This window comes from Phenylobacterium sp. (assembly GCF_037189685.1).
Classification (GTDB): Bacteria; Pseudomonadota; Alphaproteobacteria; order Caulobacterales; family Caulobacteraceae; genus Phenylobacterium.
The window spans coordinates 1-110114 of the sequence record NZ_JBBCIT010000026.1 but is presented as its reverse complement, the minus strand read 5'-3'; the positions used below and the strand labels follow the sequence as shown (position 1 = coordinate 110114).

Annotated in this window: 119 protein-coding genes, 1 tRNA gene and 1 pseudogene (1 of these 121 running past the window's edge); 62 read left to right on the top strand and 59 right to left on the bottom strand. The window is 69.3% G+C overall.

Annotated elements, in window-relative coordinates; genetic code table 11:
- From WG212_RS15080 to WG212_RS15050, 7 genes are all read left to right on the top strand, one after another.
- Window positions 1–2010 carry the 3' portion of a TonB-dependent receptor plug domain-containing protein gene (locus WG212_RS15080; RefSeq protein WP_337187930.1) on the top strand. Its footprint begins 342 nt before the window's first position, so 2010 of the gene's 2352 nt are visible here — the last part of the coding sequence; its start codon lies off the left edge, out of view; it ends in the stop codon at window positions 2008–2010.
- A gap of 328 nt (window positions 2011–2338) precedes the next feature.
- Window positions 2339–3160: an alpha/beta hydrolase gene (locus WG212_RS15075; RefSeq protein WP_337187929.1), complete on the top strand. Its 822-nt coding sequence runs from the start codon at window positions 2339–2341 to the stop codon at window positions 3158–3160.
- A gap of 205 nt (window positions 3161–3365) precedes the next feature.
- Window positions 3366–5015 carry a tannase/feruloyl esterase family alpha/beta hydrolase gene (locus WG212_RS15070; protein ID WP_337187928.1) on the top strand — a complete coding sequence of 550 codons (1650 nt, stop codon included), beginning with the start codon at window positions 3366–3368 and terminating at the stop codon, window positions 5013–5015.
- A 104-nt stretch (window positions 5016–5119) separates the two neighbouring features.
- A complete protein-coding gene (locus tag WG212_RS15065; protein ID WP_337187927.1) occupies window positions 5120–5899 on the top strand; it encodes an SDR family oxidoreductase in 780 nt (259 codons plus the stop codon).
- 501 nt (window positions 5900–6400) lie between these two features.
- The gene (locus WG212_RS15060) at window positions 6401–7957 is read left to right on the top strand and encodes a long-chain-fatty-acid--CoA ligase (RefSeq protein WP_337187926.1); all 1557 of its coding nucleotides are present in this window, start codon (window positions 6401–6403) and stop codon (window positions 7955–7957) included.
- Window positions 7958–7982: 25 nt separating this feature from the next.
- Window positions 7983–8774: an enoyl-CoA hydratase-related protein gene (locus WG212_RS15055; protein WP_337187925.1), complete on the top strand. Its 792-nt coding sequence runs from the start codon at window positions 7983–7985 to the stop codon at window positions 8772–8774.
- A gap of 69 nt (window positions 8775–8843) precedes the next feature.
- Window positions 8844–9746 carry an enoyl-CoA hydratase gene (locus tag WG212_RS15050; RefSeq protein WP_337187924.1) on the top strand — a complete coding sequence of 301 codons (903 nt, stop codon included), beginning with the start codon at window positions 8844–8846 and terminating at the stop codon, window positions 9744–9746.
- Window positions 9747–9809: 63 nt separating this feature from the next.
- Here WG212_RS15050 and WG212_RS15045 read toward each other — a convergent pair whose 3' ends face one another.
- The 4 genes from WG212_RS15045 to WG212_RS15030 form a co-directional block, all read right to left on the bottom strand.
- The gene (locus WG212_RS15045; protein WP_337187923.1) at window positions 9810–10724 is read right to left on the bottom strand and encodes an SDR family oxidoreductase; all 915 of its coding nucleotides are present in this window, start codon (window positions 10722–10724) and stop codon (window positions 9810–9812) included.
- 33 nt (window positions 10725–10757) lie between these two features.
- Window positions 10758–11177 (bottom strand): MaoC/PaaZ C-terminal domain-containing protein, encoded by a 420-nt coding sequence (locus tag WG212_RS15040; RefSeq protein WP_337187922.1) that lies wholly within the window; start codon window positions 11175–11177, stop codon window positions 10758–10760.
- Between the two features lie 10 nt (window positions 11178–11187).
- Window positions 11188–11685 (bottom strand): MaoC family dehydratase N-terminal domain-containing protein, encoded by a 498-nt coding sequence (locus tag WG212_RS15035; protein ID WP_337187921.1) that lies wholly within the window; start codon window positions 11683–11685, stop codon window positions 11188–11190.
- Between the two features lie 221 nt (window positions 11686–11906).
- The gene (locus WG212_RS15030) at window positions 11907–12803 is read right to left on the bottom strand and encodes a LysR family transcriptional regulator (protein WP_337187920.1); all 897 of its coding nucleotides are present in this window, start codon (window positions 12801–12803) and stop codon (window positions 11907–11909) included.
- A 110-nt stretch (window positions 12804–12913) separates the two neighbouring features.
- Between WG212_RS15030 and WG212_RS15025 the strand changes: the two genes are divergently transcribed.
- From WG212_RS15025 to WG212_RS15005, 5 genes are read left to right on the top strand one after another with little or no spacing between them, the layout of a single operon-like run.
- Entirely contained in the window at window positions 12914–14056 is a 1143-nt protein-coding gene (locus WG212_RS15025; RefSeq protein WP_337187919.1) for an acyl-CoA dehydrogenase family protein, read from the top strand.
- Between the two features lie 30 nt (window positions 14057–14086).
- Window positions 14087–15229 (top strand): CaiB/BaiF CoA-transferase family protein, encoded by a 1143-nt coding sequence (locus tag WG212_RS15020; protein ID WP_337187918.1) that lies wholly within the window; start codon window positions 14087–14089, stop codon window positions 15227–15229.
- Window positions 15230–15261: 32 nt separating this feature from the next.
- Window positions 15262–16455: a lipid-transfer protein gene (locus WG212_RS15015; RefSeq protein ID WP_337187917.1), complete on the top strand. Its 1194-nt coding sequence runs from the start codon at window positions 15262–15264 to the stop codon at window positions 16453–16455.
- 58 nt (window positions 16456–16513) lie between these two features.
- Window positions 16514–17581 carry an acyl-CoA dehydrogenase family protein gene (locus WG212_RS15010; protein ID WP_337187916.1) on the top strand — a complete coding sequence of 356 codons (1068 nt, stop codon included), beginning with the start codon at window positions 16514–16516 and terminating at the stop codon, window positions 17579–17581.
- Entirely contained in the window at window positions 17578–18726 is a 1149-nt protein-coding gene (locus WG212_RS15005; protein ID WP_337187915.1) for an acyl-CoA dehydrogenase family protein, read from the top strand. The genes WG212_RS15010 and WG212_RS15005 overlap by 4 nt, the downstream gene beginning before the upstream one ends.
- A 2-nt stretch (window positions 18727–18728) precedes the next feature.
- Here the strand turns inward: WG212_RS15005 and WG212_RS15000 are convergent, their stop codons facing one another.
- From WG212_RS15000 to WG212_RS14990, 3 genes are read right to left on the bottom strand one after another with little or no spacing between them, the layout of a single operon-like run.
- The gene (locus WG212_RS15000) at window positions 18729–19508 is read right to left on the bottom strand and encodes an SDR family oxidoreductase (protein ID WP_337187914.1); all 780 of its coding nucleotides are present in this window, start codon (window positions 19506–19508) and stop codon (window positions 18729–18731) included.
- A complete protein-coding gene (locus WG212_RS14995; RefSeq protein ID WP_337187913.1) occupies window positions 19505–20722 on the bottom strand; it encodes an acyl-CoA dehydrogenase family protein in 1218 nt (405 codons plus the stop codon). The genes WG212_RS15000 and WG212_RS14995 overlap by 4 nt, the downstream gene beginning before the upstream one ends.
- Before the next feature lie 13 nt (window positions 20723–20735).
- Entirely contained in the window at window positions 20736–21647 is a 912-nt protein-coding gene (locus tag WG212_RS14990) for a phosphotransferase family protein (protein ID WP_337187912.1), read from the bottom strand.
- A 408-nt stretch (window positions 21648–22055) separates the two neighbouring features.
- Here WG212_RS14990 and WG212_RS14985 point away from each other — a divergent pair.
- Both WG212_RS14985 and WG212_RS14980 read left to right on the top strand, forming a co-directional pair.
- Window positions 22056–22229, top strand: a pseudogene (locus WG212_RS14985) (helix-turn-helix transcriptional regulator); the annotation flags it as partial.
- A gap of 79 nt (window positions 22230–22308) precedes the next feature.
- Window positions 22309–22695: a hypothetical protein gene (locus tag WG212_RS14980; protein WP_337187961.1), complete on the top strand. Its 387-nt coding sequence runs from the start codon at window positions 22309–22311 to the stop codon at window positions 22693–22695.
- On the opposite strand, the gene terL is transcribed toward WG212_RS14980, so the two are convergent.
- The 4 genes from terL to WG212_RS14960 all read right to left on the bottom strand — a co-directional run bounded on the left by terL (window position 22671) and on the right by WG212_RS14960 (window position 26550).
- On the bottom strand, window positions 22671–24143 hold the full coding sequence (gene terL, locus WG212_RS14975) for a phage terminase large subunit (protein WP_337187911.1): 1473 nt from the start codon (window positions 24141–24143) through the stop codon (window positions 22671–22673). The genes WG212_RS14980 and terL overlap by 25 nt on opposite strands.
- Complete coding sequence (locus tag WG212_RS14970) at window positions 24140–24553, bottom strand: DUF5681 domain-containing protein (protein ID WP_337187910.1); 414 nt, start codon at window positions 24551–24553, stop codon at window positions 24140–24142. The genes terL and WG212_RS14970 overlap by 4 nt, the downstream gene beginning before the upstream one ends.
- A gap of 444 nt (window positions 24554–24997) precedes the next feature.
- On the bottom strand, window positions 24998–25969 hold the full coding sequence (locus tag WG212_RS14965; protein WP_337187909.1) for a ParB/Srx family N-terminal domain-containing protein: 972 nt from the start codon (window positions 25967–25969) through the stop codon (window positions 24998–25000).
- 491 nt (window positions 25970–26460) lie between these two features.
- Window positions 26461–26550: transfer RNA gene (locus WG212_RS14960), tRNA-Ser, on the bottom strand.
- A gap of 202 nt (window positions 26551–26752) precedes the next feature.
- Between WG212_RS14960 and msrA the strand changes: the two genes are divergently transcribed.
- Together msrA and WG212_RS14950 are read left to right on the top strand one after the other, a co-directional pair.
- Window positions 26753–27406, top strand: a complete 654-nt coding sequence (msrA, locus tag WG212_RS14955) for a peptide-methionine (S)-S-oxide reductase MsrA (protein WP_337187908.1) — start codon at window positions 26753–26755, stop codon at window positions 27404–27406.
- A 27-nt stretch (window positions 27407–27433) separates the two neighbouring features.
- On the top strand, window positions 27434–27772 hold the full coding sequence (locus tag WG212_RS14950; RefSeq protein WP_337187907.1) for an MmcQ/YjbR family DNA-binding protein: 339 nt from the start codon (window positions 27434–27436) through the stop codon (window positions 27770–27772).
- On the opposite strand, the gene WG212_RS14945 is transcribed toward WG212_RS14950, so the two are convergent.
- From WG212_RS14945 to WG212_RS14925, 5 genes are all read right to left on the bottom strand, one after another.
- Entirely contained in the window at window positions 27738–28457 is a 720-nt protein-coding gene (locus WG212_RS14945; protein WP_337187906.1) for a DUF599 family protein, read from the bottom strand. The genes WG212_RS14950 and WG212_RS14945 overlap by 35 nt on opposite strands.
- Before the next feature lie 4 nt (window positions 28458–28461).
- Window positions 28462–29796 carry an MFS transporter gene (locus tag WG212_RS14940; RefSeq protein ID WP_337187905.1) on the bottom strand — a complete coding sequence of 445 codons (1335 nt, stop codon included), beginning with the start codon at window positions 29794–29796 and terminating at the stop codon, window positions 28462–28464.
- A gap of 367 nt (window positions 29797–30163) precedes the next feature.
- Window positions 30164–30322, bottom strand: a complete 159-nt coding sequence (locus WG212_RS14935; RefSeq protein ID WP_293375928.1) for a DUF3309 family protein — start codon at window positions 30320–30322, stop codon at window positions 30164–30166.
- Window positions 30323–30400: 78 nt separating this feature from the next.
- Window positions 30401–30796: a DUF983 domain-containing protein gene (locus tag WG212_RS14930; RefSeq protein WP_337187904.1), complete on the bottom strand. Its 396-nt coding sequence runs from the start codon at window positions 30794–30796 to the stop codon at window positions 30401–30403.
- A 90-nt stretch (window positions 30797–30886) separates the two neighbouring features.
- A complete protein-coding gene (locus WG212_RS14925) occupies window positions 30887–31024 on the bottom strand; it encodes an entericidin EcnA/B family protein (RefSeq protein WP_337187903.1) in 138 nt (45 codons plus the stop codon).
- A 239-nt stretch (window positions 31025–31263) separates the two neighbouring features.
- Between WG212_RS14925 and WG212_RS14920 the strand changes: the two genes are divergently transcribed.
- The 3 genes from WG212_RS14920 to lepA all read left to right on the top strand — a co-directional run bounded on the left by WG212_RS14920 (window position 31264) and on the right by lepA (window position 33764).
- Complete coding sequence (locus WG212_RS14920; protein ID WP_337187902.1) at window positions 31264–31458, top strand: hypothetical protein; 195 nt, start codon at window positions 31264–31266, stop codon at window positions 31456–31458.
- Between the two features lie 57 nt (window positions 31459–31515).
- Window positions 31516–31884 carry a DUF2784 domain-containing protein gene (locus tag WG212_RS14915; protein WP_337187901.1) on the top strand — a complete coding sequence of 123 codons (369 nt, stop codon included), beginning with the start codon at window positions 31516–31518 and terminating at the stop codon, window positions 31882–31884.
- 71 nt (window positions 31885–31955) lie between these two features.
- Complete coding sequence (lepA, locus tag WG212_RS14910) at window positions 31956–33764, top strand: translation elongation factor 4 (RefSeq protein WP_337187900.1); 1809 nt, start codon at window positions 31956–31958, stop codon at window positions 33762–33764.
- Window positions 33765–33770: 6 nt separating this feature from the next.
- Here the strand turns inward: lepA and WG212_RS14905 are convergent, their stop codons facing one another.
- Window positions 33771–34355 carry a GNAT family N-acetyltransferase gene (locus tag WG212_RS14905; protein WP_337187899.1) on the bottom strand — a complete coding sequence of 195 codons (585 nt, stop codon included), beginning with the start codon at window positions 34353–34355 and terminating at the stop codon, window positions 33771–33773.
- 211 nt (window positions 34356–34566) lie between these two features.
- Here WG212_RS14905 and WG212_RS14900 point away from each other — a divergent pair, with 211 nt between their 5' ends.
- Together WG212_RS14900 and WG212_RS14895 are read left to right on the top strand one after the other, a co-directional pair.
- Window positions 34567–35196: a DUF1134 domain-containing protein gene (locus WG212_RS14900; protein ID WP_337187898.1), complete on the top strand. Its 630-nt coding sequence runs from the start codon at window positions 34567–34569 to the stop codon at window positions 35194–35196.
- A 149-nt stretch (window positions 35197–35345) separates the two neighbouring features.
- Window positions 35346–36041, top strand: coding sequence for a PEPxxWA-CTERM sorting domain-containing protein (locus WG212_RS14895; RefSeq protein ID WP_337187897.1), 696 nt, complete (start codon window positions 35346–35348; stop codon window positions 36039–36041).
- A 98-nt stretch (window positions 36042–36139) separates the two neighbouring features.
- Here WG212_RS14895 and WG212_RS14890 read toward each other — a convergent pair whose 3' ends face one another.
- The 17 genes from WG212_RS14890 to WG212_RS14810 form a co-directional block, all read right to left on the bottom strand.
- On the bottom strand, window positions 36140–36694 hold the full coding sequence (locus WG212_RS14890) for a TIGR00645 family protein (protein ID WP_337187896.1): 555 nt from the start codon (window positions 36692–36694) through the stop codon (window positions 36140–36142).
- A gap of 46 nt (window positions 36695–36740) precedes the next feature.
- The gene (pheT, locus tag WG212_RS14885; protein WP_337187895.1) at window positions 36741–39110 is read right to left on the bottom strand and encodes a phenylalanine--tRNA ligase subunit beta; all 2370 of its coding nucleotides are present in this window, start codon (window positions 39108–39110) and stop codon (window positions 36741–36743) included.
- Window positions 39107–39661, bottom strand: a complete 555-nt coding sequence (locus WG212_RS14880) for an ASCH domain-containing protein (protein ID WP_337187894.1) — start codon at window positions 39659–39661, stop codon at window positions 39107–39109. The genes pheT and WG212_RS14880 overlap by 4 nt, the downstream gene beginning before the upstream one ends.
- Window positions 39658–40767: a phenylalanine--tRNA ligase subunit alpha gene (pheS, locus tag WG212_RS14875; protein WP_337187893.1), complete on the bottom strand. Its 1110-nt coding sequence runs from the start codon at window positions 40765–40767 to the stop codon at window positions 39658–39660. Before pheS ends, WG212_RS14880 begins: the two co-directional genes overlap by 4 nt.
- A gap of 268 nt (window positions 40768–41035) precedes the next feature.
- A complete protein-coding gene (gene rplT / locus WG212_RS14870) occupies window positions 41036–41392 on the bottom strand; it encodes a 50S ribosomal protein L20 (RefSeq protein WP_293375952.1) in 357 nt (118 codons plus the stop codon).
- 13 nt (window positions 41393–41405) lie between these two features.
- The gene (rpmI, locus tag WG212_RS14865; protein WP_293375954.1) at window positions 41406–41606 is read right to left on the bottom strand and encodes a 50S ribosomal protein L35; all 201 of its coding nucleotides are present in this window, start codon (window positions 41604–41606) and stop codon (window positions 41406–41408) included.
- A 155-nt stretch (window positions 41607–41761) separates the two neighbouring features.
- Window positions 41762–42118, bottom strand: coding sequence for a hypothetical protein (locus WG212_RS14860; protein ID WP_337187892.1), 357 nt, complete (start codon window positions 42116–42118; stop codon window positions 41762–41764).
- A 96-nt stretch (window positions 42119–42214) separates the two neighbouring features.
- A complete protein-coding gene (locus tag WG212_RS14855) occupies window positions 42215–43429 on the bottom strand; it encodes an MFS transporter (RefSeq protein ID WP_337187891.1) in 1215 nt (404 codons plus the stop codon).
- A complete protein-coding gene (locus WG212_RS14850; protein WP_337187890.1) occupies window positions 43426–44670 on the bottom strand; it encodes an MFS transporter in 1245 nt (414 codons plus the stop codon). Before WG212_RS14850 ends, WG212_RS14855 begins: the two co-directional genes overlap by 4 nt.
- 92 nt (window positions 44671–44762) lie before the next feature.
- Window positions 44763–45092, bottom strand: coding sequence for a GIY-YIG nuclease family protein (locus WG212_RS14845; RefSeq protein ID WP_337187889.1), 330 nt, complete (start codon window positions 45090–45092; stop codon window positions 44763–44765).
- A gap of 172 nt (window positions 45093–45264) precedes the next feature.
- A complete protein-coding gene (gene bla, locus WG212_RS14840) occupies window positions 45265–46152 on the bottom strand; it encodes a subclass B3 metallo-beta-lactamase (RefSeq protein WP_337187888.1) in 888 nt (295 codons plus the stop codon).
- The gene (infC, locus tag WG212_RS14835) at window positions 46152–46673 is read right to left on the bottom strand and encodes a translation initiation factor IF-3 (protein ID WP_337187887.1); all 522 of its coding nucleotides are present in this window, start codon (window positions 46671–46673) and stop codon (window positions 46152–46154) included. The genes bla and infC overlap by 1 nt, the downstream gene beginning before the upstream one ends.
- Window positions 46674–46779: 106 nt before the next feature.
- Window positions 46780–47778 (bottom strand): glycosyltransferase family 9 protein, encoded by a 999-nt coding sequence (locus tag WG212_RS14830; protein ID WP_337187886.1) that lies wholly within the window; start codon window positions 47776–47778, stop codon window positions 46780–46782.
- Window positions 47778–48941: a glycosyltransferase family 4 protein gene (locus WG212_RS14825; RefSeq protein ID WP_337187885.1), complete on the bottom strand. Its 1164-nt coding sequence runs from the start codon at window positions 48939–48941 to the stop codon at window positions 47778–47780. The genes WG212_RS14830 and WG212_RS14825 overlap by 1 nt, the downstream gene beginning before the upstream one ends.
- A 95-nt stretch (window positions 48942–49036) precedes the next feature.
- Window positions 49037–49393, bottom strand: a complete 357-nt coding sequence (locus tag WG212_RS14820) for a GFA family protein (RefSeq protein WP_337187884.1) — start codon at window positions 49391–49393, stop codon at window positions 49037–49039.
- A 91-nt stretch (window positions 49394–49484) separates the two neighbouring features.
- Entirely contained in the window at window positions 49485–49898 is a 414-nt protein-coding gene (locus tag WG212_RS14815; protein ID WP_337187883.1) for a DUF2147 domain-containing protein, read from the bottom strand.
- A 78-nt stretch (window positions 49899–49976) separates the two neighbouring features.
- Window positions 49977–50441, bottom strand: coding sequence for a PaaI family thioesterase (locus tag WG212_RS14810; protein ID WP_337187882.1), 465 nt, complete (start codon window positions 50439–50441; stop codon window positions 49977–49979).
- A 144-nt stretch (window positions 50442–50585) separates the two neighbouring features.
- Between WG212_RS14810 and WG212_RS14805 the strand changes: the two genes are divergently transcribed.
- From WG212_RS14805 to WG212_RS14780, 6 genes are all read left to right on the top strand, one after another.
- Window positions 50586–51335, top strand: a complete 750-nt coding sequence (locus WG212_RS14805; RefSeq protein ID WP_337187881.1) for a hypothetical protein — start codon at window positions 50586–50588, stop codon at window positions 51333–51335.
- Between the two features lie 29 nt (window positions 51336–51364).
- Entirely contained in the window at window positions 51365–52513 is a 1149-nt protein-coding gene (locus tag WG212_RS14800) for an acyl-CoA dehydrogenase family protein (protein WP_337187880.1), read from the top strand.
- Entirely contained in the window at window positions 52513–52767 is a 255-nt protein-coding gene (locus WG212_RS14795; protein WP_337187879.1) for a DUF3253 domain-containing protein, read from the top strand. Before WG212_RS14800 ends, WG212_RS14795 begins: the two co-directional genes overlap by 1 nt.
- Before the next feature lie 82 nt (window positions 52768–52849).
- Complete coding sequence (locus WG212_RS14790) at window positions 52850–53875, top strand: alpha/beta fold hydrolase (RefSeq protein ID WP_337187878.1); 1026 nt, start codon at window positions 52850–52852, stop codon at window positions 53873–53875.
- A 60-nt stretch (window positions 53876–53935) separates the two neighbouring features.
- Complete coding sequence (locus WG212_RS14785; RefSeq protein ID WP_337187877.1) at window positions 53936–55012, top strand: Glu/Leu/Phe/Val dehydrogenase dimerization domain-containing protein; 1077 nt, start codon at window positions 53936–53938, stop codon at window positions 55010–55012.
- Window positions 55013–55018: 6 nt separating this feature from the next.
- Complete coding sequence (locus WG212_RS14780; RefSeq protein WP_337187876.1) at window positions 55019–55513, top strand: AAA family ATPase; 495 nt, start codon at window positions 55019–55021, stop codon at window positions 55511–55513.
- A 16-nt stretch (window positions 55514–55529) separates the two neighbouring features.
- On the opposite strand, the gene WG212_RS14775 is transcribed toward WG212_RS14780, so the two are convergent.
- Complete coding sequence (locus tag WG212_RS14775; RefSeq protein WP_337187875.1) at window positions 55530–56096, bottom strand: GNAT family N-acetyltransferase; 567 nt, start codon at window positions 56094–56096, stop codon at window positions 55530–55532.
- 204 nt (window positions 56097–56300) lie between these two features.
- Window positions 56301–57629 (bottom strand): MFS transporter, encoded by a 1329-nt coding sequence (locus tag WG212_RS14770; RefSeq protein WP_337187874.1) that lies wholly within the window; start codon window positions 57627–57629, stop codon window positions 56301–56303.
- Window positions 57630–57869: 240 nt separating this feature from the next.
- Between WG212_RS14770 and WG212_RS14765 the strand changes: the two genes are divergently transcribed.
- Window positions 57870–58325: a hypothetical protein gene (locus WG212_RS14765; RefSeq protein WP_337187873.1), complete on the top strand. Its 456-nt coding sequence runs from the start codon at window positions 57870–57872 to the stop codon at window positions 58323–58325.
- Here the strand turns inward: WG212_RS14765 and WG212_RS14760 are convergent.
- The 4 genes from WG212_RS14760 to WG212_RS14745 all read right to left on the bottom strand — a co-directional run bounded on the left by WG212_RS14760 (window position 58289) and on the right by WG212_RS14745 (window position 61443).
- On the bottom strand, window positions 58289–59446 hold the full coding sequence (locus tag WG212_RS14760) for an MFS transporter (protein WP_337187872.1): 1158 nt from the start codon (window positions 59444–59446) through the stop codon (window positions 58289–58291). The genes WG212_RS14765 and WG212_RS14760 overlap by 37 nt on opposite strands.
- Before the next feature lie 205 nt (window positions 59447–59651).
- Window positions 59652–60284 (bottom strand): DUF6134 family protein, encoded by a 633-nt coding sequence (locus tag WG212_RS14755; RefSeq protein WP_337187871.1) that lies wholly within the window; start codon window positions 60282–60284, stop codon window positions 59652–59654.
- Window positions 60285–60382: 98 nt separating this feature from the next.
- Window positions 60383–60529, bottom strand: coding sequence for a hypothetical protein (locus WG212_RS14750; RefSeq protein ID WP_337187870.1), 147 nt, complete (start codon window positions 60527–60529; stop codon window positions 60383–60385).
- 35 nt (window positions 60530–60564) lie between these two features.
- On the bottom strand, window positions 60565–61443 hold the full coding sequence (locus WG212_RS14745; protein ID WP_337187869.1) for a transglutaminase family protein: 879 nt from the start codon (window positions 61441–61443) through the stop codon (window positions 60565–60567).
- Between the two features lie 84 nt (window positions 61444–61527).
- Between WG212_RS14745 and WG212_RS14740 the strand changes: the two genes are divergently transcribed.
- Complete coding sequence (locus WG212_RS14740; protein WP_337187868.1) at window positions 61528–63123, top strand: NAD(P)/FAD-dependent oxidoreductase; 1596 nt, start codon at window positions 61528–61530, stop codon at window positions 63121–63123.
- Window positions 63124–63133: 10 nt separating this feature from the next.
- On the opposite strand, the gene WG212_RS14735 is transcribed toward WG212_RS14740, so the two are convergent.
- A complete protein-coding gene (locus WG212_RS14735; RefSeq protein ID WP_337187867.1) occupies window positions 63134–63676 on the bottom strand; it encodes a hypothetical protein in 543 nt (180 codons plus the stop codon).
- Between the two features lie 67 nt (window positions 63677–63743).
- On the opposite strand from WG212_RS14735, the gene WG212_RS14730 reads away from it, so the two are divergent.
- Both WG212_RS14730 and WG212_RS14725 read left to right on the top strand, forming a co-directional pair.
- Complete coding sequence (locus WG212_RS14730; RefSeq protein WP_337187866.1) at window positions 63744–64970, top strand: putative DNA modification/repair radical SAM protein; 1227 nt, start codon at window positions 63744–63746, stop codon at window positions 64968–64970.
- Window positions 64967–66418: a UdgX family uracil-DNA binding protein gene (locus WG212_RS14725; RefSeq protein ID WP_337187865.1), complete on the top strand. Its 1452-nt coding sequence runs from the start codon at window positions 64967–64969 to the stop codon at window positions 66416–66418. The genes WG212_RS14730 and WG212_RS14725 overlap by 4 nt, the downstream gene beginning before the upstream one ends.
- On the opposite strand, the gene WG212_RS14720 is transcribed toward WG212_RS14725, so the two are convergent.
- The 3 genes from WG212_RS14720 to WG212_RS14710 form a co-directional block, all read right to left on the bottom strand.
- Window positions 66407–67573 (bottom strand): MFS transporter, encoded by a 1167-nt coding sequence (locus WG212_RS14720; protein ID WP_337187864.1) that lies wholly within the window; start codon window positions 67571–67573, stop codon window positions 66407–66409. The genes WG212_RS14725 and WG212_RS14720 overlap by 12 nt on opposite strands.
- Window positions 67574–68233 carry a TetR/AcrR family transcriptional regulator gene (locus WG212_RS14715; RefSeq protein ID WP_337187863.1) on the bottom strand — a complete coding sequence of 220 codons (660 nt, stop codon included), beginning with the start codon at window positions 68231–68233 and terminating at the stop codon, window positions 67574–67576.
- A 65-nt stretch (window positions 68234–68298) separates the two neighbouring features.
- The gene (locus WG212_RS14710; RefSeq protein ID WP_337187862.1) at window positions 68299–69474 is read right to left on the bottom strand and encodes a VWA domain-containing protein; all 1176 of its coding nucleotides are present in this window, start codon (window positions 69472–69474) and stop codon (window positions 68299–68301) included.
- A gap of 279 nt (window positions 69475–69753) precedes the next feature.
- Here WG212_RS14710 and WG212_RS14705 point away from each other — a divergent pair, with 279 nt between their 5' ends.
- Together WG212_RS14705 and WG212_RS14700 are read left to right on the top strand one after the other, a co-directional pair.
- On the top strand, window positions 69754–69984 hold the full coding sequence (locus WG212_RS14705; RefSeq protein WP_337187861.1) for a hypothetical protein: 231 nt from the start codon (window positions 69754–69756) through the stop codon (window positions 69982–69984).
- Entirely contained in the window at window positions 69981–70409 is a 429-nt protein-coding gene (locus WG212_RS14700; RefSeq protein WP_337187860.1) for a hypothetical protein, read from the top strand. The genes WG212_RS14705 and WG212_RS14700 overlap by 4 nt, the downstream gene beginning before the upstream one ends.
- Before the next feature lie 11 nt (window positions 70410–70420).
- Here the strand turns inward: WG212_RS14700 and WG212_RS14695 are convergent, their stop codons facing one another.
- On the bottom strand, window positions 70421–71413 hold the full coding sequence (locus WG212_RS14695) for an aldo/keto reductase (protein ID WP_337187859.1): 993 nt from the start codon (window positions 71411–71413) through the stop codon (window positions 70421–70423).
- 94 nt (window positions 71414–71507) lie between these two features.
- On the opposite strand from WG212_RS14695, the gene WG212_RS14690 reads away from it, so the two are divergent.
- Window positions 71508–72401: a LysR family transcriptional regulator gene (locus WG212_RS14690; protein WP_337187858.1), complete on the top strand. Its 894-nt coding sequence runs from the start codon at window positions 71508–71510 to the stop codon at window positions 72399–72401.
- A 6-nt stretch (window positions 72402–72407) separates the two neighbouring features.
- On the opposite strand, the gene WG212_RS14685 is transcribed toward WG212_RS14690, so the two are convergent.
- Entirely contained in the window at window positions 72408–72893 is a 486-nt protein-coding gene (locus WG212_RS14685; RefSeq protein WP_337187857.1) for a recombinase family protein, read from the bottom strand.
- Window positions 72894–73009: 116 nt separating this feature from the next.
- Window positions 73010–73627 carry a GNAT family N-acetyltransferase gene (locus WG212_RS14680; RefSeq protein ID WP_337187856.1) on the bottom strand — a complete coding sequence of 206 codons (618 nt, stop codon included), beginning with the start codon at window positions 73625–73627 and terminating at the stop codon, window positions 73010–73012.
- Here WG212_RS14680 and WG212_RS14675 point away from each other — a divergent pair.
- The 7 genes from WG212_RS14675 (at window position 73626) to WG212_RS14645 (ending at window position 80543) form a co-directional block, all read left to right on the top strand.
- Complete coding sequence (locus WG212_RS14675) at window positions 73626–74549, top strand: histone deacetylase family protein (protein ID WP_337187855.1); 924 nt, start codon at window positions 73626–73628, stop codon at window positions 74547–74549. The two genes, WG212_RS14680 and WG212_RS14675, sit on opposite strands and share 2 nt — an antisense overlap.
- Window positions 74550–74580: 31 nt before the next feature.
- Window positions 74581–75198 (top strand): histidine phosphatase family protein, encoded by a 618-nt coding sequence (locus WG212_RS14670; protein WP_337187854.1) that lies wholly within the window; start codon window positions 74581–74583, stop codon window positions 75196–75198.
- Window positions 75199–75284: 86 nt separating this feature from the next.
- On the top strand, window positions 75285–75527 hold the full coding sequence (locus tag WG212_RS14665; RefSeq protein ID WP_293376022.1) for an exodeoxyribonuclease VII small subunit: 243 nt from the start codon (window positions 75285–75287) through the stop codon (window positions 75525–75527).
- Window positions 75524–76405 carry a polyprenyl synthetase family protein gene (locus WG212_RS14660; RefSeq protein ID WP_337187853.1) on the top strand — a complete coding sequence of 294 codons (882 nt, stop codon included), beginning with the start codon at window positions 75524–75526 and terminating at the stop codon, window positions 76403–76405. The genes WG212_RS14665 and WG212_RS14660 overlap by 4 nt, the downstream gene beginning before the upstream one ends.
- A gap of 88 nt (window positions 76406–76493) precedes the next feature.
- On the top strand, window positions 76494–78407 hold the full coding sequence (dxs, locus tag WG212_RS14655; protein WP_337187852.1) for a 1-deoxy-D-xylulose-5-phosphate synthase: 1914 nt from the start codon (window positions 76494–76496) through the stop codon (window positions 78405–78407).
- A gap of 163 nt (window positions 78408–78570) precedes the next feature.
- Entirely contained in the window at window positions 78571–80163 is a 1593-nt protein-coding gene (locus WG212_RS14650) for a flavin monoamine oxidase family protein (protein WP_337187851.1), read from the top strand.
- 2 nt (window positions 80164–80165) lie between these two features.
- Window positions 80166–80543 (top strand): cytochrome c, encoded by a 378-nt coding sequence (locus WG212_RS14645; RefSeq protein ID WP_337187850.1) that lies wholly within the window; start codon window positions 80166–80168, stop codon window positions 80541–80543.
- Between the two features lie 94 nt (window positions 80544–80637).
- Here WG212_RS14645 and WG212_RS14640 read toward each other — a convergent pair whose 3' ends face one another.
- Genes WG212_RS14640 through flgF form a run of 5 tightly spaced genes read right to left on the bottom strand, consistent with a single transcriptional unit; the run spans window position 80638 to window position 84219 of the window.
- Entirely contained in the window at window positions 80638–81111 is a 474-nt protein-coding gene (locus tag WG212_RS14640; RefSeq protein ID WP_337187849.1) for a hypothetical protein, read from the bottom strand.
- A gap of 50 nt (window positions 81112–81161) precedes the next feature.
- Window positions 81162–81899: a flagellar basal body L-ring protein FlgH gene (flgH, locus tag WG212_RS14635; RefSeq protein ID WP_337187848.1), complete on the bottom strand. Its 738-nt coding sequence runs from the start codon at window positions 81897–81899 to the stop codon at window positions 81162–81164.
- Window positions 81900–81913: 14 nt separating this feature from the next.
- Window positions 81914–82675, bottom strand: coding sequence for a flagellar basal body P-ring formation chaperone FlgA (flgA, locus tag WG212_RS14630; protein ID WP_337187847.1), 762 nt, complete (start codon window positions 82673–82675; stop codon window positions 81914–81916).
- Between the two features lie 3 nt (window positions 82676–82678).
- Window positions 82679–83467 carry a flagellar basal-body rod protein FlgG gene (flgG, locus tag WG212_RS14625; RefSeq protein ID WP_337187846.1) on the bottom strand — a complete coding sequence of 263 codons (789 nt, stop codon included), beginning with the start codon at window positions 83465–83467 and terminating at the stop codon, window positions 82679–82681.
- 14 nt (window positions 83468–83481) lie between these two features.
- Window positions 83482–84219, bottom strand: a complete 738-nt coding sequence (gene flgF, locus WG212_RS14620; protein ID WP_337187845.1) for a flagellar basal-body rod protein FlgF — start codon at window positions 84217–84219, stop codon at window positions 83482–83484.
- A gap of 236 nt (window positions 84220–84455) precedes the next feature.
- Between flgF and WG212_RS14615 the strand changes: the two genes are divergently transcribed.
- The 5 genes from WG212_RS14615 to WG212_RS14595 are packed head-to-tail and all read left to right on the top strand — an operon-like array spanning window position 84456 to window position 90593.
- Window positions 84456–85067 (top strand): flagellar basal body-associated FliL family protein, encoded by a 612-nt coding sequence (locus tag WG212_RS14615; RefSeq protein ID WP_337187844.1) that lies wholly within the window; start codon window positions 84456–84458, stop codon window positions 85065–85067.
- Between the two features lie 26 nt (window positions 85068–85093).
- Window positions 85094–86179 (top strand): flagellar motor switch protein FliM, encoded by a 1086-nt coding sequence (fliM, locus tag WG212_RS14610; protein WP_337187843.1) that lies wholly within the window; start codon window positions 85094–85096, stop codon window positions 86177–86179.
- Window positions 86176–86766, top strand: coding sequence for a DUF6468 domain-containing protein (locus WG212_RS14605; protein ID WP_337187842.1), 591 nt, complete (start codon window positions 86176–86178; stop codon window positions 86764–86766). The genes fliM and WG212_RS14605 overlap by 4 nt, the downstream gene beginning before the upstream one ends.
- A complete protein-coding gene (locus tag WG212_RS14600) occupies window positions 86763–87665 on the top strand; it encodes a hypothetical protein (RefSeq protein WP_337187841.1) in 903 nt (300 codons plus the stop codon). Before WG212_RS14605 ends, WG212_RS14600 begins: the two co-directional genes overlap by 4 nt.
- Before the next feature lie 3 nt (window positions 87666–87668).
- Window positions 87669–90593 (top strand): endoglucanase, encoded by a 2925-nt coding sequence (locus WG212_RS14595; protein ID WP_337187840.1) that lies wholly within the window; start codon window positions 87669–87671, stop codon window positions 90591–90593.
- Between the two features lie 54 nt (window positions 90594–90647).
- On the opposite strand, the gene fliP is transcribed toward WG212_RS14595, so the two are convergent.
- Both fliP and WG212_RS14585 read right to left on the bottom strand, forming a co-directional pair.
- Window positions 90648–91445 carry a flagellar type III secretion system pore protein FliP gene (fliP, locus tag WG212_RS14590; protein ID WP_337187839.1) on the bottom strand — a complete coding sequence of 266 codons (798 nt, stop codon included), beginning with the start codon at window positions 91443–91445 and terminating at the stop codon, window positions 90648–90650.
- On the bottom strand, window positions 91445–91717 hold the full coding sequence (locus WG212_RS14585) for a flagellar biosynthetic protein FliO (protein WP_337187838.1): 273 nt from the start codon (window positions 91715–91717) through the stop codon (window positions 91445–91447). The genes fliP and WG212_RS14585 overlap by 1 nt, the downstream gene beginning before the upstream one ends.
- Window positions 91718–91803: 86 nt before the next feature.
- Between WG212_RS14585 and flgB the strand changes: the two genes are divergently transcribed.
- The 3 genes from flgB to fliE are packed head-to-tail and all read left to right on the top strand — an operon-like array spanning window position 91804 to window position 92997.
- On the top strand, window positions 91804–92232 hold the full coding sequence (flgB, locus tag WG212_RS14580; RefSeq protein WP_337187837.1) for a flagellar basal body rod protein FlgB: 429 nt from the start codon (window positions 91804–91806) through the stop codon (window positions 92230–92232).
- A 13-nt stretch (window positions 92233–92245) separates the two neighbouring features.
- Window positions 92246–92665, top strand: coding sequence for a flagellar basal body rod protein FlgC (gene flgC / locus WG212_RS14575; RefSeq protein ID WP_337187836.1), 420 nt, complete (start codon window positions 92246–92248; stop codon window positions 92663–92665).
- An 11-nt stretch (window positions 92666–92676) separates the two neighbouring features.
- A complete protein-coding gene (fliE, locus tag WG212_RS14570; protein WP_337187835.1) occupies window positions 92677–92997 on the top strand; it encodes a flagellar hook-basal body complex protein FliE in 321 nt (106 codons plus the stop codon).
- Window positions 92998–93038: 41 nt separating this feature from the next.
- Here the strand turns inward: fliE and WG212_RS14565 are convergent, their stop codons facing one another.
- On the bottom strand, window positions 93039–93530 hold the full coding sequence (locus WG212_RS14565; protein WP_337187834.1) for a superoxide dismutase family protein: 492 nt from the start codon (window positions 93528–93530) through the stop codon (window positions 93039–93041).
- Between the two features lie 84 nt (window positions 93531–93614).
- Here WG212_RS14565 and WG212_RS14560 point away from each other — a divergent pair, with 84 nt between their 5' ends.
- Complete coding sequence (locus tag WG212_RS14560) at window positions 93615–94382, top strand: ATP-binding cassette domain-containing protein (RefSeq protein ID WP_337187833.1); 768 nt, start codon at window positions 93615–93617, stop codon at window positions 94380–94382.
- A complete protein-coding gene (locus WG212_RS14555) occupies window positions 94379–95959 on the top strand; it encodes an ABC transporter permease/substrate-binding protein (RefSeq protein ID WP_337187832.1) in 1581 nt (526 codons plus the stop codon). Before WG212_RS14560 ends, WG212_RS14555 begins: the two co-directional genes overlap by 4 nt.
- A 39-nt stretch (window positions 95960–95998) precedes the next feature.
- On the opposite strand, the gene WG212_RS14550 is transcribed toward WG212_RS14555, so the two are convergent.
- Window positions 95999–96571, bottom strand: a complete 573-nt coding sequence (locus WG212_RS14550) for a PAS and helix-turn-helix domain-containing protein (protein ID WP_337187831.1) — start codon at window positions 96569–96571, stop codon at window positions 95999–96001.
- A gap of 72 nt (window positions 96572–96643) precedes the next feature.
- Between WG212_RS14550 and WG212_RS14545 the strand changes: the two genes are divergently transcribed.
- From WG212_RS14545 to WG212_RS14500, 10 genes are all read left to right on the top strand, one after another.
- On the top strand, window positions 96644–97153 hold the full coding sequence (locus WG212_RS14545; protein ID WP_337187830.1) for a GNAT family N-acetyltransferase: 510 nt from the start codon (window positions 96644–96646) through the stop codon (window positions 97151–97153).
- Complete coding sequence (locus tag WG212_RS14540) at window positions 97150–98040, top strand: EamA family transporter (RefSeq protein ID WP_337187829.1); 891 nt, start codon at window positions 97150–97152, stop codon at window positions 98038–98040. Before WG212_RS14545 ends, WG212_RS14540 begins: the two co-directional genes overlap by 4 nt.
- A gap of 154 nt (window positions 98041–98194) precedes the next feature.
- Window positions 98195–98458 carry a flagellar biosynthesis protein FliQ gene (gene fliQ / locus WG212_RS14535; protein WP_293376072.1) on the top strand — a complete coding sequence of 88 codons (264 nt, stop codon included), beginning with the start codon at window positions 98195–98197 and terminating at the stop codon, window positions 98456–98458.
- 15 nt (window positions 98459–98473) lie between these two features.
- Window positions 98474–99235 carry a flagellar biosynthetic protein FliR gene (gene fliR, locus WG212_RS14530; RefSeq protein WP_337187828.1) on the top strand — a complete coding sequence of 254 codons (762 nt, stop codon included), beginning with the start codon at window positions 98474–98476 and terminating at the stop codon, window positions 99233–99235.
- Window positions 99232–100326 (top strand): flagellar biosynthesis protein FlhB, encoded by a 1095-nt coding sequence (gene flhB / locus WG212_RS14525; protein ID WP_337187827.1) that lies wholly within the window; start codon window positions 99232–99234, stop codon window positions 100324–100326. The genes fliR and flhB overlap by 4 nt, the downstream gene beginning before the upstream one ends.
- A gap of 56 nt (window positions 100327–100382) precedes the next feature.
- Window positions 100383–102479, top strand: a complete 2097-nt coding sequence (locus WG212_RS14520) for an ATP-binding protein (RefSeq protein WP_337187826.1) — start codon at window positions 100383–100385, stop codon at window positions 102477–102479.
- A 97-nt stretch (window positions 102480–102576) separates the two neighbouring features.
- On the top strand, window positions 102577–103662 hold the full coding sequence (locus tag WG212_RS14515; RefSeq protein ID WP_337187825.1) for a tetratricopeptide repeat protein: 1086 nt from the start codon (window positions 102577–102579) through the stop codon (window positions 103660–103662).
- An 11-nt stretch (window positions 103663–103673) separates the two neighbouring features.
- On the top strand, window positions 103674–103919 hold the full coding sequence (locus WG212_RS14510) for a hypothetical protein (RefSeq protein WP_337187824.1): 246 nt from the start codon (window positions 103674–103676) through the stop codon (window positions 103917–103919).
- 87 nt (window positions 103920–104006) lie between these two features.
- Window positions 104007–104819, top strand: a complete 813-nt coding sequence (locus tag WG212_RS14505) for an SDR family NAD(P)-dependent oxidoreductase (RefSeq protein WP_337187823.1) — start codon at window positions 104007–104009, stop codon at window positions 104817–104819.
- A 4-nt stretch (window positions 104820–104823) separates the two neighbouring features.
- Complete coding sequence (locus WG212_RS14500) at window positions 104824–105561, top strand: dienelactone hydrolase family protein (RefSeq protein ID WP_337187822.1); 738 nt, start codon at window positions 104824–104826, stop codon at window positions 105559–105561.
- Window positions 105562–105570: 9 nt separating this feature from the next.
- Here the strand turns inward: WG212_RS14500 and WG212_RS14495 are convergent, their stop codons facing one another.
- Window positions 105571–106407 (bottom strand): phytanoyl-CoA dioxygenase family protein, encoded by an 837-nt coding sequence (locus WG212_RS14495; protein ID WP_337187821.1) that lies wholly within the window; start codon window positions 106405–106407, stop codon window positions 105571–105573.
- A 56-nt stretch (window positions 106408–106463) separates the two neighbouring features.
- Between WG212_RS14495 and WG212_RS14490 the strand changes: the two genes are divergently transcribed.
- Window positions 106464–107324 carry a TauD/TfdA family dioxygenase gene (locus WG212_RS14490; RefSeq protein ID WP_337187820.1) on the top strand — a complete coding sequence of 287 codons (861 nt, stop codon included), beginning with the start codon at window positions 106464–106466 and terminating at the stop codon, window positions 107322–107324.
- Here WG212_RS14490 and WG212_RS14485 read toward each other — a convergent pair.
- Entirely contained in the window at window positions 107278–108507 is a 1230-nt protein-coding gene (locus WG212_RS14485) for a TIGR03862 family flavoprotein (protein ID WP_337187819.1), read from the bottom strand. The two genes, WG212_RS14490 and WG212_RS14485, sit on opposite strands and share 47 nt — an antisense overlap.
- Window position 108508: 1 nt before the next feature.
- A complete protein-coding gene (locus tag WG212_RS14480; RefSeq protein ID WP_337187818.1) occupies window positions 108509–109825 on the bottom strand; it encodes a M20/M25/M40 family metallo-hydrolase in 1317 nt (438 codons plus the stop codon).
- Window positions 109826–110114 lie beyond the last annotated feature (289 nt).

Below are 110114 nucleotides of genomic sequence, written 5' to 3'. Positions count from 1 at the left end.
GTGATCACCTACCTGGACGAAATCCCGATCGATTCCCGGACGCTAGTGTACAGCCTGTTCGACCTCAGCTCCGTTCAGGAGTTGAAGGGCCCGCAGGGAACTCTGTTCGGCCGCAACAGCACCGGCGGCGCCGTGCTTTTCGTCTCGAAGAAGCCGAACGCTGATGAGTTCGGCGGCTACATCAACGCTCGCTATGGAAACCTGAACGATCGACGCATTGAGGGTGCGATCAATGCCCCACTGAGCGACACGCTGGCCTTGCGGGTGGCCGGGGCTATTCAGCGCCGCGACGGGACCGTGGAGAGCGTCACGGCGCCGGGCCTGGACTTTGAGAACCGCCACAACCAGGCGGTCAGGGCCACCTTGCTCTGGACTCCGGCCGATGCGATCGAAAATGCAACGCAGGTGACGTTCTACAAGGTCCGGGAGAACCGCTACCCCCAGGTGCCTATTAGTCTGGTCGGACCTTGCACAGGGCCCACGACCCCGGCGCCGGCTTGCCTTTACCAGCCGCCCTTCAACGCCTTTCTCGGGACGGGGAACTTACGGGCTTTCGTCGACCAACAACTCGCCCTGCCGAAGGGCAAGACGGTGACGTCGGACCCAACCACCGACAATGTCGACCGGCGGTCCGTCACCAACACCCTCTCGTTCAGTGGGGAGCAGTTCAGCCTCCGCAACATCGTGTATCTGGGCGAGACGAAGATCGGCTTTAGCCGGGACTACGATGGGACGCCCGCTCACGTTATCGAGGGGGCCAACATCTATGATACGAGGACGCTCTACACGGAGACCTTCGCCTTCGGGTCGCTGCTCGACGACAAGTTGGATTGGCGGTTGGGGGGCGTCTACAGCCACGACGATGGAGACTTTGCCCAATCGCAGGAGATCTTTCCACTTCCCAACACCCTGACCAACCCCGAGTACTTGAGCTCGGCCACGAAGTACAAATCAAGTGCGCTCTATGCGCAGTTCACCTATGACCTCTCACAGTATGTCCGAGGGGTCTCGCTGACGGCGGGCTATCGCTACACGTGGGACAATCGCAAGGTCACCACGCGGGTGTTCTCTGGGTCGCCCGTTCTGGTCTGCTCGCTGCAGACCCTGCCCATCCCGGCAGCCGGCCCGCGTCCGTTCCCCAACACGGACCTCGCCACTTGCACGCGGCGGCTCTCGGCCAAGTTCTCAGACGACAACTACAACCTGACCACCAACTGGAAACCAACGGATCAGATCCTGATCTACGCCGCGACGCGCAAAGGCTACAAGACGGGCAGCTTCAATCTGCAGGAGACGGATCCGGCGCTGAGCGCGTATTCCCCTGAAGAGATCAAGGACGTCGAACTAGGCTTCAAGGCGGATTGGCGGATCGGATCCGTTCCCATCCGCACGAACTTGGCCGCCTTCAGATCGCGTTATTCGGGCATTCAGGTCTCGACGGTCGCCATCAACCCCGCCACGGGAGGCTTCCAGGTTCTCGTCTTGAATCAGGACATTGTGACCGGCAAGCCGAACAAGGCGACGATCAAGGGCTACGAGATCGAAGTGACCGCAGCGCCGACCACTTGGCTTGAGGTGTCGGGCTTCTATTCGAAGGTGACCCCCAAGTACAAGAGCTTCGTGGTTCCGGGCTCACGCGAAGACTTGGCTGGCGAACCGATCTCCGGCCTCACTCCCAAGACCTTCGGCTTGACTGCGCAGGGGACGTTCCCGCTTTCCGCGTTCGCCGAAGAACTGTCCCTCACCGGGAGCTACTACCGCACGGGCGCGCCAACCACGAATGTCCTCTCCACAACGTTCGGATCCTCACGCAGCAATGTCGATCTGCGCGGCACGCTCCGCAATGTCTTCGATACCGGCGCCGACGTCGCGGTCTTCGGGAAGAACCTGGCTGACAAGGTGGTCTGCGGGCGCAATCCGCTGGTCTCCGGTGAAGTCACGCAGACCTGCAGTGACGGCAGGATCTACGGTGTCGAGTTGCTCTACAGGTTCGGCGCCGACCGGCCGTAACCGGCACCGAGGGATAGGAGGGTGAGGGAATGAAGCCTCGCATCGCTCTGGTCGCCGCTGCCTTGGCGACCGCCGCTGCTCCTGTGAGTCTGGTCGGTTTGGACAGGGCCCGTGCTCAGGCGGCTCCACGGCCGGTCGTCAACCCGGATGGGTCGATCGATGTGCCAGCTTCCGCCTGCCCTGGTCGGTCTTTGCCAGTCCCGAAGCGCTCGCGGAGCGGGACGAGTGGATCAAGCGCGTAGGATCGCGAGGCGCGGCGCCAGCGTCAGCGCGCGATCCCAGCGATCCCGGCCCGCCCTACAAGGCCTTCCTGGACGCCAACGCGCGCATGCATCCCGTAACCATTACCAACGGGACCGTCGGCGGGGTCGAGGTGATGACGGTCTTGCCGCGGCAGGGTGCCAGTCCGAAGAATGCCGATCGGGTCTTGATCAATCTGCACGGCGGCGGCTTCAGCTCCGGCTGGCCGTTCTTCAGTCAGCTGGAGTCGATTCCCATCGCGGCCCGCGGTCGCATCAAGGTCATCAGCGTAAACTATCGGATGCCGCCGCAGGGGCGCCATCCAGATGCGTCAGAGGACGTCGCCGCCGTCTATCGTGAACTTCTGAAGACGCACAAGGCGCGGGACATCGGCATCTATGGATGCTCGGCCGGCGGAATGCTGACGGGCATGGCCGTGGCATGGTTCGACCAGGTCGGGCTTCCGCAACCCGGCGCAGTGGCGATCATTTCAGGCTCGCTGGGGGCCGCCTTCCAGGGCGACTCGGCCCAGATCACGCCCTACCTCGGAGGGAAACTCGGGGTTCCTGCGCCTCTTACCGAAACGATCCCGCACCCCTATTTCTCCGCCGCGAGCCGTCGGGATCCAACGGTCGCGCCGGTGGTCTCTCCCGCACTGTTGGCCAAGTTCCCGCCAACCTTCATCGCGACGGGTACTCGGGCGGCGGACATGAGTTCATCGGTCCACGCCCACATTCAGCTCCTCAAGGCCGGCGCCGACGCACGCCTCCACCTTTGGGACGGCCTTGAGCACTGCTTCACGTACAATCCGCAGCCGCCGGAATCTCTTGAGGCGTTCGACCTGATGATCCGCTTCTTCGACGCGCAGATGGATCGCACCGAGAGGCCACTGAGCTCGGCTCGCAGGTGAACGCGCCGGCGTGGACGTACACCTGCTCGCACGCCGCCATGCGATGGCCATTCCTGTCGGGAATTCCGTGCGTCGAGAATGAATTGTCCAAGGTCAAGCGCTGCCGCCTATCTACGGCGCCGGCCCACTCCAGACGATAATCAGGGGAAGAGCGATGCGCCTCCGAGTTGCCGACTTGTCCAGCTCAGGTCGACGCGGCCAAACGTTGGGTCTGATCGGCTTGGCCACCATTGCTGGCCTGCTGCTTTCAATCCCTGGCGCCGCTGCTGCGCAGGTCCCGAAGCCGTTGGATCGGGCGGCCTGCGCGGGCCTTGCAGGCTTCAACATCCGAGCCGGTATGATCGGCCTTCCGACGCTAGGGGCGAGCGTGACCTCGGCGGTTGTGACGCCGTCGAGCGGCTCAGGGCCGGCCGCCATCCCGGAGCATTGCCTCGTCACGGGGGAGATCCGTCCGGTCGATCCCCAGGCCCCGAACATCGAGTTCAAGGTCGCCCTTCCGATCCAATGGAACGGCAAGGTGGTGATGTTCGGCGGTGGTGGAACGAACGGGGTCATTCCCAACGTCACCGGCGGCGCGCTGAACACTGACGGCGCGGTCACGCCCCTTGGTCGAGGCTACGCCGTCTTCGGCAGCGACAGCGGACATCAGGGCCCGGGCGCGTCATTCGCATTGAATCGCGAGGCACACCTCAACTACCTGGGGGACGCGCTCAAGAAGACCCGCGACGCCGCGATGTTCATCGTCCGGAAGTCCTACGGGCGCGCGGCCACGCGGGCTTACTTCATGGGCACATCCTCCGGTGGACGCGAGGCGCTGGTGGTGGCCGGCCGGTGGCCAACCGATTGGGACGGCGTGGTGTCGCTCTATCCCGCTCGAAACACCACGGTTCTGGACCTCGGCCTGGTGGCGGCTAACCAGGTGCTGGCGGCGCCGGGAGCCTTCCCCAATCCCGCCAAGCGTACGGTGGCCTACCGCGCGGCGCTGGCTGCCTGCGACGGATTGGACGGGATCAAAGACGGCATCATCAGCAACCTCGCTGGCTGCTACGGCGCCTTCAGGCTGGAGAGCAGCACGCTGGACGGTGCGCCGGTCCGATGCCCGAACGGCGCGGACACCGGCGACGCCTGCCTGTCGGACGCTCAGCTGCTGGCCCTCCGCAAGCTCGATGGTCCCGTTGAGTTCGGCTACACCCTCGCGAACGGCGAGAGCAGCTTCCCGGGGGCCAACGTCCTGACGTCGGACAGTGGCACGCCGGCCTCCTCGCAACTTTCTTACGGCTCCGCGCCACCCAAGGGGGCGACGCCCTACCCAGGCATGTCGATCCTCACGGCCCTCGCGTGGGAGTGGGCCCGGCACATGGTGACGCGCGATGCCTCCTACAACGCACTCGAACTCGATGTCACCAAGCCCGGACGCTTCGCAGAACGTCTGCAGGATCTCTCTGCATTCGATACGGCGGACCGCGATCTCACCGGCTTCGCCAAGCGGGGCGGCAAGGTGCTCCTGCTGCACGGAACGGATGACCTCCTGATCAGCGCCAGGCTCACAGAGCGCTACTATGGACAGCTGAAGGAGACCCTTGAGCCTGCGGCCCTGGCGGAGATGGTGCGCTACTATCAGGTGCCCGGCTTCGGGCACTCGCGAGGCGCCACCTTCGTCATGGCCTGGGACCAACTGACGGCGTTGGAGAACTGGGTCGAGAAAGGCGTCGATCCCGCCAACAGCCAAGTCGGCGTTGATACGGTCGGCGTTCCGGGGCGCACCCGGCCGCTTTGCGTCTATCCCACCTGGCCCAGGTACCGAGGCGCGGGCGATGTGAACAAGGCCGCTTCCTTCAGCTGCGCCACCAAATAGGGCCAAGCCGGCGCGCTGTCGCCACACCCTGGAACACCTTCTCGTGCGCGAGCCGCCGCCGCGGCCGCACCGCGCGCGATGTTCTCAATCATCAGGAGCGTGAAATGCCGAGTTCAGATGCTTGTTGGTCGCTGGTCACGGGGGCTTCGAGTGGACTTGGCATGGAACTCGCTCGCCAGCTCGCCGCGCAGGGAACCGATGTCGTCCTGACCGCGCGCAGCGCCGAGCCGATGGAGACGCTGGCGGCCGAGCTTCGAGCCCGACATGGCGTGAATGTCGAAGTCCAGCCGATCGACCTGGGACGGCCGGGCAGTGCGGCAGAGCTGAAGCGGCGGTTGGACGCACGCGCAATCGCGCCAGACATCCTCATCAACAACGCTGCCTTCGGCATCAGTGATCGCTTTGTGGATCAAGAGCCCGATCGCCTGGCCGCGATGCTGCAGCTCAACATCGTGTCGCTGACCGAACTGGCCCATGCATTCGGTCGCCAGATGAGCGCGAACAGAAGAGGCCACATCCTACTGGTCGCGAGCATGGCGGCCTACCTGCCGACGCCGATGCTCGCGACCTACGGCGCGTCCAAGGCTTACGTCCTGTCGCTGGGCGAAGCGCTCAATGTCGAGCTGGGCGGCGAAGTCGGGGTCACAGTGCTATCTCCCGGCCTGATGGACACCGGATTCGCAAGCGCCTCAGGCTACCAAGCGCCGAAGTCGGCCTATGAGAATGTCCTTCCGCCCGCTGCGGTCGCGAAGATTGGCCTCGAAGCAATGTTCGCCGGCAAGTCCAGCATCGTTGCTGGCCATTCAAACCGGATCATGGCGCTCGCCACCCGCTTCGTATCGCGGCACCACTTGGCCAGGTCGGTCCTCCGTATGGCCAGATGATCCTGAGCGGCCTCTGCAGCCGCTCTTCGATCTCAGCTGGCCCGGGCGTCGAGCGCGGGCCGATCTCCGGGCTGAAACTTCTATCCGGCGACAAAGCGCCGCCCGAAAGCTGACCTTTCGGGCGGCAGTCATTGCGACCGTGCGAGGGCCGCATCAGGGAGGAAGCGCCCGAAGGGGACGCCCCGCGCGTCAAAGTGTCAGACCCAGGGGCTGCGTCCAATTCATTCTACGTCCAAAGCATGAATTGACGGCATGGGTTCGGCCGCTTCTTGTCCACGCACGCTATGAGCCATGCTCATCGGTGGTCTGAATTAGGAATTGGACGCCTGGGCGGCCGCCCCACACCTTGTGGCTAGGACGCCCGCAGAGCGGCCTTGGGCGCCATACCCGCGCAAAGGTGTGCGGCTGCGGCCGAGACGCTCTCGGTGCGGGACTCGGTTCGCGTCCGCCCGGCTGGTTGCTCGGCCGCCCGAGTTACCTGAATCGACTTGCCGAGGACTCATGTTGCTGCACGAACCCTTCGACTTCCACGGGCTCAGCCGACCCGACAGCGACTTCGCGATCTGCGACGGGCAGCGTCTCTCCTACGGCCAGGCGAAGACCCGTTCCGAACGGATGAGCGCCGCACTTCACGCCGCCGGCGTGGGTGAAGGCGGGCGGTTCGGCGTGCTAATGCGCAACGCTCCCGACTTCCTGCTGATCCTGCTTGCGGCCTCCCGTGTGGGTGCCGTGCCGGTCCCGCTGAACTACCGACTGGCGCCACGGGAGTGGGTGGACCTTATGGTGGACGCCGGGGCAACGCTGATCATCGCGGACCCGGAGTTTGCAGAGGCGTTTGACACGATCCCTGTGTCGGCGGGTCTGAAGCGTCTATGCGCGACAGGTCGGGCTCGGGGGTGGACGCCATTGGAGGATGCCCTGACGGCGGTAGCTGCCACGCCGCCCGCCGTGACGGTCAGCTCGGCCGACATCGCGTTCCAGATGTACACCAGCGGGACCACGGGCCGCGCGAAGGGCGCGTTGATCAGCCAGCGCGCAATCGTGAGCAATCTCATTCAGAGCAACCTGGCGGCGCCGCACAAGCTCAGTCCGGGCGAACGCGCTCTGCTGGTCCTGCCGCTCTTCCATGTGGCGGCGATGGTCACCGCGCTTGGCGCGGCCTGCAGCGGAGCCTGCCTGGTGATCCATCGTGACGTTGATCCGACGGCGATCGCCCGGGCGCTCGCCGAGGACGAGATCGTGCTCGCGATCTTCGTTCCCGCTGTCATCCAGTTTCTGCTGGTCGGCGTGCCAGGGCTCGACCGCATGCGATTCCCCCACCTGAAGGCTCTGGGGTATGGCGCGTCGCCGATCGCAGAACCGGTGCTCCGGCGCGCTCTCGAAGTCTTCGACTGCCATATCTACCAAGGCTTCGGCATGACGGAGCTCGCCGGCGGGTGCACGAACTTGAGTGAAGCCGATCACCGCAGGGCCGTGGCCGGCCGCCCTGACCTGCTGCTCTCCGCCGGCCGTGCGCTTCCCGGATGCGAAATCCAGATTGTCGGGCCGGACGATGAGCCCTTGCCAGCCGGCGTCACCGGGGAACTGATCGTACGCGGAGAGATCCTGATGTCCGGCTACTGGAACATGCCCGAGGCGACGACCGAGGCGCTGCGGGGCGGATGGCTCCACACCGGCGATGCGGGCTACCTCGACGCGGAGGGCTATCTGTTTATCCGTGATCGCATCAAAGACATGATCGTCAGCGGGGCGGAGAACGTCTACCCGGCCGAGGTCGAAGGCGTGCTTTACAAGCACCCCGCCGTCGCCGAAGCGGCCGTGATTGGAGTTCCGGACGCCCGCTGGGGCGAAATGGTCATGGCCGTCATCGTGGCGAAGCCGGATGCAGCCGTCACGCAAGACCAACTGGATGTCTTCTGCCGCGACCACCTGGGCGGCTTCAAGGTCCCTCGCCGCTACGAATTCCTGTCGGCGCTGCCGCGCAATGCCTCGGGCAAGATCCTCAAACGCGAACTGCGCGAACAGTACTGGTCCGGGCACGACCGACGCGTCAGCTGAGGCGGAAACCCCTCTGGAGTTCGAGATGCCCTTCGACAAGATCGAAATCGAGCAGCGTGGTGACGTTGGCGTGATCCGCCTCAACGTCCCGGAGAGCCTCAACGCAATCTCGGGTGAGATGGCTGAGGAGATGGACGCTGCGATCGACCAGTTGACCCCACGTTCGCGAGCTCTCGTGCTTACGGCAAACGGCCGCGCGTTCTGCGCGGGCGCCGACCTGACGGACATGGGCGGCGTGGTCGCTGACGCGGGGGCGGGGCGTGATGCCGGTGCATTGCTCGACAGCCATATCAATCCCCTAATGACCAAGCTCTCGGCCTTGCCTATCCCCTGGATCTCAGCCGTGAACGGTCCCGCCGTGGGCGTCGGCTGCTCCATCGCCCTGGGCGCGGATCTGATCGTCGCCGCGGAGAGCGCCTACTTCCTCCAAGCCTTCACACGGATCGGCTTGGTTCCGGATGGCGGATCCACCTGGCTGTTGACCCGCGCGATCGGCCGGGTGCGAGCGATGGAGATGATGCTACTGGGCGAACGCATTGCCGCGGCGCAAGCTCTCGACTGGGGCCTGATCAATCGTGTCGTGCCGGACGCGGAGCTTCAGGCGGTCGCGCTGGCCTTGGCCGACGGTCTCGCGGCCGGGCCGACGAAGGTTCTGGGGCTCGTGCGAAAGCTCTCGTGGCGCGCCGCCGACGGCGTGTGGAGCGACGTCTTGGCGGCGGAACGGCTCGCGCAGCGCGAAGCGGGACAGACCGACGATATGGCGGAGGGGGTGCGCGCCTTCCTGGAAAAGCGTCCGGCGAAGTTCCGGGGAGCTTGAGTCCGGTCGCGGCGTCCGAACGTGCGTCGTTGAGATCCGTCGGAGCCAAGGTGAAGAGGAGTGACGGGTATGAGCCCCCACGATCAGGCGGCGTTCACGCAGCTGCTTTATCAGCGGCCGGCGCCGCGTGTTGCGCGGATCGTCCTTAACCGGCCCGAAAGGCGCAACGCGCAAGGAACGACGCTTCTCTATGAATTGGACCGAGCGTTCCGCACTGCGAGCCATGATGACGAGGTTCACGTCGTCATACTCGCCGCCGCAGGTGAGCACTTCAGCGCTGGTCACGACCTTAGCGGCAGCGAGCCCTGGATGCCGGACGTCGCCCAGACGCTGGGGCTGTGGGGGCAGCTTGGTGGTCCGGGTTGGGAAGGTCAGTATGCGCGTGAGAAGGAAGTCTATCTCGAGCTGACGGAGCGGTGGCGCAATGCGCCGAAGCCGACGATCGCTGAGGTCCAGGGTTCGGTCATCGCGGGCGGCGTGATGCTGGTCTGGGCCTGCGACCTGATCATTTGCGCGGACGACGCGCGATTCCGCGACAACACCGCGGGCGACATGGGGGTGCCGGGTGTCGAATTCTTCCAGCATCCCTTCGAAATGGGTGTGCGCAAGGCCAAGGAGTGGCTGTTCACATCGGACTGGCTGACCGCGGCCGAGGCCGAGCGTCGCGGCATGGTGAATCACGTGGTCGCCCGCGCGGACCTGCCAGCTTTCACTTTGGACCTCGCCGAGCGGATTGCCGAGAAGAACCGGTTCACGCTCAAGCTCGTGAAGGAGCAGATCAATCACGCTCAGGACGTGATGGGGCGTAAGCTAGCGATGGACTATGCCTTCGCGCTCCACCAGATCGGTCATCTGCAGAACATGCTGGTCCACAACTATCTGATCGATGTCACGCGGCTCCCGCCCGCTTTGCGTGCGCGTCTGGAAGCTCAGAAGGCCGTAGGAGGATCCGCGCCTGGGCCCACCGCATAGCGGCTTCCAAGGCGGCCCGCGTGCGCTGCTGGACCGCGGGCCCGAGTTGAGCAGCGCGCGCCGCTATTTCTGTGGGGCTAGGGCCATCTCGATGCCCACGCGTTCCTTGATGCCGGACTTGGACTCGGCGACCGTCCTGGCGTGGCGGGAGGTGGCGAAGGACGTTGCCTCCGCCCAACGTCCCTGGAGATCGTCGGCGGTGAAGTCATCCTGGAAGAAGACGCCCTCAGTCTGTTCCCATCGCGTCTCGCTGACCCAACCTCCGCCGACTTCGAACAATCGCCCGGTGGCATGAGAGCTTTCGTGGCAGAGCAACACCACGGCGGGCGTGACGTACTCGGGCTTCAGGGCCTCGGTGACCTCCTTCGGCAGCGCGGTCTCTGTGAGGCGGGAGCCCGCAGTGGGACCCACCGTGTTGACGAGGATGTTCTTGCTCGAGCCCTCGATGGCCAAAGTCTGGGCCAGGCCGAAGAGGCCCAGCTTGGCGGCGCTGTAGTTGGCTTGACCGAAGTTGCCATAGATGCCCGCCACCGAGGTGGTCATGAGCACCCGTCCATAGCCCGCGGCGCGCATGTGCGGCCAGGCTGCGCGCGTCACGCACATGCTGCCGGTGAGATGGACCCTTAGGATCAGGTCCCAGTCGTCGTCGGTCATCTTGGCGAATGATGCGTCGCGTAGGATCCCCGCATTGTTCACCACCACGTCGATCCGGCCGTAGGTGTCCATGGCGCAGGCGACAAGCTTGTCGCCGTGCTCGACGCTGTCGGTGTTGGCCACGGCCTCGCCACCTTCTGCCCGGATCAGGTCGACAACATCTTGGGCGACGGATCCATCTGCGCCGCGGCCGCTCGGCGTCCCGCCAAGGTCGTTGACGACGACTTTTGCCCCGCGGCGCGCAAATTCGCGAGCGTGCGAGCGGCCAAGCCCCTGGCCCGCGCCAGTGACGATCACCACGCGACCGTCAAATCGAAGACTCATGGCTTTCTCCTAGATGCTTTGGGGGAGGCTGAGCTAGCTGAGCTGGACGATCGCCTCGCCCGCTAAGGTCTTGCGGCCATCTTGGGCCATCGCGGTGAGTGCGATCTTTGCATCTCGCGTGCCCGCCACTTCGAACACTTCGATGATCTCGCCACGGCAGGTGATGAGGTCGTGCACCTGCGTCATGGAGACGAAGCGCGCGCCGAAAGCTTTGAGCCGCTCGGCGCCGGCCCATTCGGTCGGCACCCGAGCCAGCACCCCGAAAGACAGCATTCCTTGGGCAAAGACATCCGGCATGCCGGAGGCCTTGGCCATGTCGAGGTCGATGTGGATGAGGTTGTGGTCGCCGGAGGCGCCGGCGTAGAGGGCCAGCATGCCCCGTGTGATGGGGCCAAACTCGATCTCGGGCAGCACGTCGCCGACCTGAGCGGCCGTCAAATGAGCAGGGGTCATGGCGATCTCGCTAAGGGAGGCGGTGGAGGAGGTTGCGGGTGGCGCGCACTAGGACGCCACGCTCGGCGTGGCGCAGCTCCGATATCAGGGTGACGAACTCCATCTCTCCGCCCTTCTTGTCGTAGAAGTCCGCAACCGTTGTGGTCAGCGAGACCTCATCGCCGGCGAAGATCGGACCAAAGTACTCGTAGGTCTCGTCGCCATGCAGGAGGTAGCGGTAGTCGACCTTCACGAGGCTGGCGGCAGAAGGCTCGCCCCGACGAGCTCGCTCTTCGTTGACCGTGGCGTCGATCACCGTGAAGAACGAGGGCGGTGCGACGATGTCGGAGTGACCTGCGGCGCGGGCGGAAGCCACGTCGAAATGGATCGGATCCTTCACGCCCAGAACCTGTGAGAAGAACTGAATACGGCCCCGCTCGACTTCGACGGCGACGCTTGCCAGCACCCGCCCTTTGGTGTGGCGGTCGAAGATTCCCTTTGGATTGACCCCAATCGCTGTCTCGCTCACGTCGTCACTTTCACCGGCGCATCGACCGCGTAAGCCGGGCGAACGCCGCGGCAAGCCGATGGTTTGCTTCACTACGGGAGTGTGAATCGCCGCACCTCCCTGCCGTGCGGTGACTGACGGGCGACCTTACTCCAGCACCGGCCGAGGCGGACGGCCTGCCAACCTTGGTTAGGGTGGCGAGTGGCGTCCAATTCATTCTGGGGGCGAATTATTCCATGAAGTTATTGGGGCATCGCTTCGACACAGGCCGAGATAAATGCCCGCACAGCCGGCTTCGGTTCCCAGGCCGCGCGGATTGCGCAGCAGAGCCCCGCTTTGGGGAAGAGGTCGAGCGCGTCCAGCGTTGCGAACCTCTCTTGGAAGGCTGGCGCATGTCCATGAGCAATGGCTACGACGCCGATCGCATCGGATTTGGCCACGATCCTGTGCACGATGGGGAAGTAGTCCACGACGTGTACGCGGCGTTGCCACTCCACGCCCTGATCTTCGTAGATGCTGCGAATGACTTCGCCGTAGGGGCGCGAGTCCGACGGGCTGATGAAGTCGAAGTCGGCAAGGTCGGCTACGGAGATCGTCGGACGATCAAGGATGGGATGGCCGCGCCGTACGAACACAGTGGCATTGTTCGGCGCGAGCTGCGTTCGCTTCAGGTCCGACCACACCGCGAACGCGGCGTCAAAGCCAAGCGCAACGTCGACACCGCCGGTGCGCAACTGCTGGACCATCCGTTCGAACGTCGCCCCGATGACCTCCAAGCGGATACTCGGATGGCGCGCCAACAGCCGTTCCAGCGGAGCAGCCAATCGCCACTCCAGGGAGGCCGGGCAAACGCCGATACGAAGCGTGCCCGCGTACACATCCTCCACACCGCGTTGCCTTTGCAGCAACTCCCCGGCATCGTCGAGCAGGCGCGCGACGCGCTCCACGAAATCGCGTCCCTGCTCGGTGAGCAGAGCGCCGCGCGAGGTTCGATGGAAGATCGAGTAGCCGACCTGCCGCTCAAGGTCCGCGACACTCTTCGTGATTGCAGACTGAGTGACGCCGACGATTTCCGCTGCGGCGGTGAACGAGCCACCGCGGGAGACAGCGACGACGTGGTTCAGGCGCGGGTCCAGCATACACTATGCCTACCAGGCATGTGAAGCGCGCGCAATGAATTGGACTTAAGCGTGGTGGGGCCCCAGAAACTCGGTGGAACGTGCCCACGAAAGGGTGACCGGGGTCGAGGATGCTGAACACCGTAGGGCGTGTCGCCTACACCGCCGACCACGAACAATTCCGCGACAGCGTCCGACGCTTCCTCGACCGCGAATTCGTTCCAAACCTGCCGCGCTGGGAGCGCGATGGGATCATGGACCGCAGCTTCTGGCAGGCCTGTGGCGAGGCCGGAATTCTCTGTCCTACCGTCTCTGAAGCCTACGGCGGCCTAGGGCTCGACTTCCGCTACAACGCCATCGTCGACGAGGAGATGGGTTACCATGGGCAGCTGACCGGGATGACGCTGCAGTCCGACATCACCGTCGACTACATCGTCCATTACGGCAGCGAGGATCAGAAGCGGCGCTATCTGCCGGCGATGATCGCCGGGGACGTGGTGAGTGCGATCGCCATGACTGAGCCCGGCGCCGGGTCCGACCTGCAGGGCGTGCGTACGACCGCGCGACGCGAAGGCGACGAGTACGTCATCAACGGCGCCAAGACCTTCATCACCAACGGCCAATCGTGTGACTTGGTGATCGTTGTGGCCAAGACCGATCCCACCAAGGGCGCCAAGGGGACGTCCCTGATTCTCGTCGAGGCGGAGCGGTCCGGCTTCAAGCGCGGGCGGAACCTCGACAAGATCGGCAACTGGATGGCCGATACTTCGGAGTTGTTCTTCGAGGACGTGCGCGTTCCGGTGACGAACCTCCTCGGCGCCGAGAACGCGGGTTTCGGCTATCTCATGGGGCAGCTCTCCCAGGAGCGGCTGTCGATCGCCATCGGCGCACAGGCGGCTGCGCAACGCGCATTCGATGAGACGGTCGCCTACGCGCGAGATCGCCGCGCCTTCGGACAGGCGATCCTGGAGTTCCAGAACACCCGGTTCACTCTGGCGGATCTGAAGGCGAAGCTGCAGATCGGCTGGGCGCATGTCGACTGGGCGCTCTTGCGCCACGTCGAGGGCAAGCTCACTCCCCAGGAGGCCTCCGCCGCCAAGTACTGGCACACAGAGACCCAGTGGCAGGTCGTCGATGCGGGCCTGCAACTGCACGGCGGCGCGGGCTACATGAACGAGTACGCCATCGCCCGCCTCTGGCGCGACGCGCGCGTTCAACGGATCTACGGCGGCACGTCCGAGATCATGCGTGAGGTGATCGGCCGTGCGCTCTGATCGCTACGGTCGACGGCCGAAGAGGCCGGTATGAGTGGTCCGCTGTCGGGTGTGCGAATCATCGAATTCGCGGGCATCGGTCCTGGGCCGTTTTGCGGGATGATGCTTGCTGACCATGGCGCTGAGGTCATTCGTATCGACCGCATCGGCGCCAAGGGGCTGGTCGCAGCTGCGGACAGGGATTTCCTGAACCGATCGCGCAAGAGTTTCGCCGTTGATCTCAAGGCGACCGAAGGGATTGGCGTCGTGCGCGCGCTTTGCCGCGGCGCCGATGCTGTCTTCGAGGGCTTTCGGCCAGGCGTGATGGAGCGCCTCGGACTAGGCCCCGAGATCCTCCTTGAGGCCAATCCGCGCCTTGTCTATGGGCGCATGACAGGCTGGGGGCAAACCGGCCCGTACGCCCACGCGGCGGGTCACGACATCAACTACATCGCGCTATCAGGGGCGCTGCACGCCACGGGACGTGCGGGTCAGCCACCGACGCCGCCGATGAACCTGGTTGGCGACTTCGGCGGCGGGGGTCTCATGCTAGCCTTCGGGATCGTCTCGGCCATCCTGAACGCTCGCGCCACCGGCCGCGGTCAGGTGGTCGATTGCGCGATGACCGAGGGCAGCGCTGTTCTGATGGCGATGATCTACTCGCTCCGCGCACAAGGGCTTTGGCGCGATGAGCGCGGCGCAAACCTTTTGGACTCCGGGTGCCACTTCTACGACGCCTACGAGACAGCTGATGGCGGGTTCATCTCGATCGGACCCGTCGAGCCGCAGTTCTACGCGCTGCTGCTCCAAAAGCTCGAGCTGGCCTCCGACGAGGAGTTCCGCTTGCAGAACGACCAGGTCCGCTGGCCGCGCCTGAAGTCTCGGCTCGCCGCGCTGTTCCGGACGCGCAGCCGCGCGGAGTGGTGCGAACTGCTCGAGGCCACCGATGTGTGCTTCGCGCCGGTCATGTCCCTCGATGAGGCGCCTCATCACCCTCACAACGTGGCGCGCCGCGCCTTCGTCTCCGTTGACGGTGACCTGCAGCCGGCGCCGAGGCCGCGCTTTTCGAGTACGCCCTCCCAGGATCCGGCATCCATGCGCACCGGCCTGGCCGAAGTCGCGCCAATCCTGTCCGACCTCGGTTACGACGCTCACCGGCTGGCTGAGCTCCGGCGTCGGGGCGTCTTGGCGTGACGGCGACATCGATTATTCAAAGGAGATCTGCCATGGCCAACGACAAGCGCGAGGTGCTGGTGGCGGGGGTCGGCATGATCCCTTTCAGGAAGCCTGGACAAAGCGCCGCTTACGACGACATGGGCGCGCAGGCTATCGGGTTGGCGCTCGCCGACGCCGGGGTATCGTACGACACGGTGGAGCAGGCCTACGCCGGCTACGTGTACGGCGCCAGCTGCGCGGGCCAGCGTACGATCTACAAGGCTGGGATGACCGGCATCCCGGTGATCAACGTCAACAACAACTGCTCGACCGGCTCCACGGCGCTCTTCCTCGCGCGTCAGGCCGTTGAGAGCGGCGCCGTCGAGTGCGCGCTCGCCGTGGGCTTTGAGCAGATGAATCCGGGCGCGATCGCAGACGCCTTCACTGATCGGGTGAGCCCTTTCCTGGAGTTCGACAGTGCGTGCGACGCTCTGGTGAACATCGAGCTGCCCCTAGCCTTGCGCTACTTCGGCGGGGCGGGCCAAGCGCACATGCGCAAGTACGGAACCACGCTGAACGACTTCGCCAGGGTTCGGGCCAAGGCCAGCCGCCATGCCGCCAACAATCCCCTTTCGGTCTTCCGCAACGTGATGACGGAGGAGGAGGTCCTGGCTTCGCCGGTGATGTGGCCCGGTGTGATGACCAAGACGATGGCCTGTCCCCCCACCTGCGGGGCGGCCGCTGCGCTTTTGGTCTCCGCCGACTTCGCGCGCCGTCATGGCCTCGCACCAGGCGTTCGCATCGCGGGCCAGGCCATGACCACGGACCTTCCCAACACTTTCGACTCCGCGGACATGATCCACCTCGTCGGCGCCGACATGACCCGCCGTGCCGCACAGGCCGTCTACGAGGCCACCGGGGTCGGCCCAGACGAGATCAAGGTCGTTGAGCTGCACGACTGCTTCGCCCACAACGAAGTGGTCACCTACGAGGGCCTGGGTCTGTGCCCTGAAGGCGGCGCCTCAAAGTTCATTGCAGACGGTGACAACACGTACGGCGGTCGCTTTGTGACCAATCCGTCGGGCGGGCTCCTCTCAAAGGGCCACCCCCTCGGGGCAACCGGTCTCGCCCAGTGCTTCGAGCTTACCCACCAGCTTCGAGGCAGCGCGGGTCCCCGCCAGGTCGATGGCGTGCGTAACGCCCTACAGCACAACCTCGGCCTTGGGGGCGCGTGCGTCGTGACACTGTACGAAAAGACCGCATAGCGGCTCCGAACGGGACGCAGCCTGGCTGCTGCCTGTTCGGAGCAAGGGGGCACAGGCATTGACGAAATCGCCCATTGAGGAAGCCGTCCTGGGCGACGCTGCCAGCCGGCTGTTTCGCGACATCTTCGATGTCGAGGCGGTGCGCGCGGCGAGCCGGGCCGAATGGCGCAAAGCGCTGTGGCGGGCGGTGGTCGACATGGGTCTACCGAGTCTCCTGCTGCCTGAGGCGAGGGGGGGCTTGGGTTCCCTGGCCGGTGGCTTCGAAGTGCTCCGGTTGGCGGGCTATTTCGGCTGCCCGACGCCGTTGGCGGAAGCGATGATCGCTCACGCCTTGCTCGAAGCCCACGGAATGTCTGCGCCTTCCGAGGCGCCTCTGACGGTTGCGCCGACCCGAGAGAGTCATCTTCGGCTCTCTCTGGAAGGACCAGGTTGGCGTTTGCGGGGGGGTGTCGGGCGCGTACCTCACGGGCGCTACGCAAGCTCCGTCGTCGGCGTGGCCTGCGGTCCGGAGGGAGAGCACATCGTCCGGCTTGACGCTAGGCGGATCACGTGGACGCACCTTGGCGTCAACCTCGCCGGGGAGCCGCGCGACACCGGAGAGGTGGACATCTTCCTGGGCGCCGAGCACTTCCGTCTCGCCAAGTCCTGCGCCGCCCGGATCGACGCTGCGGGGGCCGCAGCGAGAACCGCCGTACTGGCGGGAGTCACAGAACGCATCCTCGACGTTGCGGTAGCGCACGCCAGCGAACGGCGCCAGTTCGGGCGGCCGCTTGCAGCCTTCCAGGCCGTTGAGCATTCGCTGGCCAGCCTTGTTGGTGACGCAGCGGTGTGCCGCGCCGCCGCCGGTCTCGTAGGGGAAGGGCTGGAACAGAGCGACTATAGCCTCACCAGCGCGGCAAAGGCGCAGGCCGGCGAGGCGGCCACGGCAGCCGCCTGGCGGAGCCATCAAATCCTAGGCGCACTCGGTTACACGGAAGACCATGTGCTTCAGCTCTTCACCCGGCGCATCTGGGCTTGGCGGGAGGAATTCGGCGCCGAAGCGCAGCATCAGCTCAATGTGGGGCGAGCCGCCGTGGCCGGGCCGGACCTCTGGTTCTTCGTCACAGGCTTGGGTGTGGCGCGGTGACCGACATCCTGAACTTCCCCTCCGCGCGGACTGGTCCAGACCATGCGGCTCTCCGCCAGGAAGTGCGGAGCTTCCTAGAAGAGCGTCTCGTCGACCGGCCGCCGGCTGACCGCGCGACATCCTGGAGTGGCTACGACGAGGCGTTCAGCCGTGATGTCGGCGCGAGAGGATGGATAGGCATGACTTGGCCGCGCCAGTACGGCGGAGCCGCTCGGGGCGCGCTTGAGCGCTACGTCGTGATCGAGGAGATGCTCGCAGCAGGCGCCCCTGTAGGTGCGCACTGGATGGCCGACCGACAGGTGGGGCCCTTGATCCTGAACTGCGGGACTGAGGCGCAACGCGCGGAACTCCTGCCGGCGATGGCGCGGGGTGAATGCTGTGTCGCGGTTGGGATGAGTGAACCCGGCGCCGGATCCGACCTTGCCGCCGTGAGCACGCGCGCGCACGACGTTGAGGACGGGTTTCGGCTTTCGGGCGCGAAGATCTGGACCACCCACGCGCACCACGCCAGCTATGTGATTGTTCTTTGCCGCACCGATGCGGGAGACCGCCACACGGGCTTGAGCCAACTACTTGTGCCGACCGACACGCCCGGGATTACGATCCGGCCCATCATCGACATGACCGGGAGCCATCATTTCAACGAGGTGACCTTCGAGAACGTCTTCGTGCCACAGACCGCGGTCATCGGCGAGCGGGGACGGGGATGGGCGCAGGTCCTGCAAGAACTCGCCCACGAGCGCAGCGGACCTGAGCGCTTCCTCTCCTCCTTCCCGACCCTCAGCCTGCTGGCCAAGTCGGTGGCGCGCGAGCCCTCGGATGAGGCCGTGACGGCGGTTGGACGGCTTGTCAGTCAGCTTGTCATCCTTCGCCGCCTGTCGATGTCGGTCGCCGAACTCCTGGCCCGTGGCGAGAACCCGATGCTGCAAGCCGCCATCGTCAAGGATCTTGGCGCAGCATTCGAGCAACGTATCCCGGAAGTGGCGCGTCAGCTGGTCGCCATGCAGCCTTCGCTGGATGCGGCTGACGACTTACACGTCGCAGTGGCCGTCTCGCTCCTGAACGCCCCGGCCTTCAGCCTGCGGGGCGGGACGCGGGAGATACTGCGCGGCGTGATCGGGCGCGGCCTTCTAGGACCCGCGTGACCTCATGCGGCGGTGAAGCCGCCATCGATGACAAGCTCCGCGCCGTTCATGTGGCCTGCCGCGTCGGACGCCAAAAAGCGCACCGCCTTGGCGATATCGTCCGGAGCCGCAAGACCGCCCATGACGCGTCCCGTCCGGCGACGGCCTTCCTCCACGCTGGGGTAGATCCCCGCCTCCACGTAGCGTTCGAAGATGTGATCCACCATCGCGGTCTGTACGCCGCCCGGGTGCACGCTGTTGACGCGGATGCGGTGGCTCAGCGCAGCGAACTCAACCGCCGCCGCCTTTGCGAACAGACGCGATGCTCCCTTGGACGCCCCATACGCTGCGCAGAAGCGCGTGCCCACAAGTCCCGCCACCGACGAGATTACCACGACGGATGCTCCGAAGGGCGTCTGCGCGCCAGCGTCGCGCAGCAGCGGAAGCATCGCACGGGTTCCCAGGAAGGGACCATCCGCGTTTACCGCCATGATCCGCTTCCATTCGGCGAGCGAGGTCTCGGCGATGGTGTTGATCGCGACAACCCCCGCGTTGTGCACCAGGATGTCGAGACGACCGTGTAGCCGGCCGACACGATCTGCGAGCGCCCCCCAATCTGCCTCCCGCGTTACGTCCAACTGCGTGTAGGAGGCGCCCACGTCGCGGGCCCACTTGTCATCCACCTTCACGATGTCGGCGCCGACCACGATTGCCCCGGCCTCCGCCAGTCGGCGGCAGGTCTGCGTTCCCAGCCCCCCGCGGCAACCGGTCACGACAGCTATGCGTCCCACCAGGTCGGTCATGCGCGCAGGCTTCCATCAAGGTCGAAGGCGAAAGGGCCGCGCGCGAGAATCCGATTGGCGAGGGCATGGCGATGCACCTCGGACGGTCCGTCGTAGATGCGGAACGGTCGGATGTCGCGGTAGATGCGTTCGACAACCGTATCGTGGGTGATCCCGATGGCGCCGAGGATCTGCAGGCAGCGATCTACCACCCGCCCGAACACCTCCGAGCAGAAGACTTTGCACATGCTGGTCTCGTTACGCGCGAGCTCACCTTGGTCGAGCAACCACGCCGCCTGCCAGATGGCGAGGCGCGCGTGATGCAGCTCGATCTCGTTGTCCGCCAGCATGAAGCCCACGCCTTGGTGTTCGCCGAGCGTCTTACCGAATGAGTGGCGTCGGCCGGCATGCGCGGCCGCGATCGCATGACACCGGCCGGCGAGCCCGAGCCAGCGCATGCAATGGGTAAGTCGCGCCGGCCCCAGCCGCACCTGGGCGTTCCGAAAGCCCTGGCCCACGTCCCCCAACACCTGATCGTGGGGCACATGCAGATTCCTGAAGGTGACTTCGGCGTGACCGCCGGGTGTGTTCGAATCGATCGTATGAAGCATGCGTTCGACGCGGAATCCCGGCGCTTCGATCGGCGCCAGGAACATGGTGGCGCCGAGGTCGTAGCCGGATCGGTCGAAGGTGCGCGCCATGATGATGTTCAACTGGGCGCCAACCGCCCCGCTGATCATGTACTTGCGACCGTTGAGAACGTAGCCGTCGTCGACCTCATCGGCGCGGGTCTGGAGAAGCGAGGGGTCGGAGCCCGCCCCGTCGGTTGCGGTCTCGGTCATCGAGAAAACCGTTCGGATGCGTCCTGCTGCGAGATCAGGCAACCACCGCGCCTTCTGCTGGGGCGTGGCCTTGAGATGGAGGAGGTTGAAGTTGCCTTCGTCCGGGGCCTGAATGTTGAGCGCCAGCGCGCCGAGGGGAGACCAACAGGCGGCCTCGAACACGACCGCCATGCCGCGATGATCGAGGCCCAGACCGCCGTACTCGATGGGCGCGTGCGGTGACAGCAAGCCGGCGCTGCGCGCCAGCGCCACGAGCTCGGTGCGCAGCGACTCTTCAACCATGTAGACCCCGTTTCGGGGGTCCTGTTCGTAGGCGAGAACGCGTTCGACGACGAAGGCGCGCACCCGGTCGCGCAGGTGCTTCACCTCCGCAGGAATCTCAAACCCGATCAACGTTGTTCCCCGATCACAGCAAGGCCTTGCCCCGTTCAAGCATCACGCGAATGGACGGTGCGAATTTCTCCCAGACCGCGTCGCGTCGCCGGCCGCTGCGATGTAACTTCAAGTTGAGGCCGCTGATCGCGGCGAGCCGAAAGCAAGCGAAGGCCTGGTACCAGTTGAGGTCGGTCCGCTGGCGTCCGCCGGCCCGCCAGTATGCGTTCAACAAGTCGGACCTCGGCGGCGGCGCGACGGGCTTCCAGCCCTCGGCCCAGCTCTCTCGGTCCGCCATTAACAGAAGCCAGCCCACGTCGAGCCCCTGAGGGCCGATCCCCGCTAGGTCCCAATCGATCACCCCCGTCAGACGGCCATGCTCGAAGAGCACGTTTCCGGGCTGGAAATCCCCATGAACAACGCCGACTTCGCACGACGAGGGGATGTCTCGGCGTAATGCGGTGTGGAGCGTTCCCGCCAGATCGAGCCACGCGGGCTCATCTGTATGGTGAAGTAGAGCCGACCAGCGCTCCAGCTCCGCGGTAAGCGTAGTAGGCGCCTCCCAGTCTTCGAGATGCTTGCGCCAAGGAAGACGATGGAGTTGGCCCATCGCACGCGCAGTATCGATCCACATTCGAGGCAACTCGGCCGCCTCGCGTACGAGCGCGGGCGATGGCTCCCAGATGATGAATGTCCGGCCGGGAAGGCGCTCCATGACGATGAATGGCGCGCCGAGCGGCGCGTCTGCCGCGCATGCCCAAGGCACGTACGGCGCAGGGTAGCCCGCCTCCCGCAAGGTCCGAAGCAACTGCGCTTGCCGGAAGATGTCGGTGCTGCCGCTTCGGCGCACGCCCGCGGGCCCGAGCTTGAGCACGTAGGGCGTCAGGCTCCCGTCGGACGCGCAGGCCTTGAAGCCGTACGTCAGACCAGCGTGTCCATCGATCATCAACTCCACGCCGGAGACCCGAAGGTCAAGCAGACCGTCGGCACGTAGGTAGTTCTCCAGGCCTTGTATCCATGAGAGGGGCTCAGCTTCTGATCGCATAGGGCCCACACTGGCGTACCAACAGACAAACCTCGTTTACTCCCGCTGCCCGATCGGAAGCGGCCATGGACCCCAGCCTCAGCTTCAAGCCCTCCAGGCGTCCAATTCCTTCTCGGCGCTCGCTATTCGCCTGGGGCATGCTCGTCGTGTGCGGCCGGCGTGGCTGCCCACGAACGCCCCCACTGTCGGCAGTGCATGCGGCTGGAGCCACGCCTGTAACGCGGGGCAAGCATCCGATTTCAACCGACGCTTAGTGTCCGGCGTGGGCCGACAACACCTAGACTGGCGCGAGCCCGATTCATCCGGACAATGGCTGAGCCCCTCCGCAATCACCTTCGCGAACTCCGGGAAGCGCGCGGCTTGACCCTGGACCAGCTTGCGAAAGCTGTGGGCCCCACCAATCAGCAGATCAGTCACCTGGAGCTGGGAAAGCGGCAGCTGACGGTCGGTTGGCTTCGAAGGCTCGCTGTCGTTCTGCACTGCCACCCTGCGGCGCGATGCTCTCCACAGAGGGTGGATCGACTTTCTCCAGACCCACAGTTCCCTAAGCACGGGCGACAGCGTGGCGGTGGATGGCGACACCGTCTTCGTCGACGTGCAAACGGTCCTGCAGCGGCGGGGCGGAACCAAGCAGATGACGCGGCCCGACGGGTCGCCCGCCGTGCAGCACACGAAAGTGGATCGCACCCTGCTACGAGCCCTGGTCCGAGCGGAGACCTGGAAGCGGGACCTGCTGAGCGGCGAGGTGCGGATGCTGCAGGACATTGCGTCCGCGGAAGGCGTGCAGGTGTCCTACGCCCAGCGGGTCCTCCGGCTGGCGTTCCTCAGGCCCTCGCTGAAGAAAGCTATCCTTGATGGCCGGACGCCGCCGTGGCTGACGCTCCAGCGACTCATGGAGCGCGGCGTCGCCCTGGATTGGGCGGCTCAGTCCGCGGCTCTCATGGACTGACGCCGTCGAACGTAGGGGCGGCCCGTGTGCGGTTCAGAGTTTCCGAACATCTCGAGAAACTGGCTCACGCTGTCCACCTGATCGTCATACTTGGCCTGCGGAAAGCCAAGCAACTCGCGCTTGAGCTCCAGCAGCCAGGGCGCGGAGGATGGAAAGCGCGCTCGGCCTTCCTCCAGCTTGGCGACCTGGGCGGCGAGACGTGTGAGCTTGTCCGTCCTCGGCTGGTAGGCGCGCGGCATCCAGGTCCGGCCGCGCAGGGCGAGCGGTGGAGATCGGACGATCGCCATCAGGTCATAGAGGAGCGGAATTCCCGTGCCGGCGTGCTCGACCAGGATGATGTCCGCCCGCCATCGATGCGCTTCAGCGAGTACGCGCGCCTTGAGGTCCGGATAGTCGAGCCGGACGCGCACAAGGTCCAATAGCCACCACGCACCCTCCGCATATCCCCAGGTGGTGCAGACGGAGAAATCCGAGTTCGGCCCGCCGTGCATGGCGGTGTCCCAGCTCTGCACCACCTGCGTATAGGCCACGCGATGGTAGGGCTCTTCGTAGGTCTGGATCCGCTCCCAGCGGACATGGGCGCTGTCGAGGGAGACCGGGTTCTGCTGGTACTGCGCCGAGAACGCGGGCGCGCCGATCTCCAGCCGGATGGACTCCAGCGTGCCGATCGGCTCCCGGCTGGGAAACAGCGCGTCTCCACGCTTTCGGACGTGTCGGCGTCGAGGGCCGAGGGGAATCTGCTCGTCTTCCTCAGCGATGGCCGGCAGGTTCAGGTGGACCCAGTTTCCGCCCTTTTCGAGGAGGTAGCCCGCGAGGTCGTCTTCGTGGAGCCGCTGCTGGATGGCGATGATGCAGCCATCCTGTTTGTCGTCGAGGCGTGAGAAGAGCGTCTGATCGTAGAAGTCCCTCACGCGCTGACGTTCGACCGGCGAGCTCGCATCGGCCGCCTTCATGAGGTCGTCGATGATCAGGATGTCGGCGCCGAAGCCCGTGACCGAACCGCCGAGGGAAACCGATCTTCGGGACCCGTTCTGCGCGGTGGTGATCTCGGCGTCGGCCACACGCTTCAGCCGTCCGAAGTTCGGAAAGAACGTTCGGAACCACCCGCTCTCGACGACCGTGCGGAAGTCGCGCGCATGCTTTGTCGCCAGCTCGGCGCTGTAGCTTGCGACGAGGAAACGAAGCGTGGGGTCCCGGCCCATCATCCACGCCGGGAAGGCCACCGACCCGCAGATCGATTTCAGATAGCGGGGCGGTATGGTGATGAGCAGAGGGTTGATGTCGCCGCGTCCAACCTCGCTCAGCGCGTGCGCGATCGCCTCGATGTGCCAATTGGGCTGGAAGGCCTGGCCCGGATTGAGGGTGTCGAACGCCGGCCGGATGAAGGCGTGAAAGTCCGCCTGCAGCGCGGCCCGCAGCACCTGCGGGGTTGGACGCGGCGCCGTCATGATCCGCTCTCCGCGAGACGCGCGGCGACGAAGCTATCGAGGATCGCCGTCGCCTGTTCGTCGGTGAGCCCTCCCAGACCCGAGGCACCATCCGGAACGGCCGCGCGGTTGGACTGGTCGTAGGTGAGGAGGAGGGCGGCGGCCCGGTTGTCTCCACCCAAGGCCCGCTCGTAGAGCTTCTGGACCAGGACCTCCCGCCGGGTCATGCGTCTGGGCTTGCCGGCCTGGCGAACGGTCATTGCGCCATCGAGGTGGCGCATGACCGTATCGGTGACGTTGCGCGCGCCCTTGGGCCGGCCCTTCGCGTTGCCCGATTGCTTGGGTTTGAACCGAGGCGGCTTGCCGTAGCCGACCTCGTAGCTGGGCTCTTCGACGTCGGCGGGCGTCGGTCTCACGCGGACTCTGGTCATGGCTGCGAGTCCTGGCGAGCCGAGCGACGACGAACGCGGACGCGGGCGGCGACGCGATTCCCGGCGGTTGCGAGGCGGCTGCGGCGCGCTGGGCGCGCAGCTGACTGAAGGTCAGATCGTTCCCGACGAGCGTGGCCTGCCGGCCCGTGAACCCCTGCCAGCGCTCGACGATGACATCGACGTAGCGAGGATCGATCTCCATCAGGCGCGCGCGGCGCCCGCTGCGTTCCGCGGCGATGAGCGTGGTCCCGCCGCCACCGAACACATCCACCACGATGTCGCCCTTCTCCGAGCTGTCGAGCAGCGCGTCCTGCACCATGTCGACATTCTTCGGGGTGGGATGCGCCGCGTGCTGAGCGCGGCTCTCGCGGTTGAGGCCGCTGACCCCCGGATACTCCTACACATTGGTCCGGTTGCGGCCGTGCTTGCCCAACTGCACCCGGTTCAGATGCGGCTCCGAACCCGCCTTGAAGACGAACACGAGTTCATGGCGCGATCGGTAGAAGCTTCCTTGGCCCCGCCGCCCGGCTTCACCCAGACGCAGAGGTTGACTTGGCTCAGGCCGGCTTCACGCTGAGCTGTGAGCGTGTGGAAGGCATGGCGCCAGTCCGTGCAGAAGTAGATCAGGCCGCCATCGATCATGTGCGTCGCCACATTCCGCAGGGTGGTGGCGAGGAAACCCGTGAACTGGGCGTCGTCCATCTCGCCGACGCTCATCTCGAACTCGCGATGGTCGGGGTTGCTGGTGACGTGACCCTTGATAGGCACGTTGTACGGCCCATCCAGGACGGCGGTCCTGGCCTTCTCGCCCGACATCAGAGCGGCGTGCGCGAGGGGATCGGTGGCGTCCCCGCAGTAGACGCGATGGTCGCCGAGCTGGAAGAGGTCGCCGCGTTGGGTCACGGCCTGGATCGGAACCGCCGGTTCGTCGTCGGCGCCGTCGTCCAGCCTCAGATCGGTGAGGGCGTCGATTTCGACGCCCGTGAAACCGATGATCTCGAGATCGAAATCCAGGTCCAGCGCCGCCAATTCGCGAAGCTCCTCCCCGAGGATCTCGCGATCCCATTCGGCGAGTTCGGCCAGCTTGTTTTCGGCAAGCACGTAGGCTCGCTTCTCGGCCGCGGTCATGTGCGAGGCCACGATCACCGGCGCGAGCCGCATGCCGAGCCGCTTGGCCGCCTCTAGCCGGGCCAGGCCGGCCAGCACCGCTCCGCTCTCATCGATGAGAATGGGGTTGAGGAAGCCAAACTGCTTGATGCTCCCGCGGACCTTGCCGATCTGCTCGGGGGAATGACGCCGCGCCTTGCGTCCGAGCGGCCGGAGTTCTGCAACGCTTCGCAGCTCGACCTTCGGCGTGAACTCATTGGGAAGCAGCTGCTCGAGCGCAGAAGCCGCAGCCGGATTTTCGGGGGTCATGGTGTCCTCTCAGGTGCAAACACACACCCCGCCGCGGGATACGACGAGGTTCGTGAATGCCCCTGACGGGGACTGCCACAGCGATGATGAGAGGCGGCCCGGCGATGTCTGTCAATCACGTCGGTGGCTGGCGGACGTCGCGTTCATCGCTTCGGACGAGTGTTTCCCTGCTATCGCGCCGCAAATTCCCTGTTCCAGGGCAGCGATTTTTCCGGTTCGCTCCGAGAATTCGTCGTGCGTTCAGCCGCTTGCGCGCTCGCGACTCCGTCGGCGATGGCTGAATTTTGCGAATCATCCCTGATCTTTCCCGGCGAACAGGGAAATCGCACCGTCTCCCAGGCCGGCAGAGACGGCGGCGCGAAAGAGGGGCATTTCGGCCCGTTTCCGGGGCTCCGTCAGGCTCCGTCGGGACGGTTTCGGGGGGAATAGGCGCGCGTCTTCCGTGGGTTGTGCGCGGAGACGCCGGGAGAGCCGATTTTCAGGGAATTCAGTGGCGGAGAGAGAGGGATTCGAACCCTCGATAGGCTTTCACCTATACACGCGTTCCAGGCGTGCGCCTTCAACCACTCGGCCACCTCTCCACGCCCGCAGGGGCGGACCCCGGCGGAAGGCGGGCATATACCGTCAGGTGGGCGGGCCGGGCAAGCGGCGGTTCGTCCCGGCTCGAGCCTGTGTCGGATCGGGCGATTCCCTCCGGGCTCGACAGGTTCTAGGATCGCGACCCTGAAAACGCGGGGCCGGCGCGACTATCTGTGGCGTGACCCGCAATTCCGGAGACGCCCGATGTTCTTCGCCAGGAAGTCGCTCGACCTGCCGACCCCCGAGACCGCCCTGCCGGGCCGGACCCAGGCCATCCCCACCGCCGATACCCACTTCGTCAACGGACGTCCGCTGAAGGCGCCATATCCCGAAGGGCTGGAGACCGCCTATTTCGCCATGGGCTGCTTCTGGGGGGTGGAGCGCATCTTCTGGCAGATCCCCGGCGTGTACGTGACGGCGGTGGGCTATCAGCAGGGGCTGACGCCCAACGCCACCTACGAGGAAGTCTGTTCCGGCCGCACCGGCCACACCGAGTCGGTGCTGGTGGTGTTCGATCCGCAGGTGGTCAGCTTCGCCGACCTGCTGAAGGTGTTCTGGGAAAACCACGACCCGACCCAGGGCATGCGCCAGGGTAACGACATCGGCACCCAGTACCGCTCGGGTGTCTACACGACGAGCGACGAACAGGCCGCCGCCGCCGTGGCGTCGCGCGACGCCTATCAGGCTGAGCTGTCCAAACGGGGCTTCGGTCGCATCACCAGCGAAATCCAGCCCGCCGCGCCGTTCTACTTCGCCGAGGACTACCACCAGCAGTACCTGGCCAAGAACCCCAACGGCTACTGCGGGATCGGCGGCACGGGGGTCGCGTGCCCGATCGGCGTGGGTGTCGGCGCCTGAGCGGCGCCGGGGCTCCGAGGGCGTGGCATGACGCGGGAAGAGGTGGAGGCCTGCGCGCTGGCGCTGCCGGCGGCGACCAGGGTCGTCCAGTGGGGCGGGTCGGACGTCTACAAGGTGGGCGGCAAGGTCTTCGCGGTGTGCGGCCTGGCCGGCGGGCTGGCGTTCAAGGTGAGTCCCATCGGCTTCGAGGTGCTGACCACGGCCGGCGGCCCGGGCCGCCAGGCCCCCTACTTCGCCAAGGGGGGCTGGGTGCTGGTGGACCTGGACGGCCTGGAGGCGGACGAGGCGGCCGGCTGGCTGTCCACCGCCCATGAGCTGATCGCCGGCCGGCTCACGCGGGCGGTGCGGGCGGAACTGGGTCTCTAGATTCCAGGAGCAGCCGGAAGTCGTGGATCGCCTGTGCGGCGTTCGACCGGCGCTGACGCCAGACGAGGAGGACCAACGCGCCCGCCGTGGCGCTCGCGAACGCCCACGGTCCGAACAGCCACGCGGCGGCGGCCAGGGCGAAGTAGTAGCCGCGGACACCGGAGTTGAACGCCCCCAGCGCCGGATTGAGCAGCCGGCCCAGCAGGGCGCCGAAGGTCACCCGTTCAGCCGGCGCCAGGGGGTCAGGCGTCGCGCCCATGGCGGCCAGGCAATAGTTCAGCTGGCGAATGGCCCAGATGAAGTCGAGCAGGCCGCGCGACAGGGTGACGAGCACCAGGGCGAGTTGCACCTCGAACAGCAGGCGAGAGGAGGTCTTCACCACTTCCAGCGCCGAGACCGAGCGGAAGGTGGCGTCCCCGCCGAACAGGGCCCCGGCCGCCGCCGCGATCAGCAGCAGGTTTGACGAGGCGAAGAACGAGGCCGAGTTCAGCGCGTGGCCCAGGAGCTGGCCGTCCATCAGCCTGGGGTCGCGGCCTGTCATGGTGGTCATCCAGGCCGAGCGGATCACCGTCATGTCGGTGTTGAGCGTGCCGCCCCGACGCCCGGCGAAGGCCTTGAGCAGCGGCTCGTAGAACACCCAGGCGAACAGGAAGAAGGCCAGCGCGGCGATGTTGGGCGCCGACATGGGATCAATCCTCGAGGATCAGGCTGTGCTTGCGGTTGTCGGGGAGCAGGAAGACGATCAGGAAGGCCATCAGGAGGCCAAGGGCTACGTAGACATAGAAGCCGCTCTCGTTCCCGGCGTGCTTGAAAGCCAGCGCGATGGGCTCGGCGGTGCCGCCGAAGGTGGCGGTGGCCATGCCATAGGGCAGGGCGACGCCCAGGGCGCGGACGTTGGCGGGGAACAGCTCGGCCTTCACCACGGCGCTGACGGCGTTGTAGCCCGACATCAGGATCACCATCAGGGAGATCAGGGCGAAGGCCACCCAGGGGTTCTGGTTCACCGCCAGGATCGACAGCGCCGGGAAGGCCGCCAGCGCCCCGCCGCCGAAGGCGATGTAAAGCGTCGCCTTGCGGCCCCAGTGGTCGCTGAGCCAGCCGAAGAAGGGCAGGGCCAAGAGATAGACCACCAGCGCTCCGGCCGTGACCGCCGTGGCCGTGGGGCCCTCGAAGCCGGCGGTCCCGGTGAGGAACTTCGGCATGTAGGTGGTGAAGGCGTAGAAGGCGAGCGAGCCTCCGGCCGTGAAACCGAAGATGGTCAGGGTCTGCTTCGGGTAGTTCAGGAACAGCATCATGGTCCGGGCGCGCTCGGCGCCGGCGGCCTTGGCGTTCTCGTAGGACTGGCTCTCCTCCATCCGGCTGCGGATCCAGAACACCACCACCGCCATGGCCGAGCCGATGAGGAAGGGGATGCGCCAGCCCCATTCCTCGAGGGCGGCCCGATCCATCGTGAGCTGGAGCAGCGCCAGCAGGCCCACGGCGAGGAGCTGGCCCATGATCATGGTGACGAACTGGAAGCTCGACCAGAAGCCGCGGCGGCGGCGGCCCGCCATCTCGGAGAGATAGGTGGCGCTGGCGCCGTACTCGCCGCCGACCGACAGGCCCTGAAGGATGCGGGCGACCACCAGGAGGATGGGGGCCGCGACGCCGATGGAGTCGTACCCGGGCAGGATCGCGATGATCAGGGAGCCGCCGCACATCAGCGTGACCGCGGCCGTCAGCGCCGTCTTGCGGCCGGCCCGGTCGGCGTAGAGGCCCATCAGCCACGCGCCCAGCGGCCGGGCGAAGAAGCCCACGGCGAACACGGCCATCGTCTTGAGCAGCCCGGCCAGATCGTCGCCGCCCGGGAAGAAGTGGCTGGAGAAATAGACCGCAAAGGCGGAGTACACGAACCAGTCGTACCATTCGACCAGATTGCCCGCCGATCCGCCCAGGATGGCCTTCACGCGCTGGCCGGCGGTGAGGCCGGGGGCGACCGCGCCGGGCGGGATCTGGGCCTCGGCCCCGGTCTCCGTCGCGGTCATGCAGTGGTCCCCCCAGTCCCCATTCCGCCCGATGCTAGGGGGCCGGCGGCCGGACGGCTAGTGTGGCGATTCAGAAACGCCGGCGCTCGTGGCGGGCTCAGAGCGGATTTCTGAATCTTGAGCCACACGAGCAAGTCTATGTTTTCCAGTGTGCTTTTGGATCTGAAGTTCGCTCCGCGCCCGATCCGACAATCAGGCGGACTTGAGATCCGGCACACTAGAGGCTGTCAGGGACCGGGCTGTCGGGGCTGGGGGCTTGCCCCTCCCTTCGAGGTCGTCATCTCCGATCTGAACAACACGCCCGGCGATGACGATCTCAGGTGGTTCAACGCTGTATCGGGACACCGTCCCTGACAGCCTCCAGCCGTCAGAGCCGGCCCAGGAGCACAAGTATGATGATGATGACCAGAACCAGACCGAGGCCGCCGCTGGGGAAATAGCCCCAGCCCCGCGAATAGCCCCAGCTCGGCAGGGCGCCGATCAGAAGCAGGATCAGGATGATGATGAGGATGGTCCCCAGGGACATGCGGCTCTCCTTCCGTTCCCCGACCGGCGTAGCGAACGCCTGCGGCCAAGCCGGGGTTCCGGAATCTGGGAGAAGCCGTCAGTCGGCGGCGTCGGCGGTGTGCAGCTTCTGGTCCTTGTCGGTGACCTGGAGCGAATACATCAGCCCGATCCACAGTCCCTTGATGCGGGGCAGGGCGACCAGGGTGATCCCCGTCAGCGCGCCGAGAATGATGGGCAGGGAGTAGTAGGGCGGCGCTTCCCACACGATCGGGAAGATCAGCAGGGGCGCCACGATCAGGTGGCCGACCAGCAGGATGGTCAGGTAGGCCGGCCCGTCGTCGGCCGGATACTGTTGCAGGGGGTGGGCGCAGGCCGCGCAGATCGGCTCGACCTTCAGGTACCGGCCGAAGAGGCGGCCGTCCCCACAGCAGGGGCAGCGCTGGCGCAGACCTCGCCCGATCGAGCGGAACAGCGGATAGGCGATCTCGGCCATGCGCCCATATGACCCGTCGCGGGCCGTCTGGAAAGGCTTTCGGACGTCTCTCAAGCCTCCGCCGGGGGCGGCGCGGCGCCGCAGGCCGGGTCAGCGCTTGGCGTCTTCCGCGGCGCCGGTGACGGCGCGGCCCGCGGCCTGGGCGTCCTTGCCGAGGCCCGAGACGGTGTTGCAGCCGGCGACCAGGAGGGCGGCGGCCGCGGCGGTGAAGACGATCAGCTTGCGCATCGAAGACTCCTTCGAGGTCGGGGCTGCGCCCGAGGGGCGCGGTCGAGCTTAGGTCGGTCACGCGGCGTTTGCCGTCAAGCCTGGGCGTATTTGCGGCGCCTGTGCCCCGTTCGGGACCTCCGCCTCGCGTGGCGGGTGAATCTCGAAGGCTGTCATTGCGCTGCAACAGAAATTCGTAGAATGGCTTTTGCAGTGCAGCGCCCGTGGGTCGGCCACACGACCCATACTGGAGCAGAGTGATGATCGAGTTGCGTACCTTTCCGGGCCTGTTCGTGGGCCGCCGCACCCTCCTCCTCGCCGAGGAAGCGCCGCGAGACGGCGAGGGCTCGGCCTTCGCCTGCGGCGCCTGCCGCACCGAACTGATCCGGGCGGACCGCACCTTCCTGAACGACGTGGTCGTGAAGTGCAGCTGCGGCGAGTTCAACCAGCTCTGAGCGCCTGACCCGCGGCCGGCGGCTGCGCCGGCCGGTCGACAGGTCCATACTGCGGGGATGGATCCCGCCGCCCTCGGCCAGATCGTACTTGCGGTCCACCTGGCCGTGATCGCCTTCAACGTGGCGGGCCTGATCCTCGTGCCCGCAGGCGCGGCCCTGGGGTGGCGCTGGGTGCGGAGCCGCTGGCTGCGCGCGCTGCACGTCGGGTCGCTCGCCGTGGTGGCGTTGCAGGCGGTGCTGGGGCGGGCGTGTTTCCTCACCGACTGGCAGGCCGCGCTCACGGGCGGCGGCGCGTCCGACCCGCTGATCATGCGTTGGCTGAACGGCCTGATCTACTGGCCGCTGCCGGCCTGGGTGTTCGCCGCGGGCTATGTCGCAGCGCTCGCATACGTGGTCGCGCTCTGGCGATGGGTCCCCCCACGGTGACCGCGGGCCGGTCGGCGGCCGACAGGCGGCGCGCTAGCGTGCGGCGCGGGGTGTGCTAGACGGGCGCCACAATGACCACGCCCCTCGACAAGATCCGCAACTTCTCGATCGTCGCCCACATCGACCACGGCAAGTCCACGCTCTCCGATCGCCTGATCCAGGAGACCGGGGCCCTGACCGCACGCGAGATGTCCGAGCAGGTGCTCGACAACATGGAGATCGAGCGCGAGCGCGGGATCACCATCAAGGCCCAGACCGTCCGGCTGCACTATCACGCCGACGACGGCGAGACCTACGTCCTCAACCTGATGGACACGCCCGGCCACGTGGACTTCGCCTACGAGGTCAGCCGGTCGCTGGCCGCCTGCGAGGGCTCGATCCTGGTGGTGGACGCCTCGCAGGGCGTCGAGGCCCAGACGCTGGCGAACGTCTACCAGGCCATCGACAACAACCACGAGATCGTCCCGGTCCTGAACAAGATCGACCTGCCGGCCGCCGAGCCCGAGCGGGTGCGCCAGCAGATCGAGGACGTGATCGGCCTGGACGCCTCGGACGCCGTGGAATGCTCGGCCAAGTCGGGCGTGGGCATCCACGACGTGCTGGAGGCGATCGTGCATCGCCTGCCGCCGCCCAAGGGCGACCGGGATGCGCCGCTGAAGGCCCTGCTGGTGGACGCGTGGTACGACCAGTACCTGGGCGTGGTGGTGCTGGTCCGCGTCTTCGACGGGACACTGAAGGTCGGCCAGAAGGTCAAGATGATGCAGACCGGCGCCCAGTACCAGATCGACCGCCTGGGCGTGTTCCGGCCCAAGCAGACCGACGTGGCCGAGCTGGGTCCGGGCGAGGTGGGCTACATCACCGCCTCGATCAAGGAGGTGGCCCACGCGGCGGTGGGCGACACGATCACCGACGAGAGGAGGCCGACCGACAAGCCGCTGACCGGCTTCCGCGAGGTGCAGCCGGTGGTGTTCTGCGGCCTCTTCCCGGTGGACGCCGCCGACTTCGAGGACCTGCGCGCCGCCATCGGCCGCCTACGCCTGAACGACGCCAGCTTCACCTACGAGATGGAGACCAGCGCGGCGCTGGGCTTCGGCTTCCGCTGCGGGTTCCTGGGGTTGCTGCACCTGGAGATCATCCAGGAGCGTCTCAGCCGCGAGTTCGACCTGGACCTGATCGCGACGGCGCCGTCGGTGGTCTACAAGATCCAGCTGGCCCACGGCGGCGGCGAGATCGAGCTCCACAACCCGGCCGACCTGCCCGACCCGGTGAAGATCGAGAGCATCGCCGAGCCGTGGATCAAGGCCACGATCTTCACGCCGGACGACTATCTCGGCGCGATCATCAAGCTGTGCCAGGACCGCCGCGGGCAGCAGCGCGAGCTGAGCTACGTCGGCAACCGCGCCATGGTGGTCTACGACCTGCCGCTGAACGAGGTGGTGTTCGACTTCTACGACCGCCTGAAGTCGATTTCGAAGGGCTATGCGTCCTTCGACTACTCGATCGAAGAGTACCGGGTCGGCGACCTTGTGAAGATGTCGATCCTGGTGAACGCCGAGCCCGTGGACGCGCTCTCCATGCTGGTCCACCGCGACCGGGCCGAGAGCCGCGGCCGGGGCATGGTCGAGAAGATGAAGGAACTCATCCCGCCGCACATGTTCCAGATTCCGATCCAGGCGGCCATCGGCGGCCGGATCATCGCCCGCGAGACCGTCCGCGCGCTGCGCAAGGACGTGACGGCCAAGTGCTACGGCGGCGACGCCACCCGCAAGCGCAAGCTCCTCGACAAGCAGAAGGAGGGCAAGAAGCGCATGCGCCAGTTCGGCAAGGTGGAGATCCCGCAGGAAGCCTTCATCGCCGCCCTGAAGATGGACGCGGACTGAGGGGCCTCAGCCCCGGCCGGGCCGCAGCATCCAGTGGATCGGCGGGGCGGTGGCCGTCTCGGTGCGGCCGATCACCTCGAAGCCGTGGCGCTCATAGAAGGGGATGTTCCGCGGGTTCGGGGATTCCAGCCAGGCGGGCAGGCCCGTTTCGTCGACGATCCTGAGCGAATGCTTCATCAGCCGCGCGCCCAGGCCCGCGTTCTGCCGCGCCGGATCGACCGCCAGCCAGGGCAGGTACCAGTGCGGATAGTCCGGATGCGCCCCGCCCACCTGGGTGGCGATCTCGAACATCTCGGGCATCTTCTCGGGCGCGACCTTGTCCTGGATGGCGGCGACGACGCCCTCCGAATCGCCCGCCACGCCCGGCGGCAGCCAGATGGCGACTCCGGCGTGATCCTCGACCTGAAAGGTCATCCCGTGGTCGAAGGCGGGGCCATGCATGGCGGCCGCGAACCGGGGGAAACCCGTGAGGTACTTGCCTGGCGTGTCGAAGATCCAGCGCATGACCGGGTCGGCCATGAATCCCGCTATCAGCGTCTCCGCGGCGACCTGCGCGTCGGTCGCCCGCTCCACATCCGGGCTTTGGCTCATCGTCCCCTCCTCGCGAGCGCAGGAGAGATTCCTGACGCCCGTCTCATCTTTGCCGTCATGGGCGATGAAATTGAGGGAAGGGGCAAGTCCCTGAGACGACGACAAGGAAACCATCGCGTCTGCCCGACGTGGTTAATCGGCCGTTAAGGCAGGGCCGGCCATCCAGGGCAGGGCGGACAACTGATTCAACTCGGAGGCGGAGAAGCGCCCAATGGACCGACGCACACTCATCGTTTCGGGGCTGGCGGCCGCCGGCGCACCGGGCGTCCTCGCGCCGGGATCGGCCTGGGCGCAGCGCGGGGCCGAGGCGCCGCCGCCGCCCAACAGCTCGCCGTCCTACGCGTCGGGCGGACCGACCGAGACCTACAGCCAGGACGAGATCGTCCGCAGCGTCTCGGACTTCCTGGGGGTCACGGCCGAGGCCGCCGGCGCGGCGGTCGAGCGCCTGTTCGCCAGCAACGGCCGCCCCACCGCCTACATCGCGGGCGAAGAGGGTTCGGGCTCGTTCGTCCTGGGTCTGCGCTACGGCCGTGGCCTCATGTACATGAAGGACCGTCAGGCTCAGGAGGTCTTCTGGCAGGGTCCTTCGATCGGCTGGGACTGGGGCGGCAACGCCAGCCGGGTCTTCACCCTTTGCTACAATCTCCATGTCCCGGAGATGATCTACCAGCGTTTCCCCGGCGTCGAAGGCTCGGCCTACCTAGTGGGCGGCCTGGGCGTGAACTACCAGCGCGCCGAGGAGATCACGCTGGCGCCGATCCGCGCGGGCGTCGGGCTCCGGCTCGGCGCGAACGTGGGGTATCTGGCCTACACGCGGAAGCGGAACATCATCCCGTTCTGAAGCCTGCGCAGACCCGTCCGTAGACGCTGTCCGAGCTCGCGCGTCAGGCGAGTCCACATTGACTTATGGCCGCGGTGGCGCTCTGTCGATCCATAGTCGGCGAACCTGGTTCGTTGAGGGGGCCCATTTTCTGAACGTGGAGTGGGCTGATGAGACTTTCGATCGGGATGGTCGCCGGGCTGGCGTTGTCCGGCGTCACGGCCGGGGCCGTGCAGGCGACGGCGTATACGGATGAGGCGGCATGGCGGGCCGCGGTGCTGAACGTCTATGCGCTGGAAACCTGGGATACGCCGGCGACCCCGACGTACGGCGATGTGGGCGCCATGCCCTCGCTGGGCATCCGGTTCCTGCCGCTGAACGACGGGACGCAACCCACCGTACAGCCCTATGCGCAGACGGGCGGCGTGGTGCGCTCAGGGCCCAACAACCTGTTGAACGACCGAGACTATTCGCTGCCCGCCCGTGGACCTCTGAACATCGTGCCGCTCAACAGCGGTGACTATTTCTTCGGCCTGGGAATGTGGAACGTGGGCGGGGACGACACCCTGACCCTCACCTTCTTCGACGCCGACGACAACATCATCGAGAGCGTGACCTCGGCGGCGTCCTACGGCTTCTTCGGCCTGGTCAGCACCACCCAGGGCGCGGTTCGCGCCCAGGTGGCCTTCGCCGGCGGCAACGAATATTCGCCCACCGACGACTTCCAGACCGCGGTGCGGGGAACCTTCGTGCCGACCGATCCCGGCGTCGTTCCCGAGCCTGGAGCCTGGGCCCTGATGATCGCCGGCTTCGGCGCCGCCGGAGCCATGCTGCGCCGTCGTCGCCAGGGTTTCTCAGCCGCCTGAACCCCCGTGTGCTTGCCGCCGCCCTGCTTGCCGCAGGGCGGCGGCCTGCGCCCTTCGCGGCGACCAGGGGGCGTGGCGTCGGTCCGGGGGACGCAGGCTCAGTGCTTCTCGGCCTTGCCGGCCAGCCAGTCCATCAACGCCAGCAGCACGCCCGAGACCACGAACACGACGTGGATCGTCACCAGCCACATCAGGTGGCGGTCGGGGATTTCCTTGCCTTCGGCCAGCTCCATGAACGCCTTCAGGAGCGCGATGGCGCTGATGGCCACGATCGAGGCGATCAGCTTCATCTTGAGGCCCGAGAAGTCGACCGTGCCCATCCAGCCGGGCCGGTCCTCGTCGTCGCCGGTGTCGATCTTGGAGACGAAGTTCTCGTAGCCCGAGAAGATCACGATCAGCAGCAGGTTGCCGGCCAGCGACAGGTCGATGAGCGCCAACACCATGAGGATCGCCTCTTCGGCGCTCATGGTCATGATGTTGGACAGTTCGTGGATCGCCTCGTTCGTGAAGACCACGAGCAGGGCGCCGAGGGCGACGACCAGGCCCACGTAGAACGGCGCCATGAGCCAGCGCGAATGGAAGAGGCCGAGCTCCAGATAGTGCTCGAGCAGCGGCTTGATCGGCCGGGGGCGTTGCGCGGGGGGCTGGCTCATGGCCGCCTAGATAGCGGCTGGCGCGCCGTGCGCAACGGGCCTCCGGCTACCCGCGCAGCTTCGCGCCCACGGCCTTCTCGGCGGCGGTGACGATGCGGGCGGAAAGGGACTCGATCTCGCCTTCGGTCAGGGTCTTGTCGCGCGGCTGGATCACCACCTCGACGCCCACGGACTTCTGTCCTTCGGGAACGCCGGCGCCGGCGTAGACGTCGAACACGCGAGCTTCGGCGATGAGCGCCTTGTCCACGCCCAGCAGTGGCCGCACAAGATCGCCGGCCGGCGTGTCGGCTCCCACCAGGAAGGCGAAGTCGCGGCTGAGCGGCATGAGCGGCGAGAGCTCCAGCGCGGGCTTGGTCTTCACGCCCTTCTTCTTGGGCTCGGGCAGGGCGTCCAGCACGATCTCGAAGGCCAGCATCGGGCCTTCCGCGTCGATCGTCTTGAGCACCGCCGGGTGCAGTTCGCCGAACTCGGCGACCACCACCTTGGGGCCGAGCTGGAGCCGGGCCGAGCGGCCGGGATGCCACCAGGGGGCGTTCTGGCCCTGGACGATCTGGAGGGACGGCGCGCCCAGGTCGTCCAGCAGCGCCAGCAGGTCGGCCTTGAGCGTGAACAGCGCGTCGTCGCCGGACTTCGCCCAATGCCTGGGCCCATGCGGCGCCAGCAGCGCGGTCACCGCCGTCCACTGGTCGGCCGGCTCGTCGCCGCGGAAGTTGGGACCCACCTCGAAGAGGGCGGCGTCGGGGAAGCCCTTGCGGGCGTTGCGCGCGGCCGCCTCGATCAGGTTCGGCAGGGCCGAGGGGCGCATGGTCGACAAGTCGGCCGCGATGGGGTTGGTCAGCACCAGCCTGGGGTCGCCGCCGCCGAACAGCTTCGCCCAGTCCTCGCGCAGGAAGCTCCAGGTGACGGCCTCGGCGTAGCCCCGGGCCGCCAGCGCCCGGCGGGCGTCGCGCATCCGCCGCTGGCGCAGGGTGAGCACGCCGCCCGGCGCGCGCGGCATCGGAGGCAGGGGCGTGGACGGCAGGGCCTCGAAGCCCTCGATCCGGGCCACCTCCTCCACGAGGTCGGCCTTGCCCTCGACGTCTCGCCGCCACGACGGTGGGGTCACGGCGTCGCCGTCCACCGCGAAGCCCAGCCGGGTCAGGATCTCGTCGATACGCGCGGGCGTCACGTCCAGGCCCGACAGCTTCTTCACATAGGCCCGGTCGAAGACGATGGCCTCGGGGGGCGCGGGCGCGTGGCCGGCCACGCGGATCTCGGACGCTTCGCCGCCGCAGAGGTCCAGGATGAGTTGCGTCGCCTGTTCCAGGCCCGGGACGACCGACTGGGGATCGACGCCGCGGGCGAAGCGGTACTGGGCGTCCGAGGCGATCCCCAGCGACCGCCCGGCCTGGGCCGTGCGGATCGGGTCAAACCAGGCGCATTCCACGAAGACGTCGGTGGTCTCGTCCAGCGACTTGGTGGACTCGCCGCCCATGACGCCGCCCAGCCCGATGGGGCCGGAGCCGTCGGCGATCACGCAGACCTCCGGGCCGGCGGCATAGGTTTCGCCATCCAGCGCCGCGAGCGTCTCGCCCTCGCGGCCCAGGCGGGCCTCGATGACCGGGCCGGTCAGCTTCTTCGCATCATAGACGTGCAGCGGCCGGGCGCGGTCGTAGGAGATGAAATTGGTGACATCGACCAAGGCGTTGATGGGGCGCAGGCCGATGCTGGCCAGCCGCTGCTGAAGCCAGGCGGGCGAGGGGCCGTTCCGCAACCCCCGGATCAGCCGGCCGGCGAAGACCGGACAGGCGTCGCCGTCGACGCGGATCTCGATGGGGCAGGCGAAGGCGCCCTTCACCGGCTGGACCGGGTCGGGCTTCAGCGTCCCCAGGCCGGCGGCGGCCAGGTCGCGGGCGATGCCGCGTACGCCAAGCCAATCGGGCCGGTTGGGCGTGACCTCGAAGTCGATCACGGCTTCCAGGCCGAAGGCCTCGGCGGCGGCGGCGCCCACGGCCAGGCCCTCTGGGAGTTCGACGATGCCCTCGGAATCCTCGGCGACCTCCAGCTCCTTGGCCGAGCAGAGCATGCCGTTGGAGACCACGCCGCGGACGGGGCGGGCCTCCAGGGTGATCCCGCTGCCGGGCACATAGGCGCCGATGGGGGCATAGATGGTGGTCAGGCCCGCCCGCGCATTGGGCGCGCCGCAGACGATCTCGAGCCGGCCGTCCTTCGTATCGACCTGGCAGACCCGCAGCTTGTCCGCATTGGGATGCTGGACCGCCTCGACGATCCTGGCGACCGTGAACGCCGCCAGTTTCTCGGCCGGGTTCTCGACATGCTCGACCTCGAGGCCGGCCATGGTCATCGCGGCGACCACCTCGTCGACGCCGGCGTCGGTGTCGAGGTGCTCCTTGAGCCAGGAGAGGGTGAACTTCATCGTGCGAGCTCGCTTGAGCCCTCTCCCCCTTGCGGGGAGAGGGTTGGGAGTGGGGGGGTCGGCGCCGGGGCTGGTTGAGCATCTCGCGCCGCCGGCGCGAGCACCCCCACCCCCGACCCCTCCCCGCAAGGGGGAGGGGAGGGCGCTTCAGTCGTTTCGACCAGGCGGAAGCGTTCGCACCAGAGCATCATGTCGGGCGAGAAGCCGCCGTTGCGGGTGAAATAGGCCTGATGGCCGTCGCGCCAGTCCTCGAGGCAGGTGTCACCCTCGCCTTCGGCCTCGGCGAACGCCCAGGGCACGTCGCAGAAGCGCATGCGCTCCAGAGAGGTCGTCTCGACCACGGCGCGCGGGCGGCCGGCGCCATCCCTGACGACCATGCGCTTGCCCACATGCGTCTGCTCGCCCTCGGCGACCGACCAGCAGGTGGCGGTCTTGGCGCCCGCCAGCACGAAGCCCAGCAGGCGGTCCGCCATCTCCGGGCTGTCGCCGAACGCGAAGCTCTCCAGCGACCGCCAATCCTGAACTGGGGCCTGAGCGGCGGCCTCGCTCATGACAGCCCCGTCGCCGGGTTCGGCGCCTGGAAGGCCGAGAAGCCGAAGTGCTCGAGCCAGCGGACGTCGCTGGCGAACATGTCGCGCAGGTCGGGCATGCCGTACTTCAGCATCCCCAGCCGGTCGACGCCGAAGCCGAAGGCGAAGCCCTGCCAGACGTCGGGGTCCAGGCCGCAGTTGCGCAGCACGTTGGGATGCACCATCCCGCAGCCCACGATCTCCATCCAGTCGGCGCCCTGGCCGATCTTCACGTCTCCGCCCGAGCGGTCGCAGCGCACGTCCATCTCGGCGCTGGGCTCGGTGAACGGGAAGTGGTGCGGGCGGAAGCGCGTCTCGACCACCGGCGTCTCGAAGTAGCGGGCGATGAACTGGTCCAGCGTCCACTTCAGGTGGCCCATGTGGATGTCGCGGTCGATCACCAGGCCTTCGAGCTGGTGGAACATCGGCGTGTGGGTGGCGTCCGAGTCCGAGCGATAGGTGCGGCCGGGCACGATCACGCGGATCGGCGGCTCCTGCCCGCCTGCGATCCAGGCGGGCGGCTTCTCGTTCGTCCGCTGCATCACGCGCACCTGCACGGGGCTGGTGTGGGTGCGCAGCACCTTGCGCTCGCCGCGCTCGTTCTCGGGCAGCCAGAAGGTGTCGTGCATCTCCCGCGCCGGGTGCTTGGGCGGGAAGTTGAGCGCGGTGAAGTTGTGGAAGTCGTCCTCGATGTCCGGGCCTTCGGCCAGGCTGAAGCCCATCTCGGCGAAGACGGCGATCATCTCGTCCATCACCTGCATCGTCGGATGCACCCGCCCGCGCCGCTCGGGCGGCGGCGGGAGCGAGAGGTCCACGCGCTCGGAGGCGAGGCGCGCGTCCAGTTCGGCGGCTTCCAGCGCGGCCTTGCGGCGGGCGACGTGGGCGGCGACCTCGTCGCGCAGGCCGTTGATCTTCGGGCCCAGCTCGCGCCGCTCGTCGGGGCTCATCCGGCCCAGCGACTTCAGCAGCTCGGAGATGGTCCCGGACTTGCCCAGCGCCTCGACGCGGACGGCGTCCAGGGCGGCCAGGTCCGCGGCGGCGGCGATCCGCTCGTCCAGCGTGCGCGAGAGTTCGGAATAGTCGGTCATGGGAGGCTTGTCCTAGAGGACGTTGGTAGGGAGTGGAACCCGCTCCTCCCCCGAACCGAAGAGTTCGGGGGAGGGGGACCCCGAAGGGGTGGAGGGGGCGGCGTCCGGCGGCGGACGCTGAGCTCCCGGCCTCGCGCCGCCTCCGTCGGCTTCGCCGCCACCTCCCCCGTCGTCTGCGCGACGGGGGAGGAGCGAGCAGCAAAAAGCCCTCCGGCGGTTCGGCCGGAGGGCTTTTCAGAAACAGTCGGATCGAATGATCCGCAGCTCCTTAAGCCAGCGCGGCGCGAACCTTGTCGGCGATGGCCTTGAAAGCGGTCGGATCGGCGCCGGCGACGTCGGCGAGGACCTTGCGGTCGATCTCGATCCCGGCCTTCTCAAGGCCGTGAATAAACTGCGAGTAGGTGAAGCCTTCCAGGCGCGCCGCGGCGTTGATCCGCTGGATCCACAGCGAACGGAAGTTGCGCTTGCGGACCTTGCGGTCGCGGTAGGCGTACTGGCCGGCACGGTCCACGGCCGCCTTGGCGGTGCGGATGGTGTTCTTGCGGCGCCCGTAGAAGCCCTTGGCCTGCTCGAGAACCTTCTTGTGCTTGGCGTGGGCGACGACGCCCCTTTTGACGCGAGCCATCTGTCAGTTCTCCTTAGAGGCCGTAGGGGAGCCAGAGCTTGATGATCTTGGCGTCGGCCTCGCTCATCACCTTGGTCCCGCGGTTCTGACGGATGTACTTGCCGTTGTGGCTGATGAGGCGGTGGCGCTTGCCGGCGACGCCGGCCTTCAGCTTTCCAGACGCCGTCATCTTGAAGCGCTTTTTCACGCCCGACTTGGTCTTCAGTTTCGGCATTTCACTCGGGACCCGGAAGTCCCGTCCTCTGGTCGTGTTGATGAACCGCCCTGGCATGCCTTGGGGCCAGGCGGTTCCGAAGGGGCGGGCTAGTAGCGGAAAGGCCCCAGAAAGGCAAGGCTCGGGAAAGAAAGGCCGGGCGCCAAATCTGCGGCTCAGGCTGCGCCGACGGTCCCGAGCACCTGTTGCAGGCGGGTGAGCTCGTCGGCGTCGGGCAGCCAGGGCTGTTCGCCCACCTTCTGGGAGCCGGGCATGGCCTCGTCGAGCACCAGGGAGCGGACCCCCCAGGTGTCGTGCAGTTCGCGCGCCAGTTCCTCGGCGTCGCGCCGGCCGGTCAGCGGATGGGTGACGATGGCCATGCTGGGCGAGGTCTGGGCGGCGAGCGCCAGGGCCATGCTGGCCTGGGTGACCGGGCCCACCACGCTGGCGCCCTTGTCGTGCAGCTTGCCGATGAGGTCGCTGGCATAGGCCTCGTCGTTGCAGACCACGAGAATGGCGCCCAGGTTGTTCATCCGATGTCGTCTCCCGATCGATGGGCGCAGTAGATAGCGTCCGGCCGCGGGCCTGCGCGAGGCCTGCGGCTTGACGATTGCGTGAGCGGGCGCGGCTCAGGCCAGGCGTGGCGCTCGCCGGATGACGCTGAGGGCCAACCACAACGCCGGCAGGATCAGCAGCGCCGAAGCCGCAAAGGGCGCGCCGGGCGAGACCGTGGAGAAGAGCTGGCCGGCGCCCACCGGACCGCCGATGCGGGCCAGCGCCATGCCGCTCATGTTGAGGCCCAGCATCTCGCCCTGCCGGTCTGCGGGCGCGGCGCGCGAGATCAGGGCCGAGACGTTCGGAAAGCAGATCGACTGGCCGATGCAGACGAAGGCGAACCCCGCCATGGCCACCGGCCAGTCCGGCGAGAGCCACTGGGTCAGGAGCCCGACACCCATGAGCGCGAGTCCGGCCGCCAGCGTCCGCGCTTCGCCGAACGCCCGCGCCATCCGGCCGCAGAGCCATCCCTGGCACACGGCGCCCAGCAGGCCGATGACCATGAAGGCCATGCCGATCTCGCGCGGACCCCAGCCGAACCGCACCTCGGTCCAGAGCCCGTAGGTGGCCTCGATCCCGGCGAACCCCGCCACCACGATGAAGCTGATCAGCAGCATCCGGCTGACGATCGGGTCGGCCTGGGCCTCGCGCAGCCCCGCCAGGCGGCCGCGGCGCGCATGGGGGCCGGTCGGGGCCGCGCGATGCTCGCGCACGAAGACGAGGACCGCCAGCGCCGAGGCCAGGGCGAAGCCGGCCGCCGCCAGCAGCGGAAGCTGGAAGCCCAGCGCCCCCCGCTCGGGCTGGGCCAGCAGGCCGCCGATGGCCGGGCCCATGACGAAGCCGGCGCTGAACGCCGCGCCCATGATGCCCATGCGCCCGGCGCGCTTCTCCGGCGGGGTGATGTCGGCCAGCGCGCCCTGCAGCGTCGAGATGTTGCCGGCGAAGACGCCGGTCAGGAACCGGATGGCGAAGGCCCAGCCGATGTTGGGCGCGAATGCCAGGGCCGCGTAGCTCAGCCCCACGGCGGTGATGGTGACGAGCAGCACCGGCCGCCGCCCGATGCGGTCCGACAGCCGGCCCCAGAACGGCTCGCCCAGGAACTGGCCGAACGAGAACGCCGAGAACAGCAGGGTGATCTGCCAGGCCGGCGCGTCGAACGCCTTGGCGAAGAACGGCAGGAGCGGGATCACCAGGCCGAAGCCGGCGATCATCAGGAAGATCACCGTCAGGAGGACGGCCAGCGCCCGCCGTTCCTCGGTGCGGCCCTCCCCGCGATGGGGCGGGCTCACGGCGCGGAGCCGGGCTGCGCGGCCTCCGCCGTCCGCCAGGCCTTCGCGCGCTGTCCCGCCGCCAGGGCCAGCCAGACGGCGGGCAGGACGACAAGCGCGCCCTGGAAGAACGGGGCGTGGATGCTGACCCCGGCGAAGCTCAGGCCCGCGCACAGCGGTCCCACCACGCGCGCCAGGGCGCCGGTGGCGTTGTTGAGGCCCAGGATCTGGCCCTGCCGGTGCGGGTCGGCCGTCTCGGAGATCATCGCGCTGACGTTCGGCCAGGCCACCGACTGCCCGATGGCCGACAGCGACATCAGCACGATGGTCATGGTCCCGCCGGTGGAGAAGGGCTGCAGGCCGATGCAGACCACGGTGATCCCCATGCCGATGGCCAGCATCACCGACTGGCCGAAGCGCTCGGACAGCGGCCCGGTCAGCAGGAGCTGGGTGAACGCCGAGGCGACGCCCACGAACATGAACGCCCAGCCGATCTCGCGCGGGCCCCAGCCGTAGCGCTCCTGCGCCCAGAGGCCGAAGATCGACTCGATGCCCGTGAAGGCGAAGCCCACCAGGAAGGTCACCAGCATCAGCCGCCCGATGACGGGATGGCGCACGGCCTCGCCGGTCGCGGCCCAGCGGTTGGGCCGGTGGGTGTTGGTCAGGTCCCGCTGGCGGCTCTCGCGGATGAACAGCGCGATGAACACTGCCGAGGTCAGGAACAGCCCGGCCGAGATGAAGAGGGGGAGCTGGAAGCCGATCGGCCCCAGCGACGGCTTGGCGAACACCCCGCCCAGGAACGGCCCCACGATCAGGCCGACGTTCCAGGCCGCGCCCATCCAGCTCATGGCCCGCGTCCGCCGTTCGGGCGGCGTCACGTCGGCGATGTAGCCCTGGATGATCGAGCCGTTGCCGCTGAAGAGGCCGCCCGCCAGCCGGATGAGGAAGGCCATCCACGCGTTCGGCGCGAACGCCAGCGCCAGGTAGCAGAGGCCGTTGGCGCAGATGGTCATGATCAGCAGCGGCTTGCGGCCGTACTTGTCCGACATGCGGCCCCAGAACGGCTCGCCGATGAAGGTGCCGACCGAGAAGGCCGAGAAGATCAGGGCGATCTGCCAGGGCGAGGCGTCGAACGACTTCGCATAGAAGGGCAGCAACGGGACGATGATCCCGAAGCCCAGCATGTTCAGGAAGATGATCCCGATCAGCGCCACGGCCGCCCAGGGCGGCGGCGTCGCCTCCCGGGGTTCGGACGTCGACATGTGAACGGTGTTAAGCCGCGTCCGGGGGCGCGGGCAACTGCGGCGGCTCTCCCGGTGTCAGATGTGACGCCGACGTGGGGGCGACGACACAGTCACATCGATGGCGTTGGCGGCTGCAGGTGCGAAAGTGGTCCTTCTGCGCGGAAGAATCCGGGATAGAGATCGATCCAGTAGGGGTTTTCCCGTTCGATGAGATTGATCTTCCACTGTCGCGGATATTCCTTGAGACGCTTCTCGCGACGGATCGCGTCTCCAATGCCGTCGTGCTCCTCGAACCAGACGAGGCGTTTGACGCCGTAGCGCTTGGTGAAGCCGTCGAGGACGCCCTCCCGGTGCTGGGACGCTCGCCGCAGCAGATCGCTTGTGACGCCGACGTAGATCGTCCCGTGCCTGCGGCTCGCCATCATGTAGACCGCGTTCACCCATCCACCTCCCCGACGTCATCCCGCGACTTGTTCGCGGGACCCATAGGCTCCGTGTGCGCTGGAAGCATGCGGGCCGATGGACCGTGGGCAGTTCGGCTCCGCCGTGTTCATGGGTCCCGCGAACAAGTCGCGGGATGACGGAACATATATGGAACTTGGGAGCGGAACGCTACGGATTCTGCCGCTTGAGCTCCGCGCGGAACGCGGCTTCCTGCTGGGCGTAGAACGCCTTGCAGCCTGCCGGGTCGACGAAGGCGTCCGCCTTGCCCGCGGCCAGGGCCTCGCGTTTCGCGTCCATGCCGAAGAAGCGGCCGTGGGAGCCCAGGAAGACTTCGCAGGGCAGGGCTTTCCAGGTGGCGAAGCTCTTTTCGTAGGCCGCCGTGATCCCGGGATATGTCTCGACCTTGCCGAGCCTGTAGCCGGGCAGGACGCTGGACGAGCAATGGACCAGGGCCTGGCGCACCTTGCCCGCCACCGTCACCGGAAACGTCCAGGTGGTGCAGCCCGCGGTGTGGCCGCCGGTGACGTGGGCCGTCAGCGTCCATCCGCCCAGCGTGACCTTGTCGCCGTCGTTCAGCGTGCGGGCCACGGGGACGGGCTCGTACTCGAACGGCTTGCCCTTGAGGAACGGATCGCCCTTGCCGCCGGCGGCTATGATCGGGCCGTCCGCGGCGCTCGCGTGCAGCCGGGCGTCGGGGGCGGCCTTGCGGATCTCGGCCAGCCCCGCGGCGTGATCGAAGTGCTGGTGCGAATTGAGCAGGATCTTCACCTGCGCCGGGTCGAAGCCCAGGGCGCGGATGTTGCCGACCACCTGGCGGCCCACGGCCTGGTCGCCGCCGTCGAGGACGATCAGGCCCGCCTGGGTGGCGATGAGATAGGCCGCGTAGTCGCTCCCGCCCACATAGTAGAGTCCCTCGCCGATCCGGAAGGGCGAGACGGGCGCATTGCGGGGGGCTTCCCGGGCCTGGGCCGACGCCGGGGAAGGGGCGGCGGCGCAAACGAAGACGGCCGCTGCGAGAGCGGCCGTTCCGGAAACCCCAGACGGGAGTGCGCGCACTACCGCGGCGCCAGGATCATGATCATCTGGCGGCCCTCCATCCGGGGCTCGTACTCCACCTTGGCCACGGGCTCGAAGTCGGCCTTGACCTTTTGAAGCAGCTTCATCCCCAGTTCCGGGTGGGCCAGTTCGCGACCGCGGAAACGCAGGGTGATCTTCACCTTGTCGCCTTCCTCGAAGAACCGGTGCATCGACCGCGCCTTCACGTCGTAGTCGTGATCGTCGATGTTGGGGCGGAGCTTGATTTCCTTGAGCTCCACGACCTTCTGCTTCTTGCGCGCCTCGTTCTTCTTCTTCTGCTCCTGGAACTTGAACTTTCCGTAGTCCAGGATCTTGCAGACGGGCGGATCCGCGTTGGGCACGATCTCGACCAGATCGAGGCCCGCCTCCTCGGCGGCTTCGATGGCGGCGGACGTGGGCATCACACCCTGCTTCTCACCGTGCTGGTCGATGAGGAGGACGCGGGGCACGCGGATGTCTTGGTTCATGCGCGGCCCTTCCTTGACGGGCGGCGCTTGCATGGGGCGGCGAATAGGCAGGGCTCCTAGGTCGTTACAACGCAAAAACGCCGGGACGCTTCAAGCGCTCCGGTCGCTCCGTGGAATATGAGCCAGCCGCGGTCCACTATCAAGGCGCGAGCGCGCCTTGCCGGGCGAGGGGCGGAACAAGGGCCTGCGCGGCCTGGGCCACCTGGGCCACGGCGAGCTCGGAGAGGTCGTCGGCCCGCAGGATCGCCACGCGCCCGCGCGGCGCGGAGAGGGCGGGATCCGAAGCCTTCGAGAACAGCACGATCGTGGGGGCGCCTGCCGCGGCGGCGAGGTGGAGCGGCCCCGTGTCGTTGCCGACCGCCAGGGCGGCGCGGGCGCCCAGCGTGGCGACCGCAGCGAAGTCGGTGCGGCCGGTCAGATCGCGCGCCCTTGGCGTGGCGCGCTGGATCGCATGCGCCAGTCCGGTTTCCTGCGGTCCGCCGACGATTACGATGTCGAAGCCGCGGCCGTAGAGGATGCGCGCCAGCTCGGAATAGCGTTCCACGGGCCAGCGCTTGTCCATTCGGTGCGCCGACCCCCCGGGGACGAACAGCACGTAGGGCCGCGGCCGGTTGGCGCCCGGCACGGATCGCTCGGCTCCGGCGCCCTTGAGTATCCACGACAGGTCCGGCGGCGGCGCGGCGCCCGGTTCGGTCGGCGCGTCGGGCCAGATGCCCGCGTACATGAGCTGGTCCGCCTGTCGCTCGAGGGTGTGCATCCTGTCGCGGTGGGGGTTGCGGTGCGGCATCGAGCACCCGAAGGCGATGCCCGACCAGGCGGGCGGGCCGGGGCGAAGGAGCTGGAAGATGCGGTTCGACTGCGAGGAGGTCTGCAGGTCGTAGACGCGCTCGAAGCCCGCAGCCTTCAGGCGCCGCCGCAGGTCCAGCCACGCCGAAAGCCCCTCGGGCCGCCCGCCCGTGTCGACGGCGTTGAAATAGGGACAGCTTCGGGCGAGAGCCTCGAACGGCGGGGTTGTGAGCAGCGTGATGTGCGCCTTGGGATGGGCCCCGCGAATCTTCTTCATGGCGGCCAGGGCCAGGACGAAATCACCCAGGGCCGACAGCTTGATCACCAGGATGCGCGCCATGTTGCGGGGCATCAGGCGCGGGCCTCCAGGACCTGGCGGTAGGCGGCCAGGGTCTGGTCGCACATGGCTTCGACGGAATAGAGCTGCCGCGCCCGTCGACGCCCGGCCTCGCCCATCTCGAGCCGCCGGGTCGGACCGATGTCGATGGCCTGGGCGATGGCTTCGGCCCAGGCTTCGGCGTCGCCGACGGGCGCGAGCCAGCCGGTGACGCCGTTCTGGACGGTCTCGGTCACCCCGCCGTGGTTCGAGGCGATGACGGTGCGCCCCATCACCTGCGGCTCGACGGCGGCGCGGCCGAACGATTCGGGCACGGTCGTGGGCAGGATGGCGAAGTCGGCCAGCAGGTAGGCCGCCGGCATGTCGTCGCAATGGCCGACCAGGCGCACCGTGTCCTCCAGGCCCGCCGTCCCGATCGCCGCTTCGAGTTCGGCCGAGTAGCCCGTGCGTCCCTGGTCGTCGCCGGCGAACAGGATCAGGAAGTCGCGACGGCCCTGGGCGCGAAGGCGTGCGGCCGCCTCGATGATCGTCAGGTGGCCCTTGATGCGCGTCAGGCGGCCGGCCAGCAGGATGCGCGTGCGATGCTCGCCGGCCTGGACGCCCCACGCCTCGCGCAACGCGTTCAGCCGGCTCTCGGTCACATACGCGGGCTCGAAGCGTTCGAGGTCCACGCCGCGGGGGATCGTCACCAGGCGGTCGGGGGCGACCGCATGCTCGGCCAGAACATGGTCGCGGGTGTAGTCCGAATTGGCGATCACCAGGTCGCCGCGGGTCATGACGGCGTTGTACCAGCGCTTCAGGCCGGACTGGGCCTTGTAGACGCCGTGGTAGGTGGCGACGAAGGGCGTGCGGGTCGCGTGCGCCGCCCACAGCGCCGAGAACGCCGGCGCGCGGCTGCGGGCGTGGACGATCGACACCTTCTCCTGGCGGATCAGCCCGACAAGGCGCGCGGCGTTGCCCAGCATGGTCAGGGGATTCTTGGTCTGGACGGGCATCTGCGCCAGGCGTCCGCCGTCCGCTTCCAGCCGCGCCGCCATCCGGCCGCCGCGCGTGGCGACGAGCGCCGTGCCGCCGGCCCGCACGACGGCCCTGGCCACGTCGATCGTGCTCTGCTCGGCGCCGCCGGTCTCGAGCTCCGGCACCACCTGCAGCAGGGTGAAGTTGGGGGGCAGGCTCACGCGGGCTTCTCTAGACTGTTTCGCCCGCACGAAGAACACCCGGCCCTAAGGACGCCCCGCCCCGGGAACACCGGGGGAAGCGAGGCTCGCCGGCCTCAGTCGTCGAGGTAGCGCCAGGTCTCGGCGCCGTCGAACCGGCGCACCCGGAGGGTCGACCCGTCGAGGCCGTCCACGAGCCGTGCATTGATCGCCATGCGGTCGCGGGCGCCGTTCAGGCTCTGCCAGTGGGTGGCCACGCCGCAGGCCTTGCAGCGGTGGAACGCCAGCATGCGGTCGCCCCAGACATAGACCTGGGTCGCGGACGGGGCGGGCAGACCGATCTCGGCCGGCGGATAATAGGCCCAGAGCGCCGCGAGGCGCCGGCAGATCGAGCAGTTGCACTCGGTCACTTCGGTGGGTGCGGCCGGCGCCGTCAGGACGGCGGCGCCGCAGTGGCACGCGGCCGTGATCATGCTGCCTCTCCCTTGAAGCCGGCTCTGGCGGCCGGCTTGCCGGAAGGCTGGGCCGCTTGGCCGCCCAAGTCCAGTCCCGGCGAGTTCGCGCCTAGCTGATGCGCTTCCAGTTCTGCGACTTGCAGCCCAGGCCGGCGATCAGGCAGCCTCGGGCCCGCAGCGTGTTGTCGTCCACGAGCTGGGCCGAGCCCGAGAACGTGGCGTTGAGGTCGGGGACGAACACCCGGCCCCGCCACGAGCCGCTCTTGCTGGGGGAGAAGTTGCGCAGGAGCTGGGAGCCGACGAGGTTCGCCGTTCCGCCCTTGCGCGCATCTTCCTTGGCGTCCTCGTTGGCCCAGACCACATAGCCGCACAGGTGCTCGCCGCAGGGCTGGATGCGGATGTGGACGGAATTCTTGGGATTCCGCCACACGCCTTCCACGCCTGTGGGCTGGGCGGCCGAGGCTGCGGGCGTGGCCAGCGCGACGGCGGCGAGGGCGGCGGAGAGCAGGGTTCTGCGAAGCATGGTCGCGTCTAGGTCGCCCGGGACCTCGGCTTTTTCAAGACCGGTCCGAGATGCCGCACATCCTGTGGCGCCCGTGCATCAGTTGCGAAGGCGCGTCTTCTTGAGCGAGGCCGAGAAGCTCATCAGGGGTTCGCCGCCGGTGGCGATGATCCCGCGGACGAACACCAGGCTGCGGCCTCCCTTCACCACCTCGCCCGTGCATTCGATGAGGTCGCCGACGCGCGCCGCGCCCACCATCTCGCAGCTGAACGTCGCGGTCACCGAATGGCTGTCCTGCAGATGATCGCGGGCGATCACGAACAGGCAGAAGTCGGCGAAGGTCATGTAGCAGCCGCCGTGCATGAACATGCCGCCGTTCATGTGCTTGTGCTCGGCGCGGAAGGCGCAGACCGGCCGGCCGTCGTCGCCGGTGCGGAAGTAGAACGGCCCGGCCAGGTCTTCGTAGGGGTCGCCGCCGGGATAGCAGGACCAGCCCGCCCACTCGCCCTCGGTGATCTGCGTCAGCTTCGACGCGTAGCTGGTCTGGTTGTCGCCGCCGTCCATGCCCGGCCATCCCCGTTTTTCTGTTCTGTTCGTGCCTGGCGGCCTCTAAGCACGCGAGGGAGAGATGGGAAAGGGGCGGGCGCTTACCGTTTGCCCCACGACGGTCCCCCCACTAGGTTGCGCGCCCGCACCAGCCGAGGATGAATGCTCGCGCCCTTCATCGCCCTGTTCGCGCTCGCCGCCGTCCAGCCCGCACCCGCCGGACTGCCCGGCGCAGCGTCCGACGACGGCCCGGTCGCCACCGCCCCGCGCGACCGGCCGGTCGCGACCGAGGCGCCCGGTCTGGACGAGCGTACCGTCGAGGCGTCGGCTCCCGAGCCGGACGCCGCGAAACCCGGGGAAGAGATCGGGGCCGGGTCCGGCTCGCAGTCTGAGGCGACGGGTGCGCATGGGATGACGGGGGCGCATGGCGGCGCGGCGGAACAGGAGGCCGACGATGCTGCGTCCGCCCGGGCGACGCTCGACGTGGAGGCCCGCACCAAGGCCGACGGCGAGACGCTCCAGGTCGTTCTGGGCCAGCGTGCGCTCTTCCGGCTCGACGACCGGGGCTGGCCGGTGCTGGTCGGCGTGGAGGATGGACGGCTCGCCGCCGCTCATCCCGCCGGCAAGGTCACCGAAGCGTTCGATGCGCCTCCCGACGGCCAGGTGGCCGTCGCCCTCGACGGCTCGGCCGAGGTGCGCGCCACCCTGCTGAAGATCTGGAACCAGACCGACAAGGCCCTCGACTACCGCGCCATCGCCCTCGTCTACAGCGGGGGCAAGGTGATCGCCGCCGAGGCGCCGGTCTGCGCCGTGGCGGCGCGGTCGGTCCGCACCGAGACCTGGCGCCGGCCGGTCGTCGGCGTCGGCCTGAGCCGCTTCAAGACATCCACGACCACCCGCGCCTGTCCTTGAGGCGCTGAAGACCGAGAGGGGACCAGCCCATGGCGCTCGACGCCGAGACCCGCGACCAGCTCATCGAAACCGTGCGCCGCTTCGTGACCGAGCGCCTGCGCCCGCTCGAGGCGAAGGTGGCCGAAGACGACGCCATGCCCGACGACGTCATCGAGGAAATGAAGGGCCTGGGCCTGTTCGGCCTGTCGATCCCCGAGGCCTACGGCGGCCTGGACCTCTCGATGGAGGACGAGTGCCTGGTGGGGATCGAGCTGGGTCGCACCAGCCCGGCGTTCCGGTCGGCCTTCGGCACCAACGTGGGCATCGGCTCGCAGGCCCTGGTGATGTTCGGGACCGAGGCTCAGAAGGAGAAGTTCCTGCCCGGCATCGCCTCGGGCGAGATCATCACCTCGTTCGCCCTGACCGAGCCCGAGGCCGGGTCCGACTCGGCCAACGTCCAGACCCGCGCGGTCAAGGACGGAGACCACTACGTGCTGAACGGCGCGAAGCGTTTCATCACCAACGCCAACAAGGCCCACCTCTTCACCGTCATGGCCCGCACCGATCCCTCGAAGCCCGGCGGCGGCGGGGTCTCGGCCTTCCTGGTCGAGCGCGACAGCCCCGGCCTGACCGTGGGCAAGTCCGAGAAGAAGATGGGCCAGCAGGGCGCCCACGTCTCGGAGGTGTTCTTCGACAACGTCCGCGTGCCGGCTGCGAACATGATCGGCGCCGAGGGCGAGGGCTTCAAGGTGGCGATGCAGGTTCTCGACCGTGGCCGCCTGCACATCTCGTCGATCTGCATCGGCGTGGCCGAGCGCCTGATCGCCGACTGCGTGGCCTATGCCTCCGAGCGCAAGCAGTTCGGCCAGCCGCTGTCCAGCTTCCAGCTCCTCCAGGGCATGATCGCGGACAGCAAGACCGAGGCGCTCGCCGCCAAGGCGCTGACCTTGGAGACCGCCCGCAAGCGTGACGCCGGCCAGAACGTCACGATGGAGGGGGCGGCGGCGAAGTACTTCGCCTCGGAGATGGTGGGCCGGGTGGCCGACCGCGCGGTGCAGATCTTCGGCGGCGCCGGCTATATCGCCGACTACGGCATCGAGCGCTTCTACCGCGACGTGCGCATCTTCCGCATCTACGAGGGCACCAGCCAGATCCAGCAGGTGATCATCGCCCGCGAGACGCTGAAACGGGGCGGCTGATGGACCCTGTGGAGACCGTTATCTTCGATCTCCTGGGCAGGCTGCCGGCCGGCAAGTCGGTCTCGCCCGAAGAGGTGGCCCGGGCCCTGGACGAAACCGGTTGGCGGCGGGAGCTGGGCAAGGTCCGGGCCGTGGCGGTCGGTCTGGCCCGCGGCGGTCGGCTGGTGATCCTGCGTCACGGCAAGCCCGCGGACCCGGACGAATTCAAGGGGGTGTGGCGGATGCGTCTGCCCGAGACCGACGGGACCGGCTGACCCACGCCACGACACCGCCTTCTTCCGATGGTCGAGGGCTTTTCCCGAGGTTAACGGCCGTAGGGTATAGTCTGTCCCAGAGATGACCCGCCTGGCCCTGATCCTGTTGCTGTTCGCGCTGTCGGCCTGCGCGCCGATGCTGCGCCAGCAGCCGGCGACGCCGCCGGCCGGGTTCCAGGGGCCGCGGATCGAGGCCGACCGCGTCGTCAGCTTCGACGGCGCCGCTCTGGGCCTGACCACCTGGGCCGCCGACGGCGAGCCGTGGGCCGTGATCGTGGCGGCGCACGGCATGAACGACTACGCCAACGCCTTCAACCTGGCCGCGCCCGAATGGGCCAGGGCGGGCGTCACCACCTACGCCTACGACCAGCGCGGCTTCGGTCGCTCGCCGCAGCGGGGCGTGTGGGCCGGCGAGGGCCTGATGGTCGAGGACCTGCGGGTGGTGACGGCGCTGGCCCGCGCGCGGCACCCCGGGGCCGTCATCGCGGTCGTGGGCGAAAGCATGGGCGGCGCCGTGGCCGCCGTGGCGTTTGCGGGCGACAATCCTCCGGCCGCCGACCGGCTGGTGCTCCTCGCGCCCGGCGTCTGGGGCTTCAGGACCCAGCCGCTGCCCAACAAGACCCTGTTGTGGCTGGCGGCCAACTTCACCGCTTCCAAGGTCTATACGCCGCCACGCTGGGTGACCGACCGCATCAGCCCGACCGACAACCGGGAGGAACTGATCCGCATGGGGCGAGACCGCCTCATGATCTGGGGCGCGCGGTCCGACACCCTCTACGGTCTGGTGAAGCTGATGGATCGCGCGGCCGACAGGGTGGGCGACGACGATCTGCCGACCCTCTATCTCTACGGCGCCAACGATCAGATCGTGCCGAAGAAGGCCGCCTTCCGAGCGGTACGGAACCTGAATTCTTCCGATCGCACAGCATACTACGCTCAGGGCCATCATCTCCTGACCCGCGACCTCCAGCGGGCGTCGGTGATCGCCGATGTCCTGGCCTTCCTCCGCGATCCGGAGGCTCCGCTGCCGTCTGGAGCGCCCCCCATCCCGGGCTCGCCCGGGGCGCCTGCCGAGGCGGGCGGGGCACGGCATGCGGCGGGGTTGTGACGTGCCTTCGTTGGGCGTAAATCCGGAGAAAATCATCCCCATGACTGGAGGTTTTCCGGCATGACCTTGTTCGATTCCCCGGCCTTCGAGGGCCATGAAGGCGTCCACGCCTTTGCCGACGAGGCGTCGGGACTCAAGTGCGTCATCGCCCTACATTCCACCGCCCGCGGCCCGGCCGCCGGCGGCTGCCGCATGTGGCCCTATGCGAGCGCCGAGGAGGCGCTGACCGACGCCCTGCGGCTGTCGCGGGCCATGTCCTACAAGAACGCCATGGCCGACCTGGAGCTGGGCGGCGGCAAGAGCGTGATCATCGGCGACTCGCGCACCCAGAAGACTCCGGCGCTGTTCGAGGCCTTCGGCCGGGCGGTGGAGGACCTGGGCGGCCGGTACTGGACGGCGGAGGACGTCGGCGTCTCGCCAGCCGACCTGGCGCACGCGCGGCGGCGCACCCGCTATGTGGCGGGCCTGGACGGCCATCCGGCGGCTTCGGGCGATCCCAGCCCGGTGACGGCCGAGGGCGTGTTCCGCGGCGTGCGCCTGTGCGTGCGCCGGGCTCTGGGGCGCGACCTGGACGGCGTGCGCGTGGCGATCCAGGGCGTGGGGCACGTGGGCGAACACCTGGCGAAGAAGCTGCACGCGGCCGGCGCGAAATTGATCCTGACCGACGTCAACGGCGAGACGCTGCGCCGGGTGGCGGCGGAAACCGGCGCCGAGACCGTGGCCCCCAGCGCCATCTTCGGCGTGGACTGCGACGTGTTCGCTCCGTGCGCAATGGGCGGCGCGGTCAGCCTGGACACGATCCCGCACCTGAGGGCCAGGGTGGTGGCCGGCGCGGCCAACAACCAGCTCGCCGGCCCCGAGGCGGGGCAGGAGCTGTTCCGGCGCGGCGTCCTCTACGCGCCCGACTACGTCATCAACGGCGGCGGGATCATCAACGTGGCCGGCGAGATCCGGGCCCTGGAGCGCGGCGAGGCCTTCGACCCGGCCTGGGTGGACGCCAGGCTGGACCGGCTGATGTCGACCCTGGAGGAGGTGCTGGACCAGGCCCAGCGCGAACGCCGCCCGACCCATGAGGTCGCCAACACCATCGCCAAGGCCCGCCTCGACGGCGCGGCGGCCGAGCGGGCGGCGGCCTGACCACCCATGCCCCGGCTGATCGTGCTTGCCGGTCTGCCGGGCTCTGGAAAGTCCACCATCGCCCGCGAGCTGGCCCGCCGCATCGGGGCGGTCTGGCTGCGCATCGACACCATCGAGACGGCCATCGCCGACATGGACACGCCGATCGCGGACGCCGGCTATCGCGCGGCGTGGGCCCTGGCCCGGGACAATCTGCGCCTGGGCCTCGATGTCGTGGGTGACAGCGTGAACCCCTGGATGGAGACCCGGGACGCCTGGCGCGCCGCGGGACGGGACGCCGGAGCCCGGGTCGTCGAGATCGAGGTCGTCTGCAGCGATACGGCCGAACACCGACGCCGCGTGGAGACCCGTCAGGCCGACATCGCCGGCCTGACGCCCCCGACCTGGCGTGAGGTCGTGGATCGCGACTATCGGCCCTGGACCCGCGAACGCCTCGTGGTCGATACGGCGCGCCGCGGTCTCGACGCCTGTGTCACCGGGGTTCTGGCCGCGCTTCGCTGATCGCCTCGGGATGCGGTCAACGCCGCGCCAGCCATGCGTCCCGCCGCAGGACCCAGGTCTCGCGCAGGCCGGGGCCGCCGACGTAGGCGTGGGGCGTCACGTCAACGAGCTCGGCGCCCTGCTTCTCCTTGATGCGGTGCGAGCCGAGGTTCTCCTGCGCGTTGGTGAGCCAGAGCTCGGGCCACCCCAGCACGCGGAAGGCGTAGTCGGTCACCGCGTCGGCCGCCTCGGTCATCAGGCCCTGGCCATGCAGCAGCGGATCGAGCCAGAAGCCGCGCGAATCGCGGACCCCCGCGTCGCCGGGCCAGAGGTCGATCCGTCCGCGCAGTTCGTCGTCGCCCTTCAGGGTGATCGCCCAGAAGAACTTCTCGCCCTTCGCCCGCTGGTCGAGGCACATGGCCATGTTCGTCGCGGCGCCGTCGTCGGGGTAGGGCCAGGGCACGGCCGCGTTCAGGTGTTTCACCACCTCCCACTGCGGGAAGATGCGCTGGATCGCCGGAACGTCGCGTTCCGCCAAGGGGCGCAGGACCAGGCGGGCGGTCTCCAGGACGGGCGTGGGGGGCAGGGGGATGCGGTGGTCCATCGGTCTCTCTACGGTCTGAGCCGGAGGCCGGAGTGGGCGCCTTCCTGGATCGCTGGAGCCCCGGCCGGTTCGGCGGGGCGGGTCCGGGAAGGCTAGGCGCGTCTGCACGCACGGCCGTTCGGACGCCCCGCGAGGGTGGCGTTCGGGCGACCGGACGGATTGGCGACCATGCGAACCATGCTGGCGCCCATAGCATGGGGCGGGTCAGGCGGCGAGCTTTCGCCGCGGGTCGCGTACGGCCGTCACGAGGATCACGAAGGCGGCGGCCAGGAAGCCCAGGGACGCCACGAACACGACGTCGTAGCCGAACAGCTCGGCGATGATCCCGCCGGCCAGCGGACCGGCGGTCGCGGTGATGCTTTCGGCCGTCGCGGAGACGGCGATGCGCATGGGCAGGTCGTCCCGGCTTCCGAACTCCAGGATCATGGTCTGGGACGCCATCATGTAGCCGCTGAGCGACGCGCCCAGGACCGCGAAGGCGGCGAAGACGGCGGCGCCGTGGTGGAAGTTGAGCAGCATCAGGGTCGCGATCGTCCATCCGATCAGCGAGATCGTCAGCACCAGCTTGAAGCCCGTCTTGTCGCCGAGGTAGCCCCAGAGCAGGTTCGAGGCGGTGTCGGCCCCGAGGAAGGCGAAGGTGAGCAGGCCGATGGTCGCTCCGTCGGCGCCGATCTGGCGGCCGACGTAGAGGATGTAGAACGGTGTGGCGATGCGGGCCGAGGTGGCCAGCATCTGCACCAGCAGGAAGAAGCCGTAGGCCCGGTCCTGGGCGATCAGGGTCGGGAACTCCCGCAGGCGGTCGCGGAAGCGGGCCTGCGGGCGGGTCGTGGGCGGCTCGGGCTCCTTCAGCAGGATCTGAAGCGCCCAGAGGCCCAGGCTGGTCAGGAAGAAGGCGAAAAGGAAGGTGGTGGAGTACCCGTTGCCGAACAGGTTCGGCTCGATGAAGTACTTCCCCGCGACCCATGCCAGGATCGCGGCGATCAGGCCTCCGGTGGCGTTGCGCCAGGCCTGGAGCCGCCCCCGCCGGCTGATCGGGATGACCTTGGACATCAGCAGGCTGAACACCACCCGCTGCGCGCCCATGAAGACGCCGAACATCAGGATGAAGAACAGCAGCGCCCACACCAGCGGCTGGCCGCTGAGGAACCACCCTGCCAGCGCCATGCCCAGGATGGCCAGCCGCCCGAGGCTGCCCATCCAGACGGCGGCCGGCATAACCTTTGTGCGGTGCTCGATCTTGGTCGCGCCGAAGATGGGCGAGATCACGCCGCCGAGCTGCTGGAGCGCCAGTCCCAGGCCCACGATGCCGTTCGAGCCTGAGACGGCGAAGAGATAGGCCGGCAGGAAGGTGGGCGCATTGACCAGCCGGAAGCCGGTCATGCCCAGCATGCCGTGGAGATAGTTGCCGAGATAGTTGCGGCGCAGGTTGTCCCAGACGAACTTCTCGTAGGCGGCCTCGCGCTCCGCCAGATCGTCGGTCACCGCCGCGGCGATCGCGGTGTCGGAGTCGTTTTCCTCGAGTTTGGCGTCCAATCCCTCGCCCGCGCCACGGGTCTTCGCGCCCGCGTCCAACGGCTCCCTGACACTGACCTGTCTCACCGGCCTGTTTTTCGAAGGTCCGGTCCGTGCGGAGCCGATCCGCGTCCTATGCTAGGAGGAATCGCGGGGGGCGCAATGGGCCGTGGGATCGCACCGGCCCGCCTGAGGGGCGAGCGTGCTTGACCGGCCCCGCGGCGCCTGCCCAAAGTCGTGCTGCGTCGGAGGAATGTGTCGATGAGATCTGTGGTTCTTGGCGCCGTCGCGGCGATCCTGGTCGCCGGCGGCGCCCATGCGGCGGATTTCGTTGTGGTGTCCTCGACCGAGCCGGGCGTGGCGCGCGGCCAGGAGTTCGCGGCCGGGACCCCGATCCAGATCGCGCCCGGCAAGTCGGTGGTCCTCATCGACACTGCGGGACAGGTGGTCCGGCTGAACGGCGCCGCGGGGCCCGTGGTCGTGCCGCGCCGGCAGTACGCCAGCGTCAACGAGGATCGGGTGGCGGTGCTGAAGATGCTGGTCGGCCCGCCGCGCGTGCGCCGCGCCGCGCCGGGGCTGGGCAAGGTCTGCCCCGACGCCGACATGACCGCCTTCGACGGGATCGTCACCGTAGCCCAGGTGGACGGTTGCCTCACGACGGCCCGGACCGCTTTCGAGGCCTATGTGGACAAGGCGCTCGTTTCGACACGGCCGTAGCGGCGCCACAGTATGGCGAACGCCGCCGCGGCGCCGGCCAGCCCCAGCAGCACCGGCGCGGCGTAGGTGAAGCCGCCCCAGATCATCGCCGAGCCGATCAGGCACGCCGCGCCGCAGCCGATGTCCCAGCCGGCCTCTGTGGCCACGTTGAACCGCAGCGGGCAGGCCGAGGCCTTGGCCAGGTTGTAGATCGGCGCGCCCAGGGCCGGCATCCAGACGGCGGTGACCAGGGCCCCCACCGCATTCGCCGTCACCGCCAGGCCGGGCGAGCCGATGCTGAGGGCGCGGAACATCAGCACGCCGGCGGCGACGAGGAAGGCGACCACGACGGCCGAGCGGCCGGCGCCGGCGTCGATCCGCTTGCCGATCCAGAGGCTGAAGGCCGCCCCCACGAACGCCGCCAGCGCCATCGCGCCGCCATAGGCGGTGAAGCTCTCGTCCAGGGCCGTGAAGAGGGCGATCTGCCACACGAAGAAGTAGCCGCCCGCGAAGACGCCGTCGCAGGCCATCAGCGCCGCGCCGGTCATGACGCCTTTCAGCGGCTCGCGGCTGGGCGGCGCCAGCGGAACCTCGGGCGCGCCCACGAGGGGGAGCACGGCCAGGATCTGGATGGCTCCGGCGGCCAGGAAGGCCAGCCAGGGGCCGCCGGCCGCCAGCAGGCCCGCGCCCAGCAGCGGCGCGATCACGCCCACGATCGAGGTCAGGGCGGTCCGCAGGGCCACCTGGCTGCCACGGTGTTCGTCGTCGCCGATGGCGGCGAAGTACGCATGATAGCAGGTCCAGTAGAGCACGCTGCCGATCGGCCCGATGAGCACGAAGGCCAGGAAGTAGCCGTCCACGCCATCCACCAGCGGCAGCAGGGGAAAGACGGCCGCCTCGCCCACCGTGCCCAGGATCAGCGTGCGCCGAAGACCGATGCGCCGGGCCAGGGGCAGCACCAGCGGCCGCAGGACGAAGCGGCCCGCCGTCAGGGCCGCCATGGCGCAGAGGACCAGCGGCGCGGGCACGCCCGCCCGCAGCAGGAAGACCAGGACGAAGACGCCGCCCGCGCCCTCGGACAGGGCCTGGATGACCGTGTGGAGGTTGACGCGGTTCACCGCGCCGTTGCCGAAGAAGCTCATGGAAGGATGCCCGGGAGAGGAATGCGCGCGAAGGCTCACACCCGCGTCTTGCGGGGGACCTTGGATTCAGCGGGGGCTCTTAACCCCTGAAGCGTTCGAAGCCGGGACACATGGGGGATTGATGCCGCATGGCCGCGGTTCACGCAACCATGCCGGAAAGCTGACGTTCGGTTCGACGGACGGCGCCTGGGCGATGCGCCCGGGATCAGATCCGCTTGTATTCGAGGGTGGAGCCGTCCTCGAGCTTGCCCTTGAGCGCCAGCCAGTTCCCCTGGGCGTCGTAGAAGTCGTCGATCTCGGCCTCGCCGCGGATCTGCCAGTGGCCGGGCTTGACCTGGGTGCAGCGCACCTTCAGCAGCGCGCCCTCCTGCTGGTTGAACAGCGGCCGGCGGAAGCTGGCCTGGTTCCAGTGGCTGAGCGGCATGGCGTCGGCCGGGCCGCGGGTGGCGCCCTTGGGGCCGGCGAGCTGGACGAAACCGTCCATGGCGCGGCCCGAGGCCTTGTAGACCTTGCCGTTGCCATTGGTGGTGGTCTCGATGCTGGCCCACCGGCCGTCGACCCAGCGTTCCACGGCCGAGTGCTTGTAGCGATAGACCGGGACCGGCCCCACCTTCACCGTCATGTCGACCTGGGTGTTGACGACGCGGTTCGCTTCATCGCCCGAGAAGGTCATGGCGTGCTCGCCCACCTTGGTCCCGTTGCGGAAGACCGAGAACGCCAGCCGCGGCGGCAGGGCGGCCAGAGCCGCGCCAGGGCTGAGCGCCAGGCCCGCCCCCGCGAGGATCAGGCCGCGGCGGGCGATCAGCAGGCGGTCGGTCATGGCTTGGCCGTCGGTCATGGCTACCCTCTGGGCGCGCGCCTGCGGCGCGGGTGTCGCGAGTTTCTAGCGCGAACCGATACGCATTCCAGCGCCCTTTGGATCCGTCAGCGCCCCTTTCAATGCCCTGGGCGCGGCTTGTAGCTGCGCGGCTCGGGCGCCGGAATCGGCCGGGAAGCCGGCTTCTGGCCATGCTGCGGCGTGGCGCAGGATTTCGGGAAGACCCAGCCGTGGCTGGGATTCTGCTGCTGGAGGCCTCGGGTCATCGCCCCGTTCTCCTTCTTGCGATGCGATTTCTGACTCACGCGGCGGCCGGAAGCGAATCGGCCGCGCGCACATCCACGTGAACGGTCAGCCGGGTGTCGCCCGGGTCGCCGTATATGGCTCCACTGACGGGCGCGGCGTCCTGGGGCGTGCGTGCGGCCGCTACGGGGATCAGGTCGGGACTCTCGGCCAGGGCGTTGGTGGGGTCGAACTCGGTCCAGCCCAGGTCGGGGAGGAAGGCCTCGCACCAGGCGTGGGTGGCCCCTGCGCCCCGCACCTGCTCACGGTCGGGACAGTAGATGTAGCCGGTGACGAAGCGGGCGGCATATCCCAGCCGCCGCAGGGCCTCGACCATCAGCCAGGCGAAATCGCGGCAGGTCCCCGACCGCAACCGCACCGTCTGGGCGGGCTCCTGCGCCGCGCCCAGGTCGCGGGGCTGGTATTCGAAGCCGCTGTGGATGGCGCGGTTCAGCCGCAGCAGGAAGTCCAGCGCCGGCTCGTGCGGGCTTCCCATCTGCTCGCGCACCCAGCGCAGGAGATCCTCTTCGGCGTCCTCCGTGACCGGATCGACGAACGGGGACAGGACCGCCCGGTCTGCGGGGGCGTAGACGATCGGCGTGGCCGTGCGGGGATCCTCGACGCGCGGGTCCGAGAGCTGGGCCGGAAAGCGTTCGATCACCAGTTCGCTCACGATGGAGAGGCTGTCGCGCTCGCCGAGGGGCGTGAAGCTGCACACCGAATTGCCCAGGGCGTCGTACAGCCAGCGCACTTCGCCCGGCGGTGAAAGGGTCAGGACGGCGTCCACGACCCGGATCGCATGGCTGTCCCGCGGCCGCACCAGGAGCCGGTGCGGTGCGAAGGCGACCGGCCGTTGGTAGTCGTATCGGGTCTCGTGGCGGATGGAGAGGCGGGCCATGCCGTTGGGAATGGCCGGGAACCGGCGAGGTTCCGCCGGGCGCCGGCGTTGCGGCGCGATGCCGGGCGTGCCATCGGGCGGGGCATGTCGTGGGACGTGATCCTCATCGGCGGCGGCCACAACGGCCTGACCTGCGCGGCCTACCTCGCGGCGGCGGGGCTGAAGGTGACGGTGCTGGAGCGCCGCGCCGTCGTGGGCGGGGCCGCGGTGACCGAGGAATTCCATCCCGGCTTCCGCAACTCGACCGCCAGCTACACGGTCTCGCTGCTCAATCCCAAGGTGATCAGGGACCTCGACCTGGCGCGGCGCGGCCTGAAGATGGTCGAGCGGCGGATGGCCAACTTCCTGCCGCTGGACGGCGACGGCTTCTGCGTGGGCGAGGGGCTCACGCAGGCGGAGACGGCGCGCTTTTCGGCGCGGGACGCCGAACGGCTACCGGCCTATTGGTCGCGGCTGGAGGCGGTGGCCGATCTCCTGCGCGAGCTGGTGCTGGTGACGCCGCCGAACCTCGTCGAGGGCGGCTGGGCGCAGGCGGTTCCCGAACTGGTCCGGAGCGCGGCGGTGGGCCGCCGGCTGACCCGCCTCGACCTGACGGCGAAGCGCGACCTGCTGGCCCTGTTCGCCCAGTCGGCCGGCGACTGGCTGGACGGCTGGTTCGAAAGCGATCCGATCAAGGCGGCCTACGGCTTCGACGGCGTGGTGGGGAACTACGCCAGCCCCTACACGCCGGGGTCGGCCTATGTGCTGCTGCACCATGTCTTCGGCGAGGTGAACGGGAAGAAGGGCGCCTGGGGGCACGCCGTCGGCGGCATGGGCGCGATCACCCGGGCGATGGCCGCCTGCTGCCGTGAGCGTGGCGTGGAGATCCGCACCGGGACGGCCGTGGCCGAGGTGCGGACCGCGCAAGGCCGCGCCACGGGCGTCGTGACCGAAGCCGGAGAGGTTCTGGCCGCGCGGGCGGTGGTCTCGAACCTCCACCCGAAGCTCCTCTTCCGGAGCCTGGTGGACCCGGGGGCGCAGCCCGCCGACTTCGCCGAGCGCATCGGCCGCTATCGGTCGGGATCGGGGACGTTCCGGATGAACGTGGCGTTGTCCGCGCTGCCGCGCTTCACCGTCCGGCCCGAGCCGGGCGACCACCACACCGCGGGGATCATCGTCGCGCCCAGCCTCGCCTATATGGAGCGCGCCTACGACGACGCCCGCGCGCACGGCTGGTCGAAGGCCCCGATCGTGGAGATGCTGATCCCCTCGACGCTGGACGACACCCTGGCGCCGCCGGGCGCCCATGTGGCCAGCCTGTTCTGCCAGCACGTGGCGCCGGAACTGCCCGGCGGCCGGCCCTGGGACGACTGTCGCGAGGAGGTCGCCGACCTGATGATCGCGACGGTGGACGCCCATGCGCCCGGCTTCGCGCAATCGGTGCTGGGTCGCCAGATCCTGTCGCCGCTGGACCTGGAGCGAACCTTCGGGCTGGTGGGCGGCGACATCATGCACGGCCGACTGAGCCTGGATCAGCTCTTCTCGGCCCGGCCGGTGCTGGGCGCGGGCGACTACCGGACGCCCGTTCGGGGGCTCTACCAGTGCGGCGCGGGTACGCATCCGGGGGGTGGCGTAACGGGCGCGCCGGGCCACAACGCCGCGGCCGAGATCCTGAAGGACTTCCGCCGCCGCCGGCTCTGACGGGAGGTGTTCAGGGCGCCTCGCCGGACAGCGGGCGGGCCAGGTCGAAGCTGATGCGGAACAGGCGGCCCGGGCGCGACAGCTCATAGACCATCTCCTGGCCCGGCCGGATCTCCAGCGCCCAGACGTTCGGGACCGAGACGGCCGCGTTCTCGCGCAGGAACAGGGCCTTGGAGAAGGCGTCGGCGGGGAAGGCCTGGCGTTCGGCGCTGCCCGGTCCGGTCGTGTCGCCGCCGTACTGGGTGAGGACATCCTCGGTCCCGTCGGCGTGGCGGTGGTCGTGCTTCAGCCGCAGGCCGTCGGGCGTCCGGGTGACGATCCAGGTGCGCGAGCGGTCGGCGCCGGCCGCCAGCGGCATCCGCACCTCGTCGGCGCGGCAGTCGCGCACCTCCACCACCAGCCGCTGCTGGAACGCAGCGTCGCCGGCCGTGGGCGGCGTGGCCAGTCGTCCCTCGAAGCTCTGGCCGCACAGGGCGCTGAGGCGGGCGAAGAAGGCGTCGTGCGCCGGGACGGGCGTGGCGGCAAGCGCGCCGGCCAGGAAGACCGAGATCATGACGGCAGCCTAGCGCGGGCGTGTGGCTGCGCTTGCATGAACAAATAGCGAACATTATCCTTTGCGCATGACCGCCCCCACGCTCAGGCAGAAGCTGGCCATCCTCTCGGACGCCGCGAAGTACGACGCCTCGTGCGCGTCGTCGGGCTCGGTGAAGCGCGACTCGCGGGGGGGACGCGGCGTGGGGTCGACCGACGGCGGCATGGGGATCTGTCACGCCTATGCGCCGGACGGGCGGTGCATCAGCCTGCTGAAGATCCTGCTGACGAACTTCTGCGTCTACGACTGCGCCTACTGTGTGAACCGGGTCAGCTCGAATACGCCGCGGGCGCGGTTCACGGTGGACGAGGTGGTGGACCTCACCCTCGGATTCTACAAGCGCAACTACATCGAGGGCCTGTTCCTGTCGTCGGGGATCATCCGCAGCCCCGACTATACGATGGAGGAGATCGTCCGGGTGGCGCGGACGCTGCGCGAGGTCCACGACTTCCGCGGCTACATCCACCTCAAGGTGATCCCCGAGGCGTCGCCGGCGCTGGTGAGCGAGGCGGGGCTGTACGCGGACCGGGTGTCGATCAACATCGAGCTGCCGCGCGACGACAGCCTGGAAAGCCTGGCGCCCGAGAAGGACGCGCCGGGCATCCGCAGGGCCATGGGCGCGGTGCGGATCGCCGAGGCCGCCGCGCGCGAGCCGGCGCGCAAGGCGCGGCCGCCGCGCTTCGCGCCGGCGGGCCAGTCCACCCAGATGATCGTGGGCGCCGACGGGGCGAGCGACGGCGAGATCCTGAAGCGCAGCGAGACGCTGTATGGGGCCTACCGGTTGCGGCGGGTCTACTACTCGGCCTTCTCGCCCATCCCGGAAGCCGCCGCGCGGCTGCCCCTGAAGCCGCCGCCGCTGGTGCGCGAACATCGCCTCTACCAGGCCGACTGGCTGATGCGGATCTACGGGTTCGGCCGCGCCGAGATCCTGGACGAGGGCGCGAACCTCGACCTGGCCGTCGATCCGAAGCTGGCCTGGGCGCTGCGTCGGCGCGAGGACTTCCCCGTCGACGTGAACAGGGCCGACCGGGAGATGCTGCTGCGCGTGCCGGGCCTGGGCGTGCGCGGCGTGGACCGCATCCTGGCGGCCCGCCGGCTCAAGCGCCTGGAATTGTCCGACCTGAAGCGCATCTCGCGCAGCCTGGAGACGCTCAAGCCGTTCGTCGTGGCCGCCGATTGGTCGCCGGGGGGGCTGACCGACAGCGCCGGACTCCGCACCCGGCTAGAGCCGTTCCAGCCGGACCTGTTCGCATGAGGGTGGCGCGGCTGGCGCACGAGACCGACTTCGGCGGCTGGCGCGAGGCGGCCCGCCGGCTGCGGGCCGAGGGCGTGGCGCCCGACGGCGTGCTCTGGATCGTGGACGGCGGGGGGAGCCTGTTCGCGGCCGATGCCGAGCCGGAGGCAGCGACCGCGGCGGGTTGCGTCGAGAGTCGGGAAAGCGTCGGCTTCACCGTCTCCCGCGACTTCCTGGGCGTGGCGGAGCGCGCCGTCCTGCATCGGTCGGAGGAACGGTTCGGCCTGCTGTATCGGCTGCTCTGGCGCCTGCGGCGCGAGCCGCGGCTGATGCGCGACGCGTCCGACCCCGACGTCTGGCGGGCGCAGGCGCTGGCGCGCGACGTCAACCGGGCCGCCCACAAGATGAAGGCGTTCGTCCGCTTCCGCTCGGCCCGGGATGCGGCGGGCGAGGCTTTCGTGGCGTGGTTCGAGCCGGCCCATCGGGTGGTCGAGGCCACGGCGCCCTTCTTCGCCCGCCGGTTCGCCAACATGCGCTTCTCGATCCTGACGCCCGACGTCTGCGTCCATTGGGACCTGCGGAGCCTCAGCTTCACGCCGGGCGCCGACCCCGCGGACGCGCCCCGGGCCGACGCGCTGGAGGACTACTGGCGCACCTACTACGCCTCGATCTTCAACCCGGCCCGCCTGAAGGTGGACGCGATGACGAAGGAGATGCCCAAGCGCTACTGGCGGAACCTGCCCGAGGCGGCGCTCATTCCGGACCTCATCGCCAACGCCCAGGACCAGACCCGCCAGATGGTCGCCGCGCCCGCCTCGAAACCCGCCCGCCGGATCGCCGGGGTTCCGCGCGCCGGGGCGGCGGCGCCGTCCGACGATCCGCCGCGGAGCCTGGAGGCCGTGGCGGCGGGGGTGTCGGGCTGCCGCCGCTGCGAGCTATGGCGCGACGCGACGCAGGGGGTGGCGGGCGAGGGGGCCGGGGCGGCCCGGATCATGTTCGTCGGCGAGCAGCCCGGCGACCAGGAGGACCTTGCCGGCCGGCCGTTCGTGGGACCCGCGGGCCAGCTCTTCGACCGTGCGCTGGCGCAGGCCGGAGTCCCGCGCGACGCGGCGTGGATCACCAACGCCGTCAAGCATTTCCGGCACGAGCTCCAGGGCAAGCGCCGCATCCACAAGACGCCCTCGGCCGGCCAGGTCTCGGCCTGCCGCTGGTGGCTGGACGCCGAGCGCGCGCTGATGCGGCCGAAGGTGATCGTGGCCCTGGGCGCGACGGCGGCGCTGGGCGTGATGGGCAAGGCGATACCCGTGGGCAGGCTCCGGGGCGCGCCGATCGTCCTGGCCGATGGCGCACAGGGAGTCGTCACCTGGCATCCTTCGTACATGCTGCGCCTGCGGGACGCCGCGGCGAAGGCGGCGGCGTTCGAGGGGTTCGTCGCGGACCTGAAGATGGCTTGGTCCCTAGCCGCCTGAGGCGGGACGCCGGCGCAGGCCGGCGGCGAAGAATCCCAGGCCGATCAGGGCGGCCGCCACGCCGGAGGCGAGGAAGGCGGCGCGGTACGAGGCCGCTTCGGCGACGAGGCCGAACGCCAGCATCAGGATCACCGTGCCGCCCTGCATCACGAAGCCCTTCACCGAGGCCACCGTGGCGCGGGTCTCGGGCCGGAGGCGGTGGTGGAAGCGGGCGTCGGCGTTCACGTCCACCAGCCAGAACAGGGCGACGTAGATCACCGGCAGCACGACGGACCACGGACGCCAGGTCAGGGCCGCGAGGGTGACGCAGCCTCCGGCCACCGCGATCATCAGGCTGAGAGCCAGGACCGGCAGGCCGCGCAGGCGGTGCGCCAGGGCCGCCGCCAGGACGCCCGAAGCGGCGAGCGCGGCGACGAAGAGGGCGATGGCGGGCTTGGGCAGGCCGACCTGCTGGCCGAAGATCTGCCAGTAGTCGGCCAGGGCCGAAACCACCGCCTGGGTGGCGGCGATGAAAGCCAGCAGGGCTGGGATTCCCGGCAGGCTGGCCGCCTCGCGCAGGCCGCGCCCAAGGTGGCGCAGGGTGTTCCAGCCGCCGCTGACCGCCGCCCGAGGCGCCTTGGGCAACAGCAGCGCCGACGCGCCGGCCGCGACGCCCGCCAGGATGCTGCCGCCGATCAGGGCGGGGTAGCCCAGGGACGCCAGCGGAGCGGCGAGGAGGGCGGCGGTCAGGAGGCCGGCGAAGCGGGCCGACTGGGCCCGGCCCAGAACCCGGACGTACTCGGTCTCACGCCCCAGCGCCTTGAGCTCATCGAACAGGGCCGCCTCGAACGCACCCGAGAGCGTCGCGCTCTTGAGGCCCCAGAGCATCAGCCCGACCAGGAAACCCCAGAATCCGGGGAAAGCCAGCCAGACGACGAAGCCCAGGCAGCGGACGAACTGCGCGACGGCCATGAGCCAGCGGCGCGACACGCGGTCGGCCAGCACCCCGCAGGGCACCTCCAGCACGAGGCAGACCGCCGACCACGAAGCCAGGATCACGCCGATCTGGCCGGGCGTCAGGCCGTTCTCGGCGAACATGACCGTGTAGAACGGCGCGATGAGGACGAAGCTGTCGAGGAACCGGAGCGCGCAGGCGCCGAGGAGGAGCCGGTTCACCTAGGCCATGAAGCCCGCCTCGGCGAAATCCAGCATCCGGGCCAGCAGCGCCTCGGTGTCGCCTTCGCGTGTCAGGCCGCCCGAGAGGTGGTGTAGCCGGTCGAACTCGGCGAAGCGGTTATTGTGGACCATGCCGAGCACGAAGTGCAGGCGCCAGTAGACGTCTTCCTTCGGCAGGTCGGGCCGCGCCGACATCAGGGCGCCGGCGAACCGCTCCAGGTGGCTGACGTCGTTGCGCAGGACCTCGCGCATCTCGGCCGTGCCCTCGGATCGGGCGCGGATGATGAACTGCGCCGAGACCCGCCGGTCGTGGTCGGGTGTTCCCCAGCGCAGGGGCGGGCCGAAATAGGCCTCCAGGATGTCGCGCACGGGGGGCCGGCCGGCGTGACGGGCGTTGGCCTCGTGCAGCATGCGGGCGCGTTCGCGGTTCAGTTCCGACGTGCGCCGGCGGAAGATCTCGAAGAGCAGGGCGTCCTTCGAGCCGAAATGGTAGTTCACGCTGGCCAGGTTGACCCCGGCCTCGGCGGTGATGTCGCGCACCGACACGTTCTGGAAGCCGTGGAGGGCGAACAGCCGCTCGGCCGCGTTGAATACGGCCGCCTTGGTCGCGGCCTGAGCCTCGTCGCTGTCCTGCGGGTCCTGAAGGAGGGGATCGGTCATGCGAATCCCTTGTGAGCCGAACTCAGCCTAAGCCGATCGCGACGTTTCCGCGACAGGCGCGTGGATCAGCGGGACAACTCCTTCATCGCCTTCTCCAGCCCGTCGATGGTCAACGGGAACATCCGGTCGCCGACGAGTTGCTTCATGACGCCGATCGAAGGCGTGTAGTCCCAATGCCGCTCGGCGGTGGGGTTCAGCCACACCATGCGCTCGTAGATCTGGGACACGCGGTCCATCCAGATGGCGCCGGCCTCCTCGTTCCAGTGCTCCACCGAGCCGCCCGGATAGGTGATCTCGTACGGGCTCATGGTGGCGTCGCCGACAAAGATGACCTTGTAGTCGTGCGGGAACTTGTGGAGCACGTCCCAGGTGTTGATCTTCTCGGCGTGCCGCCGCCGGTTGTCCTTCCACACGCTCTCATAGAGGCAGTTGTGGAAGTAGTAGAACTCCATGTTCTTGAACTCGGAGCGCGCCGCGCTGAACAGCTCCTCGCAGACCTTGATGTGGCTGTCCATCGAGCCGCCGATGTCGAAGAAGATCAACACGCTGATCTTGTTCCGCCGCTCGGGGCGCAGGTTGATGTCGAGATAGCCCTTCTCGGCCGTGCCCTTGATGGTCGCGCCCATGTCGAGCTCTTCGGCCGAGCCCTCGCGCACCCACTTGCGCAGGCGACGCAGGGCGACCTTGATGTTGCGCGTGCCCAGTTCGACCTGATCGTCCAGGTTCTTGTACTCGCGCTTGTCCCAGACCTTCACGGCGCGTCCGTGGCGGCCCTTTTCCTGCCCGATCCGCACGCCCTCGGGATGATAGCCGCCGGCGCCGAAGGGGGAGGTCCCGTTGGTGCCGATGGCGCGGTTGCCGCCCTCGTGGCGCTCCTTCTGCTCCCGCATGCGCTCCTGCAGCGCGTCCATGAGCTTGTCGAAGCCGCCCATGGCCTCGATCTGGGCCTTCTCCTCGTCGGTGAGGAACCGGTCGGACAGGCGCTTGAGCCACTCAGCCGGGATGTCGTGGGCGATCTCGTCGCTCACATTCTCCAGGCCCTTGAAGACATGGCCGAAGACGCGGTCGAACTTGTCGAGGTTCTTCTCGTCCTTCACCAGGGCGGTGCGGGAAAGATAGTAGAAGTCGTCGACCGTGCGGTCGATGACCTGCTTGTCCATCGCCTCCATGAGGGCGAGGTACTCCTTGAGCGTCACGGGCAACTTGGCTTCGCGAAGCTCGGTGAAGAAACGCATGAACATCGGGGAAGGCCCCTCGGGGGTCGAACGATCGTTTGAACGCGAGGATGGGGGTTGCGATCCCCGATGTCCAGTGCGGCGGACAGCGGGGGCGGCAGATGGCGGCGACGGCTATGGAGGGCGCGGACTCCTGCGACGGGCGATCGGCCGTCTGAATGTTCCCTGCTTGTTCTTGAACTTCGGCCTTCTTTCTGCAATGGTCGAGATTGCGGCGCAGAGGTGTCACGATCCCAGGTGGGTTCTGGAGAGCGCCTTCAGAAAATCCGCGAAGAGGGCGTCTCGATGCGTGATCTCTACCGCAACCGAAATGGCGCCGCCGGCCATTTTCATGGCGGCGCGATACCGGCGCGCCATGGCGGGGGAAGCTCGAGCGCCAAGGATCTGGGCTGGACGAGGTACGGCCCGCTCGATCAGATCAACTACGGGACCTCGTCCTATACCAAGGCCATTCTCGGCCCGACCCTCGTCGGCGGGACGTTCAGTGATTGGGTAGGCGGGGAGGATCGCCGATGATCGTCAGGCACATCGTCCGCTTCCGATCGACCCTCCCCAAGGACATCATCGAAACCGAGGACGGCTCGGGGTTCGTGCAGCCGCCGGGAAAGAGCGTGGCGGATGCTTTGGAGGAGATCTTCCGGACCTTGGGCTTCGATGTCGACGGTCCCGACCCCGAGAGCGACTTCGTGTGGGAGATGGGGGTCAGCAAGGGGAGCCGGAACTTCGGCGCCTGGCTGAACCTGGTCGACGACTATTACCTCACGTTCAAGAACCCGTCGTCGATCGACAGGCTGCTCGGCCGCATACCGGAAGCCTATGTCGACCTCCTGCGGGGATGCTCGCGGGAACTCGGCGCGGATCCCCGCTTCTCCGACGTCCGGTGGTTCACGCATCGCGAACTGGACGGCGACGCGCCGGGCGAGGCGGAGCCCGTGGCCTAAGCCTGCGCCCGCTACCTTCGCTCGCTGTCCAGCATCCCCATCTGGGCGGCGGGATAGCGTTCGCCCGCCGCGGCGCCCTTAGGGACGGCTGTCTCGAGTGCGCGGACCGTGGCGGGCTCGAGCGGGGCCTCCATCGCCCCCAGCGCCTCCGCCAGGCGTTCGCGCCGCCGCGCGCCGACCAGCGGGACGATGTCGTCGCCCTGGGCCGCGACCCAGGCGATGGCGGCCTGGGCCGGCGTCAGGCCGGCGGCCTCGGCCGCCGCGCGCAGCGCCTCGGCCAGTTCCAGGTTCCGCTTCAGGTTCTCGCCCTGGAAGCGCGGGCTCGCGGCGCGGAAGTCGCGGCCCGCGCCCAGCGCCGGCGCGTGACCGCTGATCAGGCCGCGCGAGAGGACGCCATAGGCGGTGATCGCGACGCCCAGCTCGCGGACGGTGGGCAGAATGGCGTCCTCGATCCCCCGCGAGAGCAGGGAATACTCGATCTGGAGGTCGCAGATCGGATGGACCGCGGCGGCCCGGCGGATGGTCTCGGGCCCGACTTCCGACAGGCCGACGTGGCGGACGTAGCCGGCCTGGACCATCTCGGCGATGGCGCCGATGGTGTCCTCGATGGGCACATTCGGGTCGAGGCGGGCCGGGCGATAGATGTCGATGTGGTCCACGCCCAGGCGACGGAGGGTATAGGCTAGCGCGGTCTTCACCGCCGAGGGGCGCGCGTCGTAGCCCAGCCAGCCGCCGTCGGGCCCGCGCTGGGCGCCGAACTTCACGCTGAGCACCAGCCGGTCGCGGTCGTGGCGTTTCAGGGCCTCGCCGATCAGCATCTCGTTGTGGCCCATGCCGTAGAAGTCGCCGGTGTCGATCAGCGTGATCCCGGCCTCGACCGCCGCGTCGAGGGTGGCCAGGCTCTCGGCCCGGTCGGCGTCGCCGTACATGTCGGACATGCCCATGGCGCCGAGGCCGAGGGCGGACACTTCGGGGCCGGTTCTTCCAAGTCTGCGGGTCTGCATGGCGGGTCTCCGTCGTTCGCAGCGCCAATCTAGGGCTGCACATTCCGCGCGATAATCGGCATTGTCCCGCACGGACTGTACGGAAAAAAGAACAATGGATCGGCCGGACCTCTACGCGCTCGACGGCTTCGCCGCCGTTGCCCGCCACCGCAACTTCCGCCGGGCCGCCATCGAGCGGGGCGTCTCGGCGTCGACGCTGAGCCATGCCGTCCGCGAGCTGGAAGCCCGCATGGGCGTGCGCCTGCTGAACCGCACCACGCGCAGCGTGGCCCTGACCGACGCCGGCGCGGCCCTGCTGGAGCGCCTGCAGCCGGCGCTGTTCGAGATCGGCGAGGCCGTCGCCGCGGCCCGCGCCGCTCAGGCCGAGCCGCAGGGCGCCCTGCGCATCAATGCGCCCGAGCCGGCCGTCGAGCTGGTGCTGGCGCCGATGGTCGCCGACTTCCTCGCCGCCTACCCGGCGGTCCGCCTGGAGGTCACCAGCGAGACCCGCTTCGTCGACATCGTGGCCGGCGGCTATGACGCGGGCGTCCGCTGGGGCGAAAGCCTGGCGCAGGACATGGTCGCCGTCTCGCTCGGCCCGCCGCAGCGGTTCGTGGTCGCCGCCGCGCCCTCGCTGATCGCCCGCGTCGGCGCGCCGCGGCATCCCCGCGACCTCATGGACCGGCCGTGCCTGCGGGTCCGCTTTCCCAGCGGCGCCGAGCCGGCCTGGGAGTTCGAGCGCGACGGCGAGGCGCTGCAGATCACGCCGCCGGCCCGGCTCGTCAGCGGCAATATCCACATGCTTCTGCGCGCCGCGATCGACGGCGCCGGATTCGCCCCCCTGTTCGACGGCTATGCCCGGCCCCACCTGGAGTCCGGCGCATTGGTGGAGGTGCTGGCCGACTGGTCGGAGACCTTTCCCGGCCCCTACCTCTACTATCCCAGCCGGCGGACCATGCCCTCGCCGCTGCGGGCCTTCGTGGATTTCGTGCAGGCGCGGCGGCGGTGAGGCGCGTCAGGCGCCCGCCGCCTCCACGGCCTTGAGCTTGCGCCAGACGGTCATGCGCGAGACGCCCAGGCGTCGCGCGATCTCGACGGGGCCGACGCCGGCGCGCTGGAGGGCGAAGATCTCGTGGGCGGCGGCCTGACGTCGCCGCCGCGTCGCTGGCTCCAGGTCGGCCACGGCCGCGACGACCGCTCTCAGGGCCTTTCCCGAAGCGCCGACGCTCGACAGTTCGGGCTCGACGACGAACAGGCTGGCGGCGCGGGCGTCGAGCCGTTCGATGGCTTCGAGCAGCCCCCGACCGGTCAGGCCCAGGCGATCCAGGCGGCGCACCACGAGCTGATCGCCCGCGCCGATGAAGTCGAGGATGGTGTCGAGCGTGCGCCCTTCGGCGCCCGGCTCCTCGGCGCGGACCACCTGGCAGCCCGCCGCCTTCAGAAGCGCCGTGTCTTCCTGGGCCGTCGGATCCCGAAGCCGAACGTAGCCGATCCGCAACATTCCCCCGTCCGTTCGAATACGTACGCCGAATGACGGGAGGGTCCCAAATGGCCCGGCCTTCGCCAAGACGTGCGCGCGTTAAATCTCGGCAATGATCGACCGTTCGTCGCGGCGATTCAGGCGGGATTGTGTCCATCGCGCCCCGGATGCGCCCCCGGCCGGGCAAAACTCTCCGCGGACCGCCTCAGGATGAACTCGAGGTCCACCGTCGCGCCCACATGGAAGCCGTACTCGCCGACCTTCCGGAAACCGTGGCGTTCATAGAATCGCCGGGCGCCGAAGTTCTCGGACCAGACCCCGATCCACACCGTCCGGGGGCCGGCTGACTGGAGCCATCCCATCGCCTCGGTGAAGAGGCGCCCGCCGAGGCCGCCCCCCTGGGCGCCCTTCAGGAAATAGATTCGCTTCAGCTCGCCGCAGGCGGGTGTCACCGCGGGGTGGGGCAGGCCGCAGGGACCGGCCTGGGCGTAGCCTATCGCCTGGCGATCCCGCTCCACGATCCAGGCGGCTCGGGCGGGATCGACGAGATCGAGCCGGGTGCGCTCCAGGTCGTAGGCTTCCGCCAGGAAGGCGGCCAGGTCGTCGGGCGGATAGAGATGGGCGAAGGTCTCGCGAAAGGTGCGCGCGCCGAGTTCGGCCAGGACGGCGGCGTCGGCCTCTCCCGCGCGGCGGATCACGGCGTCGCCCACGGCCGGACGTGCGGCGGGCGCCGGGTTTGGAGTAAGGTGGGCCATGGCCGTTGCGCTCTACACCCAAGCCGACATGTTCGACCACCGCCCGGGCGAGCGCCATCCCGAGCGACCCGAGCGGCTGGCCGCCGTGCTGGACAGCCTGGAGGATGCGGGCCTGGACCTTTCGCCGCACCAGGCGCCCCTGGTCGACGAGGCGGATCTCCTGCGCGTGCACGATGCCGCCTATCTGGCCGAGATCGCCCGATTGGCCCCTCGGGAGGGGCGGGCGCATCTGGACCCCGACACCAGCCTGTCGCCGGGTAGCCTGACCGCCGCGCGGCGCGCGGCGGGCGCGGTCGTCCAGGCGGTGCGCGACGTGGCCGCCGGGCGGGCCGGGCGCGCGTTCTGCGCCGTGCGGCCGCCGGGGCATCATGCCGAGCCGGGGGCCTCCATGGGCTTCTGCATCTATTCCAATGTGGCCGTCGCGGCCCATGTGGCCCGCGCCGAGGGGTTCGAGCGTGTGGCCGTGGTGGACTTCGACATCCACCACGGCAACGGCACCCAGTCCGCCCTGGGCGGGCGCGCGGGCCTGTTCTTCGCCTCGATCCAGTCGTGGCCCATGTGGCCCGGCACCGGGCATCCATCCGAGGCGGTTCCGGACAACATCGTCAACGCCGTCTCGCCCGAGGGCGCGCCGGTCGGGGTGTGGCGCGCGGCCTTCGAACGGCTCATGGACCGGGTGGACGCCTTCGCCCCCGACCTGATTCTGGTCTCGGCGGGCTTCGACGCCCATCGTCGCGACCCTGTGGGCGGGGGCGGGCAGAGCCTGGAGGCCGAAGATTTCGCCTGGGCGACCCGCGCCATAGCCTCGGTGGCCGACCGCCACGCCAAGGGCCGGGTTGTGTCGTCGCTCGAGGGCGGATACGACCTCGAGGCCCTGGGTCGTTCGGCCCTGGCCCACGTCCGGGCGCTGGGTGAAGGTTGAAGGACGAAGCGCGGGTGCGTTCTCGGAAGCGATGGACAGCGGTCTGACGACGCGGCCCCACGGCGACGCCGACGCGAGCCCGGGCGCGATCATCCTCGCCCGGCACGGTGAGCCGGCGCTGTCGCGCAAGGTGCGGCTGACGGCCGCCGGCTACCGCGAGTTCTGGGCCCGCTACGAGGTGGGCGGAATCGTCCCGGGACAGGCGCCGCCCGATCGGCTGCGCCGGTTCGTGGCGGAATGCGGGGTGATCGTGTCGTCCACGCGCCTGCGCGCCATCGAGAGCGCGAGGACCCTGGTGGGGGCGCAGGCGTTCGACCACCACGACGTCCTGATCGAGGCGCCGCTGCCGCCGCCGAATTTCCCGTCATGGATCAGGCTGTCGCCGCGGATCTGGGGCTTCGTCGCGCGGCTGTGGTGGTGGTATTTCGACCACCACGAGGGGCAGGAGACCCGCGCCGAAGCCGAGGCCCGCGCCGACCGGGCGGCCGCGCTGCTGATCGGGCTGGCGGCCGGCGGCGGAAACGTCGTGGTGCTGGCGCACGGCTTCTTCAACCATCTGGTCGGGCGCGCGCTGAAGCGCCGTGGCTGGCGGCTGGCTGAGAGCGAGGGCTACAAATACTGGTCCATGCGCCGCTTCGAGCGGGACTGATCTCCGGGATATCTTTGGGATATCTCCGGATTGTCTCCGCGGACATGTCGGTGGATTCCGCTCCGGCGGACGGCTAGAGAGACGGCATGTCCGAGCCCGCCGACATCGCCGCCATGTCCTTCGAGCAGGCGCTCTCCGAACTGGAGCAGATCGTGGCGCGCCTGGAATCGGGTCAGGCGCCGCTCGAGGATTCCATCCGCATGTACGAGCGGGGTGCGGCGCTCAAGGCGCACTGCGAGGGCCGGCTGGAGGCCGCGCGGCTGCGCGTCGAGCAGATCGTGCAGCGCGCCGGCGGCGCCATCGCGGCCGAGCCCGCGGAGTTCGGATGACGGACCTTCCGCGTCGCGTCGAAGAGGCGGCCGACCTCGTCACGGTCGCGCTGGACGAACTGTTGCCGCGCGCCGACGGGCCCGAGAGCCGGCTGACCGAGGCCATGCGCTACGCGGCCCTGGGGCCGGGCAAGCGCCTGCGCACCTACTTCGCCCTCGAGACCGGGCGGATGCTCGGGGTGGACGAAACCTACGTGCTGCGCGCCGCCTGCGCGCTGGAGTGCATCCAGGCCTACAGCCTGGTGCACGACGACCTGCCGTGCATGGACGACGACGACATGCGCCGGGGCCATCCCACCGTGCACGTGGCCTACGACGAGATGACGGCCGTGCTGGCGGGCGACGCCCTGCAGGCGGCGGCGTTCGAGATCCTCGCGCATCCCGACACCCATCCCGACGGCGCCGTCCGCGCCGAACTGGTGGCGCGCCTGGCCGGAGCCGCGGGCGCGCGGGGCATGGTGGGCGGTCAGATGATCGACATGCTGGGCGTGCGCGAGGACCTGGGCGGGGTGGCCCGGATGCAGCGGCTGAAGACCGGCGCCCTGATCGCCTGCGCGTTCGAATTGCCGCTGGTGATGGCCCATGCGCAGGAAGCCGAGCGCCACGCCCTGCTGGCCTTCGCCCACGACCTGGGACTGGCCTACCAGATCGTGGACGATCTGCTGGACGCCGAGGGCGACGCCGCGGCGATGGGCAAGGCGGCCGGAAAGGACGCCGCGGCGGGGAAGACCACCTTCGTGACGCTCCTGGGTGTCGAGGCGGCCCGCGAGCGTCTGGGCCTGCTCAAGACCCAGACGAAATCTCACCTGGATCCGTTTGGCCCGCGGGCCGAATTCCTGCGGGACAGCGTCGATTTCGTGCTAGAGCGCCGACACTAGATCGTTCGCGCCTTCCCGCGGCGAGCCGGCGTCGATCCCGCCCGCAGCGCACCCGCCCGAAGCGCGCCAGTCCGAGGATTCCGCCGCGTTGCCGCCCGTCACGCCCCTGCTCGACACCGTTGCGTCGCCCGCCGACACCCGCGACTTCACGATCCCCCAACTCCGGCAACTCGCCGACGAACTGCGGGCCGAGACGATCGACGCTGTGTCGCAGACGGGCGGCCACCTGGGCGCCGGCCTGGGCGTTGTCGAGCTGACGGTGGCGCTGCACCACGTCTACGAGACGCCGAAGGACATCCTGATCTGGGACGTGGGCCACCAGGCCTATCCGCACAAGATCCTGACCGGCCGGCGCGACCGCATCCGCACCCTGCGCCAGGGCGGCGGGCTGTCGGGCTTCACCAAGCGGTCCGAGAGCGACTACGACCCCTTCGGCGCGGCCCACGCCGCCACGTCGATCAGCGCCGCCCTGGGCTTCGCCGCCGCGCGAGACGCCGAGGGCCGGGACAACAAGGTGGTGGCCGTCATCGGCGACGGCTCGATGAGCGCCGGCATGGCCTACGAGGCGATGAACAACGCCGGGGCCACCAAGCAGCTCACCGTCATCCTGAACGACAACGACATGTCGATCGCCCCGCCGGTGGGCGGGATGAGCGCCTATTTCGCCCGGCTGGTCTCGGGCGGCGGCTATCAGAGCCTGCGCAACCTGGGCAAGTCGATGGCCAAGGCGTTCCCGCGGCCGATGCGCGAGGCCGCCCGCAAGGCCGAGGAATACGCTCGCGGCATGGTGACGGGCGGCACCTTCTTCGAGGAACTGGGCTTCTACTACGTGGGCCCCATCGACGGGCACGACATGGACGCCCTGGTCCACGTCCTGCAGAACGCCCGCCGGATCGACGACAAGCCGGTGCTGGTCCATGTGGTGACCCACAAGGGCAAGGGCTACGCCCCGGCCGAGAACGCGGCCGACAAGTACCACGGCGTGGTCAAGTTCGACGTGGTGACGGGCCAGCAGGCCAAGAGCCAGGGCGGGGCGCCGCAGTACACGAAGGTCTTCGCCCAGGAGCTGATCAAGCACGCCGAACGCGATCCGAAGATCGTGGCGATCACCGCGGCCATGCCGTCGGGCACAGGCCTGGACCTGTTCGGCGAGACGTTCCCAGAGCGGACCTTCGACGTCGGCATCGCCGAGCAGCATGCGGTGACGTTCGCCGCGGGCCTGGCCGCCGACGGCATGAAGCCGTTCTGCGCGCTCTATTCCACCTTCCTCCAGCGCGGCTACGACCAGGTGGTCCACGACGTGGCGATCCAGGGCCTGCCGGTCCGGTTCGCCGTCGACCGCGCGGGGCTGGTGGGCGCGGACGGCGCCACGCATGCGGGTTCGTTCGATATCGGATACCTGGGCGCCCTGCCGGGCATGGTGCTGATGGCTCCGGCCGACGAGGCGGAGCTGGCCCAGGCGGTCGCGACGGCCGTGGCGATCGACGACCGGCCCTCGGCGTTCCGGTATCCGCGCGGCGAGGGCGTCGGCGTCCAGATCCCGACCCTGGCGGCGCCCTTCGAGATCGGCAGGGGCCGCGTGGTGCGCGAGGGGACCGCGGTGGCCATCCTGTCGCTGGGGACGCGACTGGCCGAGTCGCTCAAGGCGGCCGACATGCTGGCCGCGCGCGGGCTCTCGGCGACGGTGGCCGACGCCCGCTTCGCCAAGCCGCTGGACATCGACCTGATCCTGCGGCTGGCCCGCGAGCACGAGGCGCTGGTGACGGTGGAGGAAGGCTCGGTCGGGGGCTTCGGCGCCTTCGTGCTGCACGCCCTGGCCGAGCACGGGGCGCTGGACCGCGGCCTGAGGGTACGCACCCTGACCCTGCCCGACCTCTTCCAGGACCACGACAAGCCCGACGCCATGTACGCCCAGGCAGGGCTGGACGCCGAGGGGATCGTGCGCGGGGCGCTGTCGGCCCTGGGGGTCGACAACGTCGCGGCCAAGGGGCGGCGGGCCTGATCCCGGCCGATCTGCGGGGTCTCCCGATCTGCGCGGTCTGTGGACAGCCGCGCCCGCGTTCCGCGCACGGCGCCGGTATTCTCATGCCGCAGGGCGGCGGGACCTTCTCTCGGAACATGGCCGGCGTACCGATCGAGCGAACGCGAGTCGCTCGAGGTTTTCCATGGATTCGGGCCGTCAGACGCCCACGCGGCGGCAGTTGCTGAACGCCATCGGCCTGATTGGCGGGACAGCCGCCGTCTATCAGCTCATGACCACCTTCGGCCACGCGGCCGAGACCCGCTTTCCCGGTCCGCCCGATCTGTCGGGCGGGCGCAAGGGACAGTCGGTGATCGTTCTGGGTGCGGGTCTCGCCGGCATGCTGGCGGCCTACGAACTGGAGAAAGCCGGTTACAAGGTCCGCATCCTGGAGTTCCAGGATCGCGCGGGCGGGCGCAACTGGTCGCTGCGCGGTGGGGACCGCTACACCGAACTGGGCGGGCCGACCCAGAACGTGGGCTTCGCCAAGGGCAACTACTTCAATCCGGGCCCCTGGCGCATCCCGCACCATCACCGGACGCTTCTGTACTACTGCAAGACGTTCGGCGTGGCGCTGGAGCCTTTCATCCAGTTCAACCACAACGCCTATGTCCATTCGACCGACGCGTTCGGCGGCGCGCCGCAGCGGTTCCGCGCGCTGGCGGCGGATTTCGAGGGCAATGTCGCGGAACTGCTGGGCAAGGCGATCGACCAGAAGGCGCTGGACACCCGGTTGACGGCCGAGGACCTCGACCTCCTGAAGGAGGCCCTGCGCGGCTGGGGCATGCTCGACCGGGACATGCGCTACGTGAAGGGCGACCGGTCGTCCAGCCACCGGGGCTTCCTGCTGCCGCCGGGCGGCGGGGTGAACGGGGCGCCGAAGCCGTCGGACCTGTTTCCGTTCGACGAAGTCCTGAAGTCGCGGGTCTGGGCGAACATGGCGTTCTTCATGAACGACGAGTTCCAGACCACCATGTTCCAGCCGGTGGGCGGCATGGACATGATCGGCAAGGGGTTTGCCCGGCAGGTCGGGCGGCTGATCACCTACGGCGCCAAGGTCACCCGCCTGATGCAGGGCGCCGGCGGTGTGACGGTGACCTACGCCGACGTGAAGAGCGGCAAGGTCAGCACGGCCGAGGCGGACTTCTGCGTCTGCACCATCCCCCTGACCGTCCTGAGCCAGATCGAGACCAACCTCTCGGAGAAGAAGCAGGCGGCCATCCAGGCCGTGCCCTACAGCCCCGGCGTGAAGGTCGCGCTCGAGATGCGGCGGCGTTTCTGGGAGGAGGACTACGCCATCTACGGCGGGCACTCGTTCACCAACCAGGAGATCGGCCTGGTCTCGTACCCCAACGACCGCCTGCTGAGCGACGGGCCGGCGGTGCTGCTGGGCGCCTTCGCCAACGGGCCGGGCGGCCTGCACCTGGGCGGCATGACGCCGGAGGAACGGATCGAGGCGGCGCTGGAGCAGGGCTCGGTCTTCCATCCCGACAGCTACCGCAAGGAGTTCCTGAACGGGGCGTCGGTGTCCTGGAGCCGCGTGCCCTGGGCGATGGGCTGTTGCGCCCGCTGGAACGAGGACACCCGGCGCGAGCACTACCAGGACCTGGTGGCCCTCGAGGACCGCATCGTGCTTGCGGGCGAGCACGCCTCGTACGTCGGCTGCTGGATGGAGGGCTCGCTGCTCTCGGCCCTCGACGCCATCACCCGTCTCCACAAGCGCGCGCAGGAGGCCTGACCGTGAAGAAGCTTGCCGTGGGTCTGGCGACCCTCGTGGCGATGGCGGTGGTCCCGGCCGCCGCCGATGAACCGGGCCCCGGCGGGACGAAGCCGCCCGTGGCCCGGACCGGCGCCGACGTCTACCGGATGTATTGCCAGGCCTGCCACATGGCCGACGCCAAGGGCGCGGTCGGGGCCGCGGCCTTTCCGGCGCTGGCCGACAATCCCCGCATGGGGACGACGGCCTACGCGATCTATGTGATCCAGGAGGGGAAGGCGGGCATGCCGCCCTTCAAGGCCATGCTGTCGCGCGAGCAGACCGCCGCCGTCGTGGCCTATCTGCGCACCCACTTCGGCAACAGCTATCCCGAGCCGGTGACGGCGGCCGACGTGCCATAGCCCTACGCGGCGATCGCCAGGCCGGCGTCGCGCGCGGGCCGGGCCTGTGCTGATTCCTGCCCGGGCCGGCCGCAGGCTGGGCGCCCGGGGGGCTTCATCCTCCGCAGAGCGCCAGGAAGCGGGCCCTGAGGCGCTGAGGCGCGGCGGGGAAGGGTTCCGGACGGTCCAGGCCGATCGCGATGGCGCCGGTCCGCCTGAAGCGGCGCAGGACGTCGGAGGTCGCGGGCGTCTCGGCCTGGTGGACCTGTTCGAACAGTTCGTCGGCCTGGCTCTGCACGGCGAGGTCCGTCCGCGCGGGGCCGGAGGCCAGCGCTAGCCGCCGCGGCGGGCGCTCGGCGGCGCCGAATACGAGGATGTCCACCTGTCCCGAGCCCCGCCGGCATTCCAGCGCGACGGCGAGATGGTCGCTTTCGGGCACGCCGTAGACCAGCGCGGGGCGGTCCGCCTCGTTCAGGATCCAGGTCATCCCGTCGGCGCCGGGACCCGGTCCGGCCGGGTGGGCGCAGGCGGCCACGGCCAGGGGGAAGGCCACGGGGAGGGCGAGGCGAAGGGCGGTGCGGCGGCGCATGAAGTCACTCCGGAAGCAGGAAACGTCATGGCCGCCCGTACGATCCCGGATCAGAAGGGCGAGAAGCGTTCCAGCAGCGACTGGCCGGCGGGGGTCTTCTGGACGCGGCTGATGTCGCCCCGGCCCCCGTAGCTGATGCGGGCCTCGGCGATCTGGGTGTGCCGGATGGTGTTGGCCGACGAGATGTCCGTGGGCCGCACGATGCCGGCGACGGTGAGCTGGCGCAGGTCGGTGTTGGTGCGCACCTCCTGGGTGCCCTGGATCACCATGTTGCCGTTGGGCAGGATGCCCGTGACCACCGCGGCGATGGTGAGGCTGATCTTCTCCGAGCGGCTGACCGCGCCTGCGCCGGCGTTCGAGGTGGTCGAGCGGGTCTCGATGGCGTTGGCGGGATCGAACTCGCCCGGCAACAGGCGGCCGAGGCTGGATTCGAGGCCCAGCAGGTGCGGCACGCCGGCGTTCATGCCCGACGAGCGCGAGCTGGACGTGGCGTTGGTGGTCTTGGCGCTGTCGTCGATGTCGATCTGGACGGTCAGGATGTCGCCCACGCGGCTGGCGCGCTGGTCGTTGAAGAACGCGCGGGCTCCCACGCGCCACAGCGAGTTGGCGCCGGCCGCCTGGGGCAGCGGCTCCCGGGCCGAGGCCAGCGGCAGAACGTTCTGGTCGCGTGGCACCAGGGCGGCGGGATAGCCGACGGGCGCCAGTTCCGGCCCCTTCACGGCCTCCGAGACCGTCGAGCAGGCGGCGAGCGGAGCGAGGGCGACGAGGGCGAGAAGACGCAGACGCATGGCGAGGGCTTCCTTCAACGGAGCGCGTAACGGGAAGAACGGGCGAGCTTCAGCTCGTCCGCCTGGGGGCCGACCGCGGCCTGGCCGGGTCCGGTGACCACGGCCTGGACGGTCTTCTTCGACGTGACGTTCTGCACGTTGATGGTCTCGCCGACGGCGCCGCCGGCCAGGGCCTTGGCCTGGAGGGCGAGGGAGACGCCGCCGTTGTCGTAGCTCAGGGTTACCATCTCGTTGGCCTTGACCACGTGCGGCGCCGAGACGTCGCGGCCGGTGACGACGGCGCCGGCCCGCAGGGGGCGGCGGGCCGCCAGGCCGATCACCGCCTCCGGCTCGCCGGGGCTGTCCGCCGGCGCGATGGCGGACTTGCCCCAGACGAGGTCGGCGGGCTGCACGACCTCGCCGGCCGAGAGGCTGCGCGCCCAGGTGAGGACGTCCACGTTGCCGCGGGCCGCTACGGTCCCGGAGGCGGCGCCGGCCCCGGGACCGGCCGCGGGGCCGCGCACGACGATCTGACGCAGGCCCTGGGCGTTCGGCCAGTCGAGGCCCGCGCGGGCCGCGGCCAGGCGGACCGCCTGGGCGTTGAGCATCACCGTGGCCATCGGGCGGGAAGCGACGGGTATCGAGCCCGCGGCTCCGGCGCCGTCGAAGATCTCGCCCAGGGTGACCACGCCGTCGGCGTCGACGATGTCGGCCTTGAGGGTCACCGGCGTGGCGGCGAGCGCGGACGTGGCCAGCGTGGCGGTGAGGAGGGCGGCGAGGAAGGCGGCGAGCTTCATGGCTTAGGTCTTCACCTGGTTGGCGGTGGCCAGCATGTCGTCGGCGGTGGAGATGACCTTCGAGTTCATCTCGTAGGCGCGCTGGGCGACGATCAGGGCGGTGATCTCGGCCACCGCATCGACGTTCGAGGCCTCGGTGTAGCCCTGGGTCAGGGTCCCGATGCCGACCGAGCCGGGCGTGCCGTTGGTGGGCGCGCCCGAGGCCGCGGTCTCGCGGAACAGGTTGCCGCCCATGGCGGAGAGCCCTCCCTCGTTGACGAAGGTGGCCAGCTCGATCACGCCCACCACGTTCGGCGCGGTCTGGCCGGCCTGGATCACCTCGACCTGGCCGCTCTTGGAGACCGAGACCTGGATCGCGTCGGCCGGGATCGTGATCGCCGGCTCGATCTGGTAGCCGTCCTGGGTCACGAGCTGGCCCTGGTCGTTGACCGAGAAGTTGCCGGCGCGCGTGAAGGCGATCTCGCCCGACGGGGTCAGCACCTGGAAGAAGCCGCGGCCGTCGATGGCCAGGTCGTAGGGGTTGTCGGTGCGGGTCAGCGACCCCTGCATGCCGACGCGGTACACGGCCCCGGCCTTGACGCCCGCGCCGATCTGGACGCCGGTGGGCACGATGGTGCCCTGGTCGGACGACTGCGTCCCGGCGGCGGCGAGGGTCTGGTAGAGCAGGTCCTGGAACTCGGCGCGCTGACGCTTGAACGCCACCGTGTTCATGTTGGCGATGTTGTTCGAGATGACCTCGACGTTCAACTGCTGGGCCGCCATGCCGGTGGCGGCGGTGCGGAGCGCTTGCATCGGTCGTTACCTTCTTATTGCACTTTGCCCAGGCGCTCGACGGCGCGGCGCGAGAGCTCGGATTCGGAATCCATCATCCTGGCGGTCCGTTCGTAGGCCCGGGACACCTCGACCATCCGGGTGATCTCGAGCACCGGGCGGACGTTGGAGCCTTCGATATGACCCTGGCGGACGCGGGCCTCGAGTGAGGGATTGGCGGCCAGGTTGGAGGTATTGCGGAAGAGGTTGTCGCCGGCCTTCTCCAGCGCTCCGGGGGTGGCGAACTCGAACACGCCCACCTTGCCGACGCGCTCGTTCCCCTGGCTCATGGTCCCGTCGGGTCCGATCGCGACCTCGCCCCGCTCCATGTCGATCTGGATCTCGCCGCCGCCCTCGTCGAGGACGGGCAGGCCGGCCTGCGTCACCAGACGGCCGGTCGGGTCCACCGTGAAGCGGCCGTCACGCGTGAAGCGGGGGCCGTCCGGGCTCTGGACCTGGAAGAAGCCCTTGCCTTCGATGGCCATGTCGAACGTGGCACCGGTCTTGGTCAGCACGCCCTGACCGAAGTCGCGGGCCACGCCGTCGGCGGCCACGAACTTGACCGGCCGGGGACCGCCCAGCGTCATCGCGGGGGCTGCCGGCTCGGTGCGCTGCATCATGGATTCCACCTTGAATCCGGTGGTGTCCATGTTCGCGATGTTGTTCGCGATGATCTCCATCTCGCGGCGGAGGATCATCTGGTGCGAGAGACCTACGAAGACGGCGTTGTCCATTAACGGGGACCCAGGTGGTGGTGCGACGTTCCGCCCATCCTGGCTGCAAGCTTCGGGCCAACCTGAAAATTCAATAAAATCAGAAAATAAGAAGGTTAACGGCTGCCCGGCGGCGAAAATTGCCGGGCAGGAATCGAGCCCGTTAAGAACCGTTAAAAACCGCTTCTTAACCAAAGACCCGCATTCGTTGAGGCAGCGAGTTCCGCAGGCCGCTGTTTCTCGAAGGACCCACGCGCGTGGCGAAGAAGGAAAAGAAGCCCAAGGAGGCGCCCGCGGGCGAGGCTCCCGAAGGCGCCGAGGGCGCGGAAGGCGAGGCTTCCGGGAAGAAGAAACTCCCGCTCAAGATGCTGATCATCGCGGGCGCCGCGGCGCTCGTCGTGCTGGGCGGCGGCGGGACGGCCGCCTTCATGTTCCTCAAGCCCGCGCCCGATGCGGCGGCGGCTGAAAAGGGCGGCGAGAAGAAAGAGAAGAAGAAGGAAAAGAAGGACGCGAAGGGCAAGGAAGGCGAGAAGGGCGCCGCGGTGGTCCGCGAGGGGCCCGATGGCGTCGTCTTCTACACCATGCCCGACGTGGTGGTGAACATGCAGACGGCCGACGGCCGCGCCACGTTCCTGAAGCTGAAGCTCACCCTGGAACTGCCCGATGGGGGCGCGGTGGACGAACTGGATCCCAACATGCCGAGGCTCCAGGACATGTTCCAGAGCTTCCTGCGCGAACTCCGCCCGGAGGACCTCGCCGGGAGCCAGGGCAGCTACCAGCTCCGCATGGAGATCCTTCGCCGGGTCAACCTCGTCATCCAGCCGAGCAAGGCCAACGCCGTCCTCATCGAGGAGATGCTGATCAACTAGCGCTCGCGCAGTTGGCTTCCCACGCCATGTCCGAAGATCCCGACAACACACCCGAGACCGAAGCGCCCGCCGGCGACGGCGGTGGTGAGACCGACTGGGCCGCGGCCGCCGCGGCCGAGGCGAACTCGGCCGAGCGGATCCTGAACCAGGACGAGATCGACAGCCTGCTGGGCTTCGACCTGTCGGACGACGAGATCGCCGAGCGCACCGGCATCCGCGCGATCATCAACTCCGCGCTCGTCAGCTACGAGCGCCTGCCGATGCTGGAGATCGTCTTCGACCGCCTCGTGCGGCTGATGACCACCTCCCTGCGCAACTTCACCTCGGACAACGTCGAGGTCAGCCTCGACAACATTAGTTCGATCCGCTTCGGCGACTATCTGAACTCGATCCCGCTGCCCGCCATCCTGGCGGTGTTCCGGGCCGAGGAGCTGAACAACTACGGCCTGCTGACGGTCGATTCGAACCTGATCTACTCGATCGTGGACGTCCTGCTGGGCGGGCGGCGCGGCACGGCCGCGATGCGGATCGAGGGGCGGCCCTACACCACCATCGAGCGCGTGCTGGTGCAGCGGATGGTCGAGGTGGTGCTGGCCGACGCCAAGGAGGCGTTCGAGCCGCTGACGCCGGTCCACTTCACCCTGGACCGCCTGGAGACCAACCCGCGGTTCGCGGCCATCGCGCGGCCGGCGAACGCCGCCATCCTGGTGAAGCTGCGCATCGACATGGAAGACCGCGGCGGCCGCATCGAGCTGCTGCTGCCCTACGCGACCCTCGAACCCATCCGGAAGATGCTGCTCCAGCAGTTCATGGGCGAGAAGTTCGGCCGCGACAACATCTGGGAAAGCCACCTGGCCACCGAGCTCTGGACGACCAACATGGACGTCCGCGCCGTGCTCGACGAGCAGCAGATCAGCCTGAGGAAGGTGCTGGACCTGAAGGTCGGCGACACCCTGATGCTGAACGCGACGCCCGACAGTCTGATCGAGCTGCGGGCTGGGACGATCCCGTTGACCCGGGGCCGGATGGGCCGGCGCAACGCCCATATCGCTGTCCGCGTGGAGGCTCCGCTCTCCGCGCAGGCCCGCAAAGCCGTGCAGAGGATGACATGAGCCTGATCGCCATCGGCCTGAACGTGCTGCTCGCCGCGCTGCTGATCGCCGCGATGGCGGTCGGCGTCCGCCTCAACCGTCGCCTCAAGGCGCTGCGCGACAGCCACGAGGGCTTCGAGGCGGCGGTGCGCGAGCTCAACCAGGCCGCCCAGCGGGCGGAACAGGGCCTCGCCGACCTGCGCGCCGCCACGGACGAGGCCGTGGACATGCTGTCCGACCGCATCGAGAAGGGCCGCGCCCTGGCCGGGCGGCTGGAGAAGCTGGTCGCCTCCGCGCCGGAAACCCCGCGCCCCTTGGCGGCCGAACGCGCCACGGCGCGCGGCCTGCCGCCCGTCGCGCCCGGGCCGCGCATCGAACCTGGGCCGCGCGTCGAAGACACGACCGAACAGCGGCTGGGCGCGTTGCTCGCGATGGCCCGCAGCCGCCTCCAGGTGGACGGCGTCACCGACGTCGAGCGCGCGCGTCCGGCGGCGGCCGCGGCGCCGGCGCGGGTCACCCCTATGCCCCGCCGGCCGGCCCATGCCGCCGACGAGGAGCTGTTCGAGGACGCCCCGGCGTTCGACCGTTTCGCCGGAGCGCTCCGTTGAAGTCCGTCCCGCGCATCCTGCCGCTGCTGGGCGTCGCCGTTGGCGGCGTCCTGGTGGTGAACGCCGTCTCGGGCGCCCGCGACCTGCCCGGCCTGCTCTCGGGGGCGCAGGCGTTCGCCCAGGAAGCGACGAAAGGCGCCGCGCCGGCCGCCAAGGCGCCCACGGCGAAGACGGGCGAGACCGCACCGACCGGTGACGCCCAGGACGCGGCCGCCGGCCTGCCGACGCCCACGATCGCCCCGAAGGCGGTGTGCGCGCCGACGGCGGCCGAGCTCGCCAAGCAGGCGGGCCTGTCGCCGGCCGAGCTTCAGGTTCTGCAGAGCCTGGGCGCGCGCCGCGGCGTGCTGGACGCCCGCGAGAACGACCTGAGCACCCAACTCGCCCTGATGGCTGCGGCCGAGGCGAAGCTGGACGCCAAGATCAAGGCCCTGAACGGGCTGAAGGCCGAGGTGAACGGCCTGCTGGCCCAGACCGACACCAAGCAGGAGGCCGAGATCGACCGCCTGGTGAAGGTGTTCGAGAACATGAAGGCCAAGGACGCCGCGCCGCGCATGACGGCTCTGGACGACAGTGTGCGGATTCCGATCGCCGCCAAGATGAAGGAGCGGTCGCTGGCGGCGATCGTCGCCCAGATGTCCCCCGGCGAAGCCAAGAAGCTGACCGAAGCGCTGGCGCGCCGGTTCTCCGACGCCCAGGCCGCGGCCGAGCGGGCGCAGGCCGTGGCCGACGGCGCCCAGCCCTCGACGCAGCAGCAGGCGGCCGCTCCGCGCGCCGCGACGCCCCCGGCCAAGCGCCCGAACACGCCCCCGCGCAAGGCGGCGCCTGCCGACCAGCAGGCGGCGAGCCCCGAGCCGGCCGAGCCGGCTCCGGCGGCCGCGCCGCCGGCCAAGGCCGGGTAGGCCATGGTCCTGAGAAGGGCCCTCCGCTCCGGGGTCGCCGCGGCCTGCATCGCCGGGGTCGCGGCGCCGGCCGGGATCGTCGTGCATGCGGCGCCGGCCGCCGCGCAGGCGCGCGGCGGGCCGAGCCTCCGCGTGGCCACGGCGGAGTCCTTCTCGCGCATCGAGGTCCGTGGCGAGGCGTCCGCCCGCCGGGAGGGCCAGGCCGTCGTCCTGACCTTCGCCCCGGGGGCGAACCCCGACATCGCGCGCCTGCGCACCGCTCCGCCCCGCTGGGTGAAGGCCGCCGATCGCCGCGTCGCGGGCGGTCGGCCGGAACTGGTGCTGACCCTCGCCGATGACGCCGACGCCCGGATCGGGCGAGCCGATGGCGCGATCTATGTGAACGTCTTCGAGAAGGCCGCGCCCCCGCCGGACGCGAGCGCCGAGCCCGTCGCGGTCGCCGAGGCCGAGCCGCCCCGGCCCGACCCTCTCCCGCCCGGCGGCGTGGTCAAGATGGACGCCAAGGTCGGCGGCGGCCAGACCCAGCTCTCGTTCGCGTTCGCCAATCCTGCGGGCGCCGCGGTCTTCCGCCGAGGCGATGCGGTCTGGGTGGTCTTCGACGCCCCGGCCAGCCTCGACGTTTCGGGGGCGCCGGCCACAAGGCCCCTCCGAGGCCTGCAGTCGTTCCGGGGCGCCGACCACGCCGCCCTGCGGATCGAGGCCGATCCGGATACGCCGGTGTTCGTCAGCGCTCAGGGCGGCGTGTGGACGGTGGCCCTCGGGCCGGGACCTCAGTCCCAGCCGGCGATCGTGCGGGTGAGCCGCGATTCCGCCGGCGGTCCGGCGACCTTGCGGGCGCCGGTGGCGGGGGCGACGCGGGTCGTGAACCTGCCCGATCCCGTGGTGGGCGACACCCTGACGGTGGTCACCGCGCTCGGCCCGCCCAAGGGCGTGCCCACCCGCCGGGATTTCGTGGACGCCGCCCTGCTGCCGTCGGTTCAGGGCCTGGCCGTCGAGGCGGCGGTCGACGACCTGAGCGTCCGGCGCGACGGCGAGATCGTCCGCATCGGCCGCGCGCGCGGGCTGAACCTCTCACCCGCCTGGGCCACCCGCGACCGCGAGCAGGTCCAACTCGGGGCCCCGCAGGCGGCCGCGATGCCGGCGCTTGTGTCGGCCGACTGGTCGAAGACGGGCGAGGACGGCTTCGTGCCCCGCTACGAAAGCCTGCTCGCCGCCGCAGCGGCGGAAGGCGCCAACAAGGAGCGCGGCGCGCCGGTGGCCGCCCGCATGGCGCTCGCCCGCTTCCTGGTGGGCTCGGAGCTCAGCTTCGAGGCCATCGGGGTGCTGAACGCCCTGGCCCGCGCCCATCCCGAGATGCTGGACGACCCCGAGTTCCGGGGGCTGCGGGGCATCGCCCGCACCATGGCCCGGCGCTACGCCGAGGCTGACACCGACTTCTCGGCCCCCGCGCTGGCCGACGATCCGTCGACGTCCCTGTGGCGCGCCTATGTCGACACCCAGCTCGCGCAGTACGGAGAGGCGCGGGCCCAGTTCGCCAAGGGCGTCGAGGCCTTCGGTCTCTTCAGCCCGGTCTGGAAGAGCCGCTTCGCCCGCGCCGACGCGCAGGCGGCGCTGGCCCAGGGCGACCTGGCCTCCGCGGAGGCGCGGATCAGGCTGGCCCTGGAGGAGAAGGTCGATCCCGAGGAGCGGCTGCGGACCCGTCTGGTCCACGCCCGCATCATCGAGATGAACGGCTACAAGGACCGCGCGCTCAAGGTCTACAACGCGATCGCCACGGCCCCGCTGGAGTCGATCGCCGCTCCGGCGGTGTTGCGGGCGACGCAGATCCGGCTGGAGCTCGGCCAGGTGACGCCGGTTCAGGCCGTGGGCGTGTTCGACAGCCTGCGCTACCGCTGGCGCGGCGACGCCACCGAACTGGAGACGATCCGGGCGCTGGGGCAGCTCTACCTCGCCCAGGGGCGCTATCGCGAAGCCCTGGAAGCCCTGCGCTCGGCGGGAGTCCGCCTGCCCGACCTGCCGGAGGCCATCCAGCTTCAGGCCGACCTCAACACCGCCTTCCGCGCGCTGTTCCTCGATGGCCTGGCCGACGGGCTGGAGCCGACGCAGGCCCTGGCGCTGTTCTTCGACTTCCGCGAGCTGGCGCCGCTGGGCGCGGACGGCGACATGATGGTGCGCAGGATCGTGCGCCGGCTGGTGGACGTGGACCTGCTGCCGCAGGCCGCGGAACTGCTGAAGTACCAGGCCGAGAACCGCCTCGACGGCGTGCCGCGCGCCCAGGTGGCCACCGACCTGGCGGTGATCTACCTCATGGACCGCAAGCCCGAGCAGGCGCTGGAGGCCATCAACGGCTCGCGCACCACGATCCTGCCGACGGCGCTCAACACCGAGCGGCGCCTGGTGGAGGCCCGTGCCTGGACGTCGCTGGGCCGGTACGAGAACGCCCTGGAGATCATCGAACGCGACACGGGCAAGGACGCGGGCGATCTGCGCGCCGAGATCCTGTGGAAGCAGAAGGACTGGGCTGCCGCCGGCCCGCTCTACGAGAAGAGCCTGGGTGAGCGCTGGAAGAGCGACACCCAGCTCAGCAGCGACGAGGAAGGCCGCCTTCTGAGGGCGGGCGTCGCCTATAGCCTGGCCGGCGACGACCCCGCGCTGGCCCGCCTGCAGCAGCGCTACCAGGGCTTCTACGAGAAGGCCAACAACCCGGAAGCCCTGCGGATCGCCCTCTCGGGCCTGCCCACCGGCCGCCTGAGCGTGGCCGACTTCGGCCGCGTCTCGGCCGACGGCGAGATGTTCGCGGGCTGGGTCGAGAAGATGAAGGGCCGTTTCAAGACGCGCGCGGCTCCGACGGGCGACGCCAAGGCCGCCGCGACGCCGGCGCGGCAGGCGGCCGCCGAGCCGGCGTCGAGACCTCCTGCGGCGGGCTGACGAGCCCGATCCCGGCTGGGTCCGGCTGTCGGCGCGACCGGGAAGGCCCAGCCGCTACCCTCCGCCCGCGCCGCGCTGGAAGCTTTCGACCAGACTGCCGGCCACCAGCCGCCAGCCGTCCACCAGGACGAAGAAGATCAGCTTGAACGGCAGGCTGATGATGACGGGCGGCAGCATCATCATGCCCATGCTCATCAGCACGCTGGCGACCACGAGGTCGATCACCAGGAAGGGCACGAACAGCAGGAAGCCGATCTCGAAGGCGCGCTTCAGCTCCGAGATCATGAAGGCCGGGGTAACCACGCGGATCGGGATGTCCTGGACCGTGGCCGGCCGCTCGATCCGCGACAGGCGCACGAAGAGCGCGAGATCCTCCTCGTCCACCTGCGAGAGCATGAACTGCTTCACCGGCCCGCCGGCGGCGTCGAAGGCCTGGGGCAGCTCCATCTGCTGTTCCAGCAGGGGGCGGACGCCCTCGTTGTAGGACCGCTCGAAGGTGGGACCCATGACGATGGCCGTCAGGAACATGGCCAGCGAGATCAGCACTGCGTTGGGCGGGCTCTGCTGAAGGCCCAGCGCGGTCCGCAGCAGCGACAGCACGACCACGATCCTCACGAAGGACGTGGTCATGATCACGATCGAGGGCGCCAGCGACAGGACCGTCAGCAGGCCGACGAGCTGGACGACCCGTTCGGTCAGACCCGCCCCGGTCCCGAGGTCCACGTTCAGGGTCTGGGCCACCGCGGCGGCCGGCACGGTCAGCGCGGCGCAGGTCGTGATCCCGGCGATGAGGGCGGCGCGGCGCCAGTCTTCGGCCGGCAGCGTGCGGAGGGCCGCGAGAAAGGCGCGCATCAGTTGGCGTCCGGCGTCTTGAGTTCGTCCAGCACCCGCCCTTCGCCCAGGAGCACCAGGCGCTGACGGCCGTCGCACTCCACGATGATCAGCCGCCGGGACGGGTCGAGAACCAGGCTTTCGACCACCCGCAGGCGGCGATCCTTCTTCTGCGCCGCCAGCCGCGCCATGGCGTCGGGGCCGTAGCGCCGTAGCGCCACGGCGGCCAAGCCTACGAGGCCCAGCGTGAGGGCCAGGGCGAAGATCGCGCGGAGGAAGTCGGAGAGTTCCATGTCGGCCGTGGGCGCGGTGTCGTGCGCCCCATTCGCGACTGAATCCCTTAAACGCGGATTAACCCTGTTTCTCCAGGATCGCGGCCATGAACCTGGCCGACATACCGCTCTTCTCGATGCTCAAGGGCCGGCTGGGCTATCTCAGCGAGCGCCAGAAGGTGATCGCGCAGAACGTCGCCAACTCCGACACGCCCCGATACAGGGCCGAGGACCTGAAGCCGTTCAGCTTCAACGCCCGGCTGCAGGCGCAGCAGCAGGCTTCCGCCGCCGGGACCATGAGCGCCACCCAGGCGGGCCACATGACCCCGAAGTCCGACCGCCGGGCCGGCGGGGGGACGTTCAAGACCGTGAAGACGGGCAGTTCCGAGACCACCCTGAACGGCAACGCCGTGGTGCTGGAGGAGGAGATGCTCAAGCTGAGCGATGCGCGGATGAGCTACGACGCCGCCATCAGCTTCTACCAGAAGTCCATGGGCCTGCTGCGCATGGCCTCCCGGCCGCCCGGCCGCGGGTAAGGGGAGAGCCTAGATGGCCGAGATCAAGTCCCCCGCCAACGCGGCCCAGGCCGTGGCCGCCTCGGCGCTGCGCGCCCAGCAGGCGCGGATGCGGATCATCGCCGAGAACATCGCCAACGCCGACTCGACCTCCCGGACGCCGGGCGGGGATCCCTATCGCCGCCAAGCCCCGGTGTTCGAGCCCACGCGGATCGGTGGGGCGCAGGGCGTGCGCATGAGCAAGGTCGAGCCCGACCGGACCCAGTTCCGCCAGGAGTACGCGCCGGGCCATCCGTCGGCCGACCCTCAGGGCTATGTGAAGCTGCCCAACGTCAATTCGCTGGTGGAGTCGCTGGACATGCGCCAGGCCCAGAGAGCCTACGAGGCCAACCTCAACGTCATCGAGACCGCCCGCACCATAGAGATGCGGACGCTGGATCTCCTCAAGAAGTAGGGCCCTGAGCGATGATCACGCCCTTTGCCGCCGCCAAGGCCTACGCCGCGACCCAGAAGGGCATCGGCATCGGCGACACGCCCGGCCTGACGCCCAACAACGCCGCCTCGGGCCAGCTCGGCTTCGGCGACATCCTGAAGTCGGCCATGACCGACGCCGTGACGGCGTCCAAGACGGCCGAGACCCGGATGGCCGCCCAGGTCGCCGGCAAGGCCGAACTGGTGGACGTGGTCACCGCCATCTCGGCCGCCGAGGCCAGCCTGGAGACCGTGATGGCGGTCCGCGACCAGGTGATCAGCGCCTACCAGGAAATCCTCCGGATGCCGATCTAGCGGGGGCCATCCGGGCCTTCACGGAATGAGCCGCCTCGCGCCTATCTGACTTCCGCGCACGCCACGCGCGCGCCGGCTCCGCCGATGGGCTGGCTCTTGTGGTCGTCGGCCGCCGCGTGGATCAGCACCGACGAACCGTCGGCGTCCTTCAGCGACTTCAGCGTGACCAGGGTGGTGAACACCTCGGCCTTGGCCGTCCCGTCGGCGCCCGCCCACAGGTTGGGGAGGTCGCCGGTCTCGTTCGCGTCGGGGTTCAGGAGGCCGTGGATGCGGTCGCCGCCGCCGTGGGTGTGGCCCCCCGCCGAGGTGAAGTCGGACTTCGAACAATCCGCCTTCTCGTGCAGGTGCAGCCCGTGCCATCCCGGCGTGAGGCCGGTGGCCTCGACCTTGATCAGCACGCCCTTCGGCGCCTCGGTGAGGGTGACCGTCCCGGCCGCGGCCCCGGCGTTGTTCTTGAGGTCATAGGTTCCGGCCGTGGCCTGACAGGCGGCGAGGGCGACGGCGGCGGAGAGGACGAAGGCGCGGCGGATCATTCGGGACTCCATGGAAGCTGACGCCCTAACGTTTAGCCGGGCGCCGCGGCTCCCCCAAGCCGTCGCGAAATGTTAGGCGGGGGTATGGCCGAAGCGTTGATCGAGCTGGCGGGAGTGACGCGGCGCTACGGCGCCCGCGCCGCGCTCGACGGTGTCGATCTCTCGGTTCGGCGCGGGGAGTTCGTGGCCCTCGTGGGCGGATCGGGCTCGGGCAAGACCACCCTTCTGAAGACGATCAACGGCCTGATCCGGCCGGACGCAGGGAGGGTGAGGGTGTCGGGGCGGCCGGTCGCCGAGGTCGATGGGCCGGCCTTGCGGCGCGGGATCGGTTACGTATTCCAGGATGTCGGCTTGTTCCCGCATCTGACGGTGGCGGGCAACATCGGCGTGACGCCGCGCCTGTTGGGGTGGGAGGCGGGCCGCATCGCCGCACGGGTTTCCGAGCTTCTGGAGTTGGTGGTCCTGCCGCCCGAGATGGCGGGCCGCGCGCCGGCCGAGCTGTCGGGGGGCCAGCGTCAGCGCGTCGGTGTGGCGCGGGCCCTGGCGGCTGAGCCGGCCCTCATGCTTATGGACGAGCCGTTCGGCGCCCTCGATCCTCTCACCCGCGACGCATTGGGCGACGACTACCGCGCCCTTCACGACCGGCTGGGCCTCACCACCCTGATGGTCACCCATGACATGGCCGAGGCCGTGCTGCTGGCCGACCGCCTCGTCGTCCTGGCATCGGGGCGAATCATCGCCGACGGGACCCCGGCCATGCTTCTGGCCGAGGCGCCGACCGAGGAGGTGCGGGAACTGCTCGACGCCCCGCGCCGCCAGGCCGAGCGCCTGCGTCAGAGGTTCGGCCTATGAATCCGCGACTGGCAGAGGCCTTCCGGCTGCTGCCGGACTACCTGGGCTGGCACGTGCTGCTCAGCGCCTCGGCCCTCGCTCTGGGCGTGGCGATCAGCGTCCCCCTGGCCGTGGCAGCCGCGCGAAGCCCCCGCGTTCGCTGGCCCGCGCTTGCGGTCGCCAGCCTGATCCAGACGGTCCCCAGCCTCGCGCTTCTGGCCCTGTTCTATCCGGTGCTGCTGGCGCTGTCGGCGTTCTCCGGGTCGATCCTCGGCCAAGGATTCTCGGCGCTGGGCTTCCTGCCCTCGCTGCTCGCGCTAACCCTCTATTCCATGCTGCCGATCCTCCGGAACGGCGTGGCGGGGATCACGGGTATCGACCCGGCCGTCGTCGAGGCGGCCGACGGCGTGGGCATGACCCCGACCCAGCGGCTCTGGCAGGTGGAGTTGCCGCTGGCGGCGCCCGTGATCATGGCGGGCGTCCGCACCGCCGCCGTCTGGACGGTGGGCGCGGCGACGCTGTCCACGCCGGTAGGCCAGACCAGCCTGGGCAACTACATCTTCGCCGGCCTCCAGACCGAGAACTGGGTGTTCGTGCTGTTCGGCTGCGCGGCCTCGGCCACCGTGGCTCTGGCGGCGGACCAGCTTCTCGGCCTGGCCGAGACGGGGGCGCGGCGGCGGCGTCCGGTCCTCGTCGCCGCGGGGCTGGGCGGGTTGGCCCTGGGCGTCGCCCTGGCGCTCTCACCCTTCGCGATGCGGGGGCAGGGGCCAGCCTATGTGGTCGGCGCCAAGAACTTCTCCGAGCAGTACATCCTGGCCGAACTGATGGCCGAACGGCTGGAGACGACCGGCGCGCGAGTCACGCGACGGGAGGACCTGGGATCGGCGGTGGCCTACCGCGCCCTCGCAGCCGGCGAGATCGACGTCTACGTCGACTATTCCGGCACGCTGTGGACCAACGTCCTGGGCCGTTCGGACAATCCGGGCCGCGAGGCGGTGCTTTCCACGCTGACGGCCGAGTTGCGCCGCCGCGATGGCGTGGTGGTGCTGGGGTCGCTGGGGTTCGAGAACGCCTACGCCTTCGCCATGCGCGCCGACCGGGCGCGTGCGCTCGGGATCGCGGACCTGGCTGACCTCGCCCGCGTCTCACCACGACTGGCCCTGGGCTCGGACCTGGAGTTCCTGTCGCGGCCCGAGTGGCGGGCGGTGGACGGCGCCTATCGCTTCGCCTTCCGCACCCGGCGGTCGTACCAGCCCACCTTCATGTACCGCGCCCTGGCCGCGGGCGACGCCGACGTGATCAGCGCTTTTTCCTCGGATGGGCGCATCGCCGCCGACGGGCTGGTCATCCTGGGCGATCCCGAGGGCGCCATCCCGCCGTACGACGCCGTCGTCCTGGTCTCGCCCCGGCGGGCGGACGACGCGCGCCTGACGGAGGCGCTCAGGCCGCTGATCGGCGCGGTCACGGTCGAGGCGATGCGCGAGGCCAATCTCAGCGTCGACCGCGACCGCGACAAGGCGACCCCGGCCCAGGCGGCGCGGGCGCTGAAGCTCGCCGGACCCGGGCTTCCGCAAGCCGGCGTTCCAGCCGAACCCTGAGCGGCTCCGGTCAAAAGCCGGAGGTTCGGAAGGCCTCCGCTAGCCGCTCAGAAGCCGCGTGACGAGTTCTCGCGTGCTCGCGACCCCAAACTTCCGCAGCAGCCGCGACCGGTAGATGTCGACCGTCCTCGGGCTGATCCCCAGCGCCAGGGCCGCCTCCTTCGCGGTCCTTCCGTCGACGAACATCGTCGCCACGTCGCGTTCGCGGGCCGTGAGCGCCGCGCTTGGCGCATTGCGCGCCGCGTGCGCGCCAGACATCTCGGTGAACACCCAGAGCGTATCCCGATGCGGCGCGTCCGGCCGCAGGGCGCGACCCCGCACATGCACCCAGAAGAGCTCCCCGTCGAGGCGGCGCATCACGCGGTCGTTCGCGAACGTCTCTCGCGCCCGCAGCGCACGCTCCGCCCGCGCGCCCGTGCTGAGATAGTGCCGCTCGTCCGGATAGAGCGCCGCGAAGCTCTGTCCGACCAGCGTCCTGCGCTCGCCGCGAAACAGGTCGGCGAAGGCCAGGTTGCAATCGACGATGGTTCGATCCCGGCCGACCGCGAGCCCTACGGGAGCGAGCCGGAACGCCCGCCCGTAGTCGATTTCCGGGGCGCGAGGCCCGGGCATGCTGCGCCTCCGAACACTTAAGCGTTCGACACCTATAGTCTTAGGCGCCCGCCTTTCGTAGCGTCCGCCGCCATGAGCCCCCGGCCTGATCTCCACATACGCCGCGCGACGTCCGCCGACTCGGCCGCCATCTGGCGCATCATCGGGCCGACCATCCGCGCCGGCGAGACCTACGCCCTCCCGCAGGATCTCCCGGAGCAGGCGGCGCTGGACTATTGGCTGGGCCCGGACAGGGAGACCTTCGTCGCCGAGGCCGCAGGCGAGATCGTCGGAACCTACTACATCAAACCGAACCAGGCCGGCCGCGGCGCCCATGTCTGCAACTGCGGGTACATGACCGCGGCGGAGGCGGCAGGCCGCGGCGTCGCGCGGGTCATGTGCGCGCATTCCCTCGATCATGCGCGCGCGTCCGGCTTCCGGGCGATGCAGTTCAACTTCGTGGTCAGCACGAACGTCCGCGCCGTCCGGCTCTGGCAGTCCCTGGGGTTCGCGGTCGTCGGCCGGCTTCCCGGAGCCTTCGAGCACCCGACGGAGGGCTTCGTGGACGCGCTCGTCCTCCATCGGGGGCTGGGGGCGACGTGAACGACGCCCAGGCGCGGCGCTGGGGGGCGACGGCAGGGTTCGGCGTTCTGGCGGCGCAGGTGTCGATCAACGTCGGCGCCGCCCTGGGGAAGGGGTTGTTCTCGCAGGTCGGCCCCGAAGGGGTCGCCGCCCTCCGGACCAGCATCGCGGCCATAGTCCTGCTGGCCATCGCGAGGCCCTGGGCCGCCAGGCTGGATCGTGGCCAGGTGGCGTGGCTTGTCCTCTACGGGCTGGCGCTCGGCGGGATGAACCTCCTTATCTACTGGGCCATCGAGCGTATCCCGATCGGCATAGCCGTGACGATCGAGGTCTCCGGGCCGCTCGTCGTGGTTCTGCTGGGCTCGCGCTCGGCCAGGGACCTGCTCTGGTTGGCGCTCGCGGCGACGGGCGTTCTTCTGCTGGTTCCCTGGCCGGGCGCCGGCGCCGCCCTGGATGCGCAGGGGGTTCTCTATGCGGCCGGCGCGGCCTTTTGTTGGGCGCTCTACATCCTCTTCGGCAAACGGGCGTCCCAGGTGGAGAGCACGAAGGCCGTCGCGCTCGGCATGGTCGTCGCGTGTCTCGTGACGGTTCCCTCGGGGCTTTCGGCCGCCGGAAGCGAGCTCTTCAGCGTACACGTCCTGAGTCTCGGCCTGGTGGTCGCGCTGCTCTCCAGCGCCTTGCCCTACCTGCTGGAGATGAAGGCTCTCGAGCGGCTGACCAGCCGGGTCTTCGGTCTGGTGACCAGCAGCGCTCCGGCCATCGCCGCGCTGGTCGGCTTCATCATGCTGGGCGAGCGCCTGGCCATCGCCCAGTGGGTGGCGGTCGCCCTCATGGTCGCGGCGAGCGCGGGCGCGTCGATCTCGGCGAGGTCCAGCCAGCGACCCTCGCAGGACGCCGCGGCGACCTGATCCGCTTTCAGGGGGCCCGGGCCACGGGATGGGGCGAATCCCACCGAGTTCGTCAGCTTGGGTCAGCCGCCTCTAGCCTTTCGTTAACCATGACGAGCCAGATTGAGCCGTCGGCCGATGCGCCGGCGGTTCCTGATTTCCGACGAGGTTTTCGATGAGCGGCGCCGAGGTTCTGGACGTCGGTCGCGACGCCATCTGGCTGACCATCCAGCTCTGCGCGCCGGTGCTCCTGGTGGGCCTGGTGGTGGGCGTGGGCATCGGTCTGCTCCAGGCGCTCACCCAGATCCAGGAACAGACCCTCGTCTATGCGCCGAAGATCGTGGCCATCTTCGTCTCGCTGCTCATCTTCATGCCGCTCATGGGCGCGCTGATGAGCGGATTCATGCGCAACATCGCGGCCCGCATCGCGGGCATGTAGGCGGGCGGCCGGGACATGGAGTCCTACGCCACCGCGCAGCAGGTCTTCGCCGCCGGCCTGGTCTTCGCGCGCCTGGGCGCCGTCGTCATGCTGCTGCCGGGCCTGGGCGAGACCTTCATTCCGCCGCGCATCCGGCTGTCGTTCGCGCTCGCGCTCAGTCTGATGCTGTTTCCCGTCGTGGCGGTCGGGGCGCCTCCGCTGCCGGGGAATGCGGGCGATCTGGCGTTCGCCGTCATCCGCGAGGTGATGATCGGACTGATGATCGGCGCGATCCTGCGGCTGTTCATGACCTCGCTGGCGACGGCCGGCGAGATCGTGTCGCTCCAGACGACGCTCTCGTTCTCCCAGACGGCCAATCCGATGCAGGCCCAGCCCTCCACCACGGTGGGCACGTTCCTGGGTCTCATCGGCATCGTGCTGATCTTCACTACGAACCTGGACCATCTGTTCGTGGCCGCCATCGTGCGCAGCTTCGACCTGTTTCCCTTCGGGGGCGCCGTTCCGGTGGCGGACGCCGGCGCCCTGGCCATCCAGACGCTCGGCCGCTCGTTCGCGCTCGGCGTCCAGCTCGCGGCGCCGGTGATCGTCTTCTCGCTCATCTTCAACATCGCGGTCGGGCTCGTGGGGCGGGTCATGCCGCAGTTCCAGGTCTTCTTCGCCGCGACCCCCCTGATCGTGCTGTTGGGCCTGTCGATCTTCGCCCTCAGCCTGGGGGTGATCGGCATGATCTGGGTCGAGCGCTACCGTGATCTCGTCGGGAGCTTCGCCACGCCATGAGCGAAGCGCCCGAAAAGGAATCAAAAACAGAAGAGGCCACACCCCAGAAACTGGAGAAGGCCAAGGAGAAGGGCGACGTCCCCAAGACCATGGACCTGGCCCAGGCCGCCACTCTGGCGGCGGCTTCGGCCGTGGTGCTGATGGCAGGCGGCTGGCTCTCCCGGAACCTGGCGGTCCAGCTCAAGCCGTTCGTGGCCGCGCCCGAAACCATGACGTTGGAGGGCGGCGGAAGCCTGGACGTGATGCGCTATGCCGTGATCGCGGCGGCGCCGATCCTCGCGGCGGTCCTGGGCGCCTGCATGATTGCGGGCGCGGCGGCCAACATCTTCCAGTCGGGCGTCCGCTTCGTCCCCGACAAGGTCAAGCCCGACTTCAAGAAGGTCTCGCCCCGCAAGGGCTTCGAGCGGCTGTTCGGCCCCGAAGGCCTGATGCAGTTCGTGAAGTCGACGGTGAAGGTCATCGTCATCGGCTGGCTGGTGTGGTGGGTCCTGAAGCCCTTCCTGCCCGTCTTCCCCACGCTCTCGGCCCTCGATCCGACGGCGATGCTGCCCTTCATGCTGGACGTGCTGAAGCGGCTGGTCTTCGCCGTGGCCGGACTGACCCTGGCGGTCGCAGGCGCGGACTATCTCTGGCAACGGCAACGGTTCTTCGTCCGCCAGCGGATGACCAAGGAAGAGGTCAAGCAGGACTACAAGAACTCCGAAGGCGATCCCCACGTGAGGGCCCGCCAGAAGCAGATCCGCAACGAGCGTTCGCGCCGGCGGATGATGCAGGCGGTGCCCGAGGCCACCCTGGTGATCATGAACCCGACCCACTACGCGGTGGCCCTGCGCTACGAGCAGGGCGAGGACGCCGCGCCCGTGTGCGTGGCCAAGGGCCTGGACTCGCTCGCGCTCAAGATCCGCGCCGTCGCCGAGGAGGAGGGCGTGCCGGTGATCGAGGATCCGCCCCTGGCCCGCGCCCTGTACGCCGCCGTGGAGATCGACGACATGATCCCGCCGGCGCACTATGAGGCGGTCGCCAAGATCATCGGCTTCATCCTGAACGCCGCCCAGAACCGGCGACCCCGCCAGGTTGTGCGGCCTCTCTAAGCCGTTGGGCTTGTGACACAATGCTGACCATCGATTCGCCGGAGTCCGCCCCCGTCATGGCCGACCCCTCCGCCAGGACCCGCAAGAGCGACCCCTTGATCGCGCTGGCGGTCGTCTTCTTCCTCGTCGCCGTGGCCCTGGCCCTGGCGCCCGCTCTGGGCGCGGGCGCCGAGCGGTTGGCCGGCGTGCTGTTGCTGGTCGGCCTCGCCGGCGTCTGTTGCATCGGCCTCCTGGTGCTGCGCGGCGCGCCCGAGGAGCCCGTCGAGGAGGAGGCGGGCGCCGAGGCGTTCCTTTCGGCGCTCGACGAGCCGTCGGCGGTGGCCGCGCCCGACGGGCGCGTCGTCGCGAGCAACCCGGCCTGGCGCGAGGCGATGGGCCCGCATCCGCGGCTGCCGAAGAGCGGCGCCGCCGCTTCGGGGCTGTTCGGCGCCCTGGCTGCAGCGCGCCGCGGGGACCTGGGCCGGGCGCCGGTCAAGGTGGGCGGCGTCGAACGCGAGGCGCTGGTGTCGCGCCTGGGACCGCGCCGGTTTCTGATCCGCCTGGCGGGCCGAAGCGGCCCTCTGGCCCTGCCGTCGTCGGCGATGGAGGTGCTGAACGCGGTGGCCTCGGCCAAGGCGCCCCCGCCGAAGGTGCTCGACGCCTTCGCCGCGGCCTCGCCCTTCGGCGCCGCGCTGCTGGAGGGAGAGGATCCCTTCGCCGCGCGCATCATCGAGGCCAACCCGGCGCTGGGGGCCCTGGCGACGGGCGGGGAGGCCGGCCAGGTCTTCGGCGCTCTGATCGAACCGGCCAGCCGCGTGGACGCCGCCATGCGCCTCTCGTCGGCGGATCGCGACAGCCACGCCCCGATGGAGGTGCGGCTCGCCCACGATCCGGCCCGCATCGCCCACCTGTACCTGTCGCAGAGCGGCGGGCGCTGGGTCGCCTACCTCGTGGACGTCTCGGAGCAGAAGCAGGTGGAACTGCAGCTCTCCCAGAGCCAGAAGATGCAGGCCATAGGGCAACTCGCGGGGGGCGTGGCCCACGACTTCAACAACCTGCTGACCGCCATCCTGATGCAACTCGACGTGCTGTCGACGCGCCATCCGGTGGGCGACCCGTCCTACGAGGGCCTCAACGAGATCAAGCAGACGTCGATGCGCGCGGCCGACCTGGTCCGCAAGCTGCTGGCCTTCTCGCGCAAGCAGACCGTCCAGCGCGAGATCCTGGACGTGGGCGAGATGATCTCGGAGTCCGAGGTGCTGCTGCGCCGGCTGCTGCACGAGGACATCCGGCTGGTCACCGACTATGGCCGCAACCTGCCGCACGTGCGCGCCGACCGCAGCCAGCTCGACACGGCGGTGATGAACCTCGTGGTCAACGCCCGCGATGCGATCCGCAGCCACGCAGGTGGCGCGAACGGGGGCGGCGTGATCAGCATCCGGACCGCGCGGGTGAGCCAGGACGAGGCTCGCGGCCTGGGCTATCCGGGCGCGGTCGGCGACCACGCGATGATCGAGGTGAGCGACGACGGCCCCGGCATTCCGGCCGAGGTGAAGGAAAAGATCTTCGAGCCCTTCTTCACCACCAAGGCGGTGGGCGAGGGGACCGGACTGGGACTGGCCACGGTGTATGGCATCGTGAAGCAGTCGGACGGCTGGATCGCGGTCACTTCCCAGCCCGGGGAAGGGGCGGCGTTCCGGATCTTCCTGCCGGTCCACGTGGCTGCCGAGGCGCCCGCGCTCGAGGCCTCGGTCGCCGCGCCCGCGGCGCCGAAGCGCCCTGCGGCGCGGGACCTGTCGGGCGCCGGCCGCATCCTGTTCGTCGAGGACGAGGACGCCGTGCGCGGCGTCGCCGCCAAGCTGTTGCGGGCGCGCGGATACGAGGTGATCGAGGCGGCCAGCGGGGAGGAAGCCCTCGAAATCGCCGAGGCCCACGCCGGCGAGATCGACCTGATGATCTCGGACGTTGTCATGCCCGGCATGCAGGGGCCGGAACTGCTCAAGCAGGCCCGTGGCTACCTGGGCTCGGCGCCGGTGATGTTCATCTCCGGTTACGCCGAGAGCGAATTCTCGGATCTGCTGGAGGGCGAACGCAACGTTTCGTTCCTGCCGAAGCCCATCGACATCAAGACCCTCGCTGAGCGGGTGAAGCAGGAGTTGCAGAAGGCGGCTTGACGCAGGGTGCGGTGGGCGACGGCTTGTCGACAGGGGCGATCCGCATAACAAGGCCGTGCTTGTCACGGCTCCCGGACAGGGACATGGATCGCGGCGCATGTCCCAGCCGACCTCGCCCGAGCCCTCCGAGCCCGAAGCCCCCGCGCCGCAGCGGATCACCTTCGCCCAGGCCTACCAGCTGGCGTTCGACGCCGCCGCCCAGGGACGGTTCCCGCAGGCCGAGGCCATCTACCGCACCCTGATGGCCGCCGCGCCGCCGCCGCAGGCGCCCGTGGTCCTGAACCTGGGGCTCGCGCTGGAGGAGCAGGGCAAGTACGCCGAGGCCGAGGCGCTCTATCGCGACGCCCTGGCGACGAGGCCGGACGACCCGGATTTCCGGCGCCGGCTGGGCTATCTCCGGCTCCGCAACGGCGACTTCGAGGCGGGCTGGCCGCTCTACGAGGATCGTATCCCGACCGGCGCCCGCAGGCCGCAGCTCAGTTTCCCCGAATGGACGGGCGAGGATGTGGGCTCTCTCCTGGTGCTGCCGGAGCAGGGGCTGGGCGATCACATCATGTTCGCGCGTTTCGTGGCCGACCTGCGACGGCGCGGCATCCGGGTCACCCTGGGCAGTCGCCCGCCCCTGGCCCGCCTTCTGCAACCGCTCGCCGACGAAACGCTGGTGGCCGAGGGTTCGGTGTCGATTCCGCGGCATGACGCCTGGGTGCTCGCCGCCTCGCTGCCCTGGCGACTGGGTGTGACGGCCGACACCCTGTCGGGCGCGCCCTATCTGCCGGGCGCCGGCGAGGGGCGGGGCGTCGGTCTCGTCGCCACGGGCAATCCGGGTCACGTCAACGACGCACGGCGCTCGCTGCCGCAGGACGTCACGGCGGAGATGCTGGCCTGGCCCGGCGTCCGCAGCCTGGCGCCCGCGACAACCGGCTCGGTCGACTTCGAGGACACCCGCCGGATCATCGCGGACCTCGACGTGGTGGTCTCGGTCGACACGGCCGTCGCCCACCTGGCCGGTGCGATGGGCAAGCCCTGTTTCCTGCTGCTGCCGTTCCATCCCGACTGGCGCTGGATGCGCGACCGTGACGACAGTCCCTGGTACGCTTCGATGCGCCTGTTCCGGCAGCCCGCGCCGGGCGACTGGTCGAGCGTCGTCGGCGATGTGCGTCGGGCGCTCGACGCCCGCCGCTGAAGGAGACCGCCATGATCGCGCCCGCTCCGCCCCGGAGGATCAGGGCCCAGGCCGCGGGGGCGACGGCCGTCGGCGCGACCGCGGCCGGTGGCGTGATCCTCACCGCGTTGGCCGTCGGTGCGCTCGCCGTCGGAGCGCTGGCCATCGGCGCCCTGGTGATCGGCCGGCTCGACGTGAAGCGTGTGCGCATCGGCAGGCTCGAGGTGGACGACCTGACGGTTCGCCGCCTGACTCTCCCCGAGGATGGCGTCCGCTAGGGAGATTGCGCTGCGGATCATCCCGAGCGACGCTGTCGGCCAATCAGAAAAGGCGTCATGGCCGACAGCCTGTCAGGGAGGACAACGATGGCGACGGTGAATCCGAATGGCCCGCTCAAGGGGCGCACCGCCCTGGTGACGGGCGCGAGCCGCGGGATCGGCGAAGCCATCGCCGTGCGTCTGGCCATGGAAGGCGCCCGCGTCGTGGTCTCGGCCCGCACGGCCGAGGACGGCGAGAGCAAGCTGCCGGGGACGCTCGCCGGCACGGTCGCCCGCATCCGCGAGGCTGGTGGCGAAGCGACCGCGATCAAGGCCGACCTCTCCAGCGAAGCCGAGCGCGAGCGCCTGGTGGCGGAAGCCGTCGCCGCCTACGGCCCGGTCGACATCCTGGTGAACGACGCGGCGGTGACGTTCTTCATCCCCGTGGAGCAGTTCCCGAAGAAGCGTTTCGACCTGATGGTGGAGGTGCAGGTGTGGGCGCCGTTCCACCTCTCGCAGCTCGTCCTGCCGTCCATGCGCGAGCGCCGGCAAGGGTGGATCGTCAACATCTCGTCGGGCGCGGGCATCCATCCGCAACAACCCTACAACCGGCGCGGCGGCGGCACGGTCTACGGTATGTGCAAGGCGGCGCTGGAGCGCTTCACCACCGGCCTGGCCTCCGAGGTCTACGACGACAACGTGGCCGTCAACGTCGTGTCGCCGGGCCTGGTGGACACCCCCGGCGTGGCCGTCCACGGCCTGATCAACGAACAGACCAAGGACCGCGTGCAGCCCATCGAATACATCGCCGAGGCCGTCTACCGCCTGGCCAGCGGTGATCCGAAGACCATGACCGGGCGCATCGACTACGCCGAACCGTTCCTGAAGGAGCTGGGGATCGCGCCCGGCGCCCTGGTGTAGGCCCATGATCGAGCAGACCGTCGACATCCCCACCAAGGACGGGAAGACCACCACCTTCATCGTCCATCCCGAGCGGGACGGGCCGCATCCGATCGTGCTGTTCTTCATGGACGCCCCGGCGATCCGCGAGGAGCTGCGCGACATGGCCCGCCGGATCGCCGCCGCTGGCCACTATGTGATGCTGCCCAACCTCTACTATCGCCGCGGCGTCATGGAGCTGGCCGACCTGCCGCCTCTGCCCGAGGCCGAGGCGCGGGCGCGGATGTTCGACCTGATGGGCTCGATCAACATCCCGATGGTGATGGACGACGCCGACGCCCTGTTGGATTTCGCCGACCGCGATCCGGCCGCCAGTCCGGGTCCGGCCGGAGCCATCGGCTACTGCATGAGCGGTCAGTATGCGATCAACGCCGCCGCCCGCCATCCCGAGCGGATCGCCTGTGCGGCCTCGCTGTACGGCGTGCAGCTCGTCACCGACCGCCCCGACAGCCCGCACCTGGCCGCCCAGAAGACGCCCGCCGAGCTCTACTTCGCCTGCGCCGAGCACGACACCTATGCGCCGCTGGAGATGGTCGAGGCGCTGGACGCGTCGTTGAAGTCGGCAGGCGCGAACGCCGAGGTCGAGGTCTATCCCGGCGTCCACCACGGCTTCGCCTTCCCGCAGCGCGCCGTCTACGACAAGCCGGCGGCCGAGCGACACTGGGAACGGCTGTTCTCGCTGTTCCGGCGGAACCTGGGCTGACGGCGACCGTCAGAACGACGGCCGCTGCGCCGCCACGGGAGGGACCCAGCCGGGCTCCAGGGTCTTCAGCGGATGCGAGGCGGTGACCATGCCGATGAAGGGCGGCCAGATCTCGTAGCCCAGCAGGCGCTGCAGGCGCTCGGACATCCCTTGCGTCTGCTCGCGCGGGATCGCGAGGAACCAATTCTCCTGCGGCCGCACCCAGGGTTCGCAATACTGGTTGGTGAGGGCCTGTCGTGGCCGGTCGGTGGTGTTGGCCCCGCCGCGGTGGAGCAGGGTTGCGGCGAAGACGACGCAGGCGCCGGCGGGCATCTCCATGGGCTGCAACAGGGCCTCCAGGCCGCCGGGCGCGGCCTTGCGGCGCTCCACCTCCTCGACGTCCCACAGGTGGCTGCCGGGGATCACCTCGGTGCCGCCGTTGGCCTGGGTGAAGGCGTCCACCGCGGCCACCAGGGTGTAGCTCAGCGCCGCCCGCGGCCGGGGCATGCGGTAGAAGCCGTCGTCGGAATGGATATCCTGCGCCGTCTCGCCCGGGTCGATGCGGATCGCCTGGCTGGCGGTGAGCAGGTAGCCGGGGAGCAGGAGGCGGTCCATCAGGGCCAGCACGCGGGCGTCCTCGGCCAGGGCCTCGAACACCTTGCCGCGGGCGACCAGGGTGTAGATGCGCTCGGTCCGGAACCCCTCGAAGTCGTTGCGGCCGCGGTGGGTGTCGCGATAGGGAGCCAGCGCGTCGCGGACGGCCTGGATCGTGGCGGCTTCCATGAAGTCGGGGATCACGGTGAAGCCCTGCGCCCGGATCGCACCGGCATGGGCGTCGGCGTCGAAGCGGGCCGTGGAATTGTCCATCTGGCGGCGTCTCCCTATTCTGGGAGCATAGCATGCCGCCTGCCGGGAGCCGTCCGATGCCGCAGAACCTCAAGATCCGCCGTGTCGCCGGCGCGCTGGGGGCCGAGATCTCGGGCGTGGACCTGTCGGCCGACCTGCCCGAAGAGGCCATCGCGGCGATCCGCCGGGCGCTGGTCGAGCACCAGGTGGTCTTCTTCCGCGACCAGGACCTGACGCCAGCGCAGCAGACGGCGTTCGGCCGCCGCTTCGGCCCGCTCAACATCCACCCCTACGTCCAGGGCATGGACGGCCATCCCGAGGTGATGGAGATCATCAAGGAGCCCGCGGACCGGATCAACTTCGGCGGCGGCTGGCATTCGGACATGAGCTTCCTGAAGACCCCGGCCATCGGCTCGATCCTCTATGCGGTCGAACTGCCGGAGTGGGGCGGCGACACCCTCTTCGCCAGCCAGGCGGCGGCCTACGACGCCCTCTCACCCGGCCTCAAGGCCACGCTGGACGGCCTGAGCGCCGTCCATTCCGCCAGCCGCGAATATTCCGCCCAGGGCCATTCGGCGCAGAAGCGCGGCGCGATGCAGGTGGCCGAGGCCGACGGCTACGTGGGCGAGTACGTCCACCCGATGGTGTTGATCCACCCCGAGACAGGCCGCAAGGCGCTCTATGTGAATCCCGCCTTCACCCTGCGGATCGACGGCTGGAAGACCAGCGAATCCAAGGCCCTGCTGGACTATCTTTTCAATCACTGCCGCTACGAGGGCTTCACCTGCCGCTTCGCCTGGACGAAGGGGGCGGTGGCCTTCTGGGACAACCGCTCGGTCTGGCACTTCGCCCTCAACGACTACCCCGGCCAGCGCCGCCACATGCGCCGCGTCACGGTCGACCCGTGGCCGGCGGTCCAGGCGGTGGCGGCGGAGTAGCGAGCCAGGCGAGGGCGCCCCCCGCCGCCGCCAGCCCGGTCGCGAAGGTCGCCTGCAACAGGTAGCCGCCGGTCGGGGCTTCCCAGTCCAGCATCTCGCCGGCCGTGAAGACGCCGGGCCGGTCCTTCAGCATCAGCGTTTCGTCCAGCGTATCCAGGCGCAGGCCTCCGGCGCTGGAGATGGCGCGCGTCAGGCCCTGGACGCCGATCAGGCGGAGAGGCGCGGCCTTGATCGCCGCCGCCAGCGCCGCGGGGTCCATTGGCAGATCCTTGCCGTGGGCCTCGCGAAGCAGGTTGGTCTCCAACGGCGAGAGCTTCAGCGCCTTGCGGAGGTGGTTCGACAGCGACTGGCCGCCGCGCGGCCGGTCCAGCCGCCGGGCCAAGTCGTCGGCTCCCATGTCGGGGCGCAGGTCGAAGCTCACCGTGGCCGAACCGCGCGCCGAGATCGCGTCTCGGAGCGGCGCCGACAGCGCGTAGAGCACGCCGCCCTCCAGGCCGTAGCGCGTGACCATGGCCTCGCCCCGGACGGCGCGGCCTTCGAAGGTCAGCGCGATCCCCTTCAGCGGCTGGCCGGCGAAACCCTGCAGGACGGGGCTCCAGGCCACGTCGAAGCCCATGTTGGCCGGGCGGAAGGGCGCGGTCCCCTCCACCCAGCCCGCCCAGGCGCCGTCCGAGCCCAGGCGGGGCCAGCTCGCGCCGCCGAGCGCCAGGATCACCGCCTCGGCGCGGACCGTGGCCTCGCCCTCGGGCGTCTGGAACCGCAGCGCCGCGCCGTCCCAGCCGGTCCACGTCCAGCGGGTGCGGAGGGTCACGTTCAGCGTCGCCAGCCGCGCGAGCCAGGCCCGCAACAGCGGCGAGGCCTTGAGCGCCATCGGGAACACGCGCCCCGACGAACCCACGAACGTCGGCTGGCCCAGGCCCTCGGCCCAGGCCCGGAGCGCCTCGGGCGGGAAGGCCTCCAGATGCGGCCGGAGCCAGGCGGCGGCTTCGCCATACCGCGCGACGAAGGCCTCGAAGCCTTCCGAATGGGTGAGGTTCAACCCGCCGCGCCCGGCCATCAGCAGCTTGCGCCCCACCGAGGGCATCCGCTCGTAGACGGTCACGCTGGCCCCTGCCGCGGCCAGATGCTCCGCGGCGAACAGCCCGGCCGGGCCGCCGCCGATGACGGCGACCTCGGGCGTCACCCTATCGCTCCGCCATGGCCAGCAGGGCGGCGAGCCCCACGGTCATGCCCTTGAGGCTCTCGGGCTTCGCCACGTCGATCCACTCGTCCAGGGCGTGCGCCCGGCCGCCGGTTCCGCCGGACCCGATGGTCACCGCGGGAATCCCCAGGCTGATCGGCATGTTGGAGTCGGTCGAGCCCGAGCCCAGGATCGGAGAATAGCCGGCCGCCCGGACCGCGGCGGCGGTGATGCGGACGATGGGCGCGTTCTCGCGGGTGGCGCCGGTGGGCCGGTCGCCGATCAGCTTGACCTCGGCGCTGACGGGGCCGGCGGCCGTGGAGCGGGTGGCGTTCTCCTGCTGGACCGCCGCGTCCACGATGGCCAGGAACTGCTTGTCCAGCCGGGCCAACTCCTGGGGGCTCTCGGAGCGCATGTCCACTTCCAGCCAGATGGCGTCGGGGATGGAGTTCACGCTGGTGCCGCCACCGACGACGCTGGTGGCGTAGGTGGTCCGGGGCCGGAGCGGGGTCGTGATGCGGTTCATCTCGACCACCGTCGTCCCCATGGCGGCCATCGGGTTGACCAGGCCATAGGCGCCGTAGCTGTGGCCGCCCGGTCCCTTGAAGGTCACGCGGTAACGCCGCGATCCCACCGCGCCGGAGGTGATGCGCGGGGCCAAGGTCCCGTCCATCGAGAAGAAGGCCGCGATCCGGTCCTTGTAGCGGCCCTGGGTGAAGAGGTGGCGGACGCCGCGCAGGTCGCCGGGCCCTTCCTCGCCCACATTGCCGACGAAGAGGATGTCGCGCGTCGTCGTCAGCTTCGCCGCGTCCAGGGCGCGGACATAGCCCAGCAGGACGGCCAGCGAGCGGGTGTCGTCGCCGATCCCTGGCGCATGGAGTTTCGTCCCTTCCCGGCGGACCGTCACGTCGGTCCCCTCGGGGAACACCGTGTCGAGGTGCGCGGCGATCACCACCACAGGGCCGCCGGCCGGTCCGGTCCCGCGGCGCAGGCCCATGACGTTGCCCTCGGCGTCCATCTCCACGTCCGAGAGGCCGGCCGCCTCCAGCATAGCCATGTAGGCGCGGGCGCGGGCGGCCTCCTGGAACGGCGGCGCGGGGATCTCGGTCAGGGTGATGGTCTCGGCGACGATCCGGTCGTGGTCGCGGTCCAGGTGCGCCACGGCGGCGGTGAACCCCGGGGTCGAGCGGACGGCCTGGACCGCGCGGTCGGCCTCGGCCGCACTCAGGTCCACGCCTTGGCCCAGCGCCTGGCCCGCTGCGCAGCCGAGGAGCGCGAGCGAGAGCGTGAGGGCGGCGGCAGGCCGCGCAGTACGGAACATCGGATGGGATCCTTGCCTGGAAGCCCGTGCATATGAGCCGATCCGCCGTCGGGTCTCCAGGCCTCAGCGTCGCGGCCTGGCCGATTGCCGCCATTTGACCGGGCGATCCGTGGCGTGCGCTTGCCGCCCGGCGTCGCGGGGGCCTAAGTGTCGAAGCTACGAAGGTTGTTCACCCGGGATCGGGTTGAGAGAGTGGGGTTGCGAAGCTCCAACCTCTGACCGGGAGACCCCGGATGAACGTGCATAAGAATGCCCGGCTGACGCCTTCGGGTCGAGCGCTGCTGGCTGG

Coding starts and splice junctions, on each gene's coding strand:
- WG212_RS15075 (WP_337187929.1), top strand. CDS start 2,339: ATGCATCCCGTAACCATTACCAACGGGACCGTCGGCGGGGTCGAGGTG.
- WG212_RS15065 (WP_337187927.1), top strand. CDS start 5,120: ATGCCGAGTTCAGATGCTTGTTGGTCGCTGGTCACGGGGGCTTCGAGT.
- WG212_RS15060 (WP_337187926.1), top strand. CDS start 6,401: ATGTTGCTGCACGAACCCTTCGACTTCCACGGGCTCAGCCGACCCGAC.
- WG212_RS15055 (WP_337187925.1), top strand. CDS start 7,983: ATGCCCTTCGACAAGATCGAAATCGAGCAGCGTGGTGACGTTGGCGTG.
- WG212_RS15050 (WP_337187924.1), top strand. CDS start 8,844: ATGAGCCCCCACGATCAGGCGGCGTTCACGCAGCTGCTTTATCAGCGG.
- WG212_RS15045 (WP_337187923.1), bottom strand. CDS start 10,724: ATGAGTCTTCGATTTGACGGTCGCGTGGTGATCGTCACTGGCGCGGGC.
- WG212_RS15040 (WP_337187922.1), bottom strand. CDS start 11,177: ATGACCCCTGCTCATTTGACGGCCGCTCAGGTCGGCGACGTGCTGCCC.
- WG212_RS15030 (WP_337187920.1), bottom strand. CDS start 12,803: ATGCTGGACCCGCGCCTGAACCACGTCGTCGCTGTCTCCCGCGGTGGC.
- WG212_RS15025 (WP_337187919.1), top strand. CDS start 12,914: ATGCTGAACACCGTAGGGCGTGTCGCCTACACCGCCGACCACGAACAA.
- WG212_RS15020 (WP_337187918.1), top strand. CDS start 14,087: ATGAGTGGTCCGCTGTCGGGTGTGCGAATCATCGAATTCGCGGGCATC.
- WG212_RS15015 (WP_337187917.1), top strand. CDS start 15,262: ATGGCCAACGACAAGCGCGAGGTGCTGGTGGCGGGGGTCGGCATGATC.
- WG212_RS15000 (WP_337187914.1), bottom strand. CDS start 19,508: ATGACCGACCTGGTGGGACGCATAGCTGTCGTGACCGGTTGCCGCGGG.
- WG212_RS14990 (WP_337187912.1), bottom strand. CDS start 21,647: ATGATCGATGGACACGCTGGTCTGACGTACGGCTTCAAGGCCTGCGCG.
- terL (WP_337187911.1), bottom strand. CDS start 24,143: ATGACGGCGCCGCGTCCAACCCCGCAGGTGCTGCGGGCCGCGCTGCAG.
- WG212_RS14970 (WP_337187910.1), bottom strand. CDS start 24,553: ATGACCAGAGTCCGCGTGAGACCGACGCCCGCCGACGTCGAAGAGCCC.
- WG212_RS14965 (WP_337187909.1), bottom strand. CDS start 25,969: ATGACCCCCGAAAATCCGGCTGCGGCTTCTGCGCTCGAGCAGCTGCTT.
- msrA (WP_337187908.1), top strand. CDS start 26,753: ATGTTCTTCGCCAGGAAGTCGCTCGACCTGCCGACCCCCGAGACCGCC.
- WG212_RS14950 (WP_337187907.1), top strand. CDS start 27,434: ATGACGCGGGAAGAGGTGGAGGCCTGCGCGCTGGCGCTGCCGGCGGCG.
- WG212_RS14945 (WP_337187906.1), bottom strand. CDS start 28,457: ATGTCGGCGCCCAACATCGCCGCGCTGGCCTTCTTCCTGTTCGCCTGG.
- WG212_RS14940 (WP_337187905.1), bottom strand. CDS start 29,796: ATGACCGCGACGGAGACCGGGGCCGAGGCCCAGATCCCGCCCGGCGCG.
- WG212_RS14935 (WP_293375928.1), bottom strand. CDS start 30,322: ATGTCCCTGGGGACCATCCTCATCATCATCCTGATCCTGCTTCTGATC.
- WG212_RS14930 (WP_337187904.1), bottom strand. CDS start 30,796: ATGGCCGAGATCGCCTATCCGCTGTTCCGCTCGATCGGGCGAGGTCTG.
- WG212_RS14925 (WP_337187903.1), bottom strand. CDS start 31,024: ATGCGCAAGCTGATCGTCTTCACCGCCGCGGCCGCCGCCCTCCTGGTC.
- WG212_RS14920 (WP_337187902.1), top strand. CDS start 31,264: ATGATCGAGTTGCGTACCTTTCCGGGCCTGTTCGTGGGCCGCCGCACC.
- WG212_RS14915 (WP_337187901.1), top strand. CDS start 31,516: ATGGATCCCGCCGCCCTCGGCCAGATCGTACTTGCGGTCCACCTGGCC.
- lepA (WP_337187900.1), top strand. CDS start 31,956: ATGACCACGCCCCTCGACAAGATCCGCAACTTCTCGATCGTCGCCCAC.
- WG212_RS14905 (WP_337187899.1), bottom strand. CDS start 34,355: ATGAGCCAAAGCCCGGATGTGGAGCGGGCGACCGACGCGCAGGTCGCC.
- WG212_RS14900 (WP_337187898.1), top strand. CDS start 34,567: ATGGACCGACGCACACTCATCGTTTCGGGGCTGGCGGCCGCCGGCGCA.
- WG212_RS14895 (WP_337187897.1), top strand. CDS start 35,346: ATGAGACTTTCGATCGGGATGGTCGCCGGGCTGGCGTTGTCCGGCGTC.
- WG212_RS14890 (WP_337187896.1), bottom strand. CDS start 36,694: ATGAGCCAGCCCCCCGCGCAACGCCCCCGGCCGATCAAGCCGCTGCTC.
- pheT (WP_337187895.1), bottom strand. CDS start 39,110: ATGAAGTTCACCCTCTCCTGGCTCAAGGAGCACCTCGACACCGACGCC.
- WG212_RS14880 (WP_337187894.1), bottom strand. CDS start 39,661: ATGAGCGAGGCCGCCGCTCAGGCCCCAGTTCAGGATTGGCGGTCGCTG.
- pheS (WP_337187893.1), bottom strand. CDS start 40,767: ATGACCGACTATTCCGAACTCTCGCGCACGCTGGACGAGCGGATCGCC.
- rplT (WP_293375952.1), bottom strand. CDS start 41,392: ATGGCTCGCGTCAAAAGGGGCGTCGTCGCCCACGCCAAGCACAAGAAG.
- rpmI (WP_293375954.1), bottom strand. CDS start 41,606: ATGCCGAAACTGAAGACCAAGTCGGGCGTGAAAAAGCGCTTCAAGATG.
- WG212_RS14860 (WP_337187892.1), bottom strand. CDS start 42,118: ATGAACAACCTGGGCGCCATTCTCGTGGTCTGCAACGACGAGGCCTAT.
- WG212_RS14850 (WP_337187890.1), bottom strand. CDS start 44,670: ATGTCGACGTCCGAACCCCGGGAGGCGACGCCGCCGCCCTGGGCGGCC.
- infC (WP_337187887.1), bottom strand. CDS start 46,673: ATGCAAGCGCCGCCCGTCAAGGAAGGGCCGCGCATGAACCAAGACATC.
- WG212_RS14830 (WP_337187886.1), bottom strand. CDS start 47,778: ATGCCCCGCAACATGGCGCGCATCCTGGTGATCAAGCTGTCGGCCCTG.
- WG212_RS14820 (WP_337187884.1), bottom strand. CDS start 49,393: ATGATCACGGCCGCGTGCCACTGCGGCGCCGCCGTCCTGACGGCGCCG.
- WG212_RS14815 (WP_337187883.1), bottom strand. CDS start 49,898: ATGCTTCGCAGAACCCTGCTCTCCGCCGCCCTCGCCGCCGTCGCGCTG.
- WG212_RS14810 (WP_337187882.1), bottom strand. CDS start 50,441: ATGGACGGCGGCGACAACCAGACCAGCTACGCGTCGAAGCTGACGCAG.
- WG212_RS14805 (WP_337187881.1), top strand. CDS start 50,586: ATGCTCGCGCCCTTCATCGCCCTGTTCGCGCTCGCCGCCGTCCAGCCC.
- WG212_RS14800 (WP_337187880.1), top strand. CDS start 51,365: ATGGCGCTCGACGCCGAGACCCGCGACCAGCTCATCGAAACCGTGCGC.
- WG212_RS14795 (WP_337187879.1), top strand. CDS start 52,513: ATGGACCCTGTGGAGACCGTTATCTTCGATCTCCTGGGCAGGCTGCCG.
- WG212_RS14790 (WP_337187878.1), top strand. CDS start 52,850: ATGACCCGCCTGGCCCTGATCCTGTTGCTGTTCGCGCTGTCGGCCTGC.
- WG212_RS14785 (WP_337187877.1), top strand. CDS start 53,936: ATGACCTTGTTCGATTCCCCGGCCTTCGAGGGCCATGAAGGCGTCCAC.
- WG212_RS14780 (WP_337187876.1), top strand. CDS start 55,019: ATGCCCCGGCTGATCGTGCTTGCCGGTCTGCCGGGCTCTGGAAAGTCC.
- WG212_RS14775 (WP_337187875.1), bottom strand. CDS start 56,096: ATGGACCACCGCATCCCCCTGCCCCCCACGCCCGTCCTGGAGACCGCC.
- WG212_RS14765 (WP_337187873.1), top strand. CDS start 57,870: ATGAGATCTGTGGTTCTTGGCGCCGTCGCGGCGATCCTGGTCGCCGGC.
- WG212_RS14760 (WP_337187872.1), bottom strand. CDS start 59,446: ATGAGCTTCTTCGGCAACGGCGCGGTGAACCGCGTCAACCTCCACACG.
- WG212_RS14755 (WP_337187871.1), bottom strand. CDS start 60,284: ATGACCGACGGCCAAGCCATGACCGACCGCCTGCTGATCGCCCGCCGC.
- WG212_RS14750 (WP_337187870.1), bottom strand. CDS start 60,529: ATGACCCGAGGCCTCCAGCAGCAGAATCCCAGCCACGGCTGGGTCTTC.
- WG212_RS14745 (WP_337187869.1), bottom strand. CDS start 61,443: ATGGCCCGCCTCTCCATCCGCCACGAGACCCGATACGACTACCAACGG.
- WG212_RS14740 (WP_337187868.1), top strand. CDS start 61,528: ATGTCGTGGGACGTGATCCTCATCGGCGGCGGCCACAACGGCCTGACC.
- WG212_RS14735 (WP_337187867.1), bottom strand. CDS start 63,676: ATGATCTCGGTCTTCCTGGCCGGCGCGCTTGCCGCCACGCCCGTCCCG.
- WG212_RS14730 (WP_337187866.1), top strand. CDS start 63,744: ATGACCGCCCCCACGCTCAGGCAGAAGCTGGCCATCCTCTCGGACGCC.
- WG212_RS14725 (WP_337187865.1), top strand. CDS start 64,967: ATGAGGGTGGCGCGGCTGGCGCACGAGACCGACTTCGGCGGCTGGCGC.
- WG212_RS14715 (WP_337187863.1), bottom strand. CDS start 68,233: ATGACCGATCCCCTCCTTCAGGACCCGCAGGACAGCGACGAGGCTCAG.
- WG212_RS14710 (WP_337187862.1), bottom strand. CDS start 69,474: ATGTTCATGCGTTTCTTCACCGAGCTTCGCGAAGCCAAGTTGCCCGTG.
- WG212_RS14705 (WP_337187861.1), top strand. CDS start 69,754: ATGCGTGATCTCTACCGCAACCGAAATGGCGCCGCCGGCCATTTTCAT.
- WG212_RS14700 (WP_337187860.1), top strand. CDS start 69,981: ATGATCGTCAGGCACATCGTCCGCTTCCGATCGACCCTCCCCAAGGAC.
- WG212_RS14695 (WP_337187859.1), bottom strand. CDS start 71,413: ATGCAGACCCGCAGACTTGGAAGAACCGGCCCCGAAGTGTCCGCCCTC.
- WG212_RS14690 (WP_337187858.1), top strand. CDS start 71,508: ATGGATCGGCCGGACCTCTACGCGCTCGACGGCTTCGCCGCCGTTGCC.
- WG212_RS14685 (WP_337187857.1), bottom strand. CDS start 72,893: ATGTTGCGGATCGGCTACGTTCGGCTTCGGGATCCGACGGCCCAGGAA.
- WG212_RS14675 (WP_337187855.1), top strand. CDS start 73,626: ATGGCCGTTGCGCTCTACACCCAAGCCGACATGTTCGACCACCGCCCG.
- WG212_RS14680 (WP_337187856.1), bottom strand. CDS start 73,627: ATGGCCCACCTTACTCCAAACCCGGCGCCCGCCGCACGTCCGGCCGTG.
- WG212_RS14670 (WP_337187854.1), top strand. CDS start 74,581: ATGGACAGCGGTCTGACGACGCGGCCCCACGGCGACGCCGACGCGAGC.
- WG212_RS14665 (WP_293376022.1), top strand. CDS start 75,285: ATGTCCGAGCCCGCCGACATCGCCGCCATGTCCTTCGAGCAGGCGCTC.
- WG212_RS14660 (WP_337187853.1), top strand. CDS start 75,524: ATGACGGACCTTCCGCGTCGCGTCGAAGAGGCGGCCGACCTCGTCACG.
- WG212_RS14650 (WP_337187851.1), top strand. CDS start 78,571: ATGGATTCGGGCCGTCAGACGCCCACGCGGCGGCAGTTGCTGAACGCC.
- WG212_RS14640 (WP_337187849.1), bottom strand. CDS start 81,111: ATGCGCCGCCGCACCGCCCTTCGCCTCGCCCTCCCCGTGGCCTTCCCC.
- flgH (WP_337187848.1), bottom strand. CDS start 81,899: ATGCGTCTGCGTCTTCTCGCCCTCGTCGCCCTCGCTCCGCTCGCCGCC.
- flgA (WP_337187847.1), bottom strand. CDS start 82,675: ATGAAGCTCGCCGCCTTCCTCGCCGCCCTCCTCACCGCCACGCTGGCC.
- flgG (WP_337187846.1), bottom strand. CDS start 83,467: ATGCAAGCGCTCCGCACCGCCGCCACCGGCATGGCGGCCCAGCAGTTG.
- flgF (WP_337187845.1), bottom strand. CDS start 84,219: ATGGACAACGCCGTCTTCGTAGGTCTCTCGCACCAGATGATCCTCCGC.
- fliM (WP_337187843.1), top strand. CDS start 85,094: ATGTCCGAAGATCCCGACAACACACCCGAGACCGAAGCGCCCGCCGGC.
- WG212_RS14605 (WP_337187842.1), top strand. CDS start 86,176: ATGAGCCTGATCGCCATCGGCCTGAACGTGCTGCTCGCCGCGCTGCTG.
- WG212_RS14595 (WP_337187840.1), top strand. CDS start 87,669: ATGGTCCTGAGAAGGGCCCTCCGCTCCGGGGTCGCCGCGGCCTGCATC.
- fliP (WP_337187839.1), bottom strand. CDS start 91,445: ATGCGCGCCTTTCTCGCGGCCCTCCGCACGCTGCCGGCCGAAGACTGG.
- WG212_RS14585 (WP_337187838.1), bottom strand. CDS start 91,717: ATGGAACTCTCCGACTTCCTCCGCGCGATCTTCGCCCTGGCCCTCACG.
- flgB (WP_337187837.1), top strand. CDS start 91,804: ATGAACCTGGCCGACATACCGCTCTTCTCGATGCTCAAGGGCCGGCTG.
- flgC (WP_337187836.1), top strand. CDS start 92,246: ATGGCCGAGATCAAGTCCCCCGCCAACGCGGCCCAGGCCGTGGCCGCC.
- fliE (WP_337187835.1), top strand. CDS start 92,677: ATGATCACGCCCTTTGCCGCCGCCAAGGCCTACGCCGCGACCCAGAAG.
- WG212_RS14565 (WP_337187834.1), bottom strand. CDS start 93,530: ATGATCCGCCGCGCCTTCGTCCTCTCCGCCGCCGTCGCCCTCGCCGCC.
- WG212_RS14560 (WP_337187833.1), top strand. CDS start 93,615: ATGGCCGAAGCGTTGATCGAGCTGGCGGGAGTGACGCGGCGCTACGGC.
- WG212_RS14555 (WP_337187832.1), top strand. CDS start 94,379: ATGAATCCGCGACTGGCAGAGGCCTTCCGGCTGCTGCCGGACTACCTG.
- WG212_RS14550 (WP_337187831.1), bottom strand. CDS start 96,571: ATGCCCGGGCCTCGCGCCCCGGAAATCGACTACGGGCGGGCGTTCCGG.
- WG212_RS14545 (WP_337187830.1), top strand. CDS start 96,644: ATGAGCCCCCGGCCTGATCTCCACATACGCCGCGCGACGTCCGCCGAC.
- fliQ (WP_293376072.1), top strand. CDS start 98,195: ATGAGCGGCGCCGAGGTTCTGGACGTCGGTCGCGACGCCATCTGGCTG.
- fliR (WP_337187828.1), top strand. CDS start 98,474: ATGGAGTCCTACGCCACCGCGCAGCAGGTCTTCGCCGCCGGCCTGGTC.
- flhB (WP_337187827.1), top strand. CDS start 99,232: ATGAGCGAAGCGCCCGAAAAGGAATCAAAAACAGAAGAGGCCACACCC.
- WG212_RS14520 (WP_337187826.1), top strand. CDS start 100,383: ATGGCCGACCCCTCCGCCAGGACCCGCAAGAGCGACCCCTTGATCGCG.
- WG212_RS14515 (WP_337187825.1), top strand. CDS start 102,577: ATGTCCCAGCCGACCTCGCCCGAGCCCTCCGAGCCCGAAGCCCCCGCG.
- WG212_RS14510 (WP_337187824.1), top strand. CDS start 103,674: ATGATCGCGCCCGCTCCGCCCCGGAGGATCAGGGCCCAGGCCGCGGGG.
- WG212_RS14505 (WP_337187823.1), top strand. CDS start 104,007: ATGGCGACGGTGAATCCGAATGGCCCGCTCAAGGGGCGCACCGCCCTG.
- WG212_RS14500 (WP_337187822.1), top strand. CDS start 104,824: ATGATCGAGCAGACCGTCGACATCCCCACCAAGGACGGGAAGACCACC.
- WG212_RS14495 (WP_337187821.1), bottom strand. CDS start 106,407: ATGGACAATTCCACGGCCCGCTTCGACGCCGACGCCCATGCCGGTGCG.
- WG212_RS14490 (WP_337187820.1), top strand. CDS start 106,464: ATGCCGCAGAACCTCAAGATCCGCCGTGTCGCCGGCGCGCTGGGGGCC.
- WG212_RS14480 (WP_337187818.1), bottom strand. CDS start 109,825: ATGTTCCGTACTGCGCGGCCTGCCGCCGCCCTCACGCTCTCGCTCGCG.